The organism is Cellulosimicrobium sp. NPDC057862 (genome assembly GCF_042797035.1).
GTDB lineage: Bacteria > Actinomycetota > Actinomycetes > Actinomycetales > Cellulomonadaceae > Cellulosimicrobium.
Window position 1 is genome coordinate 56,906 of record NZ_JBHVMH010000006.1, and the last position, 113,407, is coordinate 170,312.

Genomic DNA, 113,407 nt, shown 5'->3' on the forward strand with positions numbered 1-113,407 from the left:
TGGGTCACGGGGATCGGCGCGCTCACCGCCTGAGGAAAGCGCGGCGGGCGGACCCGGCAGCGCGTCCTCAGGCGGGCTCGACCACCGCTCCCTCGGCCGGGACGCCGAGCGCGACCGCGCCGGTCCGGCCGTCGCGGCCGCGCTCCCGGAAGGCGCGGAACGCGAGCGGCACGCCGCGCGCGACGTGCGCGTCGGGGCCGTCCATGGCCTGCACGTGCACGTGCGGCTGCGTCGAGTTCCCCGAGTTCCCGCACCGGCCCATGAGGTCCCCGGTCGTCACCCGTCGGCCGGGGCGCACCGCGACCGACCCCCGGCGCAGGTGGGCGAGGACCACGAAGGCGTCCGGCGCGTCGAGCGCCAGCACCACGTGGTTGCCCGCGAGCGCCGCGCCGCCCGCGCGCGCCCGGGACGCCTGCGTCAGCGCGTACCCGAGCAGGGCGGACGGCGAGCGCCGGGCCTCGTGGTCGGGCTCGCCGTCGTGCACCGCGACGACGGTGCCCGGGGCGGGGGCGAGGACGGGCAGGCCGAACGCGAGGAACCGCTCCGGCCGCTCGGTGCCGAGAGCGGTGCGCCAGTCGCGCACGTCCGCGGTGCGGCGTCCGCGGACCGCGACGAAGTCGATCGCGTACGTCGTCGCGAACAGGTGCGTCCCGTGGCTCGGGACGCGACGAGCGGGGCTGTTCTGCACGAGCCACGTGCCCGCGAAGGGAAGCGCGAGCTCGACCGGTCCGGTCACGTCGCCTCCCCTCGCGTCCGGCTGGCGCGGTCGCCGGAAGTTCAGCCGGCCGCCGGCACCACGCGCGGGAAGCGGTCCTCGGCCGGCGGCTCCCACGTCGCGGGGTCGGCGTCCACCTGCTCCCCCGAGCGGATGTCCTTGACCTGGTCCGGCGACCGGGTCCCGTCCTCCTCGGCACGCCCCGGGAACCAGACGAACGGGATCCCGCGACGGTCGGCGTAGCGGATCTGCTTGCCGAACTTCGCGGCAGCCGGCGCGACCTCGACCGGGACACCCCGCGACCGCAGGGCGGTCGCGACGGCGTCCGACACGTCGCGCGTCTCCTCGCTCGACACCGCGACGACGACGGCGCTCGGCACGGAGCGCGTCGCCCGGACCAGGCCCGCGGACAGCAGGCGCGAGACCAGGCGGGACACGCCGATCGACAGGCCGACGCCGGGGTAGGTGTTCGCGCCGTCGGACGCGAGCGTGTCGTAGCGGCCGCCCGAGCAGATCGACCCGAGCTGCTCGTGGCCCACGAGCACGGTCTCGTAGACGGAGCCCGTGTAGTAGTCGAGGCCGCGCGCGATCTTGAGGTCGGCGACGACGACGCCCGGGGCACGCACGCTCGCCGCCTCGATCAGGGCGCCGAGCTCGCCGAGCCCGGTCTCGAGGAGCTCGTGCTCGACGCCGTGCTCGGCCGCGAGCGCCCGCACGCGGTCGACGACGCCTGTGTCGCTCCCGCTGATCGCGGCGAGGGCGAGGCAGGCCTCGGCCTGCTCGGTCGTGGCGCCCGCCTCCGAGACGAGGAGCGCCGCGACCTTCTCGGGGCCGATCTTGTCGAGCTTGTCGATCTGGCGCAGCACCTCGTCCACGGCGTCGATCCCCAGGCCGCGGTAGAAGCCCTCGGCGACGCGGCGGTTGTTCACCAGGACGCGGACCTCGGGCACGCCGATGTCGCGGAGCGCGCCGAGCGCCTCCGCCATGACGAGCGGCAGCTCGACCTCGTAGTGGTAGGGCAGCTCGCCCGCACCGACGACGTCGATGTCCGCCTGGGTGAACTCGCGGAAGCGCCCGTCCTGGGGGCGCTCACCGCGCCACACCTTCTGGATCTGGTAGCGCTTGAAGGGGAAGGCGAGGTGCCCGGCGTTCTCGAGCACGTAGCGCGCGAAGGGGACGGTGAGGTCGAAGTGCAGGCCGAGCTGCTTGTCACCCCTGCTCGTGGCCTCCGCCTCGCCGGCCTCCTCCTGGAGCCGGCGCAGGACGTACACCTCCTTGGACGTCTCGCCCTTGCGCAGGAGCTGGTCGAGCGGCTCGACCGCGCGCGTCTCGATCCCGCCGAACCCGTGCAGCTCGAACACCCGGCGCAGGGTGTCGAGGACGTGCTGCTCGACGATCCGACCGTCGGGGAGCCATTCGGGGAAACCGGAGAGGGGTGTGGGCCTGGCCATGGGTCAGATCTTCCCAGACACCGGCACGCAGGTCCGCATCGTCCCGCCCGACGGACGCGCGCGGGGGGCGTGTCAGCCCGCGAGGAACGGGTTGGTCGCGAGCTCGCGCGCGACCGTCGTCGCGGGGCCGTGGCCGGGCAGCACGTCCCAGGCGGGGTCGAGGCGCGCGACGACGTCGCGCAGCGTGCGGGCCATCGTCGCGCCGTCCCCGCCCGGCAGGTCGGTGCGACCGACGGACCCCGCGAAGAGGACGTCGCCGCTGAGCACGATCCCTGCGCCCGGCTCGCCCACGAGGTAGAGGGTCGATCCCTCGGTGTGGCCCGGTGCGCCGACCGCGCGCAGCACGAGGTCGCCCCAGCGCAGCTCCCCCTCCTCGCCCGCGGTGACGTCGAACGTCTCGACGCGCGCGGGCTCGCGGTAGTCCCCTGGACGGGCACCGGCCGCGGCGAGCGCCGCACCGAGCGGACCGGAGACGAGCGGACGCTCGCCCCGGTCGCCGGCGGGCGAGGCGTGCTCGAGGCTGCCGAACGGGTCGGCGACCCGGTACGCGTCGGCGGTGTGCAGGACGACGGGCACGTCGAACCGGTCCGCGAGCGCCGCCGCGTCCCAGGTGTGGTCCACGTGCCCGTGGGTAGCGAGCACGGCCCGCGGCACGAGGCCGGCCGACGCGACGTGGGCGGCGACGTCGTCGGCGGTCCCGGCGCCCGCATCGACCACCACGCAGTCGCCGCTCGGCACGCTCACGACCGTGCAGTTGGTCCCGAAGACGGGCGCGACGACGACGTGCAGCGTCACCGCGGGGGCGTTCGACGCGTCGTCGGGCGAGCGTGGGGGTGTCGTGCCGGAGGGTCGGTCCACGCGCCCGAGAGTAGCCCGCGGAGCCTCGCCGGGTCGCCGTCCGCGGGCTCGGGACCCGCGGGGCACCCGGCCGGTCGATACCGGACCGTGACCTGCGCACGGCAAATCCACCCGCCACCAGGGCGCTCGGTGCCTAGACTGTCCCGTACCGACCGCGGCCGCACCGGGGTCGACCGTGCGCGCCACGACGGCGCCGGACGAAGGAGCTGGGGTGTCGACGAAGAGTCGCGAGCGCGAGCAGGCGCGCCGCCGTGAGGAGAAGTGGGACCAGCACGTGGCCCAGCTCCGCGCGAAGCGCCAGCGGACCTGGTCGATCGTCGGCGTCGTCGCGGCGCTCGTGGTGATCGGCGTCGCCGTGTGGTGGGCGCTGTCCGCCACCCAGGCGCCGGGCACCGACGCGGGGAGCGACGGCGACGGGACAGCGCCCTCGTCCTCCGGCGAGCACACGCTGCCCCCCGCGTCCGCCGCCGAGGGGCGCGACTGGACGTCGACGCTCACCACGAGCGCGGGCGACCTCACCCTCACGCTCGACGGCGAAGCGGCCCCGCAGGCGGTCGCGAGCTTCGTGTCCCTCGCGGAGTCCGGGTACTTCGACGGCACCTCGTGCCACCGTCTCACCACGTCGGGCATCTACGTGCTGCAGTGCGGCGACCCGACCGGCACGGGAACCGGCGGCCCGGGCTACTCGTTCGGCCCCATCGAGAACCCCCCGTCCGACGACGTCTACCCCGCCGGGACCGTCGCCATGGCCCGCCAGGGCGGGAACGCCGAGTCGATGGGCTCCCAGTTCTTCCTCGTCTACGAGGACTCGACCATCCCGTCCGACGCGGCGGGTGGTTACACGGTGTTCGGCACCATCACGTCCGGCCTGGACGTCGTCCAGGCAGTCGCTGACGCGGGGACGCAGGACGGATCCGGCGACGGGTCCCCCGCCACCCCGGTCACCATCGAAGGAGTTGAGACCCAGTGAGCGATCCCGCCCAGGACCAGGCGAGCGCACCGGCACCGGAGCCCGCGGAGGCGAGCGAGACCGGACGGGTCGACGCGACAGACGTGGAGCCGACGGACGCCCCGGCCGTCACCGATGCGGCCGACGACGCCGCCGACGCGACCGAGAACCCGGCCCCCGCTGACGAGCAGCCCGCGGACGAGCAGCCCGCGGACGAGCCCGCCGCCGAGCTGCAGCCCGACGTCCCGGCCGAGCAGGCGACGGACGACACCGCGACGGACACCGCGACGAGCGCGGAGGAGACCGCCCCGGACGTCGCCGAGCCCGCGAGCGACGTCGCGCCGGCTGAGCCGACCGACGCGCCGACCGCGGAGGCGCAGGACTCCGAGACGCCCGCGACAGACGACCCGGCACCCGCGACCGACGACGTCGGCGAGACCGAGGCCGTCGCCGAGGAGGCCGTCGTCGAGACCGAAGCCGTCGCCGAGGAGGCCGTCGTCGAGACCGAAGCCGTCGCCGAGGAGGCCGTCGTCGAGACTGAGGCCGCGGCGGCGCCGAAGCCCGCCGCTCCGCGACCGGGCCCCCGCCCCAAGCCCTCCGCCGTGCCCCACCCGCCGCGCAAGCCCGCCCCGGCAGCAGCGGGCGGCCCGGCCGCTCCGGCCGCCGTGCCCGAGGTGCCCGCGGTCCCGGCGCTCGCCGACGACTCGGCGGCCGCGAAGGCCGCGGCGGAGTTCGGCCGCGTCGACGAGGACGGCACCGTCTACGTCCGCGAGAGCGCGGGCGAGCGCTCCGTGGGTCAGTTCCCCGGTGTCGACACCGAGGAGGCGCTCGCGCTGTACGTGCGGCGCTACCTCGATCTCCAGGCGAAGGTCGCGCTCTTCGAGGCACGACTGACGAGCACCGACCTGTCCGTCAAGGAGATCGACCAGACGATCGCCCGTCTCAGTGAGGAGACTGCCGAGCCGTCCGCGGTCGGCGACCTCGACGGCCTGCGCGCGCAGGTCGAGGCGCTGCGCGGTGCCGCGGCCGAGCGCCGCGGTCAGCTCGAGGCGGAGCGCACCGCCGCCAAGGCGGCAGCGCTCGAGGCCCGGACCGAGATCATCGAGGCGGCCGAGAAGATCGCCGCGACCGACCCGAGTCGCATGCAGTGGCGGCCCGCCGGCGAGGAGCTGCGCGGCCTGCTCGACCGCTGGAAGGAGGCGCAGCGCTCCGGCCCGCGCATCGACCGGGCGAGCGAGGAGGCGCTCTGGAAGCGGTTCAGCCACGCGCGGACGGCGTTCGACCGCGAGCGCCGGCACTACTTCGCCGAGCTCGAGCAGCGCAACGCCTCCGCCAAGACGGCCAAGGAGAAGCTCGTCGCCGAGGCCGAGGCGCTGTCGTCCAGCACCGACTGGGGACCGACGGCGGGCGCGTACCGCGACCTCATGGCGCGGTGGAAGGCCGCCGGCCGCGCGAGCCGCAAGGACGACGACGCGCTGTGGGCCCGGTTCCGCGCAGCGCAGGACACGTTCTTCCAGGCCCGTGACGCGGTGAACTCGGCGACCGACGCCGAGTACGCCGCGAACCTCGAGGTCAAGGAGGCGCTGCTGACGGAGGCGGAGAAGCTCGTCCCGGTCAAGGACCTCGGTGCGGCGAAGGCCGCGCTGCGCGACCTCCAGGAGCGCTGGGAGGAGGCCGGCCGCGTGCCCCGCGGCGACCTGCAGCGCGTCGAGGGCCGCCTGCGTGCCGTCGAGAACGCCGTCCGCGACGCCGAGCAGGCGCAGTGGACGCGGACCAACCCCGAGACGCGGGCGCGCGCCGAGGGTGCCGCGGCGCAGCTCGAGTCCGCGATCGAGGGGCTCGAGGCGGACCTCGCGGCCGCGCAGGGCCGCGGCGACGCGCGCGCGGTCAAGGACCTCGAGACCGCGCTGACCGCACGTCGTGCCTGGCTCGAGCAGGTCGTGCGTGCGGCGGAGGACTCGCGCGGCTGACGCTGCCGTCCCGCACTCTGCTCGGGCCCGGAAGGGGCCGGCGCTCGTCCACAGGCGAGCACCGGCCCCTTCCGCGTGCCCGGGCCGATGGTGCACGGTGTGCGCATGCCGCCCGCCCCTCGCACCGCCTCACCCTCACCCTCACCCGCCGCGACCCTGACGCAGCTGCTCGCACCGCGCGACACGGACGTGGGGCTGCTCGTCGTTCCGGCGGACGTCGGTGGGCACGCTGCCTTCCAGGACCTCGTGCGGTCGGGGGCGCTCCGCCGCCTCTGGGGCGACGTCGCCGCGCCCGCGCTCGTTCCGGACACGCCGACCCTCCGTGCGCTCGCGGTCCGCGACCTGGTCCCGCAGGGGACCGTCCTCGCCGGGAGCGCCGCGGCCTGGGTGCTGTGCGGCTCGCCCGCGCCGCGCACGCTCGACGTCGTGTACCCGCCCGGTCGGCACCGTCCCGCACCTCTCGCGGGCCGGGCGCCGCGCCAGTCGCACGTGCTGCGCGACGACCGGACCCTAGTCGCGGGCGTGCAGGTGACGTCGGTCGTGCGGACCGCCCTCGACGTGGCGACGCGGTGCGAGTCGGACGAAGCGCTGAGCATCCTCCGCCGGTTGCGCGACGTGTGCGGGCTCGAGCCCCGCCTCGCGGCCCGGTCGCTCGAGCTGCGCCACCGGTGGTCCCGGCGGCCGCGGGCGCGGCGCACCCTCGCGCTCCTGCTCGCCGGGGAGGACGACCCGGTCTAGGTTGGTCGGCATGGCCGCAGCCACGACACCTCCCGTGGAGCTCGACGTCCGGGGCCGGACCGTGCGCGTCACGAGCCCGGACCGCGTCGTCTTCCCCGCGCGAGGAGTGACCAAGCTCGACGTCGTGCAGTACTTCCTCAGCGTCGGTGACGGGATCCTCGGCGCCCTGGTCGACCGCCCGACCACGCTCGAGCGCTGGCCCAAGGGCGTGTTCGAGGGGGCGCGGATGAGCACCCGCACCGACAACACCGGCGACGCGTTCTACCAGAAGCGCGTCCCCAAGGGCGCGCCCGACTACGTGCGCACCGCACGCATCGCCTTCCCGAGCGGGCGGACCGCCGACGAGGTGTGCCCGACCGAGCTCGCCGTCGTCGCGTGGGCCGCGAACCTCGGGACGTTGACGTTTCACCCGTGGCCTGTCCGGGGCGAGGACGTCGAGGCCGTGGACCAGCTCCGCATCGACCTGGACCCGCAGCCCGGGACCGACTTCGACGACGCCGTGCGCGTCGCGCCGCACCTGCGCGAGGTGCTCGACGAGCTGGGCCTGCCCGGGTACCCGAAGACGTCGGGCGGGCGCGGCATCCACGTCTTCGTGCCGATCACGCCCGAGTGGGACTTCGTCGCGGCGCGCCGCGCGACGATCGCGATCGGGCGCGAGCTCGAGCGCCGCCTCCCCGAGCAGGTCACCACCAAGTGGTGGAAGGAGGAGCGCGGCGCCAAGATCTTCGTCGACTACAACCAGATGGCGCGCGACCGCACCATCGCCTCGGCGTACTCGATCCGCTCCAACCAGCGCGCTACGGTGTCCGCTCCCCTGCGCTGGGAGGAGCTCGGTGACGTCCACCCGGACGACTTCGACGTGCTGTCGATGCCCGCGCGCTTCGCCGAGGTCGGCGACCTCTTCGCGCCGCTGCGCGCCGACCGTGACGACCCGGGGGCATCGCTCGAGCCCGCCCTCGAGCTGTCCCGGCGCGACGAGGCCGAGCACGGGCTCGGCGACCTGCCCTATCCCCCGGAGTACCCGAAGATGCCGGGCGAGCCCAAGCGCGTGCAGCCGAGCAAGGACCGCGATCGGCCCCGCGCCTAGCGTCCCGATGCCGGCCGCAGCACGACCCGCGCGTCAGTCGACGCCGGGGGCGCCCGGCAGGATGTCGGTGAGCTCGTAGCGCACCGGCTCCTCGAGCTGGTCGTAGGTGCACGACGACGGGTCGCGGTCGTCGCGCCAGCGCCGGAACTGCGCCGTGTGCCGGAACCGCGTGCCCTCCATGTGGTCGTACGCCACCTCGAGCACGCGCTCGACACGCAGCGGCGTGAACGACAGGTCCTTGCCGGAGCTCCACCGCGACACCGCCCCCGGCATCCGCTCGCCTGCAGGGTTCTCCCAGCCGGACCACGGGTGCGCGTCGGCCTCCGGCGTGCCCGGCTCGACGACGAGCGGCGCCAGCTCGGAGACGAGAGCCGCCCGGCGCGCCGCCGGGAACGACGCGGCGACTCCCACGAACTGGAGCTGGCCACCGTCGTCGTACAGCCCGAGCAGGAGCGACCCGAGCAGCGGATTCGCGGGCGTCGACGTCTTGTGCAGGCGGTACCCGGCGAGCACGACGTCCGCCTCGCGCCCGTGCTTGATCTTGAGCATCGCGCGCTTGTTCGGCTGGTAGGCCCCGTCGAGCGGCTTCGCGACGACGCCGTCCAGCCCCGCGCCCTCGAAGGTGTCGAACCACTCGCGCGCGACCGCGACGTCGCGGGTGCGGGGGGTCGCGTGCACCGCGGGGCCGTCGAGCCCGAGCGAGTCCAGCACCTCGTGGCGTCGCGCCAGCGGCTCGCCCGTGAGGTCGTCGTCACCGAGCGCGAGCACGTCGAACACGACCAGCGCGGCAGGCGTCTGCTCGGCGAGCAGGCGCACCCGCGAGGCGGCGGGGTGGATCCGCTGCTGGAGCACCTCGAACTCGAGGCGCCCGTCCTGGGCGACGACGATCTCGCCGTCGACCACGCAGCGGGGCGGGAGGGCTGCGCGCACCGCGTCGACGACCTCCGGGAAGTAGCGCTCCATCGGGCGTGCGTTGCGGCTGTCGAGCCGCACCTCGTCGCCGTCGCGGTACACGATCGCGCGGAACCCGTCCCACTTGGGCTCGTAGACGTACCCGCCGTCCACGGCGTCGGGCTCGGGCACGTCGGGCACGGACTTCGCGAGCATGGGCAGCACGGGAGGCATGACGGGCAGGTCCATGTGCCGATGCTGCCACCGGCCGCGGCGTGCGGCACCACGACACGTCCGGGGCACCGACCGTCGTCGCCCGCGTGCCGCGAGCGCGCCCGGTCAGGCCGGGAGCTGCGTCGCCTCGGCGGCCTTCGTCCCCGTGATGCGGTAGACGTCGAACACGCCGTCGACCTTGCGGACCGCGCTGAGCACCTGCGCGAGGTGCGCCGGCTCCGCCATCTCGAAGACGAAGCGGGACATCGCGACGCGGTCGTTCGACGTCGACACGGTGGCCGAGAGGATGTTCACGTGGTTGTCCGACAGGACGCGCGTGACGTCGGAGAGCAGGCGCGCCCGGTCGAGCGCCTCGACCTGGATCTGGACGAGGAACATCGCGTTGCTGCCCGTGGTCCACGAGACGTCGACGATCCGCTCGGGCTGGTTGCGCAGCCCGACGACGTTCGCGCAGTCCGCGCGGTGCACGCTCACGCCCTGGCCGCGCGTGATGAAGCCGATGATCTCGTCGCCGGGGACGGGGGTGCAGCACTTGGCGAGCTTGACCCAGATGTCGTCGACGCCCTTGACCATGACGCCGGGGTCCCCCGTGCGCACGCGGCGCGCGGTGTGCCCGGGGCGCGCGGTCTCCGCGACGTCCTCGACCGTGCCCTCCTCGCCGCCCATCGCCTGGACGAGCTTGGAGACGACGTTCGCCGCCGACACCTGTCCCTCGCCGATCGCGGCGTACAGGGCCGTGACGTCGGCGAAGCGGAGCTCGTTGGCGAGCGCGACGAGCGACTCGTGCGACAGCAGGCGCTGGATCGGCAGGTTCTGCTTGCGCATCGCCTTGGCGATCGCGTCCTTGCCGTGCTCGACGGCCTCCTCGCGGCGCTCCTTGGAGAACCACTGCCGGATCTTGTTGCGCGCGCGGGGGCTCTTGACGAACGCGAGCCAGTCCCGGCTCGGTCCCGCGTTCTCGGACTTCGAGGTGAGGACGTCGACGGAGTCGCCGTTCTCCAGCGTCGAGTCGAGCGGCACGAGGCGCCCGTTGACGCGCGCACCCATGGTCCGGTGCCCGACCTCGGTGTGCACCGCGTAGGCGAAGTCGACCGGGGTGGACCCCGCGGGCAGCGCCATGACGTCGCCCTTGGGCGTGAAGACGTAGACCTCGGCGCCGCCGATCTCGAAGCGCAGCGAGTCGAGGAACTCCGCGGGGTCCGCCGTCTCGCGCTGCCAGTCGACGAGCTGGCGCAGCCACCGCATGTCGTTCGCCGCGGTGTCGTCCTTCGCGGTCTTCCCGCCCGACTTCGCGGTCTCCTTGTACTTCCAGTGCGCCGCGACGCCGTACTCCGCGCGCCGGTGCATCTCGTGCGTGCGGATCTGGATCTCGACGGGCTTGCCGCCGGGCCCGATGACCGTCGTGTGCAGCGACTGGTACATGTTGAACTTCGGCATCGCGATGTAGTCCTTGAAACGCCCGGGCACGGGGTTCCACCGCGCGTGCAGCGCGCCGAGCGCCGCGTAGCAGTCCCGGACGCTGTCCACGAGGACGCGCGCTCCGACGAGGTCGTAGATCTCCGCGAAGTCGTGCCCGCGCACGATCATCTTCTGGTAGATCGAGTAGTAGTGCTTGGGCCGCCCGGTCACCGTCGCCTTGATCTTGGCGCTGCGCAGGTCCGCCGTGACCTGCTCGCGCACGACCGCGAGGTACTCCTCGCGTGCGGGAGCCCGCTCGGCCACGAGGTGCACGATCTCGTCGTACACCTTGGGGTACAGGGCCTGGAACGAGAGGTCCTCGAGCTCCCACTTGATCGTGTTCATGCCGAGGCGGTGCGCGAGCGGCGCGTAGATCTCGAGCGTCTCGCGCGCCTTGCGGCCCGCCGAGGACGACGAGACGTACTTCCAGGTGCGCGCGTTGTGCAGCCGGTCGGCGAGCTTGATGACGAGCACGCGGATGTCGCGCGCCATGGCGACGACCATCTTGCGCACCGTCTCGGCCTGCGCCGCGTCCCCGTACGTCACCTTGTCGAGCTTGGTCACGCCGTCGACGAGCATGGCGATCTCCTCGCCGTACTCCTCGGTGAGCTGCGCGAGGGAGTAGTCGGTGTCCTCCACCGTGTCGTGCAGCAGCGCGGCGGCGAGCGTCGACCCGTCGAAGCCGAGCTCGGCGAGGATCGTCGCGACGGCGACGGGGTGCGTGATGTACGGGTCGCCGCTCTTGCGCAGCTGCCCCCGGTGCGCGCGCTCCGCGGTCTCGTAGGCGCGCTCGATGACCGTGAGGTCGGTCCGGGGATGGTTGGTGCGGACGGCCTGGAGCACGGGCTCGAGCGCCGGGCTGCCGGCGTTCGGCCGGGCACCGAAGCGCACGAGGCGCGACCGCACCCCGCGTCCGCCGGAACCGCCCTGCCCCGGGGTCGGCTGCGCGCCCGCCTTCTCCGGGGCGCGCGACGTCCGGGTGTTCTCGCTCATGCGCGCCTCCCTTCGCAGGCCGGCGATCGCCGACACCGTGTCGACGACCAGCCGAGACGACCGGAGTGGCAATCCTACGACTCGACGTGGACGAGCGTGGTCACGTCGCGGCCCGCGAGCCGCTCGCGACCACCCAGGCCCTCGAGCTCCATGAGGAACGCGAGGCCGACGACGACGCCTCCCCCGCGCTCGACGAGCTCGGCGCCCGCGGCCGCCGTGCCCCCGGTCGCGAGCACGTCGTCCACCACGAGAACACGCGCACCGGTCGGCAGTGTTCCCGAGCGCAGCTCGATCGTCGCGGTGCCGTACTCGAGGTCGTACGTCACGGCGTCCGTGGGCGGCGGTAGCTTGCCCGCCTTGCGCAGCGGCACGAAGCCGACGCCCAGGTGCGTCGCGAGCGGGGCGCCGATCAGGAAGCCCCGCGCCTCCATACCCGCGACGAGGTCGATGCCGCCCGCCGCGCGCGCCACGTCCCCGAGCGCCTCGACGACGTGACCGAAGGCCTCGCCGTCGGCGAGGAGCCCGGTGATGTCGCGGAAGGTGATGCCGGGGCCGGGGTAGTCGGGCACAGCGCGGACGAGCTCGAGAACGCGGGACGCCCGCTGCGCGCCGAGACCGGCGAGGCCGACGGCCCGCAGGCCGTCCACCTCGCCGGTCGGCGTGTGGCTCGCGTCGGTCATCGCGGCCGACGACGGCGCGGCTGCGCCTTGTTGCCCAGGTGCTCGCCCGGCTGGAGCTGGCGGTGCCCCGCCCCGACGCCGGCTGCCGCGAGCGCGGCGTCCTCGTCGTCGCCCGCCGCCTCGACGCGCTCGGCCCGCAGTGCGAGCACCTTCGCCGTGTGGTCCCGGATCGGCTTCTCGCGCTCGCGCAGGGCGACCTCGAGCGGCGTGGCGAGGTAGACCGACGAGTACGCGCCCACGGCCATGCCGACGAAGAGCGCGAGCGCGATGTCGCGCAGCGTGCCGGCACCGAGGAGGAACGCACCGATGAAGAGGATGCCCGCGACCGGGAGCAGCGCGACGATCGAGGTGTTGATCGAGCGCACGAGCGTCTGGTTGATCGCGAGGTTCGCCCGCTCGGCGTAGGTGCTCCGCGTCTGGTCGAGGACGCCCGCGGTGTTCTCCCGCACCTTGTCGAACACCACGACCGTGTCGTAGATCGAGTACGCGAGGATCGTCAGGAGCCCGATCACGGTCGCCGGGGTGATCTCCCAGCCGATGAGCGCGTAGATGCCGACCGTGACGACCAGGTCGTGGAACAGCGCGATGACCGCGGCGAGCGCCATGCGCCAGTTCCGGAAGTAGACCGTCATGACCAGGCTGACGAGCAGCAGGAACACGACGAGACCGACGACCGCCTTCTGGGACACGTCCTTGCCCCAGGTCGGGCCGATGTAGGAGCTCGTCACCTCGCCCGTCGAGACGCCGTAGGCGTCGGCGAGCTCCGTGGCGACCTGCTCGACCTGCTCGTTGCTGAGCTCGGCGGTCTGGATCCTGACCGTGCTCGAGCCCACCGAGGTGACGCGCGGCACCTCCTCGGGCGCCACCGCCGCGACGGCGTCGAGCGCCGGCTGCTGCGACGTGTCGGACACGCCGGAGACCGTGAACTCGGACCCGCCGCGGAACTCGATCCCGAGGTTGAGGCCACCACCCGCCATGCGGATGCCGATGACCCCGAGCGAGAGGACGACCAGGACGATCGCCACCAGGAAGTAGCCGCGTCGCTTCGCGACGATGGCGTAGGACCGACGGCCCGTGTACAGGTCGTTGCCCCACTGGGCGAAACCGCTGGCCATCAGTGCTTCTCCTCGTTCTCGTCGCCCGCCGCGTCAGCGGAGGGAGACCCGTCGTCGCCGGACGCCGCGGCGGCGCGCCGTTCGGCCGCCCGGCGTTCAGCGATGGTCATGCGCGGCCCGTCGGAGCGGCCCACGCCGGCGCCGACGGTCTCCCGCACCGGCGCCGCGCGCGTGGGCTCGGGGGCGTCCGTCACCGGCGCGTCCTCGGGCTCCGCGCCCGCGACCGGCGCGGCCTCGGTGGTGGTCGCGCCGACGACGCGACCACGGCCCGCGTACCGCGCGGTCCGCACGCCCAGGCGCCGGGGGTCGAGGCCCGAGGCCGGGTGGCCGTTCGCGAAGAACTTCGTCCGGGCGAGCAGCTGCATCAGCGGGTGCGTGAAGAGGAACACCACGACGAGGTCGACGAGCGTCGTCAGACCGAGCGTGAAGGCGAAGCCGCGCACACCGCCGACTGCCAGGTAGTACAGGACGATCGCGGCGACGAAGTTCACGGCATCCGAGGCGAGGATCGTGCGGCGCGCGCGCTGCCAGCCCTTCTCGACCGCAGAGTTCAGCGTCCGGCCGTCGCGCAGCTCGTCGCGGATGCGTTCGAAGTACACGATGAACGAGTCTGCGGTGATACCGATCGCCACGATGAGTCCCGCGACGCCGGCGAGCGAGAGGCGGTACCCGATAGTCCACGACAGGACCGAGATGACGCCGAACGTGATGACGGCGGCGATGCCGAGCGACGCGACGGTGACGAGCCCCAGCATCCGGTACTGGAAGAGCGAGTAGATGACGACGAGGAGCATGCCGATCGCACCGGCGAGGAGGCCCTTCTCGAGCTGCTCGGAGCCGAGCGTCGCGGAGATCTGCTCCTGGCTCTGCACCTCGAACGTGAGGGGCAGCGAGCCGAAGTTGAGCTGGTTCGCGAGCGTCGCCGCGCTGTCGCGCGTGAAGCTGCCGGAGATCTCAGCCTTGCCGTCCGGGATGGCGACCTGCGACACCGGCGCCGAGATCACCAGACCGTCGAGCACCATCGCGAACTGGTTCTGGGGGGCCGGGAGCGACGTGAGACGGGTCGTGACGTCGCGGAACGCCTGGGTACCCTCGCCGTCGAACTCGATGTTGACGACCCACTCGTTCGTGACGACGCCGTTCTGGCCGACCCGCAGGCCGGAGTTGGCGTTCGAGATGTCGGTGCCCTCGATCTCGACGGGACCGAGGATGTACTTGGCGGAGCCGTCGTCGGCGCACGCGACGAACGCGGAGTCGGTCGGGCCGCTGTCGCCGCCGACGAGGTTCTCCGGGAGCGTGCAGTCGAGCGCGTCGAACTGCTCCTGCAGCTCCGGCGTGATCTGGGCGAGGTCGCTCGGGTTCTCCGGACGCGTCGCCTCCTCGGCCGGGTCGGTCGTGGCGTCGTCCGCGGGCGCGTCCGTCGCCTCGTCGGCGGCCGGGTCGCCGGTCTCCTCGGAGGCTGCGTCACCGGACTCGGCGGCGTCCGCGGACTCCGTCGCCTCGGGTGCGTCCTCGGCCGCGGCGTCGTCGCCCGCAGCCGCGTCGGCCGCCTCGTCCGCCGGCGTCGCGGTCGGCATCCCCACGGTCAGCACGGGCCGGAAGCGCATCTGCGCCGACGTGCTGACGAGGTCGATCGTCTCCTGGGAAGGCTGCCCGGGGATCCCGACGACGATGTTGTTCTGACCCTGGCTCGTGATCTCCGCCTCGGACACGCCCTGCGCGTCGATGCGCTGGCGGATGACGTTGATCGCCTGGTTGATGTCCTCGGCCGTCGGCTGCGAGCCGTCGGTGGTGACGGGCTGCAGGATGATCTGCGTGCCACCCTCGAGATCGAGCGCGAGGCCCGGGGTGAGGCTCGCCCCGCCCGGGTTGTCCTCGGTCTTCGGGTCGAGCTTCGTGCCCGCGAAGAGGGACCCGAAGAGGACGACGATGAGGATTCCCAGGGTGACGAGGGTCCGTACGGGCCTCGCTCGTGTGCTGCTGGTGGCCAACTGTCCGTCTCTTCTCGTGCGTGTGCGGTGGGCCTCGAGGCCCACCGCGTCAGACCGGTCGCGGCAGCGACCGGCTTAAGGTCACTTGGTGTCGGTGCCGTCGTCCCGGCGCCCGCGGTCCTTCTCCGACCCGTCGTCGGTCAGACCGGACAGGTCGTCGGGGACGACGAGGTCGTCGACGTCCCCCTTCGACGTGCTGGGGTCAGGGTTCGCGCTGCCGTAGACGGCGGCGGGCTCGGACGAGTCGTCGCCCTCCGTCTCCTCGGTCTCCTCGACCGGGGGGTCGACGAGCTTCGCGATGGCCGCCCGCAGCCACCGGGACTGGTTCCCCGGCGTGGACTCGATCGTGATGACGTCGGCCTCGTCGTCGACGTCGACGATCGTGCCGAACATGCCCGAGCCCGTCATCACCTCCTGCCCGGGGGCGAGGGTCGCCCGGAAGTTCTGGGCTTCGCGCTGCTGCTTGCGGGTGCGGCTGGTCATGAGGAACATCGCACCCGCCGCGAGGGCGAGGATGAGGATGAAGCTGATATCCATGACGGAGTCTCGTGTCCTGTTCTGTGCGGGATCTGCGCGCAGTCTAGGCGTGCGCGCACGGTTCACCAACGAGCCGTCTCGCCGCGGAGTTCCGCCCGCTCGGGTCCCGACCATTCTAGGACCACGTTCGGAGCGCCTGTGACCGCCGTCACGGAGCCCGTCAGGAGGCCGCGACAGAGCTGTCGTCAGGTGTCGAACAGGGTGCCGCCCTCGCGCGGCGGGGTGAGCCCGAGGTGGGCCCACGCGGCCGGCGTCGCGACGCGTCCCCGGGGCGTCCGCCCGACCAGTCCCTCGCGCACGAGGTACGGCTCGGCGACCGTCTCGACCGTCTCCGCCTCCTCGCCGACCGTCACGGCGAGCGTCGTCAGCCCCACCGGCCCGCCGTTGAAGCGCGTGCACAGCGCGGTGAGGACCGCCCGGTCGAGGCGGTCGAGGCCGATGGGGTCGACCTCGTAGACCTCGAGCGCCGCGCGCGCGGCCGCGAGGTCCATGCTCCCGTCGCCGCGGACCTGCGCCCAGTCGCGCACGCGCCGCAGGAGACGGTTGGCGATGCGCGGCGTGCCGCGCGAGCGGCCGGCGATCTCGCGCGCGGCGTCGGGGTCGAGCGCCACGCCGAGCAGCCCGGCGGACCGGGAGAGCACGCGCTCGAGCTCGTCGCTCGAGTAGAAGTCGAGGTGCCCGGTGAAGCCGAACCGGTCGCGCAGGGGCGCGGGCAGCAGTCCCGCGCGCGTCGTCGCGCCGACCGCCGTGAACGGGGGCAACGAGAGCGGGATCGCGCTCGCGCCCGCGCCCTTGCCCACGACGACGTCGACCCGGAAGTCCTCCATCGCCATGTAGAGGAGCTCCTCCGCCGGCCGCGCGAGGCGGTGGATCTCGTCGATGAAGAGGACCTCGCCCTCCTCGAGCGAGGAGAGCACGGCCGCCAGGTCGCCCGCGTGCTGGATCGCCGGGCCGGACGTCACGCGCAGCGACGTCCCGAGCTCGGCCGCGATGATCATGGCGAGCGTCGTCTTGCCGAGCCCGGGCGGACCGGACAGGAGCACGTGGTCCGGCGAGCTGCCGCGGGCGAGCGCGGCCTGGAGCACGAGCGAGAGCTGGTCGCGCACGACCGCCTGCCCGACGAACTCCTCGAGCCGGCGCGGACGCAGCGCCGCCTCTGCGGCACGCTCGAGGTCGTCGGCACCCGCCGCGACGATCCGCTCGGACGAGAACGTCCCGTCCCCGCCGAACCCGTCGACGCCCACCTGGTCGAAGCTCGCCACGGTCAGCCCCTCGGTCCGCCGAGGACGCGGAGCGCCGCGCGCAGCGCGCCGGCCACGTCGGGCGCCTCGACGACGTCGACACCGGCCTCCGCGAGCACGGTGGAGACGGCGTCGTCCGCGGCCTTGAGGTTCCAGCCGAGGCCCACGAGCGCCTCGACCACCTGGTCGCGTCGGTCGTCGACCTGACGCGGACCTGTCCCGACGGCGGCCGCGCCGGCCCCGGGGGCGTCGGCACCCGTGGGCGGCCCGAGCTTGTCGCCCAGCTCGAGCGCGATCCGCTGCGCTCCCTTGTTCCCGATGCCGGGGACGCGGACGAGGGCCGCGATGTCGGCGCCGGCCACGGCACGGCGCAGGGCGTCGGGCGTGTGCACGGCGAGCATCGCGAGCGCGAGCCGCGGCCCGACGCCGCTGACGGTCTGGACGGTCTCGAAGACGCTGCGCTCGTCGTCGTCGGCGAACCCGTAGAGGGTGAAAGAGTCCTCGCGGACCACGAGGCTCGTCGCGAGCCGGGCGTCCTCGCCGACGCGCAGGCCCGCGAGCGTGGCCGGCGTCGCGTGCACGAGGTAGCCCACTCCCCCGACCTCGAGCACGGTGCGGTCGAGCTGGACGCTCGCCACGAGTCCGCTCAGCGACGCGATCACCCAGGCTCCTCTCCCGGTCGGCAGCGCCGACCTGGTCCGATGGTCCGCCGGCCCGACGGCCTCGGCCGCGCCGAGGAGTGCGTCGAACACCCGTACGACCGCGGTCACTCTAGCAAGGTGCGCCCACGCCCCGGGCGACCGACACGGGAGCCGTCAGCGCGGTGCCCGCCGGCCCTTCGCCGCGTGCTCCGCCGCGGCCCAGGCGCGCTGCGCCGGGGTCAGCTCGTGCCGCTCGCCGCCCTGGAGCGCACCCGACGGCCGCCACAGGTGGCAGATGGCGAGCGCGAGCGCGTCGGCGGCGTCCGCGGGCTTCGGTGGCTCCGCGAGCCCCAGGATGCTCGCCACCATGCGCTGGACCTGCTCCTTGCCCGCGCGCCCGCTCCCGGTGACCGCGGCCTTGACCTCGGACGGCGTGTGCAGCGCGACGGGGACACCCCGCCTCGCCGCGCCGACCATCGCGAGGCCCGCGGCCTGGGCCGTGCCCATCACGGTCCCGACGTTGTGCTGGGCGAAGACGCGCTCCACCGCGACGACGTCCGGCACGTGCTCGTCGAACCACGCGTCCAGACGCTCGGAGATCCGCAGGAGCCGCAGGTCCACGCTGAGGTCGGGATCCGTCCGGATCACGCCCACGGCCACCAGCTCGGCCCGCCGCCCCCGCGCGGAGTCCACCACCCCGACACCGCACCGGGTCAGCCCAGGATCCACACCGAGAACGCGCACGCCGCTACCCTCCCACGACCCGCCGACGAAGCCGCGACGCCCCGCGGGAACGCGGAGTGGTGAGCCGACGCCGGCGGGGTGGGTGGGATGCGCGCGGTCGTGGCGGGCCTGGCGGGAGCCGCGAGGAACGAGCGGCGGATGGTAGACCGCGCGCATCCCACCCGCCCCGCACCCAGGGCGACCACATCGGTCACCTCGGGTGACGCCGGCGGTCAGTCGTCGTTCTCGAGCTCCGCCATGACCTCGTCCGACGCGTCGAAGTTCGCGTAGACGTTCTGCACGTCGTCGCTGTCCTCGAGCGCGTCGATGAGACGCAGGATCTTGCGCGCCCCGTCGGCGTCGACCTCGACCTCCATCGAGGGGTGCCAGATCGAGTCGGCGGAGTCGTACTCGAGGCCCGCCTCCTGGATCGCGGTGCGCACGGCGACGAGGTCGCTCGCCTCGCACAGCACCTCGATCACCTCGCCCTGGTCCGTGACCTCCTCGGCGCCCGCCTCGAGCGCGGCGAGCATGACGTCGTCCTCGGTCACACCCTCCGCCTTCGGCACGACGACGAGGCCCTTGCGCGAGAAGAGGTACGACACCGAGCCGGGGTCGGCGAGGTTGCCGCCGTTGCGGCTGAACGCGAGGCGCACCTCGGAGGCGGCGCGGTTCTTGTTGTCCGTGAGGCACTCGACGAGGACGGCGATCCCGTTGGTGCCGTAGCCCTCGTACATGATCGTCTGGTAGTCGACGGCGTCGGCGCCTGTGCCGGACCCGCGCTTGACGGCGCGGTCGATGTTGTCGTTGGGGACCGACGACTTCTTCGCCTTCTGGATGGCGTCGAACAGCGTCGGGTTGCCCGCGGGGTCACCGCCGCCCGTGCGCGCCGCGACCTCGATGTTCTTGATGAGCTTCGCGAAGAGCTTGCCGCGCTTGGCGTCGATGGCCGCCTTCTTGTGCTTGGTCGTGGCCCACTTGGAATGCCCTGACATGCGTTCCTACCCCTTCGCGATTCTGACGAACAGCTCGTGCACGCGCGCGTCCCCGGAGATCTCCGGGTGGAACGAGGTGGCGAGCAGCGATCCCTGCTGGACTGCGACGATCCTACCGGCGGCGGCTGCGGGGATGCCGGGCGCCTCCTGCTCGGGGATGCGGGCGAGCACCTCCACGCCCGGGCCGACCTCCTCGACCCACGGCGCGCGGATGAACACCGCGTGCACCGTGCCGACCCCGTCGTCGCCCTCCGGACGGCCCTCCTGCGGGCCGAGGCCGGCGAAGGCGAGGTCGGTCTCGAACGAGTCGACCTGCCGCCCGAACGCGTTGCGCCGGACCGTCACGTCGAGCCCGCCGAGGGTCCGCTGGTCCGCGGTGCCGCCGAGGATGCGGTCGGCCAGCAGGATCATGCCGGCGCACGAGCCGTAGACCGGCAGGCCCTCGGCGATGAGAGCGCGCAGCGGCTCGTCGAGCTCGAACATGCGCAGGAGCTTGTCGATGGTCGTCGACTCGCCCCCGGGGAGCACGAGCCCGTCGACCGCGGCGAGCTCCTCGGGACGCCGTACGCCGACCGTGCGCGCACCCGCGGCCTCGAGCGCGGCGCGGTGCTCGCGCACGTCGCCCTGCAGGGCCAGGACTCCGATCGTGATCGTCACGAACGGGAATGATACGTCCGTCTGCGCCCGCGCCCGTCCCGGGCCGTTGCTAGCCTCGCCGTCGTGACCACTCCGCCCGGCCCCGGACCCACGCCGCCCTACCCCGGCCCGCCGCCGTCCGGGTATCCAGGCCCCTCGACGCCGTACCCCGGCCTCCCGCCCCGTCCGCCGCGGAGCACGCGCGGCGCGACGGTCCTCGTCGTGGTCGGCGCGGTCCTGCTCGTGGTCGCGCTCGTCGCGGGCGTCCTCGGCGTCACGACCTTCGTGCGGGCGCTGCCCACGGGCGTGGTCGACGGGACCGGTGCCCCGGGCTCGGCCGCCCTCGCCTCCGGCGACGTCCCGGGCGAGGCGGAGATCGCGCTGTCGGGCGGCCAGCCGTACAGCGTGTGGGCGGTCGTGCCGATCGGTGCCGGGGGCTTCGACACCGACGACGTCACCGTCTCGTGCCCGGACGGCGACCTCGAGGTGCGCGCGCCCTCCGTCTCGGGGAGCTCCGGCTTCGGCTCGCACGAGGCGACGACCGTCGCCGAGGTGACCTCGCCGTCGGCCCAGACCTGCACCGTGTCCGTCGCGCAGGGTGACGCCTCGCCCGGGGCGACGTTCGTCGTCACGGAGGGGTGGAGGTTCGGCGAGTTCTTCGCGACCGTCGGCGGCACGATCCTGCTGTGGTTCGTCGCGATCGGCGGGGTGCTGCTGGGCCTGGGGCTCCTCGTCGGCGGGATCGTGTGGCGCGTCGTCGCGCGCCGGCCGTAGCGGTGGCGTATCCCCTCCGCGGAGGGGATACGCGGAGGGCTCAGTCCTCGCGCGCGATCCCCAGGTGGTGCGTCACGCCGTCCCACCCGCCCAGCAGGGGGGCGACGAGGTCCGGCAGACCCTCGGGAAAGACCTCGATCTCGACGCCGCGCAGGTCGCCGAGCGACCACCAGCGCATCTCGTCGACGACGTCGTGCTCGACGTCGGTCCACCCGTCGCGGCTCAGCTCGTCCCCCGCCGCGCCGCTCGCCACGCGCGCGAGGTAGAGCACCTCGTCCTGGCGGCAGTGCTGGCGGTAGAAGTCGAAGATCGCGCTGCGCGTGTAGACCGGCCCGACGAGCGCGCCCGGGTCGAGCCGGATCCCGGTCTCCTCGCGGACCTCGCGCAGCGCGGCGTCGCGGTCGCTCTCACCGGGGTCGACGCCCCCGCCGATGGTGAACCACCACGAGCGGTCAGGCTGGTCGACGTCGTGCCCGCGGGCCAGGAGGATGCGGTCGGCGTCGTCGAGGAGCAGGACGCGCGCGCCCCGGCGGAAGTAGAGCCCGTCGTCCCCGAGCACCCAGTCGGGGCCCAGGGACGACGGCGCTCCGGCGGCCTCGGCCACGACGGCTCAGCCGTCCGTCGCCGGCGCGACGGCGGACGGCCGAGCCGAGGGACGCACTGTCACCAGCCGCGCTCGGCGAACTGGATCGACCGCGCGGGCTCGTCGACGTTGAGGCCGACCATCGCCTCGCCCAGGCCGCGCGAGACCTTCGCGATCACGTCGGGGTCGTCGTAGAACGTCGTCGCCTTGACGATCGCGGCGGCGCGCTGCTCCGGGTTGCCGGACTTGAAGATGCCCGAGCCGACGAACACGCCCTCGGCACCGAGCTGCATCATCATCGCGGCGTCGGCCGGCGTGGCGATGCCGCCCGCGGTGAACATGACGACAGGCAGCTTGCCCGTCGCGGCGACCTCCTTGACGAGCTCGTACGGCGCCTGGAGCTCCTTGGCCGCGACGAACAGCTCGTCCTCCGGGAGCGAGGTGAGGCGGCGGATCTCGGCGCGGATCGTGCGCATGTGCGTCGTCGCGTTGGAGACGTCGCCCGTGCCGGCCTCACCCTTCGAGCGGATCATCGCCGCGCCCTCGGTGATGCGGCGCAGCGCCTCGCCGAGGTTCGTCGCCCCGCACACGAACGGGACGGTGAACTGCCACTTGTCGATGTGGTGGGCGTAGTCGGCCGGCGTGAGGACCTCGGACTCGTCGACGTAGTCGACGCCGAGCGACTGGAGCACCTGCGCCTCGACGAAGTGGCCGATGCGGGCCTTCGCCATGACCGGGATGGAGACGGCTGCGATGATGCCGTCGATCATGTCGGGGTCGGACATGCGCGAGACGCCACCCTGCGCGCGGATGTCCGCGGGCACGCGCTCGAGGGCCATGACCGCGACCGCGCCGGCGTCCTCGGCGATCTTCGCCTGCTCGGGCGTGACGACGTCCATGATGACGCCGCCCTTGAGCATCTCGGCCATCCCGCGCTTGACCTTGGCGGTGCCGACGGCGCCGGCGCTCTCCGCGGTCGCGGCGCCCGGGGCGCTCTCGGCAGGGACGTTCTGGTCGGCCACGTTGGTCACCGGTACCTCACACCTTCAGGTCAGGGGAACGTCGCGCGCACGCGCACGGACGCCGTCGAACAGGCTCGACGGCACATGCTCCCACGCGCTCCCATCCTATCGCCGGGGCGTCCGCCCGACCCCCGCCCCGAGCCCGCGCGCAGCGCGCCGCCTGCGGTCCGCGGAGGGGTCAGTCCGGCGTGCCCGCCGACGCGGCGGGGCGCACGAGCACGTCGGGCGCGGCGTCGTCGAGCTCGACCGTCGCGGGCATCGGCGCGTGCCCGGCGAGGTGGAACAGCCGCACCCACCACTTGCGCCGCACGCGCTGCGCCTGGGCGACGGCCTCGTTGTGGAACCGGCGCGCGAGCTGCGCGCGGTACCAGGCCGCGGAGAGCGAGCCGAGCAGCTCGTCGCCGGCGGACCCGGACCGCAGCTCGGCGACGTCGTTTGCGTCCTCGAGGGCCGAGCGGAGCGTGGCCGTGAGGTCGCTCTCGGCGAGGGCGCGCGACTCGGCCATGCCGCCCAGGAGACGCCGGGGCCGCGGCCCCTCGGGCGCCAGGCCCGGCACCTGGTCGACGAGCCGGCTCGTGTCGTCGTCGTCGTCGAGCACGGCGTGCGCCGCCTCGGCGACGAGGATCGAGCTGGCCGGGTCGAGCTCGCCCGAGGCAGCCAGGTCGACGGCGGCCGACGCCCGGCGCACGAGCTGCGCGTCGAGCGCCAGCCGCGAGGCCATGACCTTGCGGTGCAGCCGGTCGAGCCGCGACGCGGCGACCCACAGGAGCCACGCCACCAGCGCGGCGACCACGAGGACGAGGACGGTGGTCTCGGACCAGGTCACGGGCGGCCTCCCTCGTCGTCGCGCGACCGGCCCAGGAGGCGTCCGCCCCGCCGCGAGCGCGGGTCCTCGTGGACCGGGATGACCGCCTCGGACGCCGCGAGCACCGTCTCGTAGACGGCGAGCACCTGGGCGGTCACGGCCGACCAGTCGAAGCGCCGGACGAACTCGCTCGCGCGGGCCCGGTAGGCGTCGCGCCGCGGAGGGTCGGCGAGCACGTCGAGCACCGCGGCGGCGAGCGCGTCCGGGTCGCCTACCGCGAACAGCGCCCCGGCCGCGCCGTCGTCGAGCACGCGCCGGAACGCGCCGAGGTCGCTCGCAACCACGCACGCGCCGGCGCTCATCGCCTCGACGAGCACGATGCCGAAGCTCTCGCCCCCGGTCTGCGGCGCGATGTAGAGGTCGACGGACGCGAGCATGCTCGCCTTGTCCTCGTCGCTCACACCGCCGAGGAACTCGACCGACGCGGCGTGCTCCCCCAGCGCCTCGATCGCGGCCTCGCGGCCGTCGTCGCCGCGGCCCGCGACGAGGAAGCGTGCGCCGGGGACCTTCGCGAGGATCGCCGGGATCGCCGCGGCGAGCACGGGCAAGCCCTTGCGCGGCTCGTCCAGGCGGCCGAGGAAGCCGATGGTCGGCGCGTCGGGCGTGCCCTGCCACGCGGGGTTCGCGGGCGCGGACTCGAACGTGTCGACGTACACCCCGTTGGGGATGACGACGGCGTCCCCGCCGAGGTGGTCGACGAGCGTGCGCCGCGCGTCCTCCGAGACGGCGATGCGGGCGTCGATCTTCTCCAGGCTCTGCCGGACGAGCGGGTAGGCGACCTGGAGCGCGCGCGAGCGCACGATCGAGGTGTGGAACGTCCCGACGATCGGGCCCTGGGCGATCCACAGCGCGACCATGCTCAGCGACGGGTTCACGGGCTCGTGGATGTGGAGCACGTCGAACCGGCCCGCCTCGAGCCAGCGCCGGACCCGGCCCGCGGTGCGCGGGCCGAACGTCACGCGCGCGACCGACCCGTTGTACCGGACCGGGACCGCGCCCCCCGCGGGCGTCAGGTAGTCCGGCACGGGCGTGTCGTCGTCGGCGGGGGCGAGCACGGAGACCTCGTGGCCCTGGGCCATGAGCGCCTCGGCGAGGTCGCGCACGTGGAACTGGACCCCGCCGGGGGCGTCGAACGAGTAGGGGCACACGATGCCCACGCGCAGGCTCATGCGGCCCGCTCCGCGCTCTGCTCGCCTGCGGCGGCCCGGGTCCGGGCGTAGCGCGCGGGGTCGAGGTCGTCGACGAACACCTTCTGGAGCATGTGCCAGTCCTCGGGGTGCTCGCGGATCGCGACGCTCAGCGCGTCCACCCAGCCCTGGGTCGCCAGCGCGACCTGCTCGGAGCGCGGGACGTCCCGCGCGATCTCCACGCGCGGGAAGAAGCGGATGACGAGGCCCCACGGCGAGCCCGCCGCGCGGCGTCGTGCGCCCCGCAGCCGCTCGTAGTAGATCCCAGCCGGGACCAGCGGCGTCCCGGTGCTCACGGCGAGCGCCGCAGGCCCCGCCGCGACGCGCGCGCGGTGGCCGAACAGGTCGACCTCCACGCCCCGGTGGGTGAGGTCGCGGTCGGCGAGCAGCGGGATGATCTTGCCCGGCCTGCTCGCACCGCGGACGAGGTCGCGGAAGACGTCGCCGTCACCGAGCGCGAGGATCTCCAGCCCGATCGAGTTCCGGAACGCGAGGAACTCCTCGAACAGCTCGTCGGGCTTCAGCCGCTCCGCGACGGTGAGCACGGGCGCGATGTTCGGGGTCGCGTACGCGCCCGCCAGGTCCCAGTTGCCCTGGTGCGACAGCGCGAGCACCGGGCTCCGGTCGCCGGCGAGGTGCGGCGCGAGGTTGTCGAGACCCACGACCCGCACCCGGGCCCGGACCCGCTCCGGGGTCCAGGCGGGCAGGGTGAACGCCTCACGGTAGTAGCGCATGTACGAGCGCATCCCGGCGCGCGAGAGCCTGCGCAGGGCGCGCGGCGAGAGGTCGGGGCGCACCCGGGCGAGGTTGCGCTCGAGCTGGCGCACTCCCCCGCCGTGCAGCAGCCAGGTCACGTCGGCGATCGCGCTGAACAGCCCGCGCAGGATCGGCTCGGGGACCTTGCGCGCGTTGCGCCAGGCGAACGTGAACGCCTTGCCGGCGTCGAGGGCCATCAGCGACCGTCCTCCTTCTCCTCGGTGCGCGTGCTCACCCGGGCGAGCGCCTGACGGCGCACGGTGGCCACGCGCTGCACGACCGTGACCGCGCTCGCGAGGGCGAGCAGCCCCAGGACGACCACGAGCACGACGGGCGGCACGCCCAGCCCCACGATCCCGGCGGCGACGAGCGCGGCGACGAGCCGGTCGGCCCGCTCGGCGATCCCGACCTGCGCCGTCATGCCGACGCTCTCGGCGCGGGCTCGCGCGTACGGGACGACCGCGCCGAGCGCGAGGCACGCGAGCGCGACGCCGGTCCCCCAGGCGGCGAGGTCCGGCGTCAGGCGCGGGTCGTCGGCGCGCACGAACCACAGCGTCAGGCCGACGAACACGGCCGCGTCGGCGAGCCGGTCGAGCGTCGAGTCGAGGAACGCGCCCCAGGGCCCCGACCGGCCGGCGCGGCGCGCCATGACGCCGTCGAGCACGTCGGCGAAGGCGCAGACCATGACGACCATGACCCCCGCGAACAGGTGGCCCGTCGGGAAGAGCCACAGGGCGCCGACGACGACGCCGACGGTCCCGGCGACCGTCACCGCGTCCGGGCTCACGCCGAGGCGGAGCAGCAGCGCGGCGAGCGGGGTGAACAGGCGGGTCGTGAGCGCGCGCAGGCGTCCGAACATCAGGCGGTTCCCTCCGCGGGGACGTCGGGTCGGGCGGTCGGCCACGCCGCGGCGAGCCGCGCCCGCGTGTCCGCGAGCAGCTCGGGCACGGCCTTGGTCTGCGCGACGATCGGCAGGAAGTTCGCGTCGCCCGACCACCGCGGCACGACGTGCTGGTGCAGGTGCGCGGCGATGCCGGCCCCGGCGACCGCGCCCTGGTTCATGCCGAGGTTGAACCCGTCGGGCGCCGACACGGCGCGCACGACGCGCATCGAGGTCTGCGTGAGGTGCGCGACCTCGACCGTCTCCGCCTCGGTGAGGTCCGTGTAGTCGGACACGTGACGGTAGGGCACGACCATGAGGTGGCCCGGGTTGTACGGGTAGAGGTTGAGCACGACGTACGCGGTCTCGCCGCGCGCGACGATCAGCCCGTCCTCGTCCGACCGGTCCGGGATGCGGCAGAACGGGCACTGGCCGCGCGAGTCGTCGGCGGGCTTGTCCTGCCCGCCGATGTACACCATCCGGTGCGGCGTCCAGAGCCGGTCGAGGCCGTCGTCGAACCGCGGGTGGCTGTCCGGGAGCTCGACGGTCGCCCTGTGGTCAGGGTCGGGGGCGCCGCCCGGCGCGGCCGTCTCGGCCGCGCCGGGCGACCCCGTGCGCTCGTCGCTCACGTGCCGTCAGACCTGGACGCGGTCGCGGACGGCGGTGACGATGCGCTCGACCGCCTCGGCGACCGGCACGCCGTTGTCCTGGCGGCCGTCCCGGTAGCGGAACGACACGGCGCCGGCCTCGGCGTCCTCGCCGCCCGCGATGAGGACGAACGGCACCTTGCGCGTGCTCGCGTTGCGGATCTTCTTGCCGAACCGGTCGTCCGAGTAGTCGACCTCCGCCCGGATCCCCTGCGCCTTGAGCTGCGCGACGACGTCGGCCACGTAGTCGTTGAACGGCTCGGCGACGGGGACGGCGACGACCTGGACGGGCGCGAGCCAGGCCGGGAACGCGCCCGCGTAGTGCTCGACGAGGATCCCGAAGAACCGCTCGATCGAGCCGAACAGCGCGCGGTGGATCATCACCGGGCGCTGGCGCGAGCCGTCGGACGCCGTGTACTCGAGCTCGAACAGCTCCGGCTCGAAGAAGTCGAGCTGGATCGTCGAGAGCTGCCACGTGCGGCCGATCGCGTCCTTCGCCTGGACCGAGATCTTCGGGCCGTAGAACGCGGCGCCGCCCGGGTCGGCGACGAGCTCGAGGCCCGACTCCGTCGCGACCTGGCGCAGGATCTCGGTCGCCTCCTCCCACGTGGCGTCGTCCCCGACCGACTTCTCCGGGTCCCGCGTCGACAGCTCGAGGTAGAAGTCCTCGAGACCGTAGTCGCGCAGGAGGTCGAGGACGAACGTGAGCGTCGAGGACAGCTCGTCCTTCATCTGCTCGCGCGTGCAGTAGATGTGCGCGTCGTCCTGCGTGAAACCGCGCGCGCGGGTCAGGCCGTGCACGACGCCCGACTTCTCGTACCGGTACACCGTGCCGAACTCGAACAGCCGCAGCGGCAGCTCCCGGTACGAGCGGCCCCGGGAGTTGAACACGAGGTTGTGCATCGGGCAGTTCATCGGCTTGAGGTAGTAGTCCTGCCCGGCGCGCTTGACGTTGCCCTCGTCGTCGAGCTCCTCGTCGAGGTGCATCGGCGGGTACATGCCGTCCGCGTACCAGTCGAGGTGGCGCGACGTCTGGAAGAGGTTCGCCTTGGTGATGTGCGGCGTGCTGACGAACGAGTAGCCCGCCTCGACGTGCCGCTTGCGCGAGTACTCCTCCATCTCCATGCGGATCGTCGCGCCGTTGGGGTGGAACACCGGCAGACCCGAGCCGATCTCCTCCGGGAAGGAGAACAGGTCGAGCTCGTTGCCGAGGCGGCGGTGGTCGCGACGCTCGGCCTCCGCGAGGCGGTCGAGGTACGCCTTGAGCTCGTCCTTGGTCGGCCAGGCCGTGCCGTAGACGCGCTGGAGCTGGGGGTTCTTCTCGCTGCCGCGCCAGTACGCCGCGGCCGAGCGCATGAGCTGGTAGCCGTTGCCGATCAGGCGCGTGCTCGGCAGGTGCGGACCGCGGCACAGGTCCTTCCAGACCACGGTCTCGCTCTCGCGCCCGGCACCGCGCACGTTGTCGTAGATCGTCAGCTCGCCGCCGCCGACCTCGACGCTCGCACCCTCGGTGTCGTCGGCCGCGCCGCCCTTGAGCCCGATGAGCTCGAGCTTGTACGGCTCGTGGGCCAGCTCGGCGCGCGCCTCGTCCTCCGTCACGACCCGGCGGCGGAAGGTCTGCCCCTCCCGGATGATCCGCGACATCGCCTTGTCGAGGGCCTTGAGGTCCTCCGGCGTGAACGGGGTCTCGACGTCGAAGTCGTAGTAGAAGCCGTCCGTGATGGGCGGCCCGATGCCGAGCTTCGCGTCGGGGTTGACCTGCTGGACGGCCTGGGCCAGGACGTGCGCGGCCGAGTGCCGCAGCACCGCGAGCCCGTCGGGCGAGTCGATGGTCACGCCCTCGACCACGTCGCCGTCGGCGACCGGGGTGTCGAGGTCCTTGAGGACGCCGTTGACGCGGATCACGACGACGTCGCGACGAGCGGCGAACAGGTCCGTCCCCGTCGTGCCCGTCGTCACCGTGGTCTCCTCGGCGTCGAGGGTGATGGTGAGGGGTGACGAGACGACGTCAGACACGTCCGTGCTCCGATCTGCTGGCGGGAGGCGCGCGGCGCGCGCCCGGTCGAGTCCTGCGGCCGGCGGGCCCTGCCCGACAGCACGAAGGGCGCCGTCGTGGACGGCGCCCCTCGATCGTACCGACCCGCAGGTCAGTCGTTGGCCTCCTTGGCCTTCTCGGCCAGGGTGTCGACGTGCTGGTCGACCGAGTCGGGCGCGACGGACTTGATCTTCTCCGCGACGTCGTCGATGCGGTCGTCGGTGAGGAACTCCTTCGCCTTGCCGAGAAGGTCGTCGAGGCCTCCCTGGCCCTTCGGTGTCTGCTCGCTCATGTCGGCTCCCTCGAGGGTGGTCGGTGCGCGCGTCCCGCGCGAGGCGCCGGGCCGTTCCCGCGCCCGTCCGGAACGCTACCCGCGCCCTCGGCGCCCCGCGACGGGAGCCGCGACGTCGGGCGCCCGTGCCGCCACGTGCCGCCGCAGCGCACGGCCTGTCACAATCGTCGCCATGGACGACGACGTGGCACCCGGCGAGCGGACGGCGCGGGTCTTCCGCCGCCGGCTCAACGAGCTCTTCGCACGCGGGCGCGGCGGGCGGCCCGTGACCAACCGCGAGGCCGCCCAGTGGATGACCGAGCGCGGGTACTCGATCAACGAGGCCTACCTCAGCGCGCTGCGCGGCGGGCACCGCTCCTCACCCAGCCTGCGCGTCGTCGAGGGCATCGCCGCGTTCTTCCACGTGAGCACGGGCAGCCTCGTCGACCCCGAGGAGGACCCCGACGACCGGCTCCGGGCGGCGCTCGCCGACGAGGGCGTCGAGCAGTTCGCGCTGCGCGCCCAGGGCCTGTCGCCCGAGAACGTCCGGGCGATCATCGAGATCGTCGACCGCGTGCGGCGCCTGGAGCACCTCCCTCCCGTCACCCCGGCCGTCCCGGACGACGATCGTGGATGACCTGCTGCGCACCGCGGGCCTGGACCGCGCCCGCAGCATCGAGGAGGCGTGCCGCCTGGTCGCCGCGGTGCGCGGTCGGCCCCTCGAGGTCGTCGAGGGCGACCTCGGACCCGGCGTGACCGGACTCTGGCTCGCCTTCCCCGAGCGTGACCTCGTCCTCGTCGACGCCCGCCAGACCCTGGCGGGGGCGCACCGCGACCACGTCGTCGCGCACGAGCTCGTCCACGTCCTCGACGCGGCCGCCACGGCGGGCGCCCCACGCGTCGGCGCGTGCCGCGACGGGTACGAGGACCCCGACGAGCTGCGCGTCGAGCGCCTCGCGAGCGAGCTCATGATCTCGATCGCGTCCCACGGCAGCTCGGCGACCCGGCTCACGTCCCTGGAGCTCTACCGGTGAACCACGCTCTCGGCCTCCTCGCCGTGGTGCTCTTCGCCATCGCGGCCGTGTGGACCGGCGTGCGCGCCCGCACCCGCGACGACGCGGCCCTCCCCCTCGGGCTGGGCTTCGTCGCGGTCGCGAACGCGCTGCGCGTGCCCGTCGTGGCCGACCTCCTCAAGGAGCACGCCCCCGCCGGGACCCACGAGGTCGCCAAGCACGTCGCGCTCGTCACCGGCTGCCTCTTCGTCGGCGTGTGGGCGTACAGCACCACCACGGGCCGGGCACCGCGCACCCGGCACGTGGCGCTCGCGGCCTCGGGCGTCGGGGCCGCCATGGTGGTGCTCGCCGCGGTGAGCGGTCCCTGGACGACCCACGACCTCGACGCGCAGGTCCACGACCGCCCTGTGATGTGGGGCTACTGGGCGCTCTACTACGGGACGTTCCTGACGGCGACCGCGACCTTCGCCGTCTCCTGCCTGCGCACCCGCTCGCGACGGCCGCTCCGGCTGCGCTGGGGCATGGACGTGGCCGGGGCGGGCGCCGTCGTCGCCGTCGCGTGGGCCGTCGTGAGCTTCGTGGCGATGGTGCAGCACGAGCCGGGCAGCACCGAGCCGTACCTGGTCCGCGGCCTGCGGACCCGGTACCTCGTGCTCGTCGCGACGGTCCTGCTCACCGTCGGCATCGTGGGCCAGCTCGCGTCGTCCGCCGCCTTCGCGCGCGAGCGCCGCCGCGACCTCGGGCACCTCCACACATTCCTCCGGGCGGTCGTGGGCGACGGCGGCCTGCGCGGGTCGAGCGCCGCCGTGGACGAGTACCACCGGACCATCGAGATCTTCGACGGCCTCACCACGCTCGCCCTCCACTCGCGCCGCGACGACGTGGACCACGTGCGGATCGCCGTCCCGGGGAGCCCGCGCGAGGTGATCCTCGCCTACCAGCTCCAGGTCGCCGCGATCCGCAAGGCCCGGGGCGACGCGCCGAGCCTCGATCCTGACGACTGGTCCGCCCTCCTCGCGGACGACGACGCGCTGCGTCGGCTGGGGCGCGCGCTGCGCGACCGGACGAACCGGGAGGGGACGACCCGCGTCCTCGTGGGCGTCTGAGACGGGCCGCCGTGGCTCGACGCCAAGCTCCCCCTGCGCGCTTGGCCCCGCGCCGAGCCTCGGCCGGCGGGGCTCAACCTACAGACAGACGACCTACGGCGCAACATGCCTCTCAGTTGAAATCTCAACGTTCCCGGCGCCGTGCGACCCGTCGGTCACGGCTCCCGGGAGCGGGCCGGTGAGGTAGCCCTGGATCGTCGGACCGACCGCCCCGACCACGGTCTCCGCGGGAGCCCCCGCGAGCGGCTCGACCCGGAGCACGTACCGCGCGACGACGAGCCCGGCGAGCTGGCTCGCCATGAGCGCGCCCCGCCACGCAGCCCGGCGGGGATCGGGCTCCACCCGCGCGACGGTCGGTCGGACGACCCTGGCGACCATGAACTCGCGGAGCATCCGCGCCGCCCGCTCGGAGCTCGTGGCAGAGCGCAGCAGCGCGAGGGCGACCCTGCCGCGCGGCGAGTCCCACGCGCGCAGCAGCGTGCGGACGACGTGCTCGCCCAGTCGCGCCACGTCGTCGGGCGCACCGTCGAGCAGGAGCTCCTGCGGGTCGAAGGGCACGTCCACCGCCGCCTGGAAGAGCCGTTCCTTCGACCCGAACCAGTGGTGCACCATCGCCGCGTCGACGCCCGCCCGGCCCGCGATGTCGCGGACCGTCGCGCGGTCGTAGCCGTGCTCCGCGAACGCGTCCCGCGCGGCCGACAGGATGTCGGAGCGCGTGTCCGAGCGGCCCGGGCGTCGTCCCCGCCGCCCGCTCACGCCGCACCGGCCGGGGTCGCGGACGCGCGGTCCACGAGCACCATGGTCTCCTCGAGCGTCGCAGGGACGACGTCGCACGTCGCGGTGACGCCCGCCGCGGCGAGCGCGTCCCGGACGGTCGCGGGCGGCGTCCCCGCCACACGCGCCGCGCGGCCGTCGAGCATCACGGGCAGGCCCGCGGCGTCGAGCGCCGCGAACGCCGCCTGCCAGTCGCGGGACCGCACGACGACCGCCTCGCGGCCGCCCACGACGTCGGCGACCGTGCCCGACGCCACGGAGCGGCCGCGCGACAGGACGTGCAGGCGGTCGCACTGCTCGGCCTCCTGGAGGTAGTGCGTCGTTACGAGGACGCCGACGCCCGCGTCGGCCTGCCCGTGGATCGCGTCCCACGCCCGCGCCCGCGCGAGCGGGTCGACGCCGGACGTCGGCTCGTCGAGGACGAGCAGACGCGGCGCGTGCAGCAGGGCGCAGTGGAACGCGAGCTGGCGCCGACGCCCCAGCCCGATCTCCGCGACGGGCCGACGGCGGACGGCCGCGAGCGCCGGCGGGAGCGCGGGCACGTCCCGCACCCCGTACACCGCCGCCACGAACTCGACGTTCTCCTCGACGCTCAGGTCGCCGGAGAGCCCGAGGCCCTGCGGGACGTAGCCGACCGACCGGCGGCCCGCGCGGTCCGGTGGTGCGCCGAGGACGTCGACCCGCCCGCCGTCGAGCCGGTCGAGGCCGAGGATCATGCGCAGGAGCGTCGTCTTGCCCGCGCCGTTCGCGCCGAGCAGGCCCACCACCTCGCCGGGCTGCACGACGAGCGAGACTCCGCCGACGGCCACGACGTCCCCGAACCGCCGCTCGGCGCCCTCGACCCGCACGAGGGGCGCGTCCTGCGAGGCCGCGCCTCCCGTCGGTCGGCCCGCGCGGGGTGTCGCCGGGCTCACCCCGTCGCCGTCGGCGTCGTCGGTGCCGTGCGTGCCGTGCGTGCCACTACCGAGCGTGAGGGCCACGACGGCGTCCTCCAGGTCGACGTCCACGGTGCCCGCGGAGGGCGTCGGCGCGCCGTCGGGCCACCAGGTGTGGAACGTCGGGCCGCGGCGCCACGTCCGCCCGTCCTCGCCCGCGGGCGGGACGGTCGCGACCGTGATCCGCCCGGGCGCGGCGGCGCGCACGTCGTCGGGCGTCCCCGCGGCGAGGACCGTGCCCGCGTCGAGCACGACGACGTCGGCGGCCCGCTCGGCCTCGTCGAGGTAGGTCGTCGTGACGAGGACCGCCGCGCCGGACGCCGCCGACTCCGCGACGAGCCGCCACAGCTCGACGCGGCTCACGGGGTCCACCCCGGTGCTCGGCTCGTCGAGGAGCAGGACGTCGGGCTCGTGCAGCATCGCGAGGCACACGCCGAGCTTCTGCCGCATCCCCCCGGAGAGCTGCGACCCGAGGCGGTCGCGCGCCTCGGCGAGCCCCGCCCGCTCGAGCAGCTCGTCCGCACGCCGTTCTCTGCGTGCGGCAGGCATGCGGTACGCGTCGCCGACGAGCTCGACGTTCTCCGCGACGGTCAGCGCCGGCCAGACGCCGCTCGACGACGGCTGGTAGCCGACCCGGTCGCGGGTCGGGGCGTCCACGACGCCGCCGGCGACCGGTACCTGCCCGAGCAGCGCGCGCGCGAGCGTCGTCTTGCCCGCGCCGTCGCCGCCCACGACCGAGGTGACCTGCCCGCGCGGGAGGTCGAGGTCCACGCCCGCGAGGGCGCGCACCACGTGCCCGTGCCCGGTGCGGAAGACGACGTCGAGACCACGCACGCCCCAGGTCACCGGACCGCTCCGCTCGGCGCGGGCGTCACGGCCTCGGGCGCGGCGGGGCGGTGCCGGCGACGCTCCCGCGCGGGCGAGAGCTCGCGCGAGAGCCGCAGGACGGCCAGCCCGAACACGACCACGGCCATCACGGCGAGCACCACGAGCGGCAGCCAGAGCGCGGACCACGACGCCCCGCGGACCATGACGCCCTGGGAGACCTCGGTGAACCACGTCAGGGGCAGGAGGTACCCGATCCAGCGCACCCCGGCCGCCATGGCGTCGAGCGGGAAGATCATGCCCGAGAGCAGGACCTGCGGGAGCATCGTCATGAGCGCGACCTGCACCGCCTGCCCGGTGGTCTGCGACACGGTCGAGATGAGCGCGCCGATGCCGAGGACGACGAAGAGGAACAGGGCCGCGCCCACGACGAACGGTCCGACGGGGCCCGCGAACGGCACGTCGAAGATCCACATACCGAGCAGCGTCACGGCGACCATGTCCAGGCACGCCAGCAGGAAGTAGGGCGTGATCTTCCCGAGGATCACCGCCGCCGGGCCGAGCGGCATCACCGCGAGCTGCTCGAACGTCCCCGCCTCGCGCTCCTTGACGAGCCCGATCGACGTGATGATCGTGCCGATGAACGTGAGGATGAGACCGATCAGCGCCGGCACCATCACCCACGAGGTGTCGAGGTCCGGGTTGAAGAGGACCTCCGAGTCCACCGCGTCCCCGAGGGAGGCGACGAGCACCTTCGCCGACTGGGCGGCGAAGAGGTTGGACCCGTCGATGTAGACGGTCGGCTCGTCCTGCCCCGGCGTCGGCGCGACGACCGCGACGTCGCTGCGGTCGTCGCGCAGCGCCGCGCGGGCGTCGGCGTCCGTGCCCGCGGGGTCCACGCTCACGACGTCGAGCGCGTCCGCGGCGGCAGGGTTCGCCTCGATCGCGTCGACCGCCTGCTCGGCGCCCGGCCCGACGGCGGTGACGGTCAGCGTCTCGACCGTGAAGTTCGCCGCGAACCCGAACACGACGAGCAGCAGCAGCGGCATCCCGACGAGCATCGCGACGGTGCGCCGGTCCCGGCGCAGCTCACGGAACTCCTTGACGACCATCGCGCGCACGACGACCTCCTGGGCTCGCCGCGCGACGTCGCGCGGCACGAATTCATCCTCTGTTGAAAGAGACGCTAAGTCGCTCACCCCGACGGGTCAAGGGCGCCGTCGTCAGCCGAGGAAGACCTGCGCGCAGACGACGCCTCCGGCGCCCTCCGAGGTGTCCGCGACGCACACGACCCCCACGGACGTCAGCGCGGGGTCCAGGAGATTCGCGCGGTGTCCGTGGGACGCCATCCACGCGTCGACGACGGCCTCCGGTGCGGCGGCGGCGCGACTGAGGTTCTCCGCCGCCGTGCCGCCGGCCGGTCGGCACGCGGTGACGACGTCGTCGAGCGGCGCATGCTCGAGCGGGGCTCCCACGAGCGCCGTGGCACGGGAGAGCGCCGCCTCGGTCGCGCAGTCGCTCTGCTCCAGCCGGGGCAGCCCTTCCGCGTCGCGGACCACCTGCGTCTCGGCGAGCAACCTGTCGGCGTACTCCGCGGGCCCGAGGGGCTGCGCGGTCGACGAGGGGTCGTCCGGGGTCGGATCGCCGCCGTCACCGCCCGGTGCGCACGCCGCGAGGAGCACGCCTCCTAGCGCCGCCGCCGTCATCACGAGCCCCGTCGCTCCGGGCCCGCTCGGTCCGTGCCTGCGTCGGTCCGTGCCTGCGGAGCGCCGCTCACCGTCGGCCGAGCGCACGGTACGTCCATCCCGCGTCACGCCACGCGGCCGCGTCGAGCGCGTTCCGGCCGTCGACGACGCGCGGCGCCGCCACGAGGCCGGAGAGCTTGCCCGGCTCCAGCTCCCGGTACTCCTGCCACTCCGTGAGCACCAGCACGGCGTCCACGCCGTCCACCGCCTCCTCGACCGTCTCGGCGAAGCCCAGGAACGGGGACTTGGCGCGCGCGTTCGCCAGCGCGCGCGGGTCGGTGACGACGACGCGCGCGCTCCGACGGTGCAGGCGCTCCGCGACGTCGAGCGCGGGCGAGTCGCGGACGTCGTCGCTGTCCGGCTTGAACGCCGCGCCCAGCACCGCGATCCGCGCCCCCGCCAGCGGGCGACCGTCGAGGACGCCGACCGTGAGGTCGACCATGCGCTCCCGCCGGCGCAGGTTGATCGAGTCGACCTCCCGCAGGAAGCTCACGGCGGGGTCGGCGTGCAGCTCCTCGGCGCGTGCCATGAACGCACGGATGTCCTTCGGGAGGCACCCGCCGCCGAACCCGAGACCGGCGTTGAGGAACCGCCGTCCGATCCGCTCGTCGAGCCCGATCGCGTCGGCGAGGAGCGTCACGTCTCCCCCGGCGACCTCGCACAGCTCCGCCATCGCGTTGATGAACGAGATCTTCGTCGCGAGGAAGGAGTTCGCCGCGACCTTGACCAGCTCGGCCGTCGCCCGGTCGACCACGAGCCGGGGTGTGCCGTCGCCGAGAGCCGCGACGTAGACCGCGTCGAGCACGTCGACGGCGCGAGCGCCCGCCGCGTCGTCGGGCACGCCGTAGACGAGCCGGTCCGGCCGCAGCGTGTCCTGGACGGCGAACCCCTCGCGCAGGAACTCGGGGTTCCAGACGAGCGTCGCGGTGGGGCGGACGGCGGCGAGCTCGTCCGCGAGCCGCGCGGCCGTGCCCACGGGGACGGTCGACTTGCCCACCACGACCGCGTCCGCGCCGAGGTGCGGCACGAGCGCCCGGAACGCCGCGTCGACGGACGACAGGTCGGCGGCGTACGAGTCGGCGCGCTGCGGCGTCCCCACGCACACGAAGTGGACCGCGGCGTCGGCCGCCGCGGCGGTGTCGGTCGTGAACACGAGCCGTCCGGAGGCGGTCGCCTCCGCGAGCAGCCCGTCGAGTCCCGGCTCGTAGAACGGCGCGTGCCCCTCGCGCAGCGCGCCGACCTTCCGTGCGTCGACGTCCACCCCGACCACGTCGTGGCCCAGCGTCGCCATGCACGCCGCGTGCACCGCTCCCAGATAGCCGCAGCCGATCACCGAGATCCTCATGTGCTCCCCCTGCTCGAACGCCGGTCGTCACCCCGTCGGCGCGGTCGTGGCCGACCGCTGCGGGGCACCGACCGACCGCTGTCCTACTTCTTGCGCGGCACCACGACGTCGTCGAACGACCGGGCGGGGCCGGACGGCACGGCGGCCGGGAACCCCCGGTCCGCGACCGGAGGCGGCGGCGGCGGAGGGCCCTCGCTCCCCGGCGTCCCGGCACCTCCCGGCGCGGGCGCGGGCGTGGCCCGACGGGCGTGCTGGTGCGCCCGCCCCTTGCGGTCGGCGAGACGTCCCGACCGGGTGGGCGGGCCGGTCTCCGCCACGTACTCGTAGTACCCGTACTCGTGCGCGCCCGGGCCCTTCAGGGGTACCCGGTTCACGACCACCCCGAGCAGCCGCACGCCGACCGTGCCGAGCGCCGAGAGGGCGGTCTCGAGCTGGTTGCGGTGCACGGTCCCCGCCCCGACGACGAGGATGGCGCCCCCCACGGCCCTCGCGAGGATCGCCGCATCGGTGACCGGGAGCAGCGGAGGGGTGTCGATCACGATCGCGTCGTAGTCCGCCCGGAGCCGGTCGAGCAGGTCGGCCATCGGGGCGGCGCCGAGCAGCTCGCTCGGGTTCGGCGGCACCTGCCCCGCCGCGACCACGTCGAGGTTGCCGTTGCCCCACGGCTGCACCGCGTCCTCGACCCCGACCTTGCCGATGAGGACCGTGGTGAGCCCGACCGAGCCCTCGATCCCCATGTACCGCGCGACGGAGGGCCGGCGGAGGTCCGCGTCGACGAGGACCACGCGCTGGCCCGCGTCCGCGAGGGTGATCGCCAGGTTGATGCTCGTCGTCGTCTTGCCCTCGCCCGGCAGGGCCGACGTCATGACGTACGTGCGGGCGGCCGGTCCGAGCTCGAGGAACTGCAGGTTGGTGCGCAGCCGGCGGAACGACTCGGCCCTGATCGCCTTGGGCGACTCCTGGACGATGAGCGGGTGCTGCGGGGCGTCCTCCTCGTACCCGATGACGCCCAGCACGGGCGCGTCCGTCACGTCCTCGACGTCGGCCGTCGACCGGAGGCGCGTGTCCAGGAGCTCGCGCACGACCGCTACCGCGACCCCGAGCGCGAGGCCGACGACCAGCCCCAGCGCCAGGTTCAGCCGGAGGTTCGGCGACGCGGCGGAGGACGGCACCGACGCCGCGCGGACGGTGCTGATCTGCACCGGAGAGTCCCCGCCTCCCGTCGGGGTCTCGAGCTCCCCCACGACCGACGCGAGCGACCGGGCCGTCGCGTTCGCGATCTCGGCCGCGAGCTGCGGCGACTCGTCCGTCGCGGTGACGTTGATGAGCGCCGTGTCGAGCGGGGAGTCGGCGCGGACGCGCTGCGCGAGCGAGGCGGCGTCGTCCGCGAGGCCCAGCTCCTCGACCACCGGGTCCAGGACCCGCGGGCTCGTCACGAGCTCGATGTACGACTTGACCTGGCGCACGGTGAAGTTCGACCCCTGCAGCAGGTCCGTGGTGGAGTCGGAGCCCTGCACCGACACGTACACCTGGGACCGCGCGGAGTAGGTCGGAGTCGTCAGCAGCGAGTACGCGCCCGCGAGCGCCAGCCCGAGCCCCGCCGCGACCGCGATCGTGACCCACCGCTTGCGCAGCAGGACCAGATAGTCCCTCAGCTCCATCGTCGTCCCCCTCACCGGCGCGCTCCCCCTGAGCGCCGACCCGCGACCGCCTCAATCTCGCACAGGCCACCGCACGTCGCGACCCTGGGCGCCACCGCACGTCCCGCGCTCATCCGCGGACCTGCCCGGCCTGCTCGCGGTACCACGCCACCGTGCGCTCGAGACCTTCGCGCAGCCCGGTCCGCGCCTCCCAGCCGCTCGCGCGCAGCCTGGACACGTCGAGCAGCTTCTGCGGCGTGCCGTCGGGCCTCGAGGTGTCCCAGCGCGTCGCGCCGTCGTACCCGACGACGTCGGCGACCGCCTCGGCAATCTCGCGGATCGTGACGTCCTGCCCCGTGCCCACGTTGACGTGCACCGGTCCGTCGTAGTGCTCGAGCAGGTGCAGGCACGCGTCGGCCATGTCGTCGCTGTGCAGGAGCTCACGTCGGGGCGACCCCGTCCCCCAGTTCGTCACCTCCCGGGCGCCGGTCCGTACCGCCTCGTCGTAGCGCCGGATCAGCGCGGGCAGCACGTGCGACCCGGTCGGCGAGAAGTTGTCGCCGGGCCCGTAGAGGTTCGTCGGCATGGCCGAGATCCACGGCAGCCCGTACTGACGGCGGACCGCCTGGACGTGCAGGATCCCGGTGATCTTCGCGATCGCGTAGGCGTCGTTGGTCGGCTCGAGGGGCCCGGTCAGCAACGCGTCCTCGGCGATCGGCTGCGGCGCGAGCCGCGGGTAGATGCACGACGAGCCCAGGAACAGCAGTCGCTCGACCTCGACCGTCCGCGCCGCGTCGAGGACGTTCACCTGGATGCGCACGTTCTCGCTGAGGAAGTCGACGGGGTACGCGGCGTTCGCCATGATCCCGCCGACCTTCGCCGCCGCGAGGACGACGTAGCGCGGACGGTGCGCGCGGAAGAAGTCGTGCACGGCGTCGCGGTCCGTGAGGTCGAGCTCGGCGGAGGTCCGCCCGACGAGACGGGTGAAGCCCGCCCGCTCCAGGCGGCGCCAGATCGCCGAGCCGACCAGACCGCGGTGGCCGGCGACGTAGAACACGGCGTCCCGGTCGAGCGGGGCCGGCTCGTGGCGGACGAGGTCGCGCTCGTCGGGCGACGTCACGCGGCCTCCCACGTGGCGAGCGCGACCCGGTCGATCCACGGCGACCCGGCGTGGCCGAGTGCTTCGACGTCCGCGTCCACCATGATGCGCGCGAGCTCGCGACCACCGACGGTCGGCTTCCAGCCGAGGTCGGCGTGCGCCTTGCTCGGGTCGCCGACGAGCGCGTCCACCTCGCTCGGGCGCAGGTAGCGCTCGTCGAACCGCACGTGGTCCTGCCACCGCAGCCCCGCGTGCGTGAACGCCTCCTCCAGGAAGTCGCGCACCGTGAGCCCGGTCCCCGTGGCGAGCACGTAGTCGTCCGGCCGGTCGGCCTGGAGCATGCGCCACATGCCCTCGACGTACTCGGCGGCGTACCCCCAGTCGCGGACCGCGTCGAGGTTGCCCAGGTACAGGTGCTCCTGCCGGCCCGCCCGGATCGCCGCGACGGCCCGCGTGATCTTGCGCGTCACGAAGGTCTCGCCGCGGCGCGGGGACTCGTGGTTGAAGAGGATCCCGTTGACCGCGAACATGTCGTACGCCTCGCGGTAGTTCTTCGTGATCCAGTACGCGTAGAGCTTGGCGGCCGCGTACGGCGACCGCGGGTGGAACGGTGTGGTCTCGTCCTGCGGCGGGGGCGTCGCCCCGTACAGCTCCGACGACGACGCCTGGTAGTACCGCGTGTCCACGCCCGCGAGGCGCACCGCCTCGAGCAGGCGGATCGCTCCCGTCCCCGTCGTGTCCGCCGTGTGCTCGGGCTCGTCGAACGAGACGCGCACGTGCGACTGCGCCGCGAGGTTGTACACCTCGTCCGGGCAGATCTGCGTGATGAGCGTCACGAGGCGTGCGCCGTCGGAGAGGTCGGCGTAGTGCAGGAACAGGCGCGCGTCCTCCTCGTGCGGGTCCTGGTAGAGGTGGTCGATGCGCGCCGTGTTGAACGTCGAGGCGCGGCGGATCAGCCCGTGGACCTCGTAGCCCTTGCGGAGCAGCAGCTCCGCGAGGTACGAGCCGTCCTGCCCGGTGATCCCCGAGATCAGTGCCTTCTTCATGCTTCCCCCTGTCTGGTGCAGCGCTGCTGCGTTCGGTGGCTACGGGCGCGAGACGTCCGGCGCGCGCGCGACGCCGGCGGTCGGCGGCTCGGTGCGTGCAGGTGACGTCCCGTTCGTGGCGCGGGCGTGCTCCTCGAGGACCGCCGCGAACGCGTCGACGGCAGCACGCTCCGAGAGCGTCTCGTCCCGGTAGCGGCGGCCCGCCGTGCCCAGACGGTCGCGCCACCCTGGGTCGGCCGCGAGCGACTGCGCCGCGTCGAGGAGCGCCTGCGGGTCCTGCGGGTCGACGCGGACACCACCGCCGGACGCGCGCAGCTCGGCCGCCGTCGTCGACCGCTCGGACGTCGCCGCGAGCACGGGCCGGGCCGCGTGGAAGTAGGACGTGAGCTTGCTCGGCACGGACATCTCGGCGAGCCCGGCGAGCTCGTTGACGAGCAGCACGTCGGAGGCCTCGAGCGCGGCACGGAACTCCGCGTCGGGCAGGGAGTCGACGAACTGCAGGCGGCGCACCCCGCTCCCGGCCGCCTCGAGCGCAGCGCGACGGCTCCCGTCCCCCAGGAGCACGAACCGCACCCGCGTGCCCTGCGCGTCGGCCAGGCGTGCCGCCTCCACCACGTTCTCGAGGCCCTGCTTCACCCCCTGGTTGCCGGCGTGCAGCACGATCGTCTCGTCGTCGTGCCACCCATGGGCGGCGCGTACCGCTGCGCGGTCCGGGAGCACCGCGTCGTGGGCGAGGTGCGTCCAGTTCCGCACGACGCGCAGCGCGGCGGCGTCGACCCCGAGCGACTCGCGCAGACGACGCGCGAAGCGCTCGTGGATCGCCACCACCGCGTCGGCCCCGCGCGCGACGAAGCGCTCGACGGCACCGACGACGCGGGCAGCGTGGCCCGAGGCCGCCCCGGTCTCCTCGACCCCGAGCGAGTAGAGATCCTGGGTCCAGAGCACGATGCCCGGTGCACCGGGTCGCGACGTGCCGCGCGCACGCCCGGCGCGGAGCCGGAGCATCGCGACGGCCGCCGCGAAGAGGGAGGGCGAGACGAGCAGCACGACGTCGGGGTCGGGCCAGCGCGTCGTCGCGGACCGCACCCCGAAGCTCAGCTCGGCGAAGAGGCGGCGCGCGGAGGTGGGCGACCGCGGCACGTAGTGGCGCAGGCGGAGCACGTCGACGTCGTCGACCCGCTCCCGGCGCGACCATCCCCGGTAGCCCTCGCGGACACGCCACTCCGGGTAGTGCGGATAGGTCGTGAGGACGCTCACCAGCGCCCCGCGCGCGGCCAGGGCGCGGCTCAGCGCCGACGTATAGGGCGCATTTCCGGTAGGTTCAGGGGCGTAGTTGGCGCCGATCACCAGGATGCGCATTCCCGAGGTGCTCACGCACGTACGATAACGACGTTCGGGCCGATTCGCTGGGGGGCAGATGACATCGCAGGAAATGCACCGGGAAATCCGCGTCGTCCCGCTCGCCGACGCTCCCGGGGAAAAGGAGTCCTGGGGACGCCCGAGCGCTCTCGTCTACCTGTGGGGCGCCGCCGAGCTGCTCTTCGTGTCGAACCCCTGGCAGGTCAGCTCGCGCCTGCGCGTCGCCGTGCTGCGTGCCTTCGGCGCCGACATCGGCGACGGCGTCGTCTTCCGCCCGCGCACACGGGTCCGCTTCCCATGGAAGCTTCATGTCGAGGCAAACTGCTGGATCGGCGAAGGAGTGTGGATCCACAACCAGGACCACGTCTGGATCGGGCACGACGCCGTGCTCTCGCAGGACACGTTCCTCACCACGGGGAGCCACCGGCACCGCAGCGACATGGGCCTCGTGACGGCCCCTGTGCACGTCGGCCCCGGGGCGTGGGTCACGGCACGGTGCGTCGTCCTCGGCGGGACGCGGCTCGGGCGCTCGGCGCTCGTCACGCCCGGGTCGGTCGTCCGCGGCGACGTGCCCGACGGAGGCGTCTGGGAAGGGCGGACGCTCTCGGACCGGACGCGCTTCTGAGATGCCCGTCCGTCGCCTGCGCGTGCTGCATGTCGCCACGCTCCTCACCCCCGACGGCGCGTACGGGGGTCCCGTCCGCGTCGCGACGAACCAGGTCCGGGCGCTGCGCGCGCGAGGTCACGACGCGCTCCTCGTCGCGGCGGCGACGGGCTTCGACGAGCTCCCGACGACGTGGGACGGCGTGCCCGTCGTGACGTTCCCCGCCGTGCGGGCCGCTCCGGGTACGGGGTTCGCGGGGTTGGCCGCACCCTCGATGGTGCGGTGGATCCGGGCCCACGGAACGCGCGCCGACGTCGCGCACGTCCATCTGGCCCGCGACCTCGTCACCCTGCCCGCGGCGGTCGCCTGGGGTCGGTCGGGCAAGCCCTTCGTCACGCAGACGCACGGCATGGTCATGCCGTCGGCACACCCGCTCGCGGCGCCTCTCGACGCGCTCCTCACACGTCGCGTCGTGGCGCGCGCGTCGAGGAGCTTCGCCCTCACCCCCGTCGAGGAGGCCGGCCTCCGCACGCTGTTCGGCCCGCGGGTCAGCGTCCAGCGGCTCGTCAACGGCGTGCCGGTGCGCGGGCAGGGCGAGCGGCCGTCGCCCGACCACCACCCCGAGGTGCTGTTCCTCGCCCGCCTGCACCCCCGCAAGCGGCCTCTCGCCTTCGTCGACGCCGCCGCCCGTCTCGCGCCGCGGTTCCCCGAGGCCCGGTTCCGGCTCGTCGGTCCGGACGAGGGCGAGGGCCCTGCGGTGCGCGAGCGGATCGCGGCGCTCCCGGCGGACGTCCGCGCGCGAGTCGCCTGGGAGGGGGCGCTGCCGCCCGAGCGGACGACCGACCGGCTCGCGCGCGCGTCGCTCTACGTCCTGCCGTCCGTCGACGAGCCGTTCCCCATGAGCGTCCTCGAGGCGATGTCGTGCGGGGTACCGGTCGTCGTGACGCGCACGTGCGGGCTCGCGGCACCGGTCTCGCGCGCCGGGGCGGGCGAGGTCGTGGGCGAGGACGTCGACGACCTCACGGCCGCGATGGCCCGATTCCTCGGCAGCCCCCGTCGCGCGCAGGACGCGGGCCGCCGAGCGCGTGACCTCGTCCGGACGGACTACTCGATGGACGCCGTCACGGACGCGCTGGAGCACGCCTACGCGCGCTGAGTCCCGGTGCCCTGGAGGCCCCCGCCGCATCGCGCCCCGGTCCCAGCGCGACCGCTGCGGCGACCAGCGCGACCGGCACCCAGAGGTAGCGGTTGTACAGGCTCGGAGCCGTCGCGCTGAACGCGAGCGCCGTGACACCCACCGCATAGACGCGGGCCTGGAGCCCCGTGCGCGGCACGGTCCGCACGGCGCGCACCACCGCCGCCACGAGACATCCCAGCAGCCCTGCCGCGAAGACGATCCCGCCCTGGTAGAGCGCCGCGACCGGCAGGCTGTGCACGCCCAGCGTGTCGACCACGAGCGAGGACCGGGCGTCGAGACCGGCCCCGCTGACCGGGTCCTGCAGGAAGCCGCGCCACCCCAGGACGATGGTGTCCCACCGGGACGCCGACGTGTTGAGCGACGCGTCACCGCCTGAGAGGCCGAGCACCTGCTTGACGCGTTCCGCCGGCCGCAGCGCACCTTGCGTCTCTCCGAGCACCCCGCCCGCGAACCAGAGCGCCGCCCCGGCGACGACGGCAGCGACGGCGACCCGCCCGACAGGGATGCCGCGCAGGAGCAGCAGGGTGGCGCTACCGAGGACGGCCGCCAGCATCCCGCTCACGCTGCCGCTGAGCACGAGACCGACGATGCCCGAGACGGCCACGCCCACGAGCAGGAGCCGCTGGAGCCTTCCCAGGCCGCGCGTCAGCCCGGACAGACCGATGACGACCGCGAGCGACGCGATGGCACCGGTGTCGCTCACGTGGCCGGTGAACCCCGTGTAGCGGCCCGCCGTCGTGACGACCCCTCCGGGGATCGCGCCCGGGCCGAGCGCGAACTGCACGAGCGCGCCCAGGGCGCACAGGGCCGCGCCGACGCCGAACGAGAGCAGGCCGCGCCGCAGCCGTCGCTCGTCGTCGAGGAGGACCGCGAGCTGCCACGGGAGCGCCAGCGCGACGTAGAGCACGCGCACGAGGCTCACGAGGCTCTCTGCCGGCGCGGGTGAGCCCGCGGCCGCGAGACAGCCCCCGACCACCAGCAGCAGCGCAGCGGGCAGCGCCCAGGCGCCGTACGGGTGCGGCGTCGGCGGTCGGCCCACGGCCGCGAGGCACAGCGCGAGGCTCGCCAGGAGGACGACGTCTCCTGCCGTGATGCCGCCGCCCACCCGCAGCACCATGAGCGACACGAGGCCGAGACCGCCGTACAGGAGTGCCCGCGAGAGCGCCAGCACGGGGTCGCGCGACCCTCCACGCCCCTCGGGGACGGCCGCGAGGTCGCGGCGAGGTCTCACCGCCGGGCCCCGGCTCCGGCCCGCAGGGCGGCGGGCGAGGCGTCGCGTCCGTGGCCGTCCGAGCCCTGCCGGCATCTCGATCACCTCAGGATGGTCATGCACTCATCATCACCTGCCCGTCTCCGCGCCTCCGGACGGGCGGCCCGTCGCTCGGCCGGCGGCGCGCCTGCGGCACGCCCCGACTCTGGTGACACGTGGCGGAGGCCTGTTCGCTCCGCCCCGATCCGTGTGCGAGCACGCTCGGACGCCCAGAGAGGAAAGGCGCTCCGCGCGCCAGCTCCGTGTCGGAAAGAAGGCGCGCTCCGCGACGACCAGGATTGCACCGCCTCCTCCCGTCACGCGACCTCCGCGTGATACGTCCGCGCCGCCGCCGGAAGAAAGAAGGCGACATAGCCGACGCCTCCGAAGAAGAACCCCAGCGAGAGGCTCAGAAATGGCCCCCCGGCCAGATATCCGGCGACGAACCCGCACCAGGTCACCGCGACCATGCCGACACGTGCGCGCGTCACGACGGACTGCGCCTTGAAGATCCTCATGACGACGAGGTGCGGTCCCACGAGCCCACCGCAGGCAGCGAAGCAGCCGACCGCCGCGAGCGCGACGACGAGCTCCCCTCGCTCGATGCCGGACGGGTGGACCGCACCTGTCGCGGCGACGAGCACGAGCACGGCACCGAGCGCGGTCGCCCCGCCCGCGGACAGCAGGCCGAGGCGCCGTGCGCGCCGGACGAGCGCGGCGTCGTCGGGCCGGTCCGTCTCGCCGACCGCGTCCGAGAGCAGGTTCAGCGCGACGGCCGCGAAGAGCACGTTCACGGGACCGTAGAGCGTCTGGCTCAGCCGGAAGGCGCCGACGCTCGCGCTCACGGAGAGCGCGCCGAGCACGAGGAGCGGCACCGTCGTGGCGAGCTGGGCGACGAGGAACTCCCACGCCTGGGAGCGCGCCCGCGTCCCGTACACCGAGTACCGCGAGAAGTGGGGCACGCGGCGTGCCGCCAGCGCGAGCGGGACCGCCGCGATCGCGTAGCCCGCGCACCACACCGCGTAGAAGGCGACGAGCGGGTGCGCCGTGCCGACGACGAGGAGGACGGCGGGCACGAGCAGGAGACGGATCCCGTCCGAGAGAGCGACAGCCCTGTTGCGCCCCTGGCCGATGCAGCGGAACCGCAGCCAGTCCTGGACGATCGGCGCGACGCTGAGGACCCCGAGCAGCGTCGCCCCGCCCGCGCCGAGCACGGTCACGGCGAGGTCCACCACCGCGACGAGCACGGCCACCGTCCCCGCGGCGACGGCGACGTAGCGGACCGGGACGACGGCGTGAGGGTCCGTCCTGCGCTCGATGAGCGCGGGCTGGAAGAGCCCGCTCCGCACCAGGCCGGTCCCGACGTTCAGCACGAGGAGGGCCAGGCTGAAGCTCGCGAACTCGCCCGGCTCCATGTGCCAGGCACCCAGGAGGACGACGGCCGCACCCGCCGCGCTGGCCGCGGCCTGCGAGAGGACGAGCGGCCGGGCCAGCGCCGCCGCCGGGACCGCGAGGGACCGCCGCAGAACGTCAGGAGGCGTCATGCGTCGAGCCTCACGACCCGGCTTCCGGCGAGCAGCGCACCCACCCGGGGCGCCAGCGGAGCGCCCCGCCTCCAGTACACGACCCCGATGCCCGCGTTGAGGATGGTCCGGCGCCAGCGCCAGGGCATGACGAGCCGCCCGAGGCGGGCCGCGGCGTCGGATCGGCGGTCCGTGACGCTGAACCGCAGGTGCGTGGCCACGGGGTCCAGTCCGGCTCGGGCCGCCTCGAGCCACGCCCGCTCGTCGGTGACGAGCACGAAGTCGGCTGCGCGGTCGGAGTCCGCGACGGTCCGACCCGGCCCGGCGAGCACGGCCGTCGCCTCCGGTCGCCCGCGCGTCATCGCTCGATCCCCCATCGGCGGCGCCAGGAGTCGACGGCGTCCCGCGGGACGTCGATGCGGACCACCTCGCCCGAGCGCAGGTCCTCCTGGTAGAGCCGTGCCGCGTGGCGCGAGGGCGCTCGCAGGCCGACCGACCGCGCGATCTCCCGCGCGCGGTTGTCGATCGACAGCACGAGCGTGGGCACGCCCCGCTGCATCGCCCGGATGCCGCCGTGGAGCCGGAGCCCCACGTACGCCGTCCCCGGTGCGTCGAGCACCGCGTCGAGGTCCTCGAGGCGCGGACCGAGCATCGTGCCCGTGCCGGCCCGCAGACCGTCGACGTACTCGTGGTCGCCGGGGCCCTGCGGCCAGAAGAGCACCTCGTCGAAGCGTTCGGCGAGCGCCCGCACGAGTCTCCGGTCGGCCAGCGGGTCCTGGCTGTAGTCGGTGAACGTCACCACGACGCGCCGCTCGTCGGACGGGAGCGTCTGCTTCTCCACGCCCCACAGCGTCGGGCAGCTCGTGTGCACCGCGGGCACGCGCGCGCGCCGCAGCCTCGCGAGCGAGTACTCGTCCCGCACGGCCCAGGGCACGTCCCCGGCCAGCGACCGCAGCCACGCCGCCGAGACCGGGTCGATCCCCGCGCGCTGGTACTGCCACCAGCCGACGCCGAGGAAGGTCAGCCGCCCCCGGCACAGGTCGACGTCGTCGACGGGCCAGTGCCACGCGCGGCGGAAGCGCATGTGGTCGGAGAGCAGGTTCGTGCCGCACACGACCACCGACCGGGCGTCGCGCAGGGCCGCGCGATGGGTCGGGGCGAGCCGACCGTGCATCGGCACGAGCTCGACGTCGGTGCCCCGCTCGCGCAGGGGCGCGACGAGCTCCGCGTCGACGGCCTCGGAGATGATCCGGTCGCCGACGTTCGTCGACGCCGCACCCGGGTCCACCACCACGATCATCGGACCGCTCCTTCCTCGAGGCTGCTCAGCCAGTCGCGGTACTCCGCGCCCACCCGCTCCCAGGTGGCGGAGCCCTCCGTCCACTCCCGGGCGCGTCGACCGAGGGCGCGGTTCCCGTCGACCTCGTCGAGCGGCCGCAGCAGACCGGCGGCGCGGGCGAAGTCGGCGACGACGGCTGCCCCCGCGGACCGCAGCGGCTCCGCCGCGTGGATCGTCGACGAGACGACGGTCGGGACCCCGGCGGCGAGCATCTCGAGCAACGTGATGCTGCACGACTCCCAGCGCGAGGGGTGCAGGTAGGCGCGGCAGCCCGTGATGAGCAGCCACTTCTCCTCCCCGCGCGCGTTGCCGCGCAGCTCCACCGATCCGTCGAGGCCGAGCTCGTGGACCAGGCGGGCGGTCCGCGCGCGCCCGCCCCGGAAGTCAGGTCCCGCGAGCACGAGGCGCGGACGCGGCGACGGGAGCTCGGACCAGCGGCGCAGCAGGTTGTCGATCCCCTTGTGGTCGGGGTCGTAGCGGCCCATCCAGAGGAAGTAGTCGCCCGCGCCGACCCAGCGAGGGACCTCCTCGGCCGGCGGCGCGCCGTTGGGCAGCACGAGCGCGGGCGCGGTCCGCCCGCGCGCGACGTCGTCCGCGAGGCGGCGCTCGGACGGGTAGAACACGTGGAGCCAGTCGACGCTCCGCACGACGGACGCCTCCATGGCCCGCCGGGCGCCCGCGACGTCGCGCAGGCGCGTCGTGATGCCGGGCTCGTACACGCCGTGAGGCATGAGCACCACGACAGCGCCGCGCGCCCGGACGCTGCGTGCCGCGACGACGTTGCTCACGACCCAGCCCTCGTGCAGGTAGACGACGTCCCCCGGCCGCACCTCGCGGGCCAGGCCCGTCGGCACCCAGCTCGTGCGTCCGCGCCCGACGTGGGTGACGGTGCGCACGTTCCCCCGCAGGTCCGCCGGTACCTCGCGCGGTGCCGGCACGCCCGCGCACAGCACCACCGCCTCGTACCCCGCGCGGCGCGCCTGGCGCACCCAGTTCTCGACGGAGTCGGTCACGCCGGAAGGGTGGGCCAGGAACCGCGCGTAGTAGTGGACGACCCTCATGCCGCCTCCTTCACGACCTCGTGCACCGACCGCACGATCCGTTCGGCGGCCGCCTCCGTCGACGGCACGTCGATCGAGCTCCCCGCCGGACGGTCCGTCGCGGCGAGACGCAGCCACGCGGCGGCGAGCTCGGACGGCGTGCCGGGCACGGTGAAGAGGTCGGAACCCTCGGTGAGGTACTCGATCTCCGGAGCGTGTCGGCCTGCGTCGCTGGTCAGGAGGGGCAGCCCGAGCGCGAGGGCGTCGACCGCGACGAGCCCGACCCGCCCGGGGTTCAGGAGCAGTCGCGACACCGCGGCGGCACGCGCGGTCCCCCGCGCGTCGACCTGCCCCAGCATCGCGACGCGACCCGTCTCGGCGGCCAGGCCCTCGAAGACCGGCCGGGCGGGTCCGTCGCCCGCGACGAGGAGCCAGGCGCACGGGTCGCGACGGAGCACCTCGCGCGCGGTACCGACGACGAGGTCCGGCAGCTTGTGCTCGTTGAGCGCCCCCAGCAGGAGCGCGGCGCGGGCGTCCCGCGGCAGCCCGACGGCGTCGCGGTAGGCGGCCAGGTCACCCTCGCCGAGGGCGGCACGCTCTCGCCGCAGCGTGCGCGTGTCGGTGCTGTTGCCGAACGACGTGACGCGGTCCGCCGGGATCCGTGCGGTCGCCAGGACGTGACGACGCCCTGCCTCGGTGTACGTCAGGACGTGCCGCGCGCGGCGGTTCAGCCAGGCCTCCCAGCGCCCTGCGACGGTCACCTCGTCCGCGGTGTAGGAGGCGCCGTGGCCCCACGTCACGAACGGTCTCCCCCGCAGCGCCGCCACCAGCGCGTCGAGGTTGCCCGCCTGCATCTCCGTGACGAGCACCGCGTCGCGCCACTCCCGCGGGACCGCGCGACGGACCAGGTGCCGTCCCCCTGGCCCCACGCGCACCACGCGTACCGGCACCTCGGTGGCCCAGGGCGCCTCGACCATGTCGCCTCGACCGCGCCGGCGCCGCATCTGCTCGGGGTCGCCCCCGTAGAAGACGTGCGCGTCGATCCCGTGCTCGCCGAGCGCCTCCACGACCAGGCCGAACAGACGCTCCCGGTAGGCCGGGACGTAGGGCTGGGTGATCGCGACCCTCGGCCTAGTACGCACCGTCACGCCCCACCACCGCTCGCAGCGTCCGCAGCAGGATGAGGAGGTCCCCGGTCACGGTCCAGTTCTCGACGTAGTAGAGGTCGAGCCGCACGCTCTCCTCGAGGGTGAGGTTGTTGCGGCCGGAGACCTGCCACAGTCCCGTCAGGCCGGGCTTGACGAGCAGCCGCCGGCCGATCTCGTCGTCGTACTGGTCGACCTCGAGCGCGACCTGCGGGCGCGGCCCGACGAGGCTCATGGAGCCGCCGAGCACGTTGAGGAGCTGCGGGAGCTCGTCGATCGAGTAGCGACGGATGAACGCACCCACGCGGGTCACCCGCGGATCCTGCCGGGGCTTGTAGAACACGCCCACGTTGCCCGCGCCGAGGACGTCCTCGAGCCGTGACTCCGCGTCGACGACCATCGAGCGGAACTTGAGGACCGTGAACGGCTCGCCACGCAGCCCCACGCGCTCCTGCGCGAACAGGACCGGACCGCGGCTCGTCAGGCGCACCGCGAGCGCCGTCACGAGGAGCGGGACCGAGAAGAGGACGAGCAGCCCGAGCGCGCCGACCACGTCGAACGCGCGCTTCAGCACGTGCTGCGGGCCCGAGTACCCGGGCGCCTCGACGTGCAGGAGCGGTAGCCCGGCGACGGGCCTGGTCCGGATGCGCGGACCCGCGACGTCGGTCAGCGCGGGCGCGAGGACGAGGTCGGCCCCCCAGGGCTCGAGGTCCCACGCGAGCCGCTTGACGGTCCGGGGCGTCACGAGGTCGGACCCGGTGACCATCACGGTGTCGGCCCGCAGCGGCTCGACGAGGCGGGCGGTGTCCCCCACCTCGCCGACGACCGGGACGCCCGCCACCGTCTCGTGCGGCTCGACGGCACCCCCGGGCACGCACGCACCCACGACCTGGTAGCCGCTGTCCGCCGCCTCGCGCAGCCGCCCGACGAGGTGGGCGGCTCCGTCGCGCCCGCCGACGACGATCGTCCGGGAACGGCAACGGCCACGCCGCCGCAGGCGGACCAGCCGTCGCCGGACGGCCCAGCGGCCCACCAGGAGCAGGACGAGCCCGACGGGCAGTGCGATCGCGACGTATCCCCGGGCCAGGTCGTACCGGACGAGGTAGGCGGCGATCGCGACCACGCCGAACACGGCGACCGTCGTGTTGACGACGCGTGCGTACTCGGGCGCACCCGAACCCAGGCTGCGGCTGTCGCGCGAGAACGCCGCCCGCAGCGCGCACCACCAGACCGTGAGCAGCGCGACCGAGATGGCGCCGTACTGGAGGTCCAGCACGGTCCCGTCGATCCCGTCGAACCGGACGAGGTACGCCGTCGCGACCGCGGCGCCCACGGCCAGCGCGTCGACGGCGGCGACGCGCCGCGCGAGCCGCGTCTTCCAGCCCGGCCGCCGGTAGGCGCCGAGCGCGATGCGGACGAGCTGACCGGTGTCGAACGACGGCGCGTCGGCCTGCCGTCCCCTGCCGCCGACGTCGACGGCGTCGATCTCCTGATCCTTCTCCAACGTCATGGTGCCCCCTGCGACGTCCGTGGTGGCGGTCGCCCGCGGACGACGGCGCGGCTCCAAGGGCCGCGCGCGCCGCCGTCGGGCGGCCTGCCGGGTCTCACCGTCGCGGACCGGACGTCATCGTCGCGGCGACGGTCGGTCGCGTGGCGACCGGTGGGCGAAGGTCCCGCCCGAGGGCGGGCAGCCCTCAGCCCTTGGTCCCCGCGGACCGGCGCCGGTTGCGCGCGACCAGGACGACCGCCGCGCCGCCCGCGACGAGCAGCGCCGCACCACCGAGCAGCATCACGTCGTCGGACCCGGTCTCGGCGAGCCCGCCCGAGCTCCCGTCACCGGCGCCGTCGGCCGAGTCGGCCCCCGAGCCCGCGCTGTCGGAGGCGGGGACGGCGACGATCTGCTGGCTGGAGAGCACCGTGCCGTTCGCGTCGGTCGCGACGAGCGAGTACGTCCCCGGCTCGGAGAGCGTCACCGAGAACGACGCGAAGCCGTCAGTGGTGTTCTTGGTCAGCGCCTTGGTCCCGGCGATCGAGATGGCACCGTCCGGGACGTCGGGCGACGAGATCGTCAGCGTGATCGTCGGGTTGCCCGCCGGGCCGCCGACCGTCACGGTGAACGTCTCGCCGACGACGGGCGTGGTCGTGGAGACGCCGACCTCGTACTCGTCCGCCTCGTAGGCGGTCGCCACGGCCGGTGCCGCGGCGAGCGCCGCGGCGAGGAGCAGCGTGGTCGCTGCGCGTCGAAGCTTCATGTCAAGGCCCCCTGCGTTCGTGGACTCGTGCGGGGGCGGTGCGGACGGCGTCGTCGACCCCGTCCTTCGCACGTGCCCCCGCCGTGCTCCCTCAGGAGAACACACCTGCGCCGCACCCGATAGCCGGGAGCGCGGTCGTCTCGTCCCTGGCACCAGGAGTTTTCCTCACGGAAACACTCCCGCGCTGGTTCTTGCCGCTCACGACCTCGTACTCGTACGTCACCGACTCCCCCGGCGCGAGCGCGACGGACCGCGCTCCGACGACGAGCCCGTCGTGCACCTGGGCGAAGAGCCCGTGCCCCGCGTCCCCCGAGGACGCGCCACGGATCCCGCCGCCCTCCGGCGCGTAGACGAGCAGGTTGGTCCGGATCGTGCCGTCACCTCCCACGCCGAGCACGTACTCGGGCAGCCGTGCCGCCTCGACCTCGGTGAGCGTGGAGGCGAGCGTGACCCGCAGGGTGAAGGCCTGCGAGCCGTCGGGCCGGCAGGTCGCGTCACCGAGGGCCACGCTCGAGTCGAGGTAGTAGCCGCTCTTGGACGCGGTCGTCGCGTTGAGGTAGACGCCGACGACGGGCGACGAGGGGCCGCCCGCCGGGCCGGCGCGACGGCCCACGAGCTCGCCGGAGAGGACCGTCCCGGCGAGGAGCTCCTGCTCCGCGGCCTGCGCGGACCACACGAGCAGTCGACCGTCCTGCGCCGATCCGGCCAGCGCCGCGACGAGGGGCGCCGCGTCGGCGGACCCCTCGGTCAGCCTGCCGAGCACCTGCCGGGCGACCAGCGCGAGCACCGCGTCCTGCTCCGCGGGGTCTGCGTGGTCGACGTAGACGCCGTTGAGCAGGTAGCCCGCCGCGTCGTCCGCCGTGAGCCGGAGCGTCGCGCCGTCCGGCGTCGCGACCTCGACCGGCCCGACCGCGCCGAGCACGCTCGCGAGGGCGACGGGGTCGACCGCGACGACCCCGTCGACCTCCTGGCCGGTCTCTCGCAGCCAGGCCTCGCGCGCCACGCGTGCAGCGCGCGGGAAGTCGGGGGTCGACGTCACGTTGAGCATGTACCTGCCGAGGTCGTCGCCGAACAGCGCGGCCTCGGGGCCGCTCAGGTCGACCACGCTCTCCGGGAACGGACCGAGCGCGCTGCCCGGGCGGACGTCGACGAGCTCGACCGCTCCCGAGTCGGCCCGCAGATGGAGCACCGACCCGGCGATCCCGCCGGTCGCGCGCGGCTCGGCGTTGTTCTGGACCAGCACGAGGTAGTCGCGCGCGCCCGCGGCGCCGAGCATCGGCGGGACGAGCTGGACCGCACGCGCGGCCGTGGCCGTCTGGGACGCGACGCCGCCGAGCTGCTCGCGCAGGTCGTCCACCGCGGACGCCAGGGGCTCGACCAGCGTCGACGTGTCGATCGCCGCGACGGTCTCGAACGACGCGGTCACGGCCCGGTCGGCCGCGACGACGTCGTCTCGCGCGCCGCTGAGCGGCTCCAAGTCGACCGTTCCTCCCGACGGCGCGAGGGCCGACGGTGACGCGACGGCGACCGCGTCGGCGAGGCGGGGCAGGGCGTCCTGGGCGACCCGCTCCACCGCGCCGGTGACCTCGCCGAGGGTGCGTGCGTCGTCCCCGACGAACGGCAGCGCGTGGGCGACCGTCCACTGCGGTCCGTGCGTCGCGGACGCCGCGACGCCCGCGGCGCGTCGGACGTCCTCGATCGCTGCACCGGCGTCCTGACCCGTTCGCACCTGCTCCTGGAGCTCGGGCAGGGTCGCGGCCACCTCCTCGAGCGCGGCGCGCGCCCGCAGGACGTCCGTGACCAGCCAGGCGGACCACGCCAGCACCGCGACGAGAACGACACCGGTGGCCACGGCGAGGCGTCTGCGCAGGCGTCGCGACGTTCCTCGTCGGCGCGGCGTCCGCGCCCCGGGACCATCGTGGCCCGGCCCGCTTCGTTCGGGCGGCGCGACCAGCGTCGCTCCCCCTGACCAGCGTGGACCCCATCCGTCGTGCACCATGCCGCCCCCTGCGACTCGCCCCCGGTGCGACGGCTCCGGTGCGGGCCGCCGCTCGCGCTACATTACCCAGACCCACGGTCGCAAGGAGGTTGGAGCGTGCTGTCGGTCCTCGTCGTCTGCACCGGGAACATCTGTCGTTCGCCCGCGGCAGAGCTCGTGCTGGGCTCGGCGCTGGACGACTCGGTCGTCGTCTCGAGCGCCGGGACGGGTGCCGTGGTGGGTGCGCCCGTCGCACCGGGCATGGCCCGCCTCCTGGCGGAGCGCGGTCTCGACGGGTCGGGCTTCGTCGCCCGCCCGCTCACCGAGGACCTGGTGACGTCTGCGGACGTCGTCCTCGCGATGACGCGAGGGCATCGTGCCGCGGTCCTCGAGCTCGCGCCCTCGGCGCTCCGGCGGTCGTTCCTCTTCACCGAGCTCGTGCCGATCGCGGAGCGGCTCGGACCTGGCGCGGCCCGGTCCGAGGACGCCGTGCGGCTCGCCGAGGTCGTCGCTGCCGCACCGCGCGCCCGCGCGAGCCTCGACCTGGACCGCGACGCGCCGGACGTCGAGGACCCCTACGGGCGGGCGGACGACGTCTTCCGCAGGGTGCTCGACCGCATCGAGGTCGACGCCGAGCGGCTCGTCGCCGCCCTGCGGCGGTGACCGGTCCGCCTCCCTGCCCCCTGCACAAGGAGGAGGACCGGCTGCCGTCACGGTCGCTCGAGCACCGCGCCGACGATCACCACGACCGCTCCCCAGAGCGCGAGGCCCCCGCCGCACCCGATGGCGAGACCCTCGGCACCCGTCGTCCCGCGCCGGCGAGCACGCTGCACGGGGACGATCGCGGTCGCTGCACCGAGGACGACCAGCACCCAGCCGAGCGTCACCCAGAACATGCGAGCAGCGTGCCCGGCAGTCCGACCGCTCGCAGACTGGACATCTGTCCAGATGTGTCCGTTCCGCCCCGTACCGGCTCTTTGCCCTGAACCCGCGGGTGATTTGTCGCGAACCTTCACCCGGTGCCGACCGATGGCATCGCTCACATGGCGAGACGACGACGCCTCTCAGCCGCCGGGAGCGCCACCCGGGTCCTGCGCCTTTCGCTCGGAGACCGCCCGCGCGGCGGGCCCGATCCGGTAGCGACGGTCGGCGCCCTGCACGAGCCACCGGTGCGCGACCAGCGTCTGCGCGATCCGGAACGCCCCAGGGCGACTCACGCCGAGACACGACGCCAGCTCGGCCAGGCGTATCGCCCCCGAGGCGGCGACCAGCTCGACGGTGCGCACCGTGCGTGACACGGACGCCAGGACGTACGACCCCCTGCTCGACATGCTCGGAACCCTATGAGCGTTCGCGGTCGCTCGCATCGGGCGCGCGGCGGATGCAGGCCCGACAGGCGGCAGCCCCGACCTCACCCCAGCCCCGCCAGCCGGTACAGCACGAGGCTTCCCGCGACGGCGACGTTGAGGCTCGCCCCCCAGCCCGCCATGGGGATCTCGACGCACTCGTCGACGTCGGCCAGGATCTCGTCGGGCACGCCGCGGTGCTCGTGCCCGAGCAGCAGCACCGTCGGCTCCCGGGCGGGGCCGAGCCGCGGCAGCGGCGTCGCACCCTCGGCGAGCTCGACGGCGACGAGCCGCTTCCCGGCGGCACGCTCGGCGTCGAGCCACGCCTCCTTCGATGGCGCGACCCAGTGGAGGCAGGGCCGGCGTCCCTTGAGGGTGTCGCCGACGGCGAGCGCCCTCCGGTAGTGCGGGGTGCTCGGCACGGCGAGGCACGCCCCCACGGCGTCGCACGTGCGCAGGAGGGTGCCGAGGTTGGCGTCGTACGCGACCCACAACGGGGCGACGACCAGGTGTCCCCAGCAACCGTGCCGGGACGACCGACGGGCGCGACGCAGCTCGCGCGGCGTGGACTTGGCGCCGCTCATCGGCGCGGCGCGGGATCTCCCCAGGTGACGTGGTTCATCGTGAGGCGCCTTTCAGCGGCGGCGCCGGGCCATCGTCGGACGACGACGGTGCGTCGTCGTGCGGGTCGCAGGCTATCGCGTCGGCACGGCAAGCAGCCGGCACGACGCACGGTCCGGGAACGACGAAGCCCGGAACCATGCGGTTCCGGGCCTCGCTCTCGGTGGGCGATACTGGGTTCGAACCAGTGACCTCTTCGGTGTGAACGAAGCGCGCTACCACTGCGCCAATCGCCCGAGTGCGAGGTCGATACTAGCCTGAAACGGACCGGATCGAAAAACCGGCCCCGATCAGGGGTCGAGGCGCTCGCGACGCCGCCGCTCGAAGAGCTCGCGCGCGGCGAGCGACAGCTCCCCGGCTGCCACGTCCACGCCGTCGAGCCAGGTCACGGGCTGGACGTTGCGGACCGAGCCGGTGAGGAGCAGGGCGGCCTCCCCCGCGGTCACCTCGTCGAGCACCGCGAACGGCAGCTCTCCGGGGCGGGCCTCGCGCACCGGCAGCCCGTCGTCCGCGGCCCACTCCAGCAGCAGCTCGCGCGTGATCCCGGCGAGGCAGCCGGACGCCAGGAGCGGGGTGACGAGCTCGCCCCCGCGCTCGACGAAGACGTTCGCCCCGGTGCCCTCGCACAGGTCGCCCGCCGTGTTCGCCAGGAGCGCCTCGTCGCCACCCTTCGCGACGGCGTCGGCGAGCGCGACCACGTTCTCGGCGTACGACGTCGTCTTCAGCCCCGCGACGGCCGACCGCTCGTTGCGCGTCCACGGCGAGCGCACGGCTCGCCCGGTGGGGCTGATGGTCGCTGGCCCCGCGGCGACGACGACCGTCTGCGCGCCGGGAGTGCGGCCGGACCCGAGCGGGCCGACGCCGGCGGTCACGGTGATGCGCAGGCGCCCGACGTCGCCCGCCCCTGCCCGCGTCCGGGCGTCCGCCTCCGCGAGCACGGCCGTGACGCCGTCGAGCACGCGCTGCTCGTCCGGCGCGTCGAGCCCGAGGCCGGCGGCCGACCGCGCGAGCCGGCGCAGGTGCCGGGTGAGCGCGAACGCCCGCCCGTCGAACACGGCGCACGTCTCGAACACGCCGTCCCCGACCGTCAGGCCGTGGTCCACGGCGCTCAGCACCTCCTCGCCCGGACGGACCAGACGCCCGTCGGCCCAGATCACGAGGTTCTCGGACGGACGGTCGGACGTCGGCGTCGTGGCCGCGGGTGTGATCATGGCTCCAGTGTGCCGGAGGCGAGGCCGACGAGGCGTCGCGCCTTGAGCTCGGTCTCCTCCCACTCGCGGGCCGGGTCGCTCCCCCACGTGATCCCGGCTCCCGTGCCGAACCGGAGCACGCCGTCGGCCCACCAGAAGGTCCGGATCCCGACGGCGAGCACCGCCTCGTCGCCGTCGACCCAGCCGATCGCCCCGCAGTAGGGACCGCGCGGCACGGGTTCGAGCGCGTCGATGATCCGGAGGGCGGACGACTTCGGGGCGCCGGACACGGACGCGGGCGGGAACGTCGCGTCGAGCAGCGCCGGCCACAGCGCCCCCGTACCGCGCAGCCCGGGTCGCAGGCGGCCGGTGACCGTGCTCACGAGGTGCACGAGGCCGGGGTGCGGCTCGACCGCGAGCAGGTCGGTGACCTCGACCGTCCCCGGGTCGCACACGCGCTGGAGGTCGTTGCGCACGAGGTCGGTGATCATGACGTTCTCGGCGCGATCCTTGGCGGTGAGCCCGTCCGGGGTCGGCGCGGTGCCCTTGATCGGGCCGGACGTGACGGTCTCGCCCGCGACGCGGAGGTAGAGCTCGGGGGACGCGGTCACGACCCACACCGGGTCGACACCGGAGCTCGCGGGGACGTGCAGGACGCCCGCATACGGCGCCGGGTTCCCGCGGGCGAGACGGCGCCCGAGGGCCGCGGCGTCCGGCTCGCCGCCGTCCGGGGCCACGAGCGGGGCGGACAGCACGCGGCAGACGTTGGCCTGGTAGACCTCGCCCTCGCGGACCTCGTCGCGCACGCGCGCGACCGCGGACTCGTACGCCGCCCGGTCCATCGAGCTCGTCCAGCACGACGGCTCGGGTCCGCGCCACGCGTCCCCGTCCTCCTGGGCGAGCTCGGCCGGGTCGACGCGCTCGGCGAACCGCCACGCGCGCGCCCGACCGCCGCGAGCGGGTGCGTCGAAGTCCGCCACGACGAACCAGGGCCCGTCGTCGGCGAGCCGCTCCGGGTCGCGCCACAGGTCGACGACCTCCACCACCCCGGTGGCGGCGCGGTCCGCGAAGCGCGCGAGCCCCGGCCTCGACGACGTTCTCCCAGGTCCTGGCACGGGACCACGCTACCGACCCCGTGCGCACCGCCCCGTGGGGGTCCCGGGCGCGCAGGACGAGCACGGGACCGCGCCAGTTGGACTCCGGGCGCGAACGTGGACTAATGTCTGGGACGCGCCGGAACGCCGGAGGGCGACGGGAAGCGATTCCTCGACACCCTTCCAGGGTCCGGCCGCGCGGATGTGGCTCAGTTGGTAGAGCATCACCTTGCCAAGGTGAGGGTCGCGGGTTCGAGTCCCGTCATCCGCTCGGAGGCCCACTCTCCGTCCGCTCTCGCAGCGGCGGAGGGCAGGTCGCGGTGGAGTGGCCGAGAGGCGAGGCAGCGGCCTGCAAAGCCGTATACGTGGGTTCGAATCCCATCTCCACCTCGCAACAGCACCACCCCTATGGGCGATTGGCGCAGCGGTAGCGCGCTTCCCTGACACGGAAGAGGTCACTGGTTCGATCCCAGTATCGCCCACGAGCACCTGCGAGAGGCCGCCCCGGCACCGTCCGGAGCGGCCTCTCGCGTGCCGACCATCACCCGGACCGGATGCACGGTCCGGGCGGGAAGTCGGCTAGTATGTGCTTCGCGCCGGATCACAACAGGCTCTCAGAGAGCCCGACGGACCGGCCGCGCGGATGTGGCTCAGTTGGTAGAGCATCACCTTGCCAAGGTGAGGGTCGCGGGTTCGAGTCCCGTCATCCGCTCGGAGGCCCACTCTCTGGCCTGCTCCTCCGGGAGCGTGAGAGAGGACGCGTCTCAAGGTGGAGTGGCCGAGAGGCGAGGCAGCGGCCTGCAAAGCCGTATACGTGGGTTCGAATCCCATCTCCACCTCGCATGCAGTGCAGCATCACCCCGGGCGATTGGCGCAGCGGTAGCGCGCTTCCCTGACACGGAAGAGGTCACTGGTTCGATCCCAGTATCGCCCACCAGCATGAAGGCCGTCCCGGTTCCCCGGGGCGGCCTTCGTCGTCCACTACCCTCGGCCCATGCCCGACCTGCGCCCCGCCCACGACGTGCTGCCCCTCGGCCGGGCCCCGCGTCCCACCACCGCCCCCGAGCTCCTCGCCCGCCTGCGCCCCGTCCTGCTCGACCTGCTCGGGCCGACCGCCCAGGGTGTCGAGCGGGCCCGGATCGATGCCGATCTCGACGGCGCCGACGTCGCGCGGCTCGACGTCGACCTGACCGGGGTGCACGTGCGCGTCGGCAGCGCTACCCAGGGCGCCCCGACGGACGCGCCCTCGGCCGGTCCGGCGACCTCCGACGTCGAGGACGTGCGCTCGCGCGAGGACGCGGTCCTGCGCCGGCTGCGCGTGGACGCGCACCCGCTCGTGGTCGAGGACGTGCCGGTGGACGTCGTCGCCGAGGCCGAGGGTCTGCGGTTCCGCTGGGTCGAGGACACCGCCGGCGGTCTCGGGGTCGAGGGCGTCGAGCCCGACGACGCCGCGCCCCTCACCGGCCACGTCCGGGTCGCGGCGCCGCGCGACGCCGTCGTCGAGACCGCCCGGCGCCTCGTCGCGACGGAGCTCCAGAACCTCGGCCTCACGCTCGCGTCGCTCGACGTCGAGCTCGAGTCGGCGGGACCGCGCAGCGTCACGCTCCGCGGCTTCGCCCGGGTCCGCAAGGGCATCCTCTCTGCGAGCGTCCGCGCGACGGCGACCGCCGCGGTCGACGCGCAGATGGTGCTGACCGTCCGGGACCTCGAGCTGTCGAGCCGCAACCCCGTCGTCGCGGCGCTGCTCGTCGCGGCGCGCGGCGAGCTCGCGAAGGCCGAGGGGCACCAGGTCGACCTCGTGTCCGACCTGCCCCCGGGCGTCCGCCTCGCGGACGTCCGCGTCGACGTCGGCGAGACGCTCGCCGTCTCGGCACGCTTCGCCTGACGAGGCCGTACCGCCCTTGTGGTGCCCCTCACTCGCACGTAGCGTCGAGGGCATGTGCCGGAACATCACGACCCTGCGCGGCCTCGAGCCCCCCGCCACGGACGAGGAGATCGAGGCGGCCGCACGCCAGTTCGTCCGGAAGGTGACCGGGATCCAGCGCACGAGCGCCGCGACCGAGGAACCGTTCGAGCGGGCGGTCGACGAGGTCACGGCCATCGTCGCGCGGCTGCTCGACGAGCTGCCGGAGCGCCGCAACCCGCCGACGACCGTCCCGCCGCTCCGGCGCGAGGAGGTCCGGGCCCGCATCGCCGCGCGCGAGGCCGCCGAGCGCGAGCACGAGCGGGCGCACGCCCTGGGGATCGCCCACACCCACTGAGACGGCCCGCGGTGCCACCGGTCGGAGCCTGCGCCGCGTGCGCGGAACCCCGGCGACGCCGTCTACGCTCGGGTCCTGTGAGTGCCGCAACCGCCCCGACCCCGCCGCCGGGGGCCACGCGCCCCGAACCCGTCAGCGCGAGCATGCGTCGCGCGAAGGCCGACGCTCGTTCCGCGCACGTGACGATCGGGCAGGTCCGTGAGGACGGGACGGGTCGGGTGACGATCGACTGCTCGTGCGGCATGTCGCTGACGAACGGCCCCGACTGGACCGTCGACGAGCACATCCGCCTCCATCGCGCGGAGGCGCGCTACCTCGCTCTCAGCGCGGTCGCTCCGGCGGGGATGCCCCGCCTCATCCCGGTCGACGCCGACCGGCTGCCGCGCGTGGACTGATGCTCAGAGCTCGTCGGGGTCGTCCCAGGACGTGCCCGACGACGCGCCGTCGATCGGCCGGCGCTCGTTCTCCGACAGCGACTGCGGGGCCTTGGTCGCGTCCCCACCGGTCAGCACGTCACCGACGGCCTCCCCCTCCTCCTCGCGGCGGGGGGACAGTCGTGCGGAGGCGACGTCGGACTCGTTGAGATCGTCGCGGTGGTCTGCGTGGGTGCTCATGGCACGGGTCTACCAGGTCCGACGCTGCCATGCACGACCGTCCGCGGCGCGCCGCGGTCGGGGCTCGGAGCGGTGAGACGACCGCGCGCCGCACCGTCGCGATGACGCGCGCTTGGCACACTATTCTTACCAAGGTGTCCGTCGTCACTCGGGGCACGGTGCGCTCTGCGACGACAGCGACCGGGGGTGCGTGGAATCCTCAAGGGCATGCAGACCTGGCCCGGCCACCCCTACCCGCTGGGTGCCACCTACGACGGGACGGGGACGAACTTCGCCCTGTTCTCCGAGGTCGCGGAGCGCGTGGAGCTCTGCCTCCTCGGCGACGACGGCACCGAGACGCGCGTCGACCTCGAGGAGGTGGACGCGCACGTCTGGCACGTCTACCTCCCCGGGAAGGGGCCCGGCACGCGCTACGGCTACCGGGTGCACGGGCCCTACGACCCGGCGAACGGCCACCGCTGCAACCCGGCCAAGCTGCTCCTGGACCCCTACGCGAAGGCGATCGAGGGCCGCGTGGACGGCGACGAGTCCCTGTTCTCCTACCGCTTCGCCGACGGCGGCGACGCGGCGCCGGCGGACGAGGCCCCCGAGGACGAGGACGCCGAGGACGCGCCCGCTCCCCCGCTCAACGACGACGACTCGGCCGGGCACACGATGGTCTCGGTCGTCATCAACCCCTACTTCGACTGGGGCCACGACCGCCCGCCGAACCGCGACTACCACGACAGCGTGATCTACGAGGCGCACGTCAAGGGCATGACGATGCGCCACCCCGACGTGCCGGACGAGCTGCGCGGCACGTACGCCGGGATGGCGCACCCGGCGGTGATCGAGCACCTCGTGACGCTCGGCGTCACGGCGGTCGAGCTCATGCCCGTGCACCAGTTCGTCAACGACCCCACGCTCGTCGAGAAGGGGCTGTCGAACTACTGGGGCTACAACACCGTCGGGTTCTTCGCGCCCCACAACGGCTACGCAGCGTACGGGACGCGCGGGCAGCAGGTCATGGAGTTCAAGACCATGGTCAAGGCGCTGCACGAGGCCGGCATCGAGGTCATCCTCGACGTCGTCTACAACCACACCGCTGAGGGCAACCACCTCGGCCCGACGCTGAGCTTCCGCGGGATCGACAACAAGGCGTACTACCGGCTGGTCGACGGCGACGAGGCGCACTACTTCGACACGACCGGCACGGGCAACTCGCTGCTCATGCGCTCGCCGCACGTGCTCCAGCTCATCATGGACTCCCTGCGCTACTGGGTGACGGAGATGCACGTCGACGGGTTCCGCTTCGACCTCGCGGCGACCCTGGCGCGGCAGTTCCACGAGGTCGACCGCCTCTCGGCGTTCTTCGACATCGTGCAGCAGGACCCCGTGATCTCCCAGGTGAAGCTCATCGCCGAGCCGTGGGACCTCGGCGACGGCGGCTACCAGGTGGGCGGCTTCCCGCCGCTGTGGACCGAGTGGAACGGGCAGTACCGGGACACCGTGCGCGACTTCTGGCGCGGCGAGCCCTCGACGCTGCCCGAGCTCGCGAGCCGGCTCACCGGCTCCTCGGACCTCTACGAGCACAGCGGCCGCAAGCCGATCGCGTCGATCAACTTCGTCACCGCGCACGACGGCTTCACGCTGAACGACCTCGTCTCCTACGACGAGAAGCACAACGAGGCCAACGGCGAGGACAACCACGACGGCGAGAGCCACAACCGGTCGTGGAACTGCGGCGTCGAGGGGCCGACGGACGACCCGTCCGTCCGTGCCCTGCGCGCGCGCCAGCGCCGTAACTTCCTCGCCACGCTGCTGCTCTCCCAGGGCGTGCCGATGCTCGCGCACGGCGACGAGATCGCGCGGACGCAGGGCGGCAACAACAACGGCTACTGCCAGGACAACGAGATCACCTGGATGGACTGGGGTGGCGAGGAAGGCCTCGACGACGAGCGGGCCGCGCTCCTCGACTTCGCCCGGCGCGCCGTGTGGCTGCGCCGTGACCACCCCGTGCTGCACCGGCGGCGCTTCTTCCTGGGCCGCGGCGGCGCCGGGACGGCCGACGACGACCTCCCTGACATCGAGTGGCTCGACATCACCGGCTCGCGCATGGACCAGCAGGACTGGGACCACGCGTACGCGCGCACCGTCATGGTGTTCCTCAACGGCGACGCGATCCCCGAGCAGGACCGGCGCGGCGAGCCGATCGTCGACGACTCGTTCCTCCTGCTGCTCAACGCCCACTCGGACGCTCTCGAGTTCACCGTGCCGCCCGCGGCGTACGGCGAGGAGTGGGACGTCGTGCTGGACACGGACGGCACGGTGGACGTCGGCGACACGCTGCGCCCGGGCGACGCGGTCTCCGTGACGGGCCGCAGCGTCATCGTCCTGACCCGCCCGCCGCTGCGATGACGGCCACCACCCGCGACGCCGACGAGACCGGCGTGCACGGCGTGCCGCCCCGCGTCCCGGTCTCGACCTACCGGCTCCAGCTCGGCCCCGACCTCACGTTCGACGACGCCGCGCGACACGTGCCCTACCTCACGTCGCTCGGGATCACGCACCTCTACCTCTCCCCCGTGCTCCAGGCCGCCCCCGGCTCGACGCACGGCTACGACGTCGTCGACCACACGCGCGTCAGCGACGAGCTCGGCGGCCGCCAAGGGCTCGAGCGCCTGGCCGCGAGCGCCCGCGCGGCGGGGCTGGGCATCGTGCTCGACGTCGTGCCGAACCACATGGCCGTCCCGACGCCGGCCTGGCACAACCGTGCGCTGTGGTCGGTGCTGGAGGACGGTGCCGACTCGCCCTACGCCCGGTGGTTCGACGTCGACTGGTCGGCAGGCGAGGGCGCGGTGCTCATGCCGGTCCTCGGCGCACGTCTGGGCGACGTGCTCGCGGCGGGCGAGATCGTGCTCGACGAGATCGAGGTCCCCGGGTCACCGGGTTCCCGGCGCGTGCTGCGGTACTACGACCACGTCTTTCCCGTGCGGGCGGGCACGGAGGACCTGCCGCTCACCGAGCTGGTGGAGCGCCAGCACTACCGCCTCGCGTACTGGCGCGTGGGCGACGAGGAGCTCAACTACCGGCGGTTCTTCGACGTCGGCTCGCTGGTCGCCGTCCGGGTCGAGGACGAGGAGGTGTTCGACGCGACGCACGCGCTCGTGCTCGGCCTCGTCGCCGACGGGACGGTGGACGGGCTGCGCATCGACCACCCGGACGGCCTCGCGGACCCGGCGCAGTACCTCCAGCGCCTCGCGGACCGCACGGACGGCGCCTGGGTCGTCGTGGAGAAGATCCTCGCGGGCGAGGAGCAGGTGCCCCCGGACTGGGCCACGGTCGGGACCACGGGGTACGACGTCGCGTGGCGGCTCCAGCAGCTCTTCGTGGACCCGGGCGGCCGGTCGGGTCTCGACGCGGTGATGACGCGGCTCACGGGCGCCGCGCCGGGCGGGCTGGGCGCGCTCGTCGAGGAGGCGAAGCGCGAGGTCGTCGCGGGGCCGCTGTACGCGGAGGTGCACCGGCTGACCGACCTGGCGGCCGCCGTCTGCCACGACGACCCGCGGCTGCGCGACCACACGTGGCGCGGCCTGCACCAGTGCCTGCGCGAGCTGCTGGTCGCGTTCGACCGGTACCGGGCCTACGTCGTGCCGGGCACGCCGCCGCGGCACGAGGCGGTCCGGGCGGTCGAGGAGGCGGCGACGCACGCCCGGGCCCGGCTCGACCCGCAGCGTGCGGAGACGCTCGAGGTCGTGGTCGACCTCGTGCTGGGCCGGGAGGTCGGGAGCGCGGGACGGCGCCGGGAGGCGCGGCGCGACGAGCTCGTGGTGCGCTTCCAGCAGGTGTGCGGGGCCGTGACGGCGAAGGGCGTCGAGGACACCGCGTTCTACCGCTGGACGGAGCTCGTGAGCCTGTGCGAGGTCGGGGGCGAGCCGGACCGCTTCAGCCTCGGCGTGCACGACTGGCACGCGTTCGCACAGCGGTTCGCGGCCCTCACCCCGCACGCCCTCACGGCCGGCTCGACGCACGACACCAAGCGCGGCGAGGACACGCGCGCGGCGCTCGGGGTGCTCTCCGAGGACGCGACGGGGTGGTCGCGCCTCGTCGACGAGGTCCGCGCCGCGACGGCCCCGTACCGCGGCGTCCTCGTGGACGGGCTCGCCGAGAACCTGCTGTGGCAGACCGTCGCGGGGACCTGGCTCCCGGACGCCGCCGGGGCCGACCCGGCCGACGGCGCGTCTGACGGCCCGGCCGGCGCGGCGATCGCGCCCGAACGCCTCGTCGACTACCTGCGCAAGGCGCTGCGCGAGGCCAAGGTCGCGACGTCCTGGACGAGCCCCGACGAGGCCTACGAGGAGGCCGTCGCGGACCTCGCGCGGCGTGCGCTCGCCGACCCGGCCGTGACCGGTGCCTTCGCCCGGTGGTCCCGGGAGCACCGCGAGGAGCTGCGCGCCGCGAGCCTCGGGATCACGCTCGTCCGGCTCACGGCTCCCGGCGTCGCGGACGTCTACCAGGGGGCGGAGTCCTACGCGCCGACCCTCGTGGACCCCGACAACCGCCGCCCGGTGGACGTCGCGGCGCTGACCGAGCGGCTCGCACGGCTCGACGGCGGCGCGCCCGCGCGCACCCTCGCGGACGAGAAGCTGCTCGTCACGGCGCGCGCACTGCGGCTGCGCCGCGCCCTCGCCGACGCGTTCGTGGGCGAGGGCGCCGGGTACGCCCCCGTCGCGTCGTCGACGCCGTGCGTGCTCGCGTTCGCCCGCACCACGCCGGGCGGCCCCGGCACGGAGGCCGGCACCGACACAGGCACAGGGACGGGCCGGGATGCCGACCCGGTCGCGCGCGTCGTGACGGTCGCGACGCGGCTCGCCGGGACGGTCGACCGGCTCGGTGGGTGGCGGGACCACGTCGTCACGCTCCCGGCGGGGACGGGCGCGTGGGTCGACGTGCTCACGGGACGCGCGCACCCGGCGGGCACCGTCCCGGTCGCGGACCTGCTCGCCGACCTGCCTGTCGCCCTCCTCGTCGACGCGGGCACCGCGGCGGACGCGGCCGCGCGCGCCGTCGCGGCCGGGGGTGCGGCATGACGACGCCGGACCCGCCGCCGGCCGCCCCGCGCGTCCCGGCGCCCCGCGCCACCCCGCTCCTCTCGGTGCCTGGTCCTCGCCCCGTCGTGTGGGCACCGACCGCTCGCGGGGTCGAGCTGCTCCTGCCCGAGCCCGGCACCGGGACGTTCGAGGGCGCGGAGCGCCTCCCCCTGCGCCTCGTCGGCGCGCACGTGCCCGGCTGGTGGGGCTACGACCACGAGCTGCCGTGGGGCACGGACTACGGGTACGCCGTCGACGGCGGCCCCGGACGACCCGACCCGCGCAGCCCGTGGCAGCCGTACGGCGTGCACGGGCCGAGCCGCACGTTCGACGCGGCGTTCGCGTGGACCGACGACGCCTGGCCGGGCCGAGACGTGCGTGGCGAGGTCCTCTACGAGCTGCACGTAGGGACGTTCACGCCGCACGGCACGCTCGACGCAGCGATCGACCGGCTCGACCACCTGGTCGACCTGGGCGTCGGCGCGGTCGAGCTCTTGCCGGTCGCGGCGTTCGGCGGCGAGCGCGGCTGGGGCTACGACGGCGTGCACCTGTACGCGGTGCACGAGCCGTACGGCGGTCCGCGCGCGCTCCAGCGGTTCGTGGACGCCGCGCACGCGCGCGGGCTCGCGGTCGTGCTCGACGTCGTCTACAACCACCTTGGGCCATCAGGGAACTACCCGCCGGAGTTCGGCCCGTACTTCACCGACGCGCACGAGACCCCCTGGGGCGCGGCGGTCAACCTCGACCGGCCGGGCAGCCGCGAGGTGCGCGAGTGGGTGATCGACAACGCCGAGCGATGGTTCGCCGAGTTCCACGTCGACGCGCTGCGCCTCGACGCGGTGCACGCGCTCGTCGACGACTCCCCGACCCACCTGCTGGCCGAGCTCGCCCGGCGGGTCGAGCGCGTCGAGCAGGCGCTCGGCCGGCCGCTCACCCTGGTCGCCGAGTCGGACGAGAACGACCCCGCCACGGTCACGGGGGTCGAGCAGGGCGGGCGCGGCATGCGCGCCCAGTGGGCCGACGACGTCCACCACGCCGTGCACGCGCTCCTCACGGGCGAGCGGCAGGGCTACTACGTCGACTTCGGCTCGGTCGCGGTGCTGCGCAAGGCGCTCACGGGCGCGTTCGTGCACGACGGCACCTACTCCACGTTCCGCGGCCGCACGTGGGGCCACCCCGTCCCGGCGGGGACCGACGGGCACGTGTTCGTCGTCAGCTCCCAGAACCACGACCAGGTCGGCAACCGCGCGTCCGGGGACCGGACGTCGGCCACCCTCGACGGCGGCGGGCTCGCCGCGGCCGCCGCGCTCGTGCTCGTCTCCCCCTTCACCCCGTTGCTCTTCATGGGCGAGGAGTGGGGCGCGTCGACGCCGTGGCAGTTCTTCACCGACCACGCCGAGCCCGAGCTCGCCGAGGCCGTCCGGCGCGGACGGGCCGCGGAGTTCACCGACCACGGATGGGGCGACGGCGCGCCCGTCCCCGACCCGCAGGCCCCGGAGACCCGCGACGCGAGCGTGCTCGACTGGGACGAGCGCGACCGGGGCGAGCACGCGCGGCTGCTCGCCTGGTACCGCGCGCTGGTCGCGCTGCGGTCGCGGCCCGACGTGCGCTCGGGCGACCTCTCTCGCGTGCGCGTCCACGGCCCTGGGGGCGTGGACGACGACGGCTCGGACGAGGAGCGGGCGACGGGGACGGCGCCGCACGGCGGGCCGGCGTTCGTCGTGGACCGCGGCACGGTCGCGGTCGCGGTGAACCTCGGCGACGCGCCCCGGCGGCTCCGGCTCGCGCTCGGCGGCACTCCGCGCGTGCTCGCCGCGTGGGACCCGGCGACGAGCGTTCACCGGCACGGGGTCGACCTCCCCGCGCGTTCGGTCGCCGTCCTGGCGTGGGTGTGACTACGCTCACGCCCATGTCGACGACGAAGAAGAAGTCGAAGAAGAAGCACGTCAAGGGCTCGCCGTCCGGCGCCGGGTCGGGATCGGTGCCGGCGGCGCTCGACGCCGACTGGGAGGTCGCCCCGACCGAGTCGCTGCGCGTGCCCGCGGGGTTCGACCTCGCGGCGTTCGACCGTGGCTCGACCCCGGGCTTCGCGGGCGACAAGGCGGCCGGCCAGGCGCTCGTCGCGCGGCACGCGGACGAGCTCTCCGAGCTTCAGGAGCGCCTGTTCGCCGAGGGCCGGTCCGGCGGCTCGCGCTCGGTGCTGCTCGTGCTCCAGGGCATGGACACCGCGGGCAAGGGCGGCATCGTGCGGCACGTCGTCGGCCTCGTCGACCCGCAGGGGGTCGCGCACCGCTCGTTCGGCGTCCCCACGTCCGAGGAGCGCAAGCACCACTACCTGTGGCGCATCCGCCGCGCCCTGCCCGAGCCCGGGTACATCGGCGTCTTCGACCGCTCCCACTACGAGGACGTGCTGGTCGCGCGCGTCGACGGCCTCGTGCCGCCCGACGTCTGGGAGGCGCGGTACGACGAGATCAACCGCTTCGAGGAGAAGGTCGTCGCGTCCGGGACGACGATCGTCAAGGTCGCGCTGCTCGTGTCCTACGAGGAGCAGCGCGCGCGGCTCATGGAGCGCCTCGAGCGCCCGGACAAGTTCTGGAAGTACAACCCGAACGACGTCGACTCGCGCCAGAAGTGGCCCGCGTACCAGGAGGCGTACCAGGCCGTCCTCGACCGGACGAGCACCGAGGCCGCGCCCTGGCACGTGGTCCCGGCCGACCGCAAGTGGTTCGCGCGGCTCGCGGTGAGCGAGCTGCTGCTCGACGCGCTGCGCCGCCTCGACCTCGGCTGGCCCCCGGCCGACTTCGACATCGAGGTCGAGAAGAAGCGCCTCGCCGCGACGTGACCCGGCGCGAGGAACCGGACATCGCGTTCCGGCGTCTGGCGCACGACGACCTCCCGATGCTCGCCGCGTGGCTCGCCGGGCCGCACGTCGCCCGGTGGTGGCACCACGAGACGACACCCGCGGCGGTCGAGCGCGACTTCGGACCGTCCGTGCGCGGCGAGGAGCCGGGCGAAGATCTCGTGGTGCTCCTCGACCGGACGCCGGTCGGGCTCGTGCAACGCTCGTTCCTGCGTGACTATCCGCAGTACCGCGACGAGCTCGTCGCCGCGGGGGTGGAAGTGCCCGACGGCGCGGTGACGCTCGACTACCTCCTCGGCGACCCGGCGCGCACCGGGCACGGGCTGGGCACCCGGGTCGTGGCCGAGGCCGTCCGCCGGACGTGGGCGGAGCTCCCCGGGGCGACGACGATCGTCGTGCCCGTCCCGGTGGGCAACGCGGCCTCCCGGCGGGTGCTCGAGAAGGCCGGTCTCCACCGCGTCGCGGATGCCGACCTCGAGCCCGACAACCCGGCCGACCCGCCGCCCCACGCGGTCTACCGGGCCGAGCGCCCGGCGTCGTGACCGGCCCGTGAGGGACGCGGCCCGGCGGGGATCAGGCGCCGGCGCGCGCGACCGCGCGACCGTCCTCGGCCAGCGCGCCGAGGCGCGAGAGCGCGCGGTAGTACTTCTTGCGGTACCCGCCGCGCAGCATCTCCTCCGTGAACAGGCTCCGCTCGCCCGCGTAGTCGCCCGACCCGGCGAGCAGCACCGGCACGTCGCGGTCGTAGAGACGGTCGACGAGCACGACGAGGCGCAGCGCGGCGGACTGCTCGGTCACGGTGTGCACGCCGGTGAGCGCGACGACCTCGACACCGTCGAGCAGCGCGCGGTAGCGGCTGGGGTGAACGTGCGAGAGGTGCGCCAGGAGGTCGTTGAACGCGTCCAGCGTCGCGCCGGGGCGGCCCGCGACGGCGGCGCGCACGGTGGCCTCGGGCAGCGGGGCGGAGTCGGTGACGACCGCACGGTGGCGGTAGTCCTCGCCGTCGACGCGCAGCACCTCGAACCGGGCCGCGAGCGCCTGGATCTCGCGCAGGAAGTCCTCGGCCGCGAAGCGGCCCTCGCCGAGCGCCTCGGGCAGCGTGTTCGACGTCGCCGCGAGCGCGACACCACGGTCGGCGAGCTCGCGCAGCAGGCGCGACATGAGGACGGTGTCGCCCGGGTCGTCGAGCTCGAACTCGTCGATGCACACGAGCTTCTTCGTGGCGAGCGCGTCCACGGTCGCCTGGAAGCCGAGCGCGCCCACGAGGTTCGTGTACTCGACGAAGGTGCCGTAGGCGCTCACGTCGAGGCCCACGGCGTGCGCGAGGGACGTGAGGAGGTGGGTCTTGCCGACGCCGAACCCGCCGTCCATGTACACCGCGGGCGCGGTGGTCTTCCGGGCACCGAAGAGCCCTTTGCGCGCGGGCTTCACGACGGCGGCCGCGACCTCCTCGAGCCGCGCGACGGTGCGCGCCTGGCTCGGGTACGCGGGGTTCGCGCGGTAGGTCGAGAAGCGGGCGTCGGCGAAGTGCCGCGGCGGCAGGAGGTCGGCCAGGAGCCGCGCGGGCGGGACGGACGGGCGGACGTCGGCGAGGGCGCGCGCGCGTCCGGGCGCGTCGGCGGTCGCGTCGGAGGCCGACGCGCGGGCGGTGCCGGGGAGGGCTGCCGGGGCCGAGGCGCCACCGGCGACGGGCGCAGTCACGAGGATCCAGCCTACGCCTGCGGCTAGCCTGGCCGCTGTGACCTCCACCACGGCACCTTCCGACGAGCCCGCTGGGGCGCCCGCCGCGCCACCTGCGGGGCGCACGGACCTCCCCCCGCTCGACGTCCTCCTGCCCGGCGCCGAGCACCTGCCGCCCGACCCGCGCGAGGAGCGCCTCGCGGCCCTCTACGCGTACGGACCGCCGTCGCGCGCCGCCCACGTGGTGCGCGCCAACATGGTCGCGAGCGTCGACGGCGCGGCGTGGGGCCCGGACCACCGCTCGGGGTCCATCAACGACGACGCGGACTGGCGCGTCTTCCGGGTCCTGCGCGCGCTCGCCGACGTCGTGCTGATCGGCGCGGGGACCGCTCGCGCCGAGGGGTACACCGCGCTCGACCGGCCGCGCGGCCTGCGGCACCTGCACGACGCCCCGCTCGAGCTCGCGATCGTGACCCGGACGGGTCGCGTGCCCGAGGCGCTCGCGCGCGGTGACCGCCCGCCCTACGTGGTCACCGGACCTGCCGGGGCTCCCACGGCGAGGGGCGACGTGCCCGCGGACCGGGTGCTCGTCGTCGGGCAGGACAGCGCGGGCGCGCAGGACGAGCACGAGCGGGGTGCCGCCGTCGACCTCGCCGCGGGGCTCGCCGCTCTTGCCGAGCGCGGCCTGGCCCGCGTGCTCACCGAGGGCGGACCGACGCTCTTGGGCGACCTGCTCGCGGCGGACCTCGTCGACGAGCTGTGCGTCACCACGACGCCGAGCGTCGTGGGGCAGGGTCCCGGCCGCATCGTGGCCGGAGCGGCGCCGTCCGGCACGACGGCGCTCCCGCCCCGGGGCGCGCGCCTCGCCCACCTGCTGCACAGCCCCGAGGACCGGCCCGGCTCCCCCGCCGGTACGACCGCCGCGCGCTGGCTCCTGCCGATAGGCTGACCCGCGTGACCGACACGATCCTCGTCCTGACCGAAGACACGCTGAACCCGGCCGACGTGCAGCACATCCTGTCGCTGCACGAGGACGAGCAGCTCGCCTACCGGGTCCTCGTGCCCGCGGACACGGAGCGCAACGTGATCTCCGGGATCATCGACCACCTCAGCGTGGGCGAGCTCAAGGAGGCGTGGGACGAGGTCCTCGGTCGCGAGCCCTCGCCCGTCCAGGCCACGGCGACGGCGGGCGAGCAGCTCGAGCGCAGCGTCGCCGAGCTGCGCGCGGCGGGCCGCGAGGCCGACGGCTCGGTCGTCGACGACGACCCGCTGCCCGCGCTGCACAAGGCCGTCGCCGCGGACGGCGTGCGCGAGATCGTCGTGGTGACCTACCCGCACGCCGTCGAGGACACGTTCCACACCGACTGGGCGTCCCGCGCGCGCGAGGAGCTCCACGTCCCCGTGCTGCACCTCTACTCGGGCACGAGCGAGCTGGGCTGACCCGGCGTCGAGCCTCTCAGCCGAGGTAGAGGCCCGGTCCGTCGAGCCTCTCAGCCGAGGTAGAGGCCCGGTCCGTCGAGCCTCTCAGCCGAGGTAGAGGCCCGGTCCGTCGAGGTACCGGCTCGGTCAGGCCTCGCGGACGCGGTGCCCCGCGCGACGGATGGTCGCGCGCGCGAGCTGGTCGGTCGAGTCGAGGTAGAGCGGGTCGGCGAGCAGGTCGTGGTCGACCGCGACGACCGACAGCTCCGTGCAGCCCAGCACGATCACCTGGGCGCCCCGCTCGACGAGCCGGCCCGCGACGGCGCGGAACGTCTCGATGTCGACCGGTCTACCGGCCTTGACCTGCTCGTAGATGATCTGCGAGACGAGCTCCTGGTCCGCCTCGTCCGGGACGAGCGCGTCGACGCCGTGGCGCGCGAACGCGTCCTGGTAGACGCCCGACGTCGCGGTGCCCGCCGTCGCGAGCAGCCCCACCGCGCCCAGGTCGGCGACCCGCGACCGGGCCGCGTCGACCGTCGTGTCGATGATGGACACGAACGGCACGCTGACCGCGTCGAGCACCTGCTGCGTGAAGTAGTGCGCGGTGTTGCACGGCATGACGAGGAAGTCCGCGCCGAACCGCTCGAGCCGCTGCGCGTCGCGCGCGAGCACCGGGCCCGGGTCCTCGTCCGAGCGGCCGAGGATGAACGCCGTGCGGTCGGGGATCGTGGCGTGGTTGAGCACGACGGCGTCCACGTGGTCCTGGTCGCGCTCCGCCTCCGTGAGCTCGACGAGGAGCTGGAGGAAGTACGCCGTGGCGAGCGGCCCGACACCTCCGAGCACTCCGACGAGGGGCTGGGCGTGGTCCTGGTCCGGTCGCGACGTCACCCGTGGATCCTACGGCGGGCCGCCCCACCCGCCGCCACGGCCACAGGTCCCGTCCCGACGACCCGCCGCTAGGGTGACGGCCATGACACTGCGCCACGTCCTGTTCGACGCCGACGGCGTGCTCCAGCACATCCCCGAGGGCTGGCACGCGGCGGTCGAGCGGTACCTCGGCGACCGGACCCGGGAGTTTCTGCTCGAGACCTGGAGCGAGGAGCTGCCCATGCTCGTGGGCGACGGCGACTACCTCCCCGTGCTCGCCGCGGGTCTGGAACGGTACGGCGTGGCGGAACCGGCGGAGGACGTCTACCGCGCGATCTGGTTCGACGCGCTCGAGGTCGTGGACGCGTCGTTCGACCTCGTGCGGGCGCTGCGCGCGGGCGGCTACGGCGTGCACCTCGGCACCAACCAGGAGAGCCGGCGCGTGCCGTTCATGCGCCAGACGCTCGGCTACGACGCCGTCTTCGACACGAGCTGGTACTCGTGCGAGCTCGGGGTCGCCAAGCCGGACCCGCGGTTCTTCCTCGAGGCGGCGCGCCGTATCGGCGCGGACCCGGACGAGGTGCTCTTCGTCGACGACACCGCGCGCAACGTCGAGGGCGCGCGCGCCGCGGGCATGGTCGGGGTGCACTGGGACGTCTCGCGGGGCCACGACGAGCTCGTACGCGTGCTGGCCGGGCACGGCGTCGTCGTCCGCGCCGGTCAGGACCCCACGGGCGAGGGAGTCGGGGGCGAGGGCGTCGGCCCGGGCGCGGCCGTACCCGGCCCGTAGGATGGCGGACGCCCACCGACCACACAGAGAAACGGACGACCCTCCGCGATGACGTACGGCAACGCCGAGTTCCTCCCCATCGTCCTGGGGACCAACCTCAACACCTACAACATCGCGAGGTCGTTGCACGAGGCGTACGGCGTCCGCACGCTGGCTCTGGGCCGCTTCCCCCTGCGGGAGACGGCGGACTCCCGCATCGTCGACGTGCGCACGTACCGCGACTTCGACGACCCCGAGCGCATCGTCGCGGTCCTGCGCGAGCTGGCCCAGGAGTTCCCGGGCCGCAAGCGCCTGCTCATCGCGAACATCGAGTTCTACACGAACGTCGTGATCGCGCACCGGGCCGAGCTCGAGGACCTCTACGTCATCCCGCTCGTCGGCCAGGAGCTGGCGGCGCGGCTCATGAACAAGACCGACTTCTACCGCACGTGCGCCGAGCTGGGCGTGCCGCACCCGGAGACCGTGATCGCGACGGCTTCCGACGTCGACGCCCCGGGCTTCGGGGACGACCTGCCGTTCCCGTACCCGCTCATCCTCAAGCCGTCGGACACGGACACGTACCCGCGCCTGCAGTTCGAGGGCAAGAAGAAGGTCTACCTGGTCGAGGACGCCGCCGAGCTGCGCGACGTCGCGCGCCGCATCTACGCCGCGGGCTACACCGACGACCTCATCGTGCAGGAGTACCTCGCGGGCGACGAGTCGGTCATGCGCGTGGTCAACACCTACTCCGACCGGCACGGCCGGCTGCGGTTCCTGTCCGCCGCCCAGATCGTCCTCGGTGAGTACGACCCGAAGCTCGTGGGCAACTACAACGCCGTCGTGACGATGAAGGACGACAAGCTCACCGAGTCGGTCCGGCACCTGCTCGACAGCCTCGGCTACGTGGGCGCCGCGAACCTCGACGTCATGTACGACCGCCGCACCGGCACGAGCAAGATCCTCGAGGTCAACCTGCGCCAGGGCGCGGCGAGCTTCTACACGATGGCCGCCGGCGGCAACCTCGCGCGCTGCTACGTCGAGGACCTGGTGCACAGGCGCGAGCTGCCCGAGCAGGTCACGTCGGAGGCGCGGCTGTGGGTCAACGTGCCCTACCCGGTCGTCCGGGCGCTCGTACCGGTGTCGCTGCGCCACCGCGTGAAGAAGGCCCGCAAGCACGGGGTCTGGCACACGCTGCGCTACGCGCCCGACAGGAGCCTGCGCCGCCGGGTCGACGTGTGGCGCGTCGACCTGCGCCACACGCTCGACTACGTGAAGTTCGCGCGCTCGCGCCCCTCGGCGTGACCCCGGCCGACCGGGCACCGACCAGGCGGTCTCGGTCCGTCCCGGATCGCTGACGGACGCGGACCGCCTGTTCGGCCGTCAAGGATCGCCTGGTCGGGGGGCTCAGGAGCTCAGCGCCGACCGCACCGCCTCGACGATCCGGCGCGCCGTCGCGACCCCGACCGTGGTCGGCAGGTTGACGACGCGCGCCACGAGGTCCTCGGTCGTCGCGAGCGCCGGGTCTCCCGGCGTGTACCCGTAGACCGTCGGGTCGTCCGGGCCGGGGAACAGCGCCGGCCGGTACCACTTGCCGACGTAGAACCCGGCGGCCGTCAGCTCCCGCACGAGCCGGTCGGCGGTCGCGGCGTCGGGGGCGAAGAAGGGGAACCGGACCAGCGGTGCGCGCTCGCCGATCCCGGCCGGCACCTCGACGACGTCGGACAGCCCGCGCACGTACTCCGCGACCGTGTCGGCGCGGCGCGCCTCGACGTCGCCGCTCGAGCGCAGCGCGTCGACCATCCGGCCGGTGACCCACGACGACGGCCGCTGCGGCGGGTGCGCGAGGCCGCCCCGGTTCTCGACGGGGGCGATCGCCGGCTCGTACGCGCCGACGGCGGTGAGCGCGCCGCGGACCTTCCCCGCCGCCCCGCCGGGGAGGCGGTTGAGCACGCGCACCTGCGTCCGGAAGCTGCGCGCGGCGAGGTCGAGCCGTGCTCCTACGACCGGCAGCGCGTCGAGCGCGGAGACGATCGCGGCGCGCAGCGCCGGGTCGAGCGCGGGGTTCACCCACACGGCTCCCCCGAACCGGGTGGGGAGCATCTTCTCTACGCCGAACGAGTGGAACGACACGTCCGCGACGGGCGACCCGTCGGTGTCGCGCGCGAGGCGCGTCACGCAGTGCGCGCTGTCCTCGACGAGGAGCGCGCCGACGGAGCGCGCGGCGGCACGCAGCCGGAGCGCGGTCGCGTCGTCGACGATGCCGAACGTGTTCTGGAGCACGACGGCGCGAGTGGCCGGCCCGACGGCGAGCCGGTCCGGGTCGATCGCGACCGTCGCCGGGGACACCTCGGCGTAGACCGGCCGCAGCCCGGCGACGAGGACCGGGTCGACCGCCGTCGAGCACGTGAACACCTGGGTGACCACGTCGCCCGCCCCGCGCGCCTCGGCGAGCGCACGGAACACGACCTCCATCCCGTAGCGGGTCTTGAAGACGAGGAACCAGTCGGCCGGGTCGGTACCCGTCCGGTCGGCGAGCATCCTCGTCGCGGTCGCGTCCTGGGCGTGGCGGCTCATCGTTCTCCGTGTCGTCGGTGTCGGGGTGGGGCCCGTGAGGGGCGCCGGGCCTAGCCTGCCACGTCGGCGGGACCCGACGTCCGACAGCCCCACCCCCAGGGCGCGACCGGGCCTGGACACGGGCCGCACGCGCCGACGGCGGCCGCCGCGCCGGAGCGCGACGACCGCCGTCGGGGCGTGCGGTGGTGAGCCGTCAGGCGTCGGACTCGGTCCGGTCGCCCGACCACTCGGTGTGGAACGTGCCCGCCTTGTCGACGCGGCGGTAGGTGTGCGCGCCGAAGAAGTCGCGCTGCGCCTGGATGAGCGCGGCGGGCAGACGCTCGGCCCGGACGCCGTCGTAGTACGCGAGCGACGAGGAGAACGCCGGCGTGGGGACGCCGTTCAGCGCGGCCTGCGAGACCACGCGGCGCCAGGCCGCGAGGCCGTTGCCCACCGCGCCGGTGAAGTACTCGTCCGCGAGGAGCAGCGGTAGCTGCGCGTCGCGCTCGTAGGCCTCGGTGATGCGGTTGAGGAAGCGCGCGCGGATGATGCAGCCACCACGCCAGATGCGGGCCATCGCGCCGCGGTCGATGTCCCAGCCGTACTCGGCGGACGCCGCCGCGATCTGGTCGAAGCCCTGCGAGTACGCGACGACCTTGGACGCGTAGAGCGCGAGGCGCACGTCCTCGACGAACGCCTCGCGGTCCTGCACGTCCCACGCCGCCGCGTCGGCGGGCAGCGCCGCACGGCCCGCCTCGCGCTGCGGGACCGAGCCGGACAGCGCGCGGGCGAACGTCGCCTCGGCGATACCCGTGATCGGCACGCCGAGGTCGAGGCCGTTCTGCACCGTCCAGCGGCCGGTGCCCTTCTGCTCCGCCTGGTCGAGCACGACGTCGACGAACGCCTTGCCGGTCTCCGCGTCCACGTGCTGGAGCACGTCGGCGGTGATCTCGATGAGGAACGACTCGAGGTCGCCCGTGTTCCACTGCGCGAAGATCTCGCCGATCTCCTGCGCGGACGCGCCGAGGCCCTGCTTGAGCAGGTCGTACGCCTCGGCGATGAGCTGCATGTCGGCGTACTCGATGCCGTTGTGCACCATCTTGACGAAGTGGCCGGCGCCGTCGGGCCCGACGTAGGTGCAGCACGGCACGCCGTCGACCTTCGCCGAGATGTCCTCGAGGATCGGGCCGAGGCTCTGGTACGACTCGCGCGTGCCGCCGGGCATGATCGACGGGCCGTTGAGCGCGCCCTCCTCGCCGCCCGAGACCCCGGTGCCGACGAAGTGCAGGCCCTGGGCCGCGAGCGCCTTCTCCCGGCGGATCGTGTCGGGGAAGTGCGCGTTGCCGGCGTCGACGACGATGTCGCCCTCCTCCAGCAGCGGCACGAGCTCGTCGATGACGGCGTCGGTGGCCGCGCCCGCCTTGACCATGATGACGACCTTGCGCGGGCGCTCGAGCGACGCGACGAAGTCGGCCATCGACTCGGACGGGACGAAGTCGCCCTCGCTGCCCGCCTCGGCGATCAGGGACTCGGTCTTGGCGTACGAGCGGTTGTGCACCGCGACCGTGTAGCCGTGCCGGGCGAAGTTGCGGGCCAGGTTGCGACCCATGACGGCGAGTCCGGTCACACCGATCTGTGCGCGTGCTGACATCTGCTTCCCTGCTCCTCGAGGGTCGGTCCCGGCGCACGACGGCTGCGCGCGGGGAGGGCGCGGAACCGGACCGGGCCGGGCGGGAGCGCGGCCGGGTGCACCGGTGATGGATACGCGGCCAGCCTAGTCCTCGTGCGCCGCACCGCTCCCGAGCGGCCACGATCCGGTCACCGGCAGCGTTCTTGACGAAGTCGGGATCACGATTCGATGACACCCGCGCGGCGCGCGTCCGGTTCGTCCCGTCGGCTCGTAGTGTGCCGAGGGTGATCACTGCTCACGGGACCGACGCTCCCCCGGCGTTCCGTGCCGTCCTCGACGCTCTCGGCGCGCGGCGGCTGCGACCCGAGGTCACGCTGCGCGAGGTACCCGCCCCCCGTCGGATCGCGCCGTGGTCGGTCGCGCTCACGGGCGAGGTGGAGGCCGCGCGCTCCGAAGACCCCGACCTCGCGTCGGGGCGGTTCATCGTGCTCCACGACCCCGACGGTCAGGAGGCCTGGCAGGGCACCTTCCGCGTGGTGACGATGGTGCGCGCCACGCTCGAGCCGGAGATGGCGTCGGAGGAGATGCTCGCCGAGGTCGCGTGGACGTGGCTCGAGGACGCGCTCCACGACACGGGTGCCGCCGTGCGCGCGGAGGGCGGCACGGTGACGCGCGTCCTCTCGCAGAGCTTCGGCGCGCTCGCCGGGAAGCACAACGACGTGGAGCTGGAGATGCGCGCGTCGTGGACCCCGGTGCCCGCGGGGAGCGCCGGTGCGGCGGACCTCGGTGACCACCTCGCGGCCTGGGCGCAGCTGCTGTGCACGGCCGCCGGGCTGCCGCCCCTGCCCGACGGCGTGACGCCGCTCGGTGCCCGACCCCCCGCGCGACGCAATACCGTGGGCCCATGAGCTCGACCGCAGCACCCGCACCCTCGCCGCTCGACCCGACCCCGGCGACCGGCACGCCGCAGACCGTCGTCACGCCGCTCACCGAGCCGTCCGACGGGCTCGGCCGCGTCGTCGACACCCCGGCGGCCTTCGCCCGCGTCGTCGACGCGTTCGCCGCCGCGAGCGGTCCGGTCGCCGCCGACGCGGAGCGCGCGTCGGGCTACCGCTACGGTCAGCGCACCTACCTCGTCCAGGTCCGCCGCGAGGGCGCGGGGACGGCGCTCGTCGACCCCGTCGCGGTGCCCGACCTGTCGCCGCTGCGCGAGGCCGTCGGCGACGCCGAGTGGGTGCTGCACGCCGCGTCGCAGGACCTGCCGGGCCTCGCCGAGCACGGCGTGGTCCCGGCGAGCGTGTTCGACACCGAGCTCGCGGCGCGGCTGCTCGGCATGGAGCGCGTGGGCCTCGCGGCCGTCGTCGCGGACGTGCTCGGCCTGGGGCTCGCGAAGGAGCACTCGGCGGTCGACTGGTCGACCCGTCCGCTCCCCGACGACTGGCTGCGGTACGCCGCGCTCGACGTCGAGGTGCTCGTCCCGCTGCGTCGTGCGCTCGGCGAGCGGCTCGACGAGGCGGGCAAGACCGGGTGGGCGGCGGAGGAGTTCGAGGCCGTGCGCACCGCGGGACCGCCGGCGCCACGCCCCGAGCCGTGGCGGCGCACGTCCGGCACGCACACGCTGCGCGACCCGCGCCGCCTGGCGGTCGTGCGGAGCCTGTGGGAGGCCCGGGACGCGACCGCCCGCGCGCGGGACATCGCTCCGGGCCGGGTGCTGCCCGACCGTGCGATCGTCGCCGCGGCGGAGGCGCTGCCCCGCACGGCCGGCCAGCTCGTCGAGCTTCCCCCGTTCGCGGGCAAGGGCACGCGCCGCCGGGCCGCGTACTGGCAGCGCGCGGTCGACACCGCGCTCGCGCTGCCCGCGAGCGCCCTCCCGACGACGCGCGGGCCGCGCACCGACGCCCCGCCGCCGCCGCGCGCGTGGGCCGACCGTGACCCCGGCGCCGCGGCCCGGCTCGACGCGGCGCGCGGCGTCGTGCAGGGGATCTCGGAGCGGTTCGCGGTCCCCGTGGAGAACGTGCTCCAGCCCGACGCGCTGCGGCGCCTGTGCTGGACGCCGCCGGACCCGCTGGACGCGGCGGGGATCGCCGCGTTCCTGCACGGGCGCGGTGCGCGCGACTGGCAGGTGGCGCTCGTCGCCGAGCCCCTCGCGGAGGCGTTCGCGAGCACCGACCGGGCGTAGCGAACGGGTAGGGTCGTCCGCGTGCACGACGCGAACCTGACGATCCGGACAGTCACCGACCGCGCCTCCTGGGACGCCCGGGTGAACGAGCTCGGCGGCCACCCCCTCCAGCTCTGGGGCTGGGGCGAGGTGAAGGCCACGGGGGCGTGGACCCCGCACCGCGTGGAGGCGGTGGACGCCGACGGCCGCGTCCGCGGGATGGCGCAGGTGCTCGTCCGGTCGCTCCCCGCGCAGTTCAAGGCGCTGTGCCACGTGCCGCGCGGCCCGGTGATCGCGCCGGTCGAGCCGTCGGGCACGGGACCGGGCACGTGGGGCACCGGACCGGGCGTGGGCGACGACGCGACGCGCGACGCCGTGACCCGGGCGGTCGTCGCGTGGTGCAAGACGACGGTCGGCGGCGTGGGCATCACGATCGAGCCCGACTGGCCGGTCGGGACCCACCTCTCGCTCCCGGACGCCCGGCCCGCGGCCAACCCGATCCTCTACCCGGTCACCCTGATCCTCGACCTGACGAAGTCCCAGGACGAGCTGACGAAGGCCATGGGCAAGACGACGCGGTACGACATCCGCAAGGCCGCCCGCACGGGCCTCGAGGTGCGTCGCGTGACGGACGAGGCGGAGGTCCGCCAGGTCCTCGACGTCTACCACGAGACGGCCGAGCGCGCGGGCTTCGCGCTCCACGACGACGAGTACTACCTCGCGATCCACCGCGAGCTCGGCGAGCACTCGGTGCTCGTCGCCGCGTTCTCCGAGGGCGCACCCGTGTCGTTCGTGTGGTGCGTCTCATCGGCGACGACCTCGTTCGAGCTCTACGGCGGCATCAACGACGCGGGGCGCAAGCTGCGCGCGAACGCACCCGTGAAGTGGCACGCGATCACGCTCGCCCAGGACGCGGGCCTCGTGCGCTACGACATGAACGGGCTGCTCAACGACGGGATCAGCGAGTTCAAGCGCAGCTTCGCCCAGCACGACGACGAGCTCGTGCACAGCGTCGACGTGCCGTTCTCGATGTGGTACTCCGCGTGGAACAAGGGCCTGCCCACCGCGAAGAAGGTCGTGCGCAAGCTCCGCGGGAGCCGCTGACCCCTCGCTCGTCCCGGCTCGACCGCCGCCAGAGACCCGGTATCGCAGGATGCGATACCGGGTCTCTTCATGTCGTAGCATCGGTCTCGTGCTTTACCGATACTCGCGGTAGCGTGTATCGCACGTACGACCCCCGAGCGGTGCCGCTCCCGGACACCGCCGTCCCGACCATCTGCATCGGATGGAGATGCCATGACCGTGGCCAACGAGGCCCCCTCTCCCACCTCGGCACCCACCCAGGCCGCGCGCCGCCGCCCCGTCCGCGACGTCGTCTTCGTCGAGGGCGTGCGCAGCCCGTTCGGCAAGGCGCGCCCCGACGGGATCTACGCCGAGACGCGCGCGGACGACCTCGCCGTGAAGACGATCCGCGAGCTCCTGCGCCGCCGCCCCGAGCTGCCCGCCGAGCGCATCGACGAGCTCGCGCTCGCCGCAACGACGCAGACCGGCGACCAGGGCCTCACCCTCGGCCGCAGCGTCGCGGTGCTCGCGGGGCTGCCCAAGTCGGTGCCCGGCTTCGCGATCGACCGCATGTGCGCGGGCGCGATGACCGCGGTCACGACGACGGCGGCGAACGTCGCCGTGGGCGCGCAGGACGTCGTGGTCGCGGGCGGCGTCGAGCACATGGGCCACCACCCCATGGGCGAGGGGTCGGACCCGAACCCGCGGTTCGTCGCCGAGCGCCTCGTCGACTCGTCCGCGCTCGTCATGGGCGCGACGGCCGAGAACCTGCACGACCGGTACCCGCACCTCACCAAGGAGCGCGCCGACGCGTACGCCGTCGCGAGCCAGGCCAAGTACGCCAAGGCCCTCGCGAACGGCGACATCTCCCCCGACCTCGTGCCGGTCGCGACGCGGTCGACCGAGCTCGGCTGGGGCCTGGCCACCGCCGACGAGCTGCCCCGCCCCGGCACGACGGTCGACTCCATCCGGGACCTCAAGACTCCGTTCCGCCCCGGCGGGAAGGTCACCGCGGGCAACGCCTCGCCGCTGACCGACGGCGCGACGGCGTGCCTGCTCGCCGCGGGCGACGTCGCCGACGAGCTCGGCCTGCCGGCGCGCATGCGCCTCGTCGCGTACGCGTACGCGGGCGTCGACCCCGAGGTCATGGGCATCGGCCCCGTCCCGGCGACCGAGCGCGCGCTCGCGTCCGCCGGCCTGACGATCGACGACATCGGCCTGTTCGAGATCAACGAGGCGTTCGCCGTCCAGGTGCTCGCGTTCCTCGACCACTTCGGCATCGCGGACGACGACGAGCGCGTGAACCAGTACGGCGGGGCCATCGCCATGGGTCACCCCCTCGCGTCCTCGGGCGTGCGCCTCATGACGCAGCTCGCGCGCCAGTTCGAGCAGCACCCCGAGGTGCGCTACGGCCTGACGACCATGTGCGTCGGGCTCGGCATGGGCGGCACCGTCATCTGGGAGAACCCGCACCACGCCGACTACTCCGGCCACACCTTCGAGACCGCGGAGAACTGACGATGAGCGCACCCACCGACACCCAGACCTCCGCCCCCGCCGAGCACGGCGCCACGAAGGAGACCTCGCCCGGCGAGCGCGTGACGCACTCGCTCGTGCGCGACGTCGCGCTCCCCGGCGGGACGGGCACGCTCGCCCTGCTCACGCTCGACAACGGGCTCGACCACACGAAGCCGACGACGCTCGGCCCCGAGGGCCTCGCCGAGCTGCACACGGCCCTCGAGGCGCTGCGCCGCCGGGCGGCGGACGGCGAGATCGTCGCCGTCGCGATCACGGGCAAGCCGTACTTCCTCGCCGCCGGCGCGGACCTCACGCAGGCCGCGGCCGTCCAGGTGCGCGACGACGCGCTCGCCCTCGGGCGGGCCGGGCACGCCGCCTACACGCTGCTCCAGGACATGGGCGTGCCGACGTTCGCGTTCGTCAACGGCGTCGCGCTCGGCGGCGGCCTCGAGGTCGCGCTCAACTGCACCTACCGCACCGTGGCGTCCGACGCCGGCGCGCTCGCCCTGCCCGAGGTCGGCCTCGGGCTCGTCCCCGGCTGGGGCGGCGCCTACCTCGTGCCGCGCCTGCTGGGCGTCGAGAAGGCCATGGACGTCATCCTCGCCCGCCCGGCCGCGAACAAGCCGTTCAAGGCCACGGAGGCCTACGAGATCGGGCTCGTCGACGCGCTCTTCGAGGCGCCCGACTTCCTCGAGTCGTCGCTTCGCTGGGCCGAGGCCGTGCTGCGCGGCGAGATCGTCGTCGAGCGTCGTGAGCTCGACCCGCAGCCCGTGTGGGACGCCGTGGTCGCGGGCACGCGCCAGCGCCTCGACGCCGTCGTCGCCGGTTCGCGCCCGGCCCCGTACCGCGCGCTCGACCTCGTCGCGGCCGCGCGCACCGCGTCGCGCGAGGAGGCGTTCGCCGCCGAGGACGAGGCCCTCGCGGACCTCATCATGAGCGACGAGATGCGCGCGAGCGTCTACGCGTTCCAGCTCGTCTCGAAGGGCAAGCGACCCCAGGGCGCGCCCGACGCGAAGCTGGCCCGCCCCGTCACCCGCGTCGGGATCGTCGGGGCCGGCCTCATGGCCGCGCAGATCGCGCTCCTGTTCGCCCAGCGCCTCCAGGTGCCGGTCGTCATGCGCGACCTCGACCAGGAGCGCGTCGACAAGGGCCTCGGCTACGTGCGCGCTACGGTCGAGAAGCTCGTCGGCTCGGGCCGCATGTCCGCGGACACGGGCGCGCGCATCGTCGGCTCCGTGCACGGCACGACCGAGCTCGGCGACTTCGCGGGCTGCGACGTCGTCATCGAGGCGGTCACGGAGATCCTCGGGCTCAAGAAGAAGGTCTTCGCCGAGCTCGAGGGCGTCCTCTCGCCCGAGGCCGTGCTGCTGACCAACACGTCCGCGCTGTCGATCACGGAGATGGCGGCCGACCTCCAGCACCCCGAGCGCGTGGTCGGGATGCACTTCTTCAACCCCGTCGCGCAGATGCCGCTCGTCGAGATCATCCAGGCGGCCAAGACCGACGACGCCGCGCTCGCCACGGCGTTCGCCATGACGAAGAAGCTGCGCAAGACGGCCGTGCTCGTCGCCGACCGGCCGGGGTTCGTCGTCAACCGCCTGCTCATCCTGCTCATGGGCAAGATCGTCGAGGCGGTCGAGAACGGCACGTCGGTCGAGGTCGCGGACCGCGCCGTGGCGCCGCTCGGCCTGCCGATGCCGCCGTTCGCGCTGTTCGACCTCGTCGGCCCGGCCGTCGGCCTGCACGTCCTCACGTCGCTCCGCGAGGACCTGGGCGAGCGGTTCCCCGAGTCCCCCGGCCTCCAGCGCATCGTCGACGAGCAGATCCCCGTCGTCCTCGACGCGCCGAAGGGCCTGCCCAAGCCCGTCGACCCGGCGATCCAGCGGGTCTTCGGGACCGGCGAGGCGGGCGGCCCGGGTGCGCTCGACGAGGCCGGTGTCCTCGACTCCGTGCTCACGGCGCTCACGCAGGAGATCGGGCTCATGCTCGACGAGGGCGTGGTCGCGAGCCCGTCCCAGATCGACCTCTGCATGATCCTCGGCGCGGGGTGGGGCTTCCACCTCGGCGGCATCACGCCGTACCTCGACCGCACGGGGTACAGCGAGAAGGTCCTGGGCCACCGGTTCCTGCCCGACGGCGTCGCGAACGTCCCCGCCGCGTCGCGCGCCTGACCGACCGGGGTCGGACACCGGGCCGCGAGCGCCCTCCCGTGGTCGTACGACGACCACGCGCAGGTTCCGCTCGCGGCCCGATCCGTCGCCGTCGCGCGCTCCGTAGCGTCGTGGGCATGACGAACCGCACCCCTGCCCAGCCCGCGACCGACCTTCCCCTGACCATGACCCCGCGCGGCACGACCGAGCGCCGGGTGCTCGGCGCCCTCACGCTCGCCGCGGGCGCAGCCCTCCTGCTGTCCGCGTGCGGCAGCATCGGCGAGGCGATCGCCGAGAACCGCGCGGGCCACACGAAGACGTACGAGTTCGCGACCGGGAAGGCCGGCAAGGCCGACGCGGTGCTCCCCGACTGGGTCCCCGACTCCGCCACCGACGTGCGCGAGGTGGTCCGCACGACGGGCGACGAGCGGATCCTCACGATGACGGCCGACCTCGGCGCGCTGCCCGAGAGCTGCACCCCCGTCTCGGCGCGGCACCCGCTGGAGCCTCGGCCCGAGCGTGGCGAGCTGACCGCCGCCGACTACCGCACGACGGCGACGCTCGAGGCGTCGTGGTGGGAGGAGGGCACCGAGCAGTCCGCGACCGCGATGTGCGGGAAGTGGTGGGTCGGCTCGCGCGACGGTGCGCTGTTCGGGTTCACGCCCGAGCTGAAGGTCGTCGAGATCGAGGACCAGCCCGACCCGGTCTGAGTCAGTCCTCCCAGCCCATGCGCAGGACCTCGAACGCGACGGCGTGCGCGACGCCCATGCGCTCGCCCGTGGGCGCGCTCATGGACGCGAGGAACGCGGCTGGGTCGAAGTCCGCCCAGCCGAGGCCGTCGAGGTAGGCGGCGTGCGCGCGCAGCGACGCGACGCCCGCGTCGAAGGTCGCGCTCACGTCGACGCCGTGCGCGGCGTCGGGCGAGGCCGCGACCCAGACCTGACGCACGCCGCCCCAGGGCTCGATCCCGTCCGTCTCGACCTGCTCGCGGAACACCCACCGGTTCCCCGCGTCGCGCACGGCGTCCACGACGGCCCGCCCCGTCGCGACGTGGTCCGCCTGGTTGAGCATCCCGCCGGGGAACGTCTCGCGGTAGTTCCCGGTGATGACGACGTCGGGCCGGTGGCGCCGGACCGCTCCCGCGATCGCCCGCCGCAGCGGCAGCCCGTACTCGAGCACGCCGTCCGGCAGCCCGAGGAACTCGACCTCCTCGACGCCGACGATCCGCCCGGACTCGATCTGCTCCGCCTCGCGCACGCGCCGCGCCTCGTCGGGGTCCATGCCGTCGATGCCGGCCTCGCCGCTCGTCACCATGCAGTACACGACCCGCTTGCCCTGGCCCGTCCACCGCGCGACCGCCGCAGCGGCGCCGAACTCCATGTCGTCGGGATGGGCGACGACGGCGAGCGCCGTGGACCAGTCCTCGGGCAGCGGGGTCAGGGGCGGGGCGGGGGTCGCGGAGGTGCCGGCGTCGTCGGTCATACGACAGACGCTAGGCCGTCAGGCGCCCGCCGGCGCGTCCAGGCCGAGCTGGACGCGCACCGGCCCGAGGCCCTCGATCGAGACCGCAGGGCGGTCGGTCCGCGCCTCCCACGCCTCCCGCACGATGCGGTATCGCTGAGACACGGCCGCCTTCCCCTCGCGCGCGACCACGACGACGCCGTCCGGCGCGTAGCCGATCGCGCGCGTGACGCCGTTCGAGGCGGCGTTGTCCGCGAACGCGGTCGTCACGGCCGACTCGGCGCCGAGGCCCGCGAACGCGAGGTGGAGCGCGGCGTGTCGCATCCGGCGGCCGACGCCGTGGCCCTGGTGACGCCGACCGAGCCACGAGCCCGTCTCGACGACGCGGGTCACCGCGAAGTCCGTCGCCATGAGCGCCTGGACGCCCAGCACCTCGTCGCCGCCGTCCGCGTCGGGGCGCGCCCGGACGACCGCGAGCTCGATCGCGAAGCGCTCCGGCGAGACCGAGGCGCGCGCGCTCCACTGGTACGCGAGGACGCTGCGCGCGACCTCCAGCGGCGTCCCGCGGGTCCAGGGCGTCGTGAACGGCATCGCGTCCGGGGCGTGCACACCGTCCGCCGCGAGCCTGGCGAGGTCCAGCAGGAGGTCGTCGTCGAGGGCGCGCAGGGTGAGGTCACCGCACCGCACGCGCAGCCCGGCGAGCGGCCACAGGTCGACGTCGGTGAGGGCGGGCGTCCGGGCGTCGTCGGTCATCGTGCGATCCTCACGGACGCGCGTCGCCCGGACAAGGGCATTCGTCCGAGGGGTTCGCCGCCGCGTCCTCCCGGGACCGCGCCCGGACGGTCGCTCAGTTCTCGACGATGGCGTCCTCGACGACGGCGTCCTCGACGGACGTGACGGCCGGGTCGACGAAGAGCCGTGCCCGCTCGGCATCGACCACGGCGCGCGCGAGCGACGCCTCGGACACGTCGACCGCACCCGCGACCTCCTCCGCGAGCGCGCTGCGGCGCGCGTACGCGTCGAACAGCCGGGCCTTCGTCCCGAGCAGGCGCACGAGGTGCTCGTCGACGCTGTCGACCGTGAGCAGACGGTGCACCTGGACCGTCTCGACCTGCCCCATGCGGTGGGCGCGCGCGACGGCCTGCGCCTCCGTCGTGGGCTTCGTCTGGGGCTCGCACAGGATCACCACGGAGGCGGCCTGGAGGTTGAGGCCCACTCCCCCGACGTCGATCTGGCTCACGAGCACGCGGGGTGACCCGGCCGCGGTGAAGTCGTCGACGATCGTCTGGCGCGTGCGCGCAGGCACCGAGCCGGTCAGCGGAGCGAGCGCGAGGTCGCCGAGCGCGCGCACGACGACGTCGACGACGTCCCGGAAGTACGAGAACACCACGACCTTGCGCCCGTTCTCGGCCGCCTCGCGCGCGAGCTCCACGAGCCGGCGCAGCTTCGCCGAGTCCTCGGGGTGCTCGACGGCGAACGCCGCCCGCCGCATCGCCATGAACGACCCCGCCGCGACCGCCTCGCGGTACGCGGCGCCGTCGACCGCACCGAGCCGCTCCCACTCGTCGACCTGCACGAGCTCGGGCAGCTCCTCGAGCACGTCCTCGGCGTTGCGTCGCAGGTAGGCGGGCGCGACGGCGTGCCGGAACGCGTCCGGACCGGCGGCGCCGTGCGCGGCGTCGAGGCGTGCCGCGAGCTCGGGCTGGAGGTAGCCCAGGAGGGTGCGGAACTCCTCGACCCGGTTCTCCATGGGCGTGCCGGTGAGCAGCAGCACGTGCTCGGTCGCCTGGGCGAGGGCCGCGACGGCCACCGACCGCTTCGCGAGCGGGTTCTTCACGTAGTGCGCCTCGTCCACGACGAGCACGGCGGGGCCGGCGGACCCGCCCGTCGCGAAGGCCGCGGTCCCGGCGCGGCGCAGGCCCGCGAACGTCACGACGGCGACACCGCCGGACGCACGCCACGCCTCCGCCGCGTCGTCGCGGTCCTCGCCGTGGACGGCGTGCACGGCGACGTCCGCGTGCGCGCGCACCTCGCGCACCCAGTTCTCCAGCACGCTCGCCGGGCACACGACGAGCGCGTGCGTCGCGCCGCGCGCGAGGAGGTGCGCGACGACGGCGATCGCCTGCACGGTCTTTCCGAGCCCCATCTCGTCGCCGAGGACGACGCGCCGCTGCGCGAGCGCGAAGCGCGCCCCGAAAGCCTGGTACCCGCGCAGCGAGACCCGCAGCAGCGACTCGTCGAGCGCCTGCGTCTGGACGCGGTCGACGAGCTCGGCGGGCAGGTGCCCGGCCGCGGCGGCGACGTCGCGGCCGGTGGGGGCGACGCCGTCGAGCAGCGCGTAGTACGCCGCGGACCGGCGCCGGAAGTCCGCCCAGACGTCGTACGGGCGCGCAGGCTCCGTGAGCAGCGCGGTGACGCGGCGGGCTTCCTCGGCCAGCCCCGTCACCCGGGCCCGCTCCACGAGCCCGGCGAGCGTCGCCACCCCCGCGAACGCCCGACGGCGCCGCTCTCCCCACGCGAGCAGCCGGCGCGGTCCGCTCGCGGCGACGAGCGCGTCGTCGCGCACGCGGTCGTGCTCCGCGAGCGCGGCGCGCACCTGGTCGCCGTACCGGGCGATGGTGCCGTCGGCCTGGTCGAGCGTGTGCAGCGCCTGGACGAGCGCGGTCGCGACCGGGTCCGTCGGCGTGAGGTCGATCCGGAAGCGCAGGCTCTCGCGCACGGCGCGCGCCACCTGCTCGGCGGCGGCGAGCAGGTGCGTCGCTGTCTGCGGGCCGATCTCGGGCAGCTTCTCGAGGCCGTCGCGCCCGAGCCGCGCGACCTCCCCCACGGTGCGCACGCCCGCGTCCGCGAGCGCCCCGAGCCGCAGGCGTTCGCGCGTCACGTCGCGCAGCGACGCGACGTCCACGGTGTCGAGCCGGGCGAGGACCTTCTCCTCGCGGCTGTCGCCGAACGCGCCACGTACCTGCTCGCGCGCCGCCCCGGGTGCCGCGGCGAGCGCCGCGAGCAGCCCGGCGAGGCCGTCCGCCTCCGCGACGACGCTCCGCGCGGTGGCGACGTCGGGCCGCGCGCCAGGACCGGTCATCCCTGCAGGACGCCGACGCTGGCGGCGCGCTCGGCGAGCCAGCGCTCCATCCGGGCCTGGGCCGCGTCGAGGAACGCCGTCTTGTCGCGCGTGTAGTCGTCGTAGTCGTCGGCGTCTGCGTGCCGCGCGGCGAGGCTCCGCTTGGTCGCCTCGTAGGCCGCGGCCTCGGTGGGGACGGCGCGCAGCCAGTCGCGGAACGCGACCACGTACGCGGCGAACGGCGAGTCGAGGCGGCGGACGTGCAGGATCACGGGCGGCTCGGCGCCGACGCCGGGGCGGGTGAGCAGCCGCTTGCGGTACTTCTCCGGGTCCGGGTCGGCGCCCGGGCGCGGGTTGTCCCGGTAGACGCCCGGGGAGTCCGGGCGCGCCCCGCGCTCGATCGAGAACCCGAGCGGCCCGAGCGCCCCCGCCAGCGCCGCTTCCGAGGGCAGCGGCGTCGTGCGCACCTGGAGGTCGATGATCGGCTTCGCGGCGAGCCCGGGGACCGCTGTCGACCCGATGTGCTCCACCACGACCGGGTCGGCGCCGTCACGGCTCGCGAGGTCGGCCAGGGCGCCGGCGACGCGCTCGGTCCACCGCCTGCCGGTCTCGGTCCATCGAGGGTCGTGGGCGTCGACGGTCGCTGCGGGCACCCCCGCACCCTACGACCTGCCCCCGCTCGGTGCACCGTCCCCGCGAGACATGAGAAGTGGCCCCAGGACCAGGTCGGTCCGGGGCCACTTCTCACGTCTCGCCGAGCGAGCGCTCGTCGGTGCTCGTCAGGTCAGTACGTCGTCAGGCCGTGGGCGCGGAACTGGTCGCGCACGCGCTCCGTGAGCTCCGGAGACGGCGCGGGCGTGTCGTCGAGCTCGTAGGTGCGCCCGAGGGCGTCCCACTTGTCGCGGCCCATCTGGTGGAAGGGCAGCACCTCGACGCGCGTCACCGTGCCGGGGCGGATCGCGTTGAGCGAGGCCGCGTACTGCGCGACCTTCTCGACGTTGTCCACGTCGTCGGTGAGGCCCGGGACGAGGACGAACCGCACCCACACCTCGGGCGCGTGCCCGGTGAGGCCGTTCTCGGCGATCCGGCGCCCGAACCGCAGGGTCGGCTCGAGGTCGCGGCTGGTGACCTTCTTGTAGGTGTCGGGGTCGCCGGACTTCACGTCGAGCAGCACGAGGTCCGTGTCGTCGAGCATCGCGTCGGTCGCGTTGACACCGAGGAATCCGGACGTGTCGAGCGCGGTGTGCACGTCCATCGCCTTCGCGCCGCGCAGGATCCGGGCCGCGAACGCGGGCTGCATGAGCACCTCGCCGCCGGAGAGCGTGAGCCCCCCGTGCGTGGCCCGGAACACCGGCAGGTAGCGCTTGACCCGCCCCAGGAGCTCGTCCGCCGTGACGGGCCTGCCGTCCTTCATGGCGAACGTGTCGGGGTTGTGGCAGTACAGGCACCGCAGCGGGCACCCGTTGAGGAACACCGTGAGCCGGGTCCCCGGGCCGTCCACGGCGGTGACGAGCTCCCAGGAGTGGACCGAGCCGAGCTCGCCCGCGCGCATCGCCGCGAGCTTGTCGGCCCGGTCCACGTCCGCGACCGTCAGCCCGTCCAGGCCCGCGCCCGCCCGGCGGGCGTGGCCCACCGGGGTGCCCGACGCCGCGGGCTCGCCCGTCGTCGTCGCCGCGCCCGGGACGTCGAGGCGCGTGGCGTCGTCGGGCAGGGTGCCCCCGGCGACGCCGCACCCGCGCTGCGGGCGGACGGCGGGGGCGGGAAGGGTGACGGTCATCGTGGGACTCCTCAGAGCGCGCCGTGGAAGGTGCGCGAGAGCACGTCGAGCTGCTGCTCGCGCGTGAGGCGGACGAAGTTCACCGCGTACCCGGACACGCGGATCGTCAGCTGCGGGTAGTTCTCCGGGTGGTCCATCGCGTCCAGGAGCGTCTCGCGGTTCAGCACGTTGACGTTCATGTGGTACCCGTTCGACCCGACGTAGGCGTCCAGGAGGCCGGCGAGGTTGGTGACCTGCTCCTCCTGGGTGCGCCCGAGGCCGCTCGGCACGACCGTGTTGGTCAGCGAGATGCCGTCCTGCGCCTCGTCGTACGGGAGCTTGGCCACCGAGAGCGCCGAGGCGAGCATGCCGTGGGTGTCGCGGCCGTTCATCGGGTTGGCGCCCGGGGCGAACGGCTCGCCGGCGCGGCGGCCGTCGGGCGTGTTGCCCGTCGCCTTGCCGTACACGACGTTCGACGTGATGGTCAGGACCGACTGCGTCGGCACCGCGTCGCGGTAGGTCGGGTGCGTGCGCACCTTCGCCATGAACCGCTCGACGAGGTCGACGGCGATCGCGTCGGCCCGGTCGTCGTCGTTGCCGTACGTGGGGTACTCGCCCTCGGTCACGTAGTCGACGACGAGGCCGCGCTCGTCGCGGACGACGGAGACCTTCGCGTGCTTGATCGCGGAGAGCGAGTCCGCCGCGACCGACAGGCCCGCGATGCCGCACGCCATGGTCCGCAGCACGTCCTTGTCGTGCAGCGCCATCTCGATGCGCTCGTACGCGTACTTGTCGTGCGACCAGTGGATGCAGTTGAGCGCCTCGACGTAGGTCTCGGCGAGCCAGTCCATCGTCGCGTCGAACTTCGCCATGACGTCGTCGAAGTCGAGCACGTCGCCCTCGACCGGCGCTGCCACCGGCGAGACCTGCTTGCCGGAGATCTCGTCGCGCCCGCCGTTGATCGCGTAGAGGAGCGTCTTGGCGAGGTTCACGCGCGCGCCGAAGAACTGCATCTGCTTGCCGACCTGCATCGGGGACACGCAGCACGCGATCGCCGCGTCGTCGCCCCAGGCCGCACGGATGAGCTCGTCCGACTCGTACTGCACGGCGGAGGTGTCGATCGAGACCTGCGCGCAGTAGTCCTTGAACCCTTGCGGCAGCTCGGGGCTCCAGAAGACCGTCATGTTCGGCTCGGGAGCCGGGCCGAGGTTGTACAGGGTCTGGAGGAAGCGGAACGAGTTCTTGGTGACGAGCGGCCGCCCGTCCTCGCCCATGCCGCCGATGGTCTCGGTGACCCAGGTCGGGTCGCCGGAGAACAGCGCGTCGTACTCGGGCGTGCGCAGGAACCGGACGATGCGCAGCTTGATGACGAAGTCGTCGATGATCTCCTGCGCCTCGGACTCCGTGATGCGGCCGGCCTCGAGGTCGCGGTCGATGAACACGTCGAGGAACGTCGACGTGCGCCCGAGCGACATCGCGGCGCCGTTCTGCTCCTTCACCGCGGCGAGGTAGGCGAAGTAGAGCCACTGCACGGCCTCGCGCGCCGACGTCGCCGGGCCGGAGATGTCGTAGCCGTACTCGGCCGCCATCTCCTTGAGCTCGCCGAGCGCGCGGATCTGCTCGGCGTGCTCCTCGCGCTCGCGCACGACCTTCTCGCTGAACGGCTGCGTGTCGAGGCCGAGCTTGTCGAGCTTCTTCGCGGCGATCAGCGCGTCCACCCCGTAGAGCGCGACGCGGCGGTAGTCGCCGATGATCCGGCCGCGGCCGTAGGCGTCGGGCAGGCCGGTGATGATGTGCGAGCTGCGGGCCGCGCGCACGTTCGGCGGGTAGACGTCGAACACGCCCTGGTTGTGCGTCTTGCGGTACTCGGTGAAGACCTTCTTCAGGGTCTCGTCGACCTCGTAGCCGTAGGTCTGCAGCGCGCCCTCGACCATGCGCCAGCCGCCGTTCGGCATGATCGCGCGCTTGAGCGGCGCGTCGGTCTGGAGGCCGACGATCACCTCGTGCGCCTTGTCGATGTAGCCGGGCGCGTGCGCCGTGATGCCGGCGGGCGTGTGGGTGTCGACGTCGTAGATCCCCATCTCCCGCTCCTCCGGGAACATGGCGGACAGCGTGCTCCAGATGCCCGTCGTGCGCTCCGTGGGTCCGGCGAGGAACGACGCGTCGCCCGTGTACGGGCGGTAGTTGCGCTGGATGAAGTCGCGCACGTCGACCGTGTCGCGCCACGGGCCGTCGGTGAAGCCCTCCCACGCGGGGACGTGCGCGGTGTCGTGCTGCGGGTCGACGCTGCCCTCCACCGCACGGCCGCCGCTCGTCGTGCCGGGTGCCTCGGAAACGCTGGTCATCTGGACCTCCCTCGTGCCTGACGCGCGGGTCCGCGCGCCGGCCGGACCCGCCGGTCTCCCCGGGCCCCGGGTGGAGGCCCTCGGTCGAGGTCGACGGGCTCCTTCGCCACCTCCAGGCTAGGTTCACGGCGCTCCTCACGGAGGAGTTTCGAGGTGTCCGGGGACCTAGGTCCCGAGCCGGACGGGACCCCGCAGGAACCGCAGGATCTCGCGGTTTCCTCGCCCTCCGCTCCTCGGCGCGACCGCCCCTTGTGATGACCTTCACAAGCACGCGGAACCCGGTGGCGACCGCGGACGCACGCACCCGTGACGCACGACACGGACGCACGTCACACCCTCGCCGGACGTGCTCCCGGCTTCCGTGTGAGACTGCCCGGGTGAAGCGCACCGTAGGGGTCGAGGAAGAGTTCCTGCTCGTCGGCGACGACGGCCACCCGGTCGCCCGGGCCGCGGAGGCCCTGGAGGCGTCGGGCACCGACGACAAGGGCGGCGGGACCGGTTCGCTCGAGTCGGAGTTCATGGAGGAGCAGCTCGAGACCGCGACCCACCCGCGGCGCGAGCTCGACGACCTCGCGACGGAGATCCGCGCGGGCCGGCAGCGTGCCCAGGAGGCCGCGGACCGCGTCGGCGCCCGGGTCGCCGCGCTCTCCACCTCGCCGCTGCCCTTCGAGGGCACCACCGTCTCCCGGCTGCGCTACCTCGAGGCCCGCGCCGCGTTCGGGCTCACGGCGCGCGAGCAGCTCACGAGCGGGTGCCACGTGCACGTCGCCGTCGCGGACGACACCGAGGGCGTCGCGGTCCTCGACCGCATCGGGCCGTGGCTCTCCACGCTCCTCGCGCTGAGCACCAACTCCCCGTTCTGGCAGGGCCAGGACAGCGGGTACGCGAGCTTCCGGTCCCAGGTCTGGTCCCGCTGGCCCACGTCGGGGCCGACCCGGGCGTTCGGCTCGCCCGAGGCGTACCGCGACGCGGTCGACACCCTGGTCGCGACCGGCACGATCCTCGACGAGAACATGGTCTACTTCGACGCCCGGCTGTCGTCGCGCTACCCGACGGTCGAGATCCGCGTCGCCGACGTGTGCCTCGACCCCGACACGGCGACGCTCCTCGCGGCCCTCAGCCGCGGCCTCGTCGAGACGGCGGCACGCGAGGCCGCGGACGGCGTCGCGCCCCCGGAGCTCCGCCCCGAGATCCTGCGGACCGCGTCGTGGCGCGCCGGGCGCTCGGGCCTCGAGGAGGACCTGGTCTCGCCGCTCACGTGGCGCCCCGCCCCGGCGCACGACGTCGTCGGGCTGCTCGTCGCGCACGTGCGGGACGCGCTGGTCGACGCGGGTGACCTCGATGCCGTGACGGAGCTCCTCGGACGGCTCTGGTCGGGCGGGAACGGTGCCCAGCGCCAGCGCGCGTGGCACGCGGCGGCCGGTGGGGACCTGCGTGCCGTCGTCGAGCAGGCCGTCGAGGTCACGCACTCCTGACGTCCATGCCCGGCGGCGCGCCGGCGGCCGTGCGCCCGACGCTCGCTACGGCGCGGTGAGGGCCGCTTCGCGGGCGCGGGCGACGACGTCGTGCACGGTCGCCCCCAGGACGTCCGGCAGCGGCCCGTCCGTCCATGCGCGCCCGTGGGAGACCCAGCCGGTGCGCGTGCCGGCGGCCCGCCCGGCGGCGACGTCGGCGTGCGCCGCGTCCCCGACCATCCAGACCTGTGCGCGGTCGGCGTCCGTCGCGCCGACCCGCTCGAGCGCGATCTCCAGGAGCCGCGGGTCCGGCTTGTCCACGCCCTCCTCGCCGGACACGACGACGGCGTCGACGTGCGCCCCGACCCCGCACCGGGCGAGCTTGCCGCGCTGCTGCGCGGACGTCCCGTTCGTCACCACGACGACCACGTCGCCGTCGGCACGCAGCGCGTCGAGCAGGTCGAGCACGCCGTCGTACGCGCGGACGTGGTCGAGGATCCCGGCGCGGAAGCGGTCGACCGCGGCGGGCAGGTCGCCGTCCCAGCCGAGGCGGTCGACGATCACGCGCGCCACGTCGGCCTTGACCGCGAAGCCGCCCTGGTCGGCGGCGACGATCGCGGCGAGGTCGGAGGCGTCGCGCCCGGCGCGCGCGACCGCGTCGGCCGCCCAGGCGGCGAACGCGTCGTCGCGGCCGACGAGCGTGTTGTCGAGGTCCAGGAGCCAGATCACGCCCGGACCCTAGCGCGGACGACCCGGGCGCCGCCGGGGCGTCCGCGGCAGGCGCCCCGACGCCGACGGCTCAGCCGCGCGTGAGCTCCGCGAGCGCGTCCAGCACGTCGCGCGCGACGTCGGCCGACGTGAGCCGGTTGGCCGACGCGACCTGGTCCCGGGTCGCGTGGTCCAGGAACTGGGCGGGCAGCCCGAGCGCGTGCACCGGTGTGCGGACGCCGCCCTCGAGCGAGCGCTGCGCGAGGAGGGCGCCCACGCCGCCGTCGGCGACGCCGTCCTCGATGCTCACCACGAGGTCGTGCTCGCCCGCGAGCTTGACGAGCGCGCTCGGCACCGGCAGGACCCACGTCGGGGACGCGACGGTGACGTCGACCCCGTGGGCCGTGAGCGACTCCGCCGCGTCGAGCGCGACCCGCGCCATGGAACCGGGGCCGACGAGCAGGACCCGAGCGCGGGGGCCGGAGCCCTCCGGAGCGGTCGTCGGCGCCTCGCCCGGCACCGCGAGCAGGTCCACGCCGTCCACGGTGTCGACGGCGGGCAGCGGGTCGCCGAGCGCCCCCTTGGGGTAGCGCACGACCGTGGGCGCGTCGTCCACGTCCACGGACTCGCGCAGCGCCGTCCGCAGCGTCTCCTCGTCGCGCGGCGCGGCGAGCCGCAGACCGGGCACGATGCGCAGCATCGCCATGTCCCACATGCCGTTGTGGCTCGCGCCGTCGTCGCCCGTGATGCCCGCGCGGTCGAGGACGAACGTCACGCCCGCCTTGTGCAGGGCGACGTCCATGAGGACCTGGTCGAACGCGCGGTTGAGGAACGTCGCGTAGACGGCGACGACAGGGTGCAGGCCCGCGAACGCCATGCCCGCGGCGGACGTGGCGGCGTGCTGCTCGGCGATCCCGACGTCGAACGTGCGCTCGGGGAACGCCTGCGCGAACGGCTTGAGGCCGACCGGCTCGAGCATGGCCGCGGTGATCGCGACGACGTCGGACCGGCGGCGGCCGATCTGGACGATCTCGTCCGCGAAGACGCTCGTCCAGCCGAAGCGCGACGGCGCGACCGGGAGCCCGGTCTCGGGGTGGATCTTCCCGACGGCGTGGAAGCGGTCGGCGACGTCCTGCTCGGCGGGCGTGTACCCGCGGCCCTTCTCGGTGATCGCGTGCACGATCACGGGCGCCCCGTAGGCCTTGGCCCGGCGCAGCGCGTGCTCCATGGCCTCGACGTCGTGGCCGTCGACCGGGCCGACGTACTTGATGCCGAGGTCCTCGAACATCCCCTGCGGGGCGACGACGTCCTTGAGGCCCTTCTTCAGGCCGTGCAGCCACTCGTACGCGAACCGACCCGGCGCGCCGGACCGGTTGAGGGTGCGCTTGCCCCACTGGAGGAAGCTCTCGTAGCCGTGCGTGGTGCGCAGCGTCGACAGGTGGTGCGCGAGCCCGCCGATCGTGGGCGAGTAGGAGCGGCCGTTGTCGTTGACCACGACGACGAGGCGCCGGTCCTGGGACTCGGCGATGTTGTTCAGCGCCTCCCAGGCCATGCCGCCGGTGAGGGCGCCGTCGCCGATGACCGCGACGACGTGCCGGTCGGTGAGGCCGCGCACGACGTTCGCCTTCGCGATGCCGTCGCCCCACGAGAGTGCGGTCGACGCGTGCGAGTTCTCGACGACGTCGTGGTCGGACTCGGCCCGCGACGGGTACCCGGACAGGCCGCCCTGCTTGCGCAGCGCCGAGAAGTCCTGGCGCCCGGTGAGGAGCTTGTGCACGTAGGACTGGTGCCCCGTGTCGAACACGAACGTGTCCGTCGGCGACGAGAAGACGCGGTGCATGGCGATCGTGAGCTCGACGACCCCCAGGTTCGGGCCGAGGTGTCCCCCGGTGCGGGAGACGGAGTCGACGAGGAACGCACGGATCTCGCCGGCGAGCTCCTGCGTCTGCTCGAGGGTCAGCCGTTGCACGTCCTCGGGCGAGGTGATCGTGCCAAGCAGGCTCATGCAGATGCTCCGTTCCGTTCCCGTGCGACCAGCCCGACAACTCTAGGCCGTCCGGGCAGGTGACCTGCGCAGCGGTGCGCCGGGCGACGGGACCTTCACGTCATTGACGCACACTCCGGCGCCGGACGCACGAACCGCCCGCGCATGGAATGTCACTTCCGCCCTGCGGACATCGAAGGTCTGCGACCTCGTAGGATGGAGGCATGCGCTTCCTGCCCGGACAGACTCCCGCGACCGACCTCACCTACGGCGACGTGTTCCTCGTCCCGTCGCGCTCGGAGGTCACCTCGCGCTTCGACGTCGACCTCTCCTCCGCGGACGGGACGGGGACCACGATCCCCGTCGTCGTCGCGAACATGACCGCCGTCGCCGGCCGGCGCATGGCGGAGACGGTCTCGCGCCGCGGCGGCGTCGCGATCATCCCGCAGGACGTGCCGACCGACGTCGTCGCCGACGTGGTCGCCGACGTGAAGTCCAAGGACCCCGTCATCGAGACGCCCGTCGTCGTCGGCCCGCACGACACCGTCCACACGGCCCTGACGCTCATCGGCAAGCGCGCGCACGGCGCCGCGGTCGTCGTGGACGGCGGGCGGCCCGTCGGCGTGGTCACGGAGGCCGACTGCGCCGACGTCGACCGCTTCACCCAGGTCCACCAGGTCATGACCACCCATCCCCTGGTCCTCGACGCCTCCGTCCTCGACGGCGGCCGCGCGGGGCTGGAGGCCGCCTACGACCAGCTCCACGCCGCGCGCCTCAAGGTCGCGCCCGTGACGCGCGACGGGGCGCTCGTCGGCGTCCTCACGCGCAAGGGCGCGCTGCGCTCGTCCGTCTACCCGCCCGCGCTCGACGCCGCGGGCCGCCTCCGCGTCGGTGCCGCGGTCGGGATCAACGGCGACGTCGCGGCCAAGGCCAAGGAGCTCCTGGCGGCCGGCGTCGACGTGCTCGTCGTCGACACGGCGCACGGGCACCAGGCCAAGATGCTCCAGGCGCTCGACGCCGTGCGCTCGGTCGGTCCGGACGTCCCCGTCGTCGCGGGCAACGTCGTCACGGCCGACGGCGTGCGCGACCTCGTCGCCGCGGGCGCCGACATCGTCAAGGTGGGCGTCGGCCCGGGCGCGATGTGCACGACGCGCATGATGACCGCCGTCGGGCGCCCGCAGTTCTCCGCCGTCCTCGAGTGCGCCGCGGCGGCGCGCGAGCTCGGCAAGCACGTCTGGGCCGACGGCGGCGTGCGCCACCCGCGCGACGTCGCCCTCGCGCTCGCCGCGGGCGCCTCGCAGGTGATGATCGGCTCGTGGTTCGCAGGGACGTACGAGTCCCCCGGCGACCTGCACGACGACGGCACCGGCCGGCTCTACAAGGAGAGCTTCGGCATGGCGTCGGCACGCGCCGTGGCCGCGCGCACCGCGGGCGGCTCGCCGTTCGACCGCGCGCGCAAGGCCCTCTACGAGGAGGGCATCAGCTCGGGGCGCATGTTCCTCGACCCGCAGCGCCCGGGCGTCGAGGACCTCCTCGACCAGATCACGTCGGGGCTGCGGAGCTCCGCGACCTACGCCGGGGCGTCCAGCCTCGCGGAGTTCGCCGACCGCGCCGTCGTCGGGATCCAGTCCGCCGCGGGCTACGAGGAGGGCCGCCCGCTCCCGGTGAGCTGGTGACCACGGCACCGCAGGGCTCCCGCGCTCCCGCGCGCGAGCAGCTCGCCGCGCTCGCGCGCGACGGCGGCGCCTGGCCCGAGCCGTGGCGCCACGCCGTCGGCGCCCTGCGCGACGACGCTCGTGGGGCCGCCGTGCTCCTGCTGTTCGGCGCGCTCGACCGCGTCCCCGCCGGCCACGCGGCCGCCTCGGTGCCGCGAGACCTCGACGTGCTCCTCCTCGCCCGGGCCGCGACGCTCGGCCACCACCCCGGCCAGGTCGCCTTCCCCGGAGGGCGGCTCGAGCCCGAGGACGGCGGCCCGGTCGGCGCCGCGCTGCGCGAGGCCGAGGAGGAGACGGGGCTCGAGCCCGACGGCGTCGACGTGCTCGGGACGCTCGGCGAGCTGCCCGTGCCGGTGAGCAACCATCTCGTGACCCCGGTCCTCGCGTGGTGGTCGCGCCCCACGCCCGTCCGCGCGGTCGACGCCGCCGAGTCCGCGCACGTGTTCCGCGTCCCCGTCGCCGACCTCCTCGACCCCGCACGGCGTCGCACGGTCACGGTCCGCCGCGAGCGCCGCGTGCACAAGAGCCCGGGATTCCTCGTCGAGGCGGACGGGCGCGAGCACCTCGTCTGGGGGTTCACGGGCGGGATCCTCGACGCGCTGTTCGACCGGCTCGGCTGGACGGAGCCCTGGGACCGGACCCGCACGCTCGACGCCCCGCTCTGACCCGACGACGCGGTCGGGTCCGGAGGGCTCAGGTGGGCTCCCCCGCCGACGGGCCGGAGAGCCGGCGGCCGAACTCGGGGTCGCCCGTGAGGGTCGCGTAGGAACGCTGCACGACCTCCTCCAGGACGCCGAGGTCGACGGCGTCGAGGTCCTTCACGTAGACGCAGCCCTTGCCGACGGTGTGCGGGCCCAGGCGGTCCAGCAGCGCGGCGTGGACGTCGACCCCGTCCATGAGGTAGACGGTCGTCGCCGCCTTGCGCGGCGAGAAGCCCGCCGCGGCCATGTCGCCCTCGCGACCGCTCGCATAGCGGTAGTGGTACGTGCCGAACCCGACGATCGACGAGCCCCACATCCGCGGCGGCTCCCCCGTGACGCGGGACAGGAGCTCGACGAGACGGTGCGCGTCGCGGCGCCGGACGGGGTGCTCCACCGCCGCGAGGAACGCCTCGACGTCGGCGTCCGTGGGCTGGGTCGTGTTCTCGCTCGCCATGCCCCCGTCTCCCGCGGCACGGCGCCGGCGCGCGAGCTCGGCACTCCTGCGCAGGTTCGGCAGCCACGACCGCCGATCTCGGCAGGACGTGCCGGGCTCGCCGCGGTCTCCCTCCGGACCTCCCGGGGACGACGGCGGGGCGCCCACCTCGAGAGGTGAGCGCCCCGCCGGGGTGCGTCTGCGCCGTCGGGAGGCCCGCAGCGCTAGCGGTGGCTCACGCCACCAGGGAGCGCAGCACGTACTGGAGGATGCCGCCGTTGCGGTAGTAGTCCGCCTCGCCGGGGGTGTCGATGCGCACGACCGCGTCGAACTCGACGCTCGTTCCGTCGGGCTTGGTCGCGGTGACCTTCACCGTCGACGGCGTGGACCCGTCGTTCAGCGCCGTGATGCCGGCGATGTCGAAGGTCTCCGTGCCCGCCAGCCCGAGCGACGCGGCGTTCTCACCGGCCGGGAACTGCAGCGGCAGGACGCCCATGCCGATGAGGTTCGAGCGGTGGATGCGCTCGAAGCTCTCGGTGATGACGGCCTTGACGCCCAGGAGCGCCGTGCCCTTGGCGGCCCAGTCGCGCGACGAGCCGGAGCCGTACTCCTTGCCGCCCAGGATGACGAGCGGCGTGCCCTGCGCGGCGTAGTCCTGCGCGGCGTCGTAGATCGTGTCCTGCGCGCCCGTGACGAAGTTGAAGGTGTAGCCACCCTCGACGTCCTCGAGGAGCTGGTTGCGCAGGCGGATGTTCGCGAACGTGCCGCGGATCATGACCTCGTGGTTCCCGCGGCGCGAGCCGTAGGAGTTGAAGTCGCGACGCGCGACGCCGTGCTCGGCGAGGTACTTCCCGGCCGGCGAGTCCACCTTGATGGCGCCCGCGGGGCTGATGTGGTCGGTCGTGACCGAGTCGCCCAGCTTCGCGAGGACGCGCGCACCGGAGATGTCGGCGACGGGCGACGGCTCCATGCCCATGCCCTCGAAGTACGGGGGCTTGCGCACGTAGGTCGACTCAGCGTCCCACGCGAACGTGTCGCCCTCGGGCGTCTCGAGCGCGCGCCACCGGTCGTCGCCGGTGAAGACGTCCGCGTAGTCCTTGGTGAACATGTCGCGGTCGATCGACGCGTCGATCGTCGCCTGGACCTCGTCCGGCGTCGGCCAGATGTCGCGCAGGAAGATCGGGTGGCCCGCCTCGTCACGGCCCAGCGGGTCGTGGTCGAAGTCGAACTCCATGGTGCCCGCGAGCGCGTACGCGATGACCAGCGGCGGAGACGCGAGGTAGTTCATCTTCACGTCGGGGTTGATGCGGCCCTCGAAGTTGCGGTTGCCGGACAGGACCGACACCACGGCGAGGTCGTGCTCGTTGACCGCCTCGGAGATCTTCTCGTCGAGCGGGCCCGAGTTGCCGATGCACGTCGCGCAGCCGTAGCCGACGAGGTGGAAGCCGAGCTTCTCGAGGTACGGCCACAGGCCGGCCTTCTCGTAGTAGTTCGTCACGACCTGCGAGCCCGGGGCCATCGAGGTCTTGACCCACGGCTTGGCCGCGAGGCCCTTCTCGACCGCCTTCTTCGCGAGGAGTGCTGCGGCGAGCATGACCGACGGGTTCGAGGTGTTGGTGCAGCTCGTGATCGACGCGATCGCGACGGCGCCGTGGAACAGGTCGAACGTCGTGCCGTCCGTGTCCGTCACGCTCACGGTCTTGCGGCCGTTGGGCGTGATCGCGGGCGAGTCGGACGCCGGGAACGACTCCTTCTCCGCCTCGTCGACCAGGTCGCGGACCTCGGGCGCGTAGGTGGGCAGGTCGCGCTCGAACGCCGACTTGGCGTTCGACAGCTCGATGCGGTCCTGCGGACGCTTGGGGCCGGCGATCGACGGGACCACCGTCGAGAGGTCGAGCTCGAGGTACTCCGAGAAGACCGGCTCGACGTAGCTGTCCGACGCGGGGTCGAGCCACAGGCCCTGCTCCTTGGCGTACGCCTCGACGAGCGCGAGCTGCTCGTCGCTGCGGCCCGTGAGGCGCAGGTAGTCGATCGTCACGCCGTCGATCGGGAAGATCGCGGCCGTGGAGCCGAACTCGGGGCTCATGTTGCCGATCGTCGCGCGGTTCGCGAGCGGCACCTGGGCCACGCCCGCGCCGTAGAACTCGACGAACTTCCCGACGACGCCGTGCTGGCGCAGCATCTGGGTGATGGTCAGCACGACGTCGGTCGCGGTGACGCCCGCGGGGATCGAGCCGTTGAGCTTGAAGCCGACGACGCGCGGGATGAGCATCGAGACGGGCTGGCCGAGCATGGCCGCCTCGGCCTCGATGCCGCCGACGCCCCAGCCGAGCACGCCGAGGCCGTTGACCATCGTCGTGTGCGAGTCGGTGCCGACGCACGTGTCGGGGTACGCGCGCAGGGTGCCGCCCACCTCACGCGTCATGATCGTGCGCGCCAGGAACTCGATGTTCACCTGGTGCACGATGCCGGTGCCCGGGGGGACGACCTTGAAGTCGTCGAACGCCGTCTGGCCCCAGCGCAGGAACTGGTAGCGCTCGTGGTTGCGCTGGTACTCGAACTCGACGTTGCGCTCGAACGCATCCGCGCGGCCCGCGACGTCGATCTGCACCGAGTGGTCGATGACCATCTCGGCCGGCGCGAGCGGGTTGATGCGCGACGGGTCCCCGCCGAGCTCGGCGACGGCCTCGCGCATGGTGGCGAGGTCGACGACGCACGGCACACCGGTGAAGTCCTGCATGATCACGCGCGCGGGCGTGAACTGGATCTCGGTGTCGGGCTGCGCGTCCGGGTCCCAGGACGCGAGCGCGCGGACGTGGTCCGCGGTGATGTTGGCGCCGTCCTCCGTGCGCAGGAGGTTCTCGGCGAGGATCTTCAGGCTGTACGGGAGGCGCTCGACACCCTCGACGGCGGACAGGCGGAAGATCTCGTACGAGTTCTCACCGACCTCCAGCGTTCCCTTCGACCCGAACGTGTCGACGCTGCTCACTCGTAGCTCCTTCGTGGCGAGACGGTGGCACGGATGCCATGGTTCAGGGGGCTTCGCCCAGCCTACGCCGGGCCGGCGCGCCGCTCAGGCCGGGTCCGGAGGCCCGCCCTGGCGGTGGTCGGCGGCTCGTCCACGACCCGCTGCGACCTGCACCGCGACCAGCATACCCCATATATCTTGACGTCAAGATATATCCCGGGCGCGGCCGCGCGCGACGTCCTTCACGGCTCCCGGCTCAGAGGTCGCAGTCGCACAGCAGGTTGAGCTCGACGACCTGCTCGCCCTCGTCGGGTCGAGCCCAGGCCTCCGCCTCCGCGCGCGACGCGAAGCTCCGCCCCGCCAGCCGGCCGTTGGGCAGCAGCACGCCCACGCCGACGATGTCCCGGACGTCGTCCGTGCCGTGGACGGCCGGGGCTCCCGCCGCAGCAGCCACCGTCGTCGACCCGCTCGTGCTCGTCACGTCGCTCACCGTCCCGCTCCTCCGACCGTCTCCCCCCATCGTCCTCCCGGCACGCGCCGGGGCGCACCCGGGTTCGCGCAGGGCCGAGCGCGCCCGGGGCGTCAACGCGCGAGGACGGCGACCGCCTCGACGTGGTGCGTCATCGGGAAGAGGTCGAAGGCGCGCAGGGACGTGAGCCCGTAGCCGTGGTCGGCGAGGTAGGAGACGTCACGGGCGAGCGCCGCGGGGTCGCACGCGACGTACACGACCCGGGCGGGCTGCCGGGAGGCGATCGCCTCGACCACGGCGCGACCGGCACCGACGCGCGGCGGGTCGAGCACGACGACGTCCGCGCCGGTCGGGTCGGCGGCGAGCACCTGCTCCACGGGGCCGTGGTGCAGCTCCACCCGGTCGAGCCCGTGGGCGTTGCGGCGCGCGTCGCGCACCGCCCGCTCGTCGGCCTCGACGGCGACCACGGAACCCGCCGCCCCGACGGCTGCCGCCAGGGGCGAGGTGAAGAGCCCGGCGCCGGAGTAGAGGTCGAGCACGCGCGCGCCATCGACGTCGCCCACGCCGTCGAGCACCGCGCGCGTCAGCGTGGCCGGCGCCTCGCGGTGCACCTGCCAGAACCCGCCCGCCGCGACGCGGTACTCGTGCTGCTCGTCGCCCAGGACGACGCGCTCGGTCACGCTCCGGCGCGCGTTGGGGCGCGTGTCGGGCGAGCCCGACCGCCACGGCTCGCCGTCCACGAGGAGGACCGGCGCCGAGCCCACGGGCGCGACGAGCTCGATCCGCGTGCCCGGCCGCCATGTGCGCGTGAAGACCTTCTCGCGCGCCGCGAGCTCCGCGACGTCCTCGGTGGCGAGCGGCATACCGTCGAGCGCGACGACGTCGTGGGACCGGAAGCGGTGCATGCCCGCACGGCCCGTGCCGTCGGCGACGAGGTCGACGCGCGTCCGGTAGCCGAGCCCGCCGCGCTCGTCGTCGCCCGGCAGACCCTCGACCTCTACCTGAAGGTTAGCCTCGTCGAGGTCGACCTTCCCGAGCCGGCGCAGCTGCTCGGCCAGCACGTCGCGCTTCCAGCGGCGCTGCGCGTCGAGCGCGACGTGCGCGAGCTCGCCGCCGCCGACGCCCCCCGGACCGGCCTCCGGCCACACCGACGGGACCCGCTCGGGCGACGCCTCGAGGATCTCGACGGCGTCGGCGCGCCAGAACTTCGCGGCCTCCCCGCCCTCCGTGACGCGGGCGCGCACCCGCTCCCCGGGCAGGGTGTGGCGGACGAAGACGACGCGCCCGTCGTACCGCGCCACGCAGTGGCCGCCGTGGGCCACCGGGCCGACCTCGAGCTCGACCTCGACCTCAGGTCGAGGGTCGACGCGGGCCGACTGACGTGTCGCGCGACCACCCTGACGGCGGGGCGTACGGCGCCCGCCGCCGCGCGCGGCGCGGCGGTCCGCGAAGGGGTCGGACGGTCGGTCGGAGGGCACGGCGGGACCACGCGAGGAGGACGGCATGCCTCCAGTATCCCGGACGCGGCCCCGCGCACCCGCTGTGGGCGGCGAACGGGCAGGCTTCCCACGCGGGAGCCGGTCCCGTCGTCCGCGCGCAGCGTGCGCGGGATCCCCGTCAGTAGCCCGTGAAGCGCTGACGGAAGCCCTCGCCCTCGAGGCCGGTCTGGCCCTCGGTGGACGAGAGCTGCCACGGCACGGACGCCACGACGACGCCCGGCGTGAAGAGCAGGCGGCCCTTGAGCCGCAGCGCGCTCTGGTTGTGCAGGAGCTGCTCCCACCAGTGCCCGACGACGTACTCGGGGATGTAGACGACCACGAGGTCGCGCGGGGACTCGCGGCGGACCGAGCGCACGTACGACAGCACCGGGCGCGTGATCTCGCGGAAGGGCGAGTCCAGGACGCGCAGCGGGACGGGGAGGTCGAGCGCCTCCCACTGCCGCATGAGGTCGTCGACGTCCTCGGAGTCCACGCCGACGGTGACCGCCTCCAGGACGGACGGGCGCGACGCCCGCGCGTACGCGAGCGCCCGCATCGTCGGCCGGTGGATCTTGGACACGAGGACGATCGCGTGCACGCGGCTGGGCAGGGCGCGTGCCGCCACGGCCTCGTCGCCGAGCGCGAGCTCGTCCCGCACCCTGTCGTAGTGCTTGCGGATCGACTTCATGAGCACGAAGACGAGCGCCATCGCGAGGATCGCGATCCAGGCGCCGTGCGTGAACTTCGTGATGAGGACGATGACGAGGACCGTCCCGGTCATCGCCAGACCCACCGTGTTGACCACGCGCGAGCGCCGCATGCGCGACCGCTCGCGGGGCTGGTGCTCGGTGCGCAGCGCTCGCGTCCAGTGCCGCACCATGCCGAGCTGGGAGAGCGTGAACGACACGAACACGCCGACGATGTAGAGCTGGATGAGGCGCGTGACCTCCGCGTCGAACGCCCAGATGAGCACGATCGCCGCCACGGCCAGCGTGATGATGCCGTTGGAGAACGCGAGCCGGTCGCCGCGCGTGTGGAGCTGGCGCGGCAGGTAGCCGTCCTTCGCGAGGATCGAGCCGAGGACCGGGAAGCCGTTGAAGGCCGTGTTCGCCGCGAGCACGAGGATGAGCCCCGTCACCGCGGACACGACGTAGAAGAGCACGGGCACCCCGCTGAACACGGTCTCGGCGAGCTGCCCGATCACCGGGTGCTGCACGTAGTCCGCGGGCAGCGGCTCCCCGTTGAGCGAGAGCTGCGTGTGCGGGTCCTCGGCGTAGTGCACGCCGGTCGCGCGGGCGAGGAAGAGGATCGACATCATCATCACGGCCGAGATGCCGCCCAGGAGGGCGAGGGTCGTGGCGGCGTTGCGCGACTTGGGCTTGCGGAACGCCGGGACGCCGTTGCTGATCGCCTCGACGCCGGTGAGGGCGGCGCACCCGGAGGCGAACGCGCGGGCCACGAGGAAGGCGCCCGCGATGCCGATGAGTCCCTGGTCGAACCCGCTCTGCGCCGTGAGCTCGAACTCGGCGCTCTCGGCCGCGCCCAGGTTGCCGGTGACGTACTGGAAGAACCCGACGACCGCCGTCGTGCCGATGGCCAGCATGAAGAGGTAGACGGGGATCGCGAAGAACGTGCCCGACTCCTTGACCCCGCGCAGGTTGACGAGCGTGAGGACGACGACGAGCCCGATCGCGAACGCCGCCTCGTGGTCGCGCAGCGCCGGGATCGCGCTGGCCGCGTACTGCGCCCCCGAGGAGATCGAGACCGCGACTGTGAGCACGTAGTCGACCATGAGCGCCGACGCCACGCCGACGCCCGCGGTCGGGCCGAGGTTGACCGTGGCGACCTCGTAGTCGCCGCCGCCCGACGGGTAGGCGCGCACGTTCTGGCGGTACGACGCGACGACCGTCATCAGCACGACCACGACGGCGAGGCCCACCCACGGCGAGATCATCGTCGCGCTGAGGCCCGCGAGCGCGAGCGTCAGGAGGATCTCGTCCGGGGCGTACGCGACCGACGACAGGGCGTCGGACGCGAACACGGGCAGGGCCACACGCTTGGGCAGCAGCGTGTGCCCCAGGTGCTCGCTGCGGACAGGCCGCCCGAGCAGCAGCCGCTTCGCGGCATCAGCGATCTCCGACACGAGGCCTCATGCTATGCCCGACGGCGCCCGGTCGCGCTGGTGCGCGCCCGGCAGCCCCGCGAGCGGTAGCGTTCGGTGCGTGCACTTCGTCATCATGGGCTGCGGCCGCGTCGGCGCGACGCTCGCCCAGTCGCTCGAGTCGAGCGGCCACTCGGTCGCCGTCGTCGACCAGAACCCCGACGCGTTCCGGCGCCTCCCGGCCGAGTTCACGGGCAAGAAGGTGACCGGGGTCGGCTTCGACCGCGACACCCTCGTGCAGGCCGGCATCGAGGAGGCGTACGCGTTCGCCGCGGTCTCCGACGGCGACAACTCGAACATCCTCTCCGCGCGCGTCGTGCGGGAGACGTTCGGCGTGGAGAAGGTCGTGGCCCGCATCTACGACCCCCAGCGCGCGGAGATCTACCAGCGCCTCGGCATCCCCACGGTCGCGACCGTGCGCTGGACCGCGGACCAGGTGCTGCGCCGCATGCTCCCGTTCGGCGCGACCGACGAGTACCGCGACCCGTCCGGCCGCGTGCGGCTCGCGCAGGTCGACTTCCACCCCGACTGGGTCGGGCGCACGGTCCGCGCCATCGAGGACGCCACGGGCGCCCGCGTGGCGTTCGTCAGCCGCTTCGGCGACGGGGTCCTCGTCACCGACCGCACCGTCCTCCAGGAGAACGACGTGCTGCACGTGCTCATGGACGACGAGCAGGCCGCCGTCGTCGAACGCAGGCTCACCCACGCACCGAAGGTCGAGGCCGAGTGATGCGCGTCGTCATCGCGGGAGCAGGTTCTGTCGGCCGCTCGATCGCTCGCGAGCTCCTCAGTCACGATCACGAGGTCATGCTCATCGACAAGCAGCCGGCAGCCATGCGTGTCGCCCAGGTGGCGGAGGCGGACTGGCTGCTCGCCGACGCGTGCGAGCTCTCGACGCTCGCCGAGGCCAAGGTCGAGGAGTGCGACGTCATCGTCGCCGCGACGGGTGACGACAAGGTGAACCTCGTCGTGTCGCTGCTCGCCAAGACCGAGTTCGGGGTGCCCCGCACGGTCGCGCGCGTGAACAACCCGAAGAACGAGTGGATGTTCGACGAGTCGTGGGGTGTGGACGTCGCCGTCTCGACGCCGCGCATCATGACCGCCATGGTCGAGGAGGCCGTGGCCGTCGGCGACCTCGTCCGCATCTTCACGTTCCACCAGTCCGGCGCGGACATCCTCGAGGTCACCCTGCCACCGACGTCCCCGCTCGTCGGCCACCGCGTCGGCGAGGTGAGCTGGCCCGCGGACACGGTGCTCGCGGCCATCGTCCGCGGCACGCGCCCGATCGCGCCCAGCCAGGACGACACGCTCGAGGCCGGGGACGAGCTCCTGCTCGTCACCGGCGACGAGGCGGACGAGGGTGCCCTCGGCCGGCTGCTCGCGGGCGAGCCGGAGGCAGAGCCGACCGCACCGGACGCGCCCGTCGAGGCGCCCGAGGCTCCCGGGGTCGGCGACGCGATCCTCTGACCGGGCTCGTCTCCTCGTCCGCGGGGCCTACGCCGTCGGCTGCAGAGGCGTCGAGGCGTGCGGCCGGCGCACGAGGATCCACGTGAGCCACAGGACGAGCGCCCAGAGCGGGATGCCCATGACGAGGCGCGCGGTTCCCAGCCAGCCGACGTCGCCGTCGAGGTAGAGCGGGACCTGGACCGCGAGCCGGGCGGCGAACAACCCGATCCAGAGCCACGTCGCGGCGGTGTACCGGCGCATCAGCGCACGGTCGGAGCGCCAGGTGCGGGCCCAGCGGGCGAACGCGCCGGGCTCGGAGGCGTCCGCGTCGACAGGGGTGCTCGCCGGCGTCGCGGCCGCCGCGGGCTGCTCGGCCGAGGCGTCCGCGGCGTCGAGCGCGTCCGGAGACGGGTTCGGCGTCGTCCCGGCCGGCCCCGACGCGGCACCCGCACCGAAGCCGCTGCGGAAGCCCTCGACCACGAGGCCGACCAGCGGCCAGCGGGCCAGGACCGAGACGAGGAGCGCGACGAGGTAGGCCGCGTTCGTCCACAGGCCCCACGCGAAGTAGTCCTGCGCCTCGCCGGACCGCCACGCCCAGATCACGCCGATGCCGACGCCCAGCAGACCGCCGAACGCCTGGGTCACGGGCGTGCGCTGGATCAGCCGCGCGGCGACCGCGACGAGCGCTGCCGCGACCGAGGTCACGAGCGCCCACCGGAGGTTGGTCGTGGCGACGTAGACGACGACGAAGACGAGGCCCGGGGCGACCGACTCCACGAGCCCGCGCACGCCCCCGATCGCGTCGGCCACGGAGAACTCCTGCCCGGCGAGCGCGCGGACGCCGCGGGCGCGACCGTCCTCGGGCGCGGCGACGTCGTCGACGACCGTCTCCGCGACGTCGGCGTCGTGCGCGAGGCTCTCCGGGGCCTGCCCGGGGACCCGACGCCCGTCCGCGGGGCCGCCGCTCGCGTCGCTGCTGCTCGTCATGTCGTGGCGTCCTCGGTGGCTCGGGGTCGGTCGGCTACGGTCCGGGCGCGTGGCCCGGGCGGGCCGCTGCACGTGCGCAGGATGGTACGGCACCGCCGCGCGCCGGCGGGACCGAGATCACTCCCCCGGCTTGGCGAGGAGCTCGTAGCGCGGGTTGAAGATGGTGCGGCGCCCGTCGACGTCGCACACCAGGCCCTCGACGAGGGCGCGGCGACCGGGCTCGATCCCGGCGATGCGTCGCCGGCCGAGCCACACGAGGTCCACGACGCCGGAGCCGTCGAACAGCTCGACCTCGACCGTCGGGACGCCCTCGCGCGGACGCAGCACCACGGACCGCAGGACGCCGGAGATCTTGGCCCGACGGCGGTTGGGCAGCTCGGACACGGCACGGCAGCCCTTCTGCCGTGCCGCCTCGGAGCGCTCCTCGTCGGCGGCGAGCTCCTCCTGGGAGGCGAGGGCGGTGCGCCAGGCGTCCCGCAGCGTGGGGGCCATGTCAGCGGATCTCCGTGATCTCCGGCCCACGGTTGAGCGGGTCGAACGAGGGCGTCTCGGGTGCGCCGGCGGGCGCGGGCGCCGCGACGTCCGGGCCCTTGCCCGGCAGGTGCAGCGCGAGGAGGTCGCGCGGCGGGCGCGGGCTCTGGTCGCGCACGACGACGATGTTGGCGAACACGGACTCGAGCAGCCGGGCCTCGGCCGGGTCGACCGCCGCCTTGCCGGTGAGCACGCCGCGGAGGAACCAGCGCGGGCCGTCGACCCCCACGAAGCGGGCGGGGCGCACGCCGGGGCGTCCGTCCGGCGTCTGCGCGGGGATCCGGGCGAGCAGCTCGCGGCCGAACGGGCCGGGGAGGTCGTCGACCGTGCCGCCCTGCTTGGTCACCGACGCGGCGATCTCCCCGCGGATCTCGTCCCAGATACCGTCCGTGCGGGGCGCGGCGAACGCCTGCACCTGGAGCCCGGAGCCCGCGACGGCGCACGCGACGCCGGTGATGCGCTGGGTCTTCTTGTCGACCTCCATGCGCAGCTCCATGCCGGGCACGCCGGGCAGCCACACGGCACCCAGGTCGAGGCGGGGCCCGCGCTCGGGCACCTGGGAGGAGTCGTACGGGCCACGGGCGGGCTTCTCCTCGCTCGCCGCCTCGACGGGCGCGCCGTCGTCGACCGGCGCGGACGTCGTGCCCGACGGCTCGGGCGACTCGGTCGGCTCGGACGACCTGGAGCGACGGAACAGACCCACGGAAGAACTCCTTCACCTGCCCGGCCCTCGGCCGGGACTCCTCACGGGGCGCTCGCCCCGCACTGCTTCCACACTAGCCCGCGCAGCGACGGTCGGGGTGCGACGTTCGCTGCGCGACGACGGGCACGCGGCTCCCGCGCCGACCGCCCGTCCGCGACCGGTCAGGTCGCCGCGGTCCACCCGCCGCTCGACCCGAAGCCGCCCTCGCCGCGGTGCGACCCGGGCAGCCGCTCGGCCTGCACGAAGCGCGCACGCTCGACCTTCTGCACGACGAGCTGCGCGACCCGGTCGCCGCGCCGCAGGACGACGGCCTCGCGGGCGTCGGTGTTGAGCAGCGTCACCTTGATCTCGCCGCGGTAGCCGGCGTCGACGGTGCCCGGCGCGTTGACGACCGTGAGGCCGTGCTTCGCGGCCAGACCGGAGCGCGGGTGCACGAACGCCGCGTAGCCGTCGGGCAGCGCGATCGACACCCCGGTCGGGACGACGACGCGCTCGCCCGGCGCCAGCTCGACGTCGACGGTCGTCACGAGGTCCGCACCGGCGTCGCCCGGGTGGGCGTAGGACGGCAGGGGCACGTCGTCGAGGAGCGTGATGAGGACGTCGACGTCCCCGGTCTCGGGCTGGTGGTGGTTCGGCACCCGGCAGAGCCTAGTGGTCGCGGGCGGGCCCGGCGAGCACGTCGGGCGACGCCCCGACTGCTGGGATGATGGACCCATGACGGACCCCGCCGACCGCAGCACGCCCTCCTCGACCCCGGGATCCGCCGGGGCACCCGGTGCCGGGGGCGCGACGCCGTACCGCGAGCGACTCGTCCCGGGCGTCGGCGGCTGGGCCGCGGTCCTCGGGTTCGCCGTGGTCCTCGGGATCGCGCTGTGGCCCGCGAGCCACGCCATCGCGCTCGGCGTGGGCGCGCTCGCCGCGGTGGCGGGCGTCGCCGGCCTCTGGTCGACCTCGCCGGTCGTCGCGGTCGCGGACGGCGAGCTCCGGGCCGGGCGGGCGCACGTCCCCGTGTCCCTGCTCGGTCAGGTCACGACCATCGACGCGGAGGCGATGCGCGTCCAGCTCGGCCCGCGCCTCGACGCCCGCGCCTACGTGTGCCTGCGCGCCTGGGCCCGCACCGGTGTGCACGTCGTGCTCGAGGACCCGCAGGACCCGACGCCCTACTGGCTCGTCTCCACGCGGCACCCGCAGCGCCTCGCGGACGCGATCCGGGCCGCGCACGCTTCCTGACGGCACCGCACAGCGCAACCGCACGGCGCTCCACGGACGACGAAGGCCGCCGCCCCGGGAAGGGGGCGACGGCCTTCGGGCGTCGTGCAGGTCAGGCGGCGCACTCCGAGCAGATCTGCTGCCCGTTCTTCTCGTACGCGAGCTGGCTGCGGTGGTGCACGAGGAAGCAGCTCGAGCACGTGAACTCGTCGGCCTGACGAGGCAGGACCCGGACGGAGAGCTCCTCGCCGGACAGGTCGGCACCGGGCAGCTCGAAACCTTCCGCCGCCTCGGTCTCGTCCTCGTCAACGACGCCCGAGCTCTTGTCGGAGCGACGAGCCTGGAGCTCCTGGAGCGAGTCCTCGCTGAGCTCCTCTTCACTCTTGCGGGGGGCGTCGTAGTCTGTTGCCATCTGTGGGGTCACTCTCCGGAGTATTCGTCGATCGCGACAGTGCCCGTCCGGAACCACCGGCGATGGCCGGTCGTGCCGGGCGGCACGGGTGCGGGGCGCGGGGGGCACCCCGTGACGTGTCGTGCCCCGAGGTCGTCGAGGCGTTGCACGCTGATCAATGCACGGCGCACCGGAATTGTTCCCGGCGGGCCACCGGATTCTGCACCATTTCCGGGAGGGATGCACCCTGTGACCCTCCGCCCGCCCGGTGTCGTTCGTCACGGGCGAACGCGGGGTCGTCCGGACCGGCCGGGCGGGAACGCTCCCAGCCCGCCGGGACGCGCTCAGGAGTCCGAGTCGGCGTCCACGTCCTCGAGGATCCCGACGAGCCGGGCGACCGCCTCGGGCGGCCCCGCGACGGTCATCTCGCGGTCCGCGGCGCGGCCC

The 113,407-nt window shown here is 74.1% G+C and carries 106 protein-coding genes and 7 tRNA genes (2 of these 113 cut by a window edge); 42 read left to right on the forward strand and 71 right to left on the reverse strand.

Annotated features, from left to right (window positions below; all coding sequences use genetic code 11):
* Positions 1-33, forward strand: partial view of an energy-coupling factor transporter transmembrane component T family protein gene (locus ACFVN3_RS09945; RefSeq protein WP_378232648.1) — the end only. The gene continues 756 nt to the left of window position 1, outside the view; 33 of the gene's 789 nt are visible here — the last part of the coding sequence; its start codon lies off the left edge, out of view; it ends in the stop codon at positions 31-33.
* A gap of 34 nt (positions 34-67) precedes the next feature.
* Here the strand turns inward: ACFVN3_RS09945 and ACFVN3_RS09950 are convergent, their stop codons facing one another.
* The 3 genes from ACFVN3_RS09950 to ACFVN3_RS09960 all read right to left on the reverse strand — a co-directional run bounded on the left by ACFVN3_RS09950 (position 68) and on the right by ACFVN3_RS09960 (position 3,024).
* Positions 68-736, reverse strand: coding sequence for a M23 family metallopeptidase (locus ACFVN3_RS09950; RefSeq protein ID WP_378232649.1), 669 nt, complete (start codon positions 734-736; stop codon positions 68-70).
* A gap of 41 nt (positions 737-777) precedes the next feature.
* On the reverse strand, positions 778-2,166 hold the full coding sequence (hisS, locus tag ACFVN3_RS09955) for a histidine--tRNA ligase (RefSeq protein ID WP_378232650.1): 1,389 nt from the start codon (positions 2,164-2,166) through the stop codon (positions 778-780).
* Positions 2,167-2,238: 72 nt separating this feature from the next.
* Positions 2,239-3,024: an MBL fold metallo-hydrolase gene (locus tag ACFVN3_RS09960; RefSeq protein WP_378232651.1), complete on the reverse strand. Its 786-nt coding sequence runs from the start codon at positions 3,022-3,024 to the stop codon at positions 2,239-2,241.
* A 211-nt stretch (positions 3,025-3,235) separates the two neighbouring features.
* Between ACFVN3_RS09960 and ACFVN3_RS09965 the strand changes: the two genes are divergently transcribed.
* The 4 genes from ACFVN3_RS09965 (at position 3,236) to ligD (ending at position 7,768) form a co-directional block, all read left to right on the forward strand.
* Entirely contained in the window at positions 3,236-3,994 is a 759-nt protein-coding gene (locus tag ACFVN3_RS09965; protein ID WP_378232653.1) for a peptidylprolyl isomerase, read from the forward strand.
* Positions 3,991-5,943 carry a DUF349 domain-containing protein gene (locus ACFVN3_RS09970; protein WP_378232654.1) on the forward strand — a complete coding sequence of 651 codons (1,953 nt, stop codon included), beginning with the start codon at positions 3,991-3,993 and terminating at the stop codon, positions 5,941-5,943. The genes ACFVN3_RS09965 and ACFVN3_RS09970 overlap by 4 nt, the downstream gene beginning before the upstream one ends.
* A 105-nt stretch (positions 5,944-6,048) precedes the next feature.
* The gene (locus ACFVN3_RS09975; protein WP_378232656.1) at positions 6,049-6,681 is read left to right on the forward strand and encodes a hypothetical protein; all 633 of its coding nucleotides are present in this window, start codon (positions 6,049-6,051) and stop codon (positions 6,679-6,681) included.
* A gap of 10 nt (positions 6,682-6,691) precedes the next feature.
* Complete coding sequence (gene ligD / locus ACFVN3_RS09980; RefSeq protein ID WP_378232657.1) at positions 6,692-7,768, forward strand: non-homologous end-joining DNA ligase; 1,077 nt, start codon at positions 6,692-6,694, stop codon at positions 7,766-7,768.
* Positions 7,769-7,801: 33 nt separating this feature from the next.
* Here ligD and ACFVN3_RS09985 read toward each other — a convergent pair whose 3' ends face one another.
* The 11 genes from ACFVN3_RS09985 to pdxT all read right to left on the reverse strand — a co-directional run bounded on the left by ACFVN3_RS09985 (position 7,802) and on the right by pdxT (position 19,924).
* On the reverse strand, positions 7,802-8,908 hold the full coding sequence (locus tag ACFVN3_RS09985) for an ATP-dependent DNA ligase (protein WP_378232659.1): 1,107 nt from the start codon (positions 8,906-8,908) through the stop codon (positions 7,802-7,804).
* A gap of 90 nt (positions 8,909-8,998) precedes the next feature.
* Entirely contained in the window at positions 8,999-11,344 is a 2,346-nt protein-coding gene (locus ACFVN3_RS09990; protein WP_141388097.1) for a bifunctional (p)ppGpp synthetase/guanosine-3',5'-bis(diphosphate) 3'-pyrophosphohydrolase, read from the reverse strand.
* 74 nt (positions 11,345-11,418) lie between these two features.
* A complete protein-coding gene (locus ACFVN3_RS09995; protein WP_378232661.1) occupies positions 11,419-12,024 on the reverse strand; it encodes an adenine phosphoribosyltransferase in 606 nt (201 codons plus the stop codon).
* Positions 12,021-13,139, reverse strand: a complete 1,119-nt coding sequence (gene secF, locus ACFVN3_RS10000; RefSeq protein ID WP_047234546.1) for a protein translocase subunit SecF — start codon at positions 13,137-13,139, stop codon at positions 12,021-12,023. Before secF ends, ACFVN3_RS09995 begins: the two co-directional genes overlap by 4 nt.
* Positions 13,139-15,130, reverse strand: coding sequence for a protein translocase subunit SecD (gene secD / locus ACFVN3_RS10005; RefSeq protein ID WP_378232662.1), 1,992 nt, complete (start codon positions 15,128-15,130; stop codon positions 13,139-13,141). Before secD ends, secF begins: the two co-directional genes overlap by 1 nt.
* An 81-nt stretch (positions 15,131-15,211) precedes the next feature.
* A complete protein-coding gene (gene yajC, locus ACFVN3_RS10010; RefSeq protein ID WP_378232663.1) occupies positions 15,212-15,667 on the reverse strand; it encodes a preprotein translocase subunit YajC in 456 nt (151 codons plus the stop codon).
* 185 nt (positions 15,668-15,852) lie between these two features.
* Positions 15,853-16,863: a Holliday junction branch migration DNA helicase RuvB gene (ruvB, locus tag ACFVN3_RS10015; RefSeq protein WP_378232789.1), complete on the reverse strand. Its 1,011-nt coding sequence runs from the start codon at positions 16,861-16,863 to the stop codon at positions 15,853-15,855.
* Positions 16,864-16,931: 68 nt separating this feature from the next.
* Entirely contained in the window at positions 16,932-17,570 is a 639-nt protein-coding gene (ruvA, locus tag ACFVN3_RS10020) for a Holliday junction branch migration protein RuvA (RefSeq protein WP_378232664.1), read from the reverse strand.
* Between the two features lie 153 nt (positions 17,571-17,723).
* Positions 17,724-18,293, reverse strand: coding sequence for a crossover junction endodeoxyribonuclease RuvC (gene ruvC / locus ACFVN3_RS10025; protein ID WP_378232665.1), 570 nt, complete (start codon positions 18,291-18,293; stop codon positions 17,724-17,726).
* Positions 18,294-18,505: 212 nt separating this feature from the next.
* A complete protein-coding gene (locus ACFVN3_RS10030; RefSeq protein ID WP_378232666.1) occupies positions 18,506-19,267 on the reverse strand; it encodes a YebC/PmpR family DNA-binding transcriptional regulator in 762 nt (253 codons plus the stop codon).
* Between the two features lie 6 nt (positions 19,268-19,273).
* Complete coding sequence (pdxT, locus tag ACFVN3_RS10035) at positions 19,274-19,924, reverse strand: pyridoxal 5'-phosphate synthase glutaminase subunit PdxT (protein WP_378232667.1); 651 nt, start codon at positions 19,922-19,924, stop codon at positions 19,274-19,276.
* A 63-nt stretch (positions 19,925-19,987) separates the two neighbouring features.
* Here pdxT and ACFVN3_RS10040 point away from each other — a divergent pair, with 63 nt between their 5' ends.
* Entirely contained in the window at positions 19,988-20,677 is a 690-nt protein-coding gene (locus ACFVN3_RS10040) for a hypothetical protein (RefSeq protein WP_378232668.1), read from the forward strand.
* Positions 20,678-20,717: 40 nt separating this feature from the next.
* Here ACFVN3_RS10040 and ACFVN3_RS10045 read toward each other — a convergent pair whose 3' ends face one another.
* The 9 genes from ACFVN3_RS10045 to ACFVN3_RS10085 form a co-directional block, all read right to left on the reverse strand.
* Complete coding sequence (locus ACFVN3_RS10045; protein WP_378232669.1) at positions 20,718-21,281, reverse strand: NUDIX hydrolase; 564 nt, start codon at positions 21,279-21,281, stop codon at positions 20,718-20,720.
* 59 nt (positions 21,282-21,340) lie between these two features.
* On the reverse strand, positions 21,341-22,282 hold the full coding sequence (pdxS, locus tag ACFVN3_RS10050) for a pyridoxal 5'-phosphate synthase lyase subunit PdxS (protein WP_378232791.1): 942 nt from the start codon (positions 22,280-22,282) through the stop codon (positions 21,341-21,343).
* A gap of 178 nt (positions 22,283-22,460) precedes the next feature.
* Positions 22,461-23,108: a hypothetical protein gene (locus ACFVN3_RS10055; protein ID WP_378232670.1), complete on the reverse strand. Its 648-nt coding sequence runs from the start codon at positions 23,106-23,108 to the stop codon at positions 22,461-22,463.
* Entirely contained in the window at positions 23,105-24,310 is a 1,206-nt protein-coding gene (locus ACFVN3_RS10060) for a glycosyltransferase family 4 protein (protein ID WP_378232792.1), read from the reverse strand. Before ACFVN3_RS10060 ends, ACFVN3_RS10055 begins: the two co-directional genes overlap by 4 nt.
* Before the next feature lie 2 nt (positions 24,311-24,312).
* A complete protein-coding gene (locus ACFVN3_RS10065; RefSeq protein ID WP_378232672.1) occupies positions 24,313-25,287 on the reverse strand; it encodes a phosphatidylinositol mannoside acyltransferase in 975 nt (324 codons plus the stop codon).
* Positions 25,287-25,949, reverse strand: a complete 663-nt coding sequence (gene pgsA, locus ACFVN3_RS10070; protein ID WP_378232674.1) for a phosphatidylinositol phosphate synthase — start codon at positions 25,947-25,949, stop codon at positions 25,287-25,289. The genes ACFVN3_RS10065 and pgsA overlap by 1 nt, the downstream gene beginning before the upstream one ends.
* Positions 25,949-26,599 carry an HIT family protein gene (locus ACFVN3_RS10075; protein WP_378232675.1) on the reverse strand — a complete coding sequence of 217 codons (651 nt, stop codon included), beginning with the start codon at positions 26,597-26,599 and terminating at the stop codon, positions 25,949-25,951. Before ACFVN3_RS10075 ends, pgsA begins: the two co-directional genes overlap by 1 nt.
* A 6-nt stretch (positions 26,600-26,605) precedes the next feature.
* Positions 26,606-28,633 carry a threonine--tRNA ligase gene (gene thrS / locus ACFVN3_RS10080; RefSeq protein WP_378232676.1) on the reverse strand — a complete coding sequence of 676 codons (2,028 nt, stop codon included), beginning with the start codon at positions 28,631-28,633 and terminating at the stop codon, positions 26,606-26,608.
* A gap of 131 nt (positions 28,634-28,764) precedes the next feature.
* The gene (locus tag ACFVN3_RS10085; RefSeq protein WP_087471974.1) at positions 28,765-28,944 is read right to left on the reverse strand and encodes a hypothetical protein; all 180 of its coding nucleotides are present in this window, start codon (positions 28,942-28,944) and stop codon (positions 28,765-28,767) included.
* Between the two features lie 172 nt (positions 28,945-29,116).
* Here ACFVN3_RS10085 and ACFVN3_RS10090 point away from each other — a divergent pair, with 172 nt between their 5' ends.
* The 3 genes from ACFVN3_RS10090 to ACFVN3_RS10100 are packed head-to-tail and all read left to right on the forward strand — an operon-like array spanning position 29,117 to position 31,042.
* Positions 29,117-29,560 (forward strand): hypothetical protein, encoded by a 444-nt coding sequence (locus ACFVN3_RS10090; RefSeq protein ID WP_378232678.1) that lies wholly within the window; start codon positions 29,117-29,119, stop codon positions 29,558-29,560.
* Positions 29,553-29,957 carry a hypothetical protein gene (locus ACFVN3_RS10095; RefSeq protein ID WP_378232679.1) on the forward strand — a complete coding sequence of 135 codons (405 nt, stop codon included), beginning with the start codon at positions 29,553-29,555 and terminating at the stop codon, positions 29,955-29,957. Before ACFVN3_RS10090 ends, ACFVN3_RS10095 begins: the two co-directional genes overlap by 8 nt.
* Positions 29,954-31,042: a hypothetical protein gene (locus tag ACFVN3_RS10100; RefSeq protein ID WP_378232680.1), complete on the forward strand. Its 1,089-nt coding sequence runs from the start codon at positions 29,954-29,956 to the stop codon at positions 31,040-31,042. Before ACFVN3_RS10095 ends, ACFVN3_RS10100 begins: the two co-directional genes overlap by 4 nt.
* Before the next feature lie 93 nt (positions 31,043-31,135).
* Here the strand turns inward: ACFVN3_RS10100 and ACFVN3_RS10105 are convergent, their stop codons facing one another.
* The 9 genes from ACFVN3_RS10105 to ACFVN3_RS10145 all read right to left on the reverse strand — a co-directional run bounded on the left by ACFVN3_RS10105 (position 31,136) and on the right by ACFVN3_RS10145 (position 41,825).
* Positions 31,136-31,798, reverse strand: a complete 663-nt coding sequence (locus ACFVN3_RS10105) for a TetR family transcriptional regulator (protein WP_378232681.1) — start codon at positions 31,796-31,798, stop codon at positions 31,136-31,138.
* A complete protein-coding gene (locus ACFVN3_RS10110) occupies positions 31,795-33,597 on the reverse strand; it encodes an ATP-binding cassette domain-containing protein (protein WP_378232682.1) in 1,803 nt (600 codons plus the stop codon). Before ACFVN3_RS10110 ends, ACFVN3_RS10105 begins: the two co-directional genes overlap by 4 nt.
* Positions 33,594-34,736 carry an ABC transporter permease gene (locus tag ACFVN3_RS10115; protein ID WP_378232684.1) on the reverse strand — a complete coding sequence of 381 codons (1,143 nt, stop codon included), beginning with the start codon at positions 34,734-34,736 and terminating at the stop codon, positions 33,594-33,596. Before ACFVN3_RS10115 ends, ACFVN3_RS10110 begins: the two co-directional genes overlap by 4 nt.
* A 63-nt stretch (positions 34,737-34,799) precedes the next feature.
* The gene (locus ACFVN3_RS10120; RefSeq protein WP_378232685.1) at positions 34,800-35,258 is read right to left on the reverse strand and encodes a CAP domain-containing protein; all 459 of its coding nucleotides are present in this window, start codon (positions 35,256-35,258) and stop codon (positions 34,800-34,802) included.
* A gap of 91 nt (positions 35,259-35,349) precedes the next feature.
* Positions 35,350-36,666 carry a UDP-glucose dehydrogenase family protein gene (locus ACFVN3_RS10125; protein ID WP_378232686.1) on the reverse strand — a complete coding sequence of 439 codons (1,317 nt, stop codon included), beginning with the start codon at positions 36,664-36,666 and terminating at the stop codon, positions 35,350-35,352.
* An 83-nt stretch (positions 36,667-36,749) separates the two neighbouring features.
* A complete protein-coding gene (locus ACFVN3_RS10130; RefSeq protein ID WP_378232687.1) occupies positions 36,750-38,327 on the reverse strand; it encodes a polysaccharide biosynthesis tyrosine autokinase in 1,578 nt (525 codons plus the stop codon).
* 109 nt (positions 38,328-38,436) lie between these two features.
* The gene (locus ACFVN3_RS10135; RefSeq protein WP_378232688.1) at positions 38,437-39,426 is read right to left on the reverse strand and encodes a GDP-L-fucose synthase family protein; all 990 of its coding nucleotides are present in this window, start codon (positions 39,424-39,426) and stop codon (positions 38,437-38,439) included.
* The gene (gene gmd / locus ACFVN3_RS10140) at positions 39,423-40,451 is read right to left on the reverse strand and encodes a GDP-mannose 4,6-dehydratase (protein ID WP_378232689.1); all 1,029 of its coding nucleotides are present in this window, start codon (positions 40,449-40,451) and stop codon (positions 39,423-39,425) included. The genes ACFVN3_RS10135 and gmd overlap by 4 nt, the downstream gene beginning before the upstream one ends.
* A 39-nt stretch (positions 40,452-40,490) precedes the next feature.
* Positions 40,491-41,825 (reverse strand): glycosyltransferase, encoded by a 1,335-nt coding sequence (locus ACFVN3_RS10145; protein WP_378232690.1) that lies wholly within the window; start codon positions 41,823-41,825, stop codon positions 40,491-40,493.
* A gap of 43 nt (positions 41,826-41,868) precedes the next feature.
* Between ACFVN3_RS10145 and ACFVN3_RS10150 the strand changes: the two genes are divergently transcribed.
* Both ACFVN3_RS10150 and ACFVN3_RS10155 read left to right on the forward strand, forming a co-directional pair.
* Positions 41,869-42,435 carry an acetyltransferase gene (locus ACFVN3_RS10150; protein WP_378232691.1) on the forward strand — a complete coding sequence of 189 codons (567 nt, stop codon included), beginning with the start codon at positions 41,869-41,871 and terminating at the stop codon, positions 42,433-42,435.
* A 1-nt stretch (position 42,436) separates the two neighbouring features.
* Positions 42,437-43,570, forward strand: a complete 1,134-nt coding sequence (locus ACFVN3_RS10155; protein WP_378232692.1) for a glycosyltransferase — start codon at positions 42,437-42,439, stop codon at positions 43,568-43,570.
* Here ACFVN3_RS10155 and ACFVN3_RS10160 read toward each other — a convergent pair.
* From ACFVN3_RS10160 to ACFVN3_RS10200, 9 genes are all read right to left on the reverse strand, one after another.
* The gene (locus tag ACFVN3_RS10160) at positions 43,536-44,843 is read right to left on the reverse strand and encodes an O-antigen ligase family protein (RefSeq protein ID WP_378232693.1); all 1,308 of its coding nucleotides are present in this window, start codon (positions 44,841-44,843) and stop codon (positions 43,536-43,538) included. The genes ACFVN3_RS10155 and ACFVN3_RS10160 overlap by 35 nt on opposite strands.
* Positions 44,844-45,178: 335 nt before the next feature.
* Positions 45,179-46,405, reverse strand: a complete 1,227-nt coding sequence (locus ACFVN3_RS10165; RefSeq protein ID WP_378232694.1) for a hypothetical protein — start codon at positions 46,403-46,405, stop codon at positions 45,179-45,181.
* Entirely contained in the window at positions 46,402-46,746 is a 345-nt protein-coding gene (locus ACFVN3_RS10170) for a hypothetical protein (protein ID WP_378232695.1), read from the reverse strand. The genes ACFVN3_RS10165 and ACFVN3_RS10170 overlap by 4 nt, the downstream gene beginning before the upstream one ends.
* Positions 46,743-47,684, reverse strand: a complete 942-nt coding sequence (locus ACFVN3_RS10175) for a polysaccharide pyruvyl transferase family protein (protein WP_378232696.1) — start codon at positions 47,682-47,684, stop codon at positions 46,743-46,745. Before ACFVN3_RS10175 ends, ACFVN3_RS10170 begins: the two co-directional genes overlap by 4 nt.
* A complete protein-coding gene (locus ACFVN3_RS10180; protein WP_378232697.1) occupies positions 47,681-48,784 on the reverse strand; it encodes a glycosyltransferase family 4 protein in 1,104 nt (367 codons plus the stop codon). Before ACFVN3_RS10180 ends, ACFVN3_RS10175 begins: the two co-directional genes overlap by 4 nt.
* Positions 48,781-49,911: a glycosyltransferase gene (locus ACFVN3_RS10185; protein WP_378232698.1), complete on the reverse strand. Its 1,131-nt coding sequence runs from the start codon at positions 49,909-49,911 to the stop codon at positions 48,781-48,783. Before ACFVN3_RS10185 ends, ACFVN3_RS10180 begins: the two co-directional genes overlap by 4 nt.
* A complete protein-coding gene (locus ACFVN3_RS10190; RefSeq protein ID WP_378232699.1) occupies positions 49,895-51,418 on the reverse strand; it encodes a sugar transferase in 1,524 nt (507 codons plus the stop codon). Before ACFVN3_RS10190 ends, ACFVN3_RS10185 begins: the two co-directional genes overlap by 17 nt.
* A gap of 184 nt (positions 51,419-51,602) precedes the next feature.
* A complete protein-coding gene (locus ACFVN3_RS10195) occupies positions 51,603-52,160 on the reverse strand; it encodes a peptidase (protein WP_378232700.1) in 558 nt (185 codons plus the stop codon).
* 91 nt (positions 52,161-52,251) lie between these two features.
* Entirely contained in the window at positions 52,252-54,012 is a 1,761-nt protein-coding gene (locus ACFVN3_RS10200) for a DUF4012 domain-containing protein (protein ID WP_378232701.1), read from the reverse strand.
* Between the two features lie 243 nt (positions 54,013-54,255).
* On the opposite strand from ACFVN3_RS10200, the gene ACFVN3_RS10205 reads away from it, so the two are divergent.
* Positions 54,256-54,801: a low molecular weight phosphatase family protein gene (locus ACFVN3_RS10205; RefSeq protein WP_378232702.1), complete on the forward strand. Its 546-nt coding sequence runs from the start codon at positions 54,256-54,258 to the stop codon at positions 54,799-54,801.
* A gap of 47 nt (positions 54,802-54,848) precedes the next feature.
* Here the strand turns inward: ACFVN3_RS10205 and ACFVN3_RS10210 are convergent, their stop codons facing one another.
* The 6 genes from ACFVN3_RS10210 to ACFVN3_RS10235 form a co-directional block, all read right to left on the reverse strand.
* Positions 54,849-55,034, reverse strand: a complete 186-nt coding sequence (locus ACFVN3_RS10210) for a hypothetical protein (RefSeq protein ID WP_378232704.1) — start codon at positions 55,032-55,034, stop codon at positions 54,849-54,851.
* 168 nt (positions 55,035-55,202) lie between these two features.
* Positions 55,203-55,469, reverse strand: a complete 267-nt coding sequence (locus ACFVN3_RS10215; protein ID WP_378232706.1) for a helix-turn-helix domain-containing protein — start codon at positions 55,467-55,469, stop codon at positions 55,203-55,205.
* 80 nt (positions 55,470-55,549) lie between these two features.
* Complete coding sequence (locus ACFVN3_RS10220; RefSeq protein WP_378232707.1) at positions 55,550-56,068, reverse strand: TrmH family RNA methyltransferase; 519 nt, start codon at positions 56,066-56,068, stop codon at positions 55,550-55,552.
* Positions 56,069-56,269: 201 nt separating this feature from the next.
* A tRNA-Val gene (locus ACFVN3_RS10225) sits at positions 56,270-56,341 on the reverse strand.
* Positions 56,342-56,395: 54 nt separating this feature from the next.
* Positions 56,396-57,316: an aminotransferase class IV gene (locus tag ACFVN3_RS10230; protein WP_378232708.1), complete on the reverse strand. Its 921-nt coding sequence runs from the start codon at positions 57,314-57,316 to the stop codon at positions 56,396-56,398.
* On the reverse strand, positions 57,313-58,410 hold the full coding sequence (locus tag ACFVN3_RS10235; RefSeq protein WP_378232710.1) for a chorismate-binding protein: 1,098 nt from the start codon (positions 58,408-58,410) through the stop codon (positions 57,313-57,315). The genes ACFVN3_RS10230 and ACFVN3_RS10235 overlap by 4 nt, the downstream gene beginning before the upstream one ends.
* Before the next feature lie 177 nt (positions 58,411-58,587).
* Between ACFVN3_RS10235 and ACFVN3_RS10240 the strand changes: the two genes are divergently transcribed.
* The 9 genes from ACFVN3_RS10240 to ACFVN3_RS10280 all read left to right on the forward strand — a co-directional run bounded on the left by ACFVN3_RS10240 (position 58,588) and on the right by ACFVN3_RS10280 (position 61,045).
* Positions 58,588-58,660, forward strand: a tRNA-Gly gene (locus ACFVN3_RS10240).
* A gap of 48 nt (positions 58,661-58,708) precedes the next feature.
* Positions 58,709-58,779 (forward strand) — tRNA-Cys (locus ACFVN3_RS10245).
* Positions 58,780-58,799: 20 nt separating this feature from the next.
* A tRNA-Val gene (locus ACFVN3_RS10250) sits at positions 58,800-58,871 on the forward strand.
* A 157-nt stretch (positions 58,872-59,028) separates the two neighbouring features.
* Positions 59,029-59,101 (forward strand) — tRNA-Gly (locus ACFVN3_RS10255).
* Positions 59,102-59,157: 56 nt separating this feature from the next.
* Positions 59,158-59,228 (forward strand) — tRNA-Cys (locus tag ACFVN3_RS10260).
* Positions 59,229-59,251: 23 nt separating this feature from the next.
* Positions 59,252-59,326: transfer RNA gene (locus ACFVN3_RS10265), tRNA-Val, on the forward strand.
* Positions 59,327-59,383: 57 nt separating this feature from the next.
* Complete coding sequence (locus ACFVN3_RS10270) at positions 59,384-60,274, forward strand: hypothetical protein (protein ID WP_378232711.1); 891 nt, start codon at positions 59,384-59,386, stop codon at positions 60,272-60,274.
* A gap of 52 nt (positions 60,275-60,326) precedes the next feature.
* Complete coding sequence (locus ACFVN3_RS10275) at positions 60,327-60,650, forward strand: DUF2277 domain-containing protein (protein WP_034653086.1); 324 nt, start codon at positions 60,327-60,329, stop codon at positions 60,648-60,650.
* A 77-nt stretch (positions 60,651-60,727) separates the two neighbouring features.
* The gene (locus tag ACFVN3_RS10280) at positions 60,728-61,045 is read left to right on the forward strand and encodes a hypothetical protein (protein WP_378232712.1); all 318 of its coding nucleotides are present in this window, start codon (positions 60,728-60,730) and stop codon (positions 61,043-61,045) included.
* A 3-nt stretch (positions 61,046-61,048) separates the two neighbouring features.
* Here ACFVN3_RS10280 and ACFVN3_RS10285 read toward each other — a convergent pair whose 3' ends face one another.
* The gene (locus tag ACFVN3_RS10285; RefSeq protein ID WP_087471935.1) at positions 61,049-61,264 is read right to left on the reverse strand and encodes a hypothetical protein; all 216 of its coding nucleotides are present in this window, start codon (positions 61,262-61,264) and stop codon (positions 61,049-61,051) included.
* A gap of 207 nt (positions 61,265-61,471) precedes the next feature.
* Here ACFVN3_RS10285 and glgX point away from each other — a divergent pair, with 207 nt between their 5' ends.
* Genes glgX through ACFVN3_RS10310 form a run of 5 tightly spaced genes read left to right on the forward strand, consistent with a single transcriptional unit; the run spans position 61,472 to position 69,735 of the window.
* Positions 61,472-63,661 carry a glycogen debranching protein GlgX gene (gene glgX, locus ACFVN3_RS10290; RefSeq protein ID WP_378232713.1) on the forward strand — a complete coding sequence of 730 codons (2,190 nt, stop codon included), beginning with the start codon at positions 61,472-61,474 and terminating at the stop codon, positions 63,659-63,661.
* Positions 63,658-66,333 carry a malto-oligosyltrehalose synthase gene (gene treY, locus ACFVN3_RS10295; RefSeq protein WP_378232714.1) on the forward strand — a complete coding sequence of 892 codons (2,676 nt, stop codon included), beginning with the start codon at positions 63,658-63,660 and terminating at the stop codon, positions 66,331-66,333. The genes glgX and treY overlap by 4 nt, the downstream gene beginning before the upstream one ends.
* Positions 66,330-68,228 carry a malto-oligosyltrehalose trehalohydrolase gene (treZ, locus tag ACFVN3_RS10300; RefSeq protein WP_378232715.1) on the forward strand — a complete coding sequence of 633 codons (1,899 nt, stop codon included), beginning with the start codon at positions 66,330-66,332 and terminating at the stop codon, positions 68,226-68,228. Before treY ends, treZ begins: the two co-directional genes overlap by 4 nt.
* Before the next feature lie 14 nt (positions 68,229-68,242).
* Positions 68,243-69,175, forward strand: coding sequence for a PPK2 family polyphosphate kinase (locus ACFVN3_RS10305; RefSeq protein WP_378232716.1), 933 nt, complete (start codon positions 68,243-68,245; stop codon positions 69,173-69,175).
* Positions 69,172-69,735 (forward strand): GNAT family N-acetyltransferase, encoded by a 564-nt coding sequence (locus tag ACFVN3_RS10310; RefSeq protein ID WP_378232717.1) that lies wholly within the window; start codon positions 69,172-69,174, stop codon positions 69,733-69,735. Before ACFVN3_RS10305 ends, ACFVN3_RS10310 begins: the two co-directional genes overlap by 4 nt.
* 31 nt (positions 69,736-69,766) lie before the next feature.
* On the opposite strand, the gene zapE is transcribed toward ACFVN3_RS10310, so the two are convergent.
* On the reverse strand, positions 69,767-70,894 hold the full coding sequence (gene zapE, locus ACFVN3_RS10315; protein WP_378232718.1) for a cell division protein ZapE: 1,128 nt from the start codon (positions 70,892-70,894) through the stop codon (positions 69,767-69,769).
* A 37-nt stretch (positions 70,895-70,931) separates the two neighbouring features.
* Here zapE and ACFVN3_RS10320 point away from each other — a divergent pair, with 37 nt between their 5' ends.
* Both ACFVN3_RS10320 and ACFVN3_RS10325 read left to right on the forward strand, forming a co-directional pair.
* Positions 70,932-71,822 carry a dihydrofolate reductase family protein gene (locus tag ACFVN3_RS10320; RefSeq protein WP_378232719.1) on the forward strand — a complete coding sequence of 297 codons (891 nt, stop codon included), beginning with the start codon at positions 70,932-70,934 and terminating at the stop codon, positions 71,820-71,822.
* Between the two features lie 5 nt (positions 71,823-71,827).
* Positions 71,828-72,313, forward strand: a complete 486-nt coding sequence (locus tag ACFVN3_RS10325) for a hypothetical protein (protein WP_378232720.1) — start codon at positions 71,828-71,830, stop codon at positions 72,311-72,313.
* A gap of 126 nt (positions 72,314-72,439) precedes the next feature.
* Here the strand turns inward: ACFVN3_RS10325 and ACFVN3_RS10330 are convergent, their stop codons facing one another.
* Entirely contained in the window at positions 72,440-73,180 is a 741-nt protein-coding gene (locus ACFVN3_RS10330; RefSeq protein WP_378232721.1) for an aspartate/glutamate racemase family protein, read from the reverse strand.
* A gap of 82 nt (positions 73,181-73,262) precedes the next feature.
* On the opposite strand from ACFVN3_RS10330, the gene ACFVN3_RS10335 reads away from it, so the two are divergent.
* Together ACFVN3_RS10335 and ACFVN3_RS10340 are read left to right on the forward strand one after the other, a co-directional pair.
* Complete coding sequence (locus ACFVN3_RS10335; RefSeq protein WP_378232722.1) at positions 73,263-73,949, forward strand: HAD family hydrolase; 687 nt, start codon at positions 73,263-73,265, stop codon at positions 73,947-73,949.
* A 48-nt stretch (positions 73,950-73,997) separates the two neighbouring features.
* Positions 73,998-75,230: a hypothetical protein gene (locus tag ACFVN3_RS10340; protein ID WP_378232723.1), complete on the forward strand. Its 1,233-nt coding sequence runs from the start codon at positions 73,998-74,000 to the stop codon at positions 75,228-75,230.
* 102 nt (positions 75,231-75,332) lie between these two features.
* On the opposite strand, the gene ACFVN3_RS10345 is transcribed toward ACFVN3_RS10340, so the two are convergent.
* Together ACFVN3_RS10345 and gndA are read right to left on the reverse strand one after the other, a co-directional pair.
* Positions 75,333-76,502, reverse strand: a complete 1,170-nt coding sequence (locus tag ACFVN3_RS10345) for a DegT/DnrJ/EryC1/StrS family aminotransferase (protein WP_378232724.1) — start codon at positions 76,500-76,502, stop codon at positions 75,333-75,335.
* A gap of 193 nt (positions 76,503-76,695) precedes the next feature.
* Positions 76,696-78,132 (reverse strand): NADP-dependent phosphogluconate dehydrogenase, encoded by a 1,437-nt coding sequence (gene gndA / locus ACFVN3_RS10350; protein WP_378232725.1) that lies wholly within the window; start codon positions 78,130-78,132, stop codon positions 76,696-76,698.
* A gap of 263 nt (positions 78,133-78,395) precedes the next feature.
* On the opposite strand from gndA, the gene ACFVN3_RS10355 reads away from it, so the two are divergent.
* The 6 genes from ACFVN3_RS10355 (at position 78,396) to ACFVN3_RS10380 (ending at position 85,709) form a co-directional block, all read left to right on the forward strand.
* The gene (locus ACFVN3_RS10355) at positions 78,396-79,019 is read left to right on the forward strand and encodes a DUF3000 domain-containing protein (protein WP_378232726.1); all 624 of its coding nucleotides are present in this window, start codon (positions 78,396-78,398) and stop codon (positions 79,017-79,019) included.
* The gene (locus ACFVN3_RS10360) at positions 79,016-80,290 is read left to right on the forward strand and encodes a ribonuclease D (RefSeq protein ID WP_378232727.1); all 1,275 of its coding nucleotides are present in this window, start codon (positions 79,016-79,018) and stop codon (positions 80,288-80,290) included. Before ACFVN3_RS10355 ends, ACFVN3_RS10360 begins: the two co-directional genes overlap by 4 nt.
* A 21-nt stretch (positions 80,291-80,311) precedes the next feature.
* The gene (locus ACFVN3_RS10365; protein WP_378232728.1) at positions 80,312-81,373 is read left to right on the forward strand and encodes a lipid II:glycine glycyltransferase FemX; all 1,062 of its coding nucleotides are present in this window, start codon (positions 80,312-80,314) and stop codon (positions 81,371-81,373) included.
* A 192-nt stretch (positions 81,374-81,565) separates the two neighbouring features.
* Positions 81,566-82,849: a thiolase family protein gene (locus ACFVN3_RS10370; protein ID WP_313663929.1), complete on the forward strand. Its 1,284-nt coding sequence runs from the start codon at positions 81,566-81,568 to the stop codon at positions 82,847-82,849.
* Positions 82,850-82,851: 2 nt separating this feature from the next.
* Complete coding sequence (locus ACFVN3_RS10375; RefSeq protein ID WP_378232730.1) at positions 82,852-85,020, forward strand: 3-hydroxyacyl-CoA dehydrogenase NAD-binding domain-containing protein; 2,169 nt, start codon at positions 82,852-82,854, stop codon at positions 85,018-85,020.
* Positions 85,021-85,136: 116 nt separating this feature from the next.
* Positions 85,137-85,709 (forward strand): hypothetical protein, encoded by a 573-nt coding sequence (locus tag ACFVN3_RS10380; protein ID WP_378232731.1) that lies wholly within the window; start codon positions 85,137-85,139, stop codon positions 85,707-85,709.
* Between the two features lies 1 nt (position 85,710).
* Here ACFVN3_RS10380 and ACFVN3_RS10385 read toward each other — a convergent pair whose 3' ends face one another.
* From ACFVN3_RS10385 to pflB, 6 genes are all read right to left on the reverse strand, one after another.
* A complete protein-coding gene (locus tag ACFVN3_RS10385) occupies positions 85,711-86,481 on the reverse strand; it encodes a PIG-L deacetylase family protein (RefSeq protein ID WP_378232732.1) in 771 nt (256 codons plus the stop codon).
* 18 nt (positions 86,482-86,499) lie between these two features.
* A complete protein-coding gene (locus ACFVN3_RS10390; protein WP_378232734.1) occupies positions 86,500-87,213 on the reverse strand; it encodes a GNAT family N-acetyltransferase in 714 nt (237 codons plus the stop codon).
* Between the two features lie 94 nt (positions 87,214-87,307).
* Positions 87,308-89,542 (reverse strand): DEAD/DEAH box helicase, encoded by a 2,235-nt coding sequence (locus ACFVN3_RS10395; protein ID WP_378232735.1) that lies wholly within the window; start codon positions 89,540-89,542, stop codon positions 87,308-87,310.
* Positions 89,539-90,174, reverse strand: a complete 636-nt coding sequence (locus ACFVN3_RS10400) for a GrpB family protein (protein WP_378232736.1) — start codon at positions 90,172-90,174, stop codon at positions 89,539-89,541. The genes ACFVN3_RS10395 and ACFVN3_RS10400 overlap by 4 nt, the downstream gene beginning before the upstream one ends.
* 131 nt (positions 90,175-90,305) lie before the next feature.
* Positions 90,306-91,298: a pyruvate formate-lyase-activating protein gene (gene pflA / locus ACFVN3_RS10405; protein ID WP_378232737.1), complete on the reverse strand. Its 993-nt coding sequence runs from the start codon at positions 91,296-91,298 to the stop codon at positions 90,306-90,308.
* A gap of 11 nt (positions 91,299-91,309) precedes the next feature.
* Entirely contained in the window at positions 91,310-93,622 is a 2,313-nt protein-coding gene (gene pflB / locus ACFVN3_RS10410; protein WP_378232738.1) for a formate C-acetyltransferase, read from the reverse strand.
* Positions 93,623-93,999: 377 nt separating this feature from the next.
* Here pflB and ACFVN3_RS10415 point away from each other — a divergent pair, with 377 nt between their 5' ends.
* Positions 94,000-95,097 (forward strand): glutamate--cysteine ligase, encoded by a 1,098-nt coding sequence (locus ACFVN3_RS10415; protein WP_378232739.1) that lies wholly within the window; start codon positions 94,000-94,002, stop codon positions 95,095-95,097.
* 45 nt (positions 95,098-95,142) lie between these two features.
* On the opposite strand, the gene ACFVN3_RS10420 is transcribed toward ACFVN3_RS10415, so the two are convergent.
* Both ACFVN3_RS10420 and dxs read right to left on the reverse strand, forming a co-directional pair.
* Positions 95,143-95,805, reverse strand: coding sequence for an HAD family hydrolase (locus ACFVN3_RS10420; protein WP_378232740.1), 663 nt, complete (start codon positions 95,803-95,805; stop codon positions 95,143-95,145).
* 70 nt (positions 95,806-95,875) lie between these two features.
* Complete coding sequence (dxs, locus tag ACFVN3_RS10425) at positions 95,876-97,789, reverse strand: 1-deoxy-D-xylulose-5-phosphate synthase (protein WP_378232741.1); 1,914 nt, start codon at positions 97,787-97,789, stop codon at positions 95,876-95,878.
* Positions 97,790-97,992: 203 nt separating this feature from the next.
* Between dxs and ACFVN3_RS10430 the strand changes: the two genes are divergently transcribed.
* Together ACFVN3_RS10430 and ACFVN3_RS10435 are read left to right on the forward strand one after the other, a co-directional pair.
* On the forward strand, positions 97,993-99,444 hold the full coding sequence (locus tag ACFVN3_RS10430) for a GuaB1 family IMP dehydrogenase-related protein (protein ID WP_378232742.1): 1,452 nt from the start codon (positions 97,993-97,995) through the stop codon (positions 99,442-99,444).
* Positions 99,438-100,148: an NUDIX hydrolase gene (locus ACFVN3_RS10435; protein WP_378232794.1), complete on the forward strand. Its 711-nt coding sequence runs from the start codon at positions 99,438-99,440 to the stop codon at positions 100,146-100,148. The genes ACFVN3_RS10430 and ACFVN3_RS10435 overlap by 7 nt, the downstream gene beginning before the upstream one ends.
* A gap of 28 nt (positions 100,149-100,176) precedes the next feature.
* Here the strand turns inward: ACFVN3_RS10435 and ACFVN3_RS10440 are convergent, their stop codons facing one another.
* The 5 genes from ACFVN3_RS10440 to ACFVN3_RS10460 form a co-directional block, all read right to left on the reverse strand.
* Positions 100,177-100,638 carry a DUF1801 domain-containing protein gene (locus tag ACFVN3_RS10440; protein ID WP_378232744.1) on the reverse strand — a complete coding sequence of 154 codons (462 nt, stop codon included), beginning with the start codon at positions 100,636-100,638 and terminating at the stop codon, positions 100,177-100,179.
* 214 nt (positions 100,639-100,852) lie between these two features.
* Positions 100,853-103,606, reverse strand: coding sequence for an aconitate hydratase AcnA (gene acnA / locus ACFVN3_RS10445; RefSeq protein WP_378232745.1), 2,754 nt, complete (start codon positions 103,604-103,606; stop codon positions 100,853-100,855).
* A 235-nt stretch (positions 103,607-103,841) separates the two neighbouring features.
* Positions 103,842-104,075, reverse strand: coding sequence for a hypothetical protein (locus ACFVN3_RS10450; RefSeq protein WP_378232746.1), 234 nt, complete (start codon positions 104,073-104,075; stop codon positions 103,842-103,844).
* 92 nt (positions 104,076-104,167) lie between these two features.
* Positions 104,168-105,559 (reverse strand): class I SAM-dependent RNA methyltransferase, encoded by a 1,392-nt coding sequence (locus ACFVN3_RS10455; protein ID WP_378232747.1) that lies wholly within the window; start codon positions 105,557-105,559, stop codon positions 104,168-104,170.
* Between the two features lie 112 nt (positions 105,560-105,671).
* Positions 105,672-107,675 (reverse strand): APC family permease, encoded by a 2,004-nt coding sequence (locus ACFVN3_RS10460; protein WP_378232748.1) that lies wholly within the window; start codon positions 107,673-107,675, stop codon positions 105,672-105,674.
* 94 nt (positions 107,676-107,769) lie between these two features.
* Between ACFVN3_RS10460 and ACFVN3_RS10465 the strand changes: the two genes are divergently transcribed.
* A complete protein-coding gene (locus ACFVN3_RS10465; RefSeq protein ID WP_378232795.1) occupies positions 107,770-108,423 on the forward strand; it encodes a potassium channel family protein in 654 nt (217 codons plus the stop codon).
* Positions 108,423-109,160 (forward strand): potassium channel family protein, encoded by a 738-nt coding sequence (locus tag ACFVN3_RS10470; protein WP_378232749.1) that lies wholly within the window; start codon positions 108,423-108,425, stop codon positions 109,158-109,160. The genes ACFVN3_RS10465 and ACFVN3_RS10470 overlap by 1 nt, the downstream gene beginning before the upstream one ends.
* A 27-nt stretch (positions 109,161-109,187) precedes the next feature.
* Here the strand turns inward: ACFVN3_RS10470 and ACFVN3_RS10475 are convergent, their stop codons facing one another.
* From ACFVN3_RS10475 to dut, 4 genes are all read right to left on the reverse strand, one after another.
* Entirely contained in the window at positions 109,188-110,126 is a 939-nt protein-coding gene (locus tag ACFVN3_RS10475) for a DUF3159 domain-containing protein (RefSeq protein ID WP_378232750.1), read from the reverse strand.
* 117 nt (positions 110,127-110,243) lie between these two features.
* A complete protein-coding gene (locus ACFVN3_RS10480) occupies positions 110,244-110,618 on the reverse strand; it encodes an OB-fold nucleic acid binding domain-containing protein (protein WP_087471902.1) in 375 nt (124 codons plus the stop codon).
* A 1-nt stretch (position 110,619) separates the two neighbouring features.
* Positions 110,620-111,360: a DUF3710 domain-containing protein gene (locus ACFVN3_RS10485; protein WP_378232751.1), complete on the reverse strand. Its 741-nt coding sequence runs from the start codon at positions 111,358-111,360 to the stop codon at positions 110,620-110,622.
* Between the two features lie 161 nt (positions 111,361-111,521).
* On the reverse strand, positions 111,522-111,998 hold the full coding sequence (gene dut / locus ACFVN3_RS10490; protein WP_378232752.1) for a dUTP diphosphatase: 477 nt from the start codon (positions 111,996-111,998) through the stop codon (positions 111,522-111,524).
* Positions 111,999-112,074: 76 nt separating this feature from the next.
* Between dut and ACFVN3_RS10495 the strand changes: the two genes are divergently transcribed.
* A complete protein-coding gene (locus ACFVN3_RS10495) occupies positions 112,075-112,590 on the forward strand; it encodes a DUF3093 domain-containing protein (protein ID WP_378232754.1) in 516 nt (171 codons plus the stop codon).
* 91 nt (positions 112,591-112,681) lie between these two features.
* Here the strand turns inward: ACFVN3_RS10495 and ACFVN3_RS10500 are convergent, their stop codons facing one another.
* Complete coding sequence (locus ACFVN3_RS10500) at positions 112,682-112,981, reverse strand: DUF4193 domain-containing protein (protein ID WP_047234722.1); 300 nt, start codon at positions 112,979-112,981, stop codon at positions 112,682-112,684.
* Between the two features lie 323 nt (positions 112,982-113,304).
* Positions 113,305-113,407 carry the 3' portion of an inositol monophosphatase family protein gene (locus tag ACFVN3_RS10505; protein WP_378232755.1) on the reverse strand. It continues 749 nt past the right edge of the window, so the window shows 103 of its 852 coding nt (coding positions 750-852); its start codon lies off the right edge, out of view; the stop codon is at positions 113,305-113,307.

Bases quoted from the DNA above. Each gene is read 5' to 3' on its own strand.
- hisS (WP_378232650.1), bottom strand. From the start codon at position 2,166: ATGGCCAGGCCCACACCCCTCTCCGGTTTCCCCGAATGGCTCCCCGAC.
- ACFVN3_RS09975 (WP_378232656.1), top strand. From the start codon at position 6,049: ATGCCGCCCGCCCCTCGCACCGCCTCACCCTCACCCTCACCCGCCGCG.
- ligD (WP_378232657.1), top strand. From the start codon at position 6,692: ATGGCCGCAGCCACGACACCTCCCGTGGAGCTCGACGTCCGGGGCCGG.
- ACFVN3_RS09985 (WP_378232659.1), bottom strand. From the start codon at position 8,908: ATGGACCTGCCCGTCATGCCTCCCGTGCTGCCCATGCTCGCGAAGTCC.
- ACFVN3_RS09990 (WP_141388097.1), bottom strand. From the start codon at position 11,344: ATGAGCGAGAACACCCGGACGTCGCGCGCCCCGGAGAAGGCGGGCGCG.
- ACFVN3_RS09995 (WP_378232661.1), bottom strand. From the start codon at position 12,024: ATGACCGACGCGAGCCACACGCCGACCGGCGAGGTGGACGGCCTGCGG.
- secF (WP_047234546.1), bottom strand. From the start codon at position 13,139: ATGGCCAGCGGTTTCGCCCAGTGGGGCAACGACCTGTACACGGGCCGT.
- yajC (WP_378232663.1), bottom strand. From the start codon at position 15,667: ATGGATATCAGCTTCATCCTCATCCTCGCCCTCGCGGCGGGTGCGATG.
- ACFVN3_RS10030 (WP_378232666.1), bottom strand. From the start codon at position 19,267: ATGTCAGGGCATTCCAAGTGGGCCACGACCAAGCACAAGAAGGCGGCC.
- ACFVN3_RS10065 (WP_378232672.1), bottom strand. From the start codon at position 25,287: ATGGCCCTCGACGCCGGCAAGGCGTTCACGTTCGCCTGGCGCAACGCG.
- pgsA (WP_378232674.1), bottom strand. From the start codon at position 25,949: ATGTTCGGACGCCTGCGCGCGCTCACGACCCGCCTGTTCACCCCGCTC.
- ACFVN3_RS10085 (WP_087471974.1), bottom strand. From the start codon at position 28,944: ATGAGCGAGCAGACACCGAAGGGCCAGGGAGGCCTCGACGACCTTCTC.
- ACFVN3_RS10090 (WP_378232678.1), top strand. From the start codon at position 29,117: ATGGACGACGACGTGGCACCCGGCGAGCGGACGGCGCGGGTCTTCCGC.
- ACFVN3_RS10125 (WP_378232686.1), bottom strand. From the start codon at position 36,666: ATGAGGATCTCGGTGATCGGCTGCGGCTATCTGGGAGCGGTGCACGCG.
- ACFVN3_RS10130 (WP_378232687.1), bottom strand. From the start codon at position 38,327: ATGGAGCTGAGGGACTATCTGGTCCTGCTGCGCAAGCGGTGGGTCACG.
- gmd (WP_378232689.1), bottom strand. From the start codon at position 40,451: ATGAAGAAGGCACTGATCTCGGGGATCACCGGGCAGGACGGCTCGTAC.
- ACFVN3_RS10150 (WP_378232691.1), top strand. From the start codon at position 41,869: ATGACATCGCAGGAAATGCACCGGGAAATCCGCGTCGTCCCGCTCGCC.
- ACFVN3_RS10155 (WP_378232692.1), top strand. From the start codon at position 42,437: ATGCCCGTCCGTCGCCTGCGCGTGCTGCATGTCGCCACGCTCCTCACC.
- ACFVN3_RS10165 (WP_378232694.1), bottom strand. From the start codon at position 46,405: ATGACGCCTCCTGACGTTCTGCGGCGGTCCCTCGCGGTCCCGGCGGCG.
- ACFVN3_RS10170 (WP_378232695.1), bottom strand. From the start codon at position 46,746: ATGACGCGCGGGCGACCGGAGGCGACGGCCGTGCTCGCCGGGCCGGGT.
- ACFVN3_RS10175 (WP_378232696.1), bottom strand. From the start codon at position 47,684: ATGATCGTGGTGGTGGACCCGGGTGCGGCGTCGACGAACGTCGGCGAC.
- ACFVN3_RS10180 (WP_378232697.1), bottom strand. From the start codon at position 48,784: ATGAGGGTCGTCCACTACTACGCGCGGTTCCTGGCCCACCCTTCCGGC.
- ACFVN3_RS10190 (WP_378232699.1), bottom strand. From the start codon at position 51,418: ATGACGTTGGAGAAGGATCAGGAGATCGACGCCGTCGACGTCGGCGGC.
- ACFVN3_RS10195 (WP_378232700.1), bottom strand. From the start codon at position 52,160: ATGAAGCTTCGACGCGCAGCGACCACGCTGCTCCTCGCCGCGGCGCTC.
- ACFVN3_RS10210 (WP_378232704.1), bottom strand. From the start codon at position 55,034: ATGTTCTGGGTGACGCTCGGCTGGGTGCTGGTCGTCCTCGGTGCAGCG.
- ACFVN3_RS10215 (WP_378232706.1), bottom strand. From the start codon at position 55,469: ATGTCGAGCAGGGGGTCGTACGTCCTGGCGTCCGTGTCACGCACGGTG.
- ACFVN3_RS10220 (WP_378232707.1), bottom strand. From the start codon at position 56,068: ATGAGCGGCGCCAAGTCCACGCCGCGCGAGCTGCGTCGCGCCCGTCGG.
- ACFVN3_RS10230 (WP_378232708.1), bottom strand. From the start codon at position 57,316: ATGATCACACCCGCGGCCACGACGCCGACGTCCGACCGTCCGTCCGAG.
- ACFVN3_RS10270 (WP_378232711.1), top strand. From the start codon at position 59,384: ATGCCCGACCTGCGCCCCGCCCACGACGTGCTGCCCCTCGGCCGGGCC.
- ACFVN3_RS10275 (WP_034653086.1), top strand. From the start codon at position 60,327: ATGTGCCGGAACATCACGACCCTGCGCGGCCTCGAGCCCCCCGCCACG.
- ACFVN3_RS10285 (WP_087471935.1), bottom strand. From the start codon at position 61,264: ATGAGCACCCACGCAGACCACCGCGACGATCTCAACGAGTCCGACGTC.
- glgX (WP_378232713.1), top strand. From the start codon at position 61,472: ATGCAGACCTGGCCCGGCCACCCCTACCCGCTGGGTGCCACCTACGAC.
- treY (WP_378232714.1), top strand. From the start codon at position 63,658: ATGACGGCCACCACCCGCGACGCCGACGAGACCGGCGTGCACGGCGTG.
- treZ (WP_378232715.1), top strand. From the start codon at position 66,330: ATGACGACGCCGGACCCGCCGCCGGCCGCCCCGCGCGTCCCGGCGCCC.
- ACFVN3_RS10305 (WP_378232716.1), top strand. From the start codon at position 68,243: ATGTCGACGACGAAGAAGAAGTCGAAGAAGAAGCACGTCAAGGGCTCG.
- ACFVN3_RS10335 (WP_378232722.1), top strand. From the start codon at position 73,263: ATGACACTGCGCCACGTCCTGTTCGACGCCGACGGCGTGCTCCAGCAC.
- ACFVN3_RS10340 (WP_378232723.1), top strand. From the start codon at position 73,998: ATGACGTACGGCAACGCCGAGTTCCTCCCCATCGTCCTGGGGACCAAC.
- ACFVN3_RS10345 (WP_378232724.1), bottom strand. From the start codon at position 76,502: ATGAGCCGCCACGCCCAGGACGCGACCGCGACGAGGATGCTCGCCGAC.
- gndA (WP_378232725.1), bottom strand. From the start codon at position 78,132: ATGTCAGCACGCGCACAGATCGGTGTGACCGGACTCGCCGTCATGGGT.
- ACFVN3_RS10360 (WP_378232727.1), top strand. From the start codon at position 79,016: ATGAGCTCGACCGCAGCACCCGCACCCTCGCCGCTCGACCCGACCCCG.
- ACFVN3_RS10370 (WP_313663929.1), top strand. From the start codon at position 81,566: ATGACCGTGGCCAACGAGGCCCCCTCTCCCACCTCGGCACCCACCCAG.
- ACFVN3_RS10375 (WP_378232730.1), top strand. From the start codon at position 82,852: ATGAGCGCACCCACCGACACCCAGACCTCCGCCCCCGCCGAGCACGGC.
- ACFVN3_RS10380 (WP_378232731.1), top strand. From the start codon at position 85,137: ATGACGAACCGCACCCCTGCCCAGCCCGCGACCGACCTTCCCCTGACC.
- ACFVN3_RS10385 (WP_378232732.1), bottom strand. From the start codon at position 86,481: ATGACCGACGACGCCGGCACCTCCGCGACCCCCGCCCCGCCCCTGACC.
- ACFVN3_RS10390 (WP_378232734.1), bottom strand. From the start codon at position 87,213: ATGACCGACGACGCCCGGACGCCCGCCCTCACCGACGTCGACCTGTGG.
- ACFVN3_RS10395 (WP_378232735.1), bottom strand. From the start codon at position 89,542: ATGACCGGTCCTGGCGCGCGGCCCGACGTCGCCACCGCGCGGAGCGTC.
- pflA (WP_378232737.1), bottom strand. From the start codon at position 91,298: ATGACCGTCACCCTTCCCGCCCCCGCCGTCCGCCCGCAGCGCGGGTGC.
- pflB (WP_378232738.1), bottom strand. From the start codon at position 93,622: ATGACCAGCGTTTCCGAGGCACCCGGCACGACGAGCGGCGGCCGTGCG.
- dxs (WP_378232741.1), bottom strand. From the start codon at position 97,789: ATGAGCCTGCTTGGCACGATCACCTCGCCCGAGGACGTGCAACGGCTG.
- ACFVN3_RS10430 (WP_378232742.1), top strand. From the start codon at position 97,993: ATGCGCTTCCTGCCCGGACAGACTCCCGCGACCGACCTCACCTACGGC.
- ACFVN3_RS10440 (WP_378232744.1), bottom strand. From the start codon at position 100,638: ATGGCGAGCGAGAACACGACCCAGCCCACGGACGCCGACGTCGAGGCG.
- ACFVN3_RS10455 (WP_378232747.1), bottom strand. From the start codon at position 105,559: ATGCCGTCCTCCTCGCGTGGTCCCGCCGTGCCCTCCGACCGACCGTCC.
- ACFVN3_RS10465 (WP_378232795.1), top strand. From the start codon at position 107,770: ATGGGCTGCGGCCGCGTCGGCGCGACGCTCGCCCAGTCGCTCGAGTCG.
- ACFVN3_RS10470 (WP_378232749.1), top strand. From the start codon at position 108,423: ATGCGCGTCGTCATCGCGGGAGCAGGTTCTGTCGGCCGCTCGATCGCT.
- ACFVN3_RS10475 (WP_378232750.1), bottom strand. From the start codon at position 110,126: ATGACGAGCAGCAGCGACGCGAGCGGCGGCCCCGCGGACGGGCGTCGG.
- ACFVN3_RS10480 (WP_087471902.1), bottom strand. From the start codon at position 110,618: ATGGCCCCCACGCTGCGGGACGCCTGGCGCACCGCCCTCGCCTCCCAG.
- ACFVN3_RS10495 (WP_378232754.1), top strand. From the start codon at position 112,075: ATGACGGACCCCGCCGACCGCAGCACGCCCTCCTCGACCCCGGGATCC.
- ACFVN3_RS10500 (WP_047234722.1), bottom strand. From the start codon at position 112,981: ATGGCAACAGACTACGACGCCCCCCGCAAGAGTGAAGAGGAGCTCAGC.